98 protein-coding genes (1 of these 98 running past the window's edge) are annotated in these 115343 nt (G+C 49.5%); 43 read left to right on the top strand and 55 right to left on the bottom strand.

Annotated elements, in window-relative coordinates; translation table 11 throughout:
* On the bottom strand, positions 1-60 hold the start of the coding sequence (locus tag BLV87_RS08410) for a cold-shock protein (RefSeq protein WP_093067397.1). Its footprint begins 144 nt before the window's first position; only the first 60 of its 204 coding nucleotides appear in the window; the start codon lies at positions 58-60; the stop codon falls past the left edge of the window.
* A 211-nt stretch (positions 61-271) separates the two neighbouring features.
* On the opposite strand from BLV87_RS08410, the gene BLV87_RS08405 reads away from it, so the two are divergent.
* Positions 272-952, top strand: a complete 681-nt coding sequence (locus BLV87_RS08405) for a cytochrome b/b6 domain-containing protein (protein ID WP_093067395.1) — start codon at positions 272-274, stop codon at positions 950-952.
* Here BLV87_RS08405 and BLV87_RS08400 read toward each other — a convergent pair.
* Positions 942-1559, bottom strand: a complete 618-nt coding sequence (locus BLV87_RS08400; protein WP_093067392.1) for a ubiquinone biosynthesis accessory factor UbiJ — start codon at positions 1557-1559, stop codon at positions 942-944. The genes BLV87_RS08405 and BLV87_RS08400 overlap by 11 nt on opposite strands.
* A gap of 103 nt (positions 1560-1662) precedes the next feature.
* Here BLV87_RS08400 and msrP point away from each other — a divergent pair, with 103 nt between their 5' ends.
* Both msrP and BLV87_RS08390 read left to right on the top strand, forming a co-directional pair.
* Positions 1663-2577: a protein-methionine-sulfoxide reductase catalytic subunit MsrP gene (gene msrP / locus BLV87_RS08395; protein ID WP_093067390.1), complete on the top strand. Its 915-nt coding sequence runs from the start codon at positions 1663-1665 to the stop codon at positions 2575-2577.
* Positions 2577-3221, top strand: a complete 645-nt coding sequence (locus BLV87_RS08390; RefSeq protein WP_093067387.1) for a protein-methionine-sulfoxide reductase heme-binding subunit MsrQ — start codon at positions 2577-2579, stop codon at positions 3219-3221. The genes msrP and BLV87_RS08390 overlap by 1 nt, the downstream gene beginning before the upstream one ends.
* On the opposite strand, the gene BLV87_RS08385 is transcribed toward BLV87_RS08390, so the two are convergent.
* The 6 genes from BLV87_RS08385 to BLV87_RS08360 form a co-directional block, all read right to left on the bottom strand.
* A complete protein-coding gene (locus BLV87_RS08385) occupies positions 3196-4248 on the bottom strand; it encodes an HD-GYP domain-containing protein (protein WP_093067384.1) in 1053 nt (350 codons plus the stop codon). The two genes, BLV87_RS08390 and BLV87_RS08385, sit on opposite strands and share 26 nt — an antisense overlap.
* Positions 4241-4744 carry a Rab family GTPase gene (locus tag BLV87_RS08380; RefSeq protein ID WP_093067381.1) on the bottom strand — a complete coding sequence of 168 codons (504 nt, stop codon included), beginning with the start codon at positions 4742-4744 and terminating at the stop codon, positions 4241-4243. The genes BLV87_RS08385 and BLV87_RS08380 overlap by 8 nt, the downstream gene beginning before the upstream one ends.
* 18 nt (positions 4745-4762) lie before the next feature.
* The gene (locus BLV87_RS08375; protein WP_093067379.1) at positions 4763-6238 is read right to left on the bottom strand and encodes an OmpA family protein; all 1476 of its coding nucleotides are present in this window, start codon (positions 6236-6238) and stop codon (positions 4763-4765) included.
* 3 nt (positions 6239-6241) lie between these two features.
* On the bottom strand, positions 6242-6760 hold the full coding sequence (locus BLV87_RS08370) for a hypothetical protein (RefSeq protein WP_093067376.1): 519 nt from the start codon (positions 6758-6760) through the stop codon (positions 6242-6244).
* Between the two features lie 95 nt (positions 6761-6855).
* On the bottom strand, positions 6856-8181 hold the full coding sequence (locus BLV87_RS08365; protein ID WP_093067374.1) for an ATP-binding protein: 1326 nt from the start codon (positions 8179-8181) through the stop codon (positions 6856-6858).
* A gap of 33 nt (positions 8182-8214) precedes the next feature.
* Entirely contained in the window at positions 8215-10374 is a 2160-nt protein-coding gene (locus tag BLV87_RS08360; RefSeq protein ID WP_217629963.1) for an alpha-amylase family glycosyl hydrolase, read from the bottom strand.
* Between the two features lie 30 nt (positions 10375-10404).
* On the opposite strand from BLV87_RS08360, the gene BLV87_RS19665 reads away from it, so the two are divergent.
* Positions 10405-10659: a hypothetical protein gene (locus BLV87_RS19665; protein WP_217629962.1), complete on the top strand. Its 255-nt coding sequence runs from the start codon at positions 10405-10407 to the stop codon at positions 10657-10659.
* A 17-nt stretch (positions 10660-10676) separates the two neighbouring features.
* Here BLV87_RS19665 and BLV87_RS08355 read toward each other — a convergent pair whose 3' ends face one another.
* The 18 genes from BLV87_RS08355 to BLV87_RS08270 form a co-directional block, all read right to left on the bottom strand.
* Positions 10677-11261 (bottom strand): GAD-like domain-containing protein, encoded by a 585-nt coding sequence (locus BLV87_RS08355; RefSeq protein WP_093067368.1) that lies wholly within the window; start codon positions 11259-11261, stop codon positions 10677-10679.
* A 13-nt stretch (positions 11262-11274) separates the two neighbouring features.
* The gene (locus BLV87_RS08350) at positions 11275-14484 is read right to left on the bottom strand and encodes an eCIS core domain-containing protein (RefSeq protein ID WP_175517888.1); all 3210 of its coding nucleotides are present in this window, start codon (positions 14482-14484) and stop codon (positions 11275-11277) included.
* On the bottom strand, positions 14484-16184 hold the full coding sequence (locus BLV87_RS19320; protein ID WP_175517887.1) for a contractile injection system tape measure protein: 1701 nt from the start codon (positions 16182-16184) through the stop codon (positions 14484-14486). Before BLV87_RS19320 ends, BLV87_RS08350 begins: the two co-directional genes overlap by 1 nt.
* Positions 16184-19921: a hypothetical protein gene (locus tag BLV87_RS08340; RefSeq protein ID WP_093067365.1), complete on the bottom strand. Its 3738-nt coding sequence runs from the start codon at positions 19919-19921 to the stop codon at positions 16184-16186. Before BLV87_RS08340 ends, BLV87_RS19320 begins: the two co-directional genes overlap by 1 nt.
* Before the next feature lie 24 nt (positions 19922-19945).
* Positions 19946-21283 carry a hypothetical protein gene (locus BLV87_RS08335; protein ID WP_093067362.1) on the bottom strand — a complete coding sequence of 446 codons (1338 nt, stop codon included), beginning with the start codon at positions 21281-21283 and terminating at the stop codon, positions 19946-19948.
* 37 nt (positions 21284-21320) lie between these two features.
* Positions 21321-25055, bottom strand: coding sequence for a baseplate J/gp47 family protein (locus BLV87_RS08330; RefSeq protein ID WP_175517886.1), 3735 nt, complete (start codon positions 25053-25055; stop codon positions 21321-21323).
* Positions 25056-25543: 488 nt separating this feature from the next.
* A complete protein-coding gene (locus BLV87_RS08325) occupies positions 25544-25726 on the bottom strand; it encodes a hypothetical protein (RefSeq protein ID WP_093067357.1) in 183 nt (60 codons plus the stop codon).
* 25 nt (positions 25727-25751) lie between these two features.
* Positions 25752-26195 carry a GPW/gp25 family protein gene (locus BLV87_RS08320; protein ID WP_093067354.1) on the bottom strand — a complete coding sequence of 148 codons (444 nt, stop codon included), beginning with the start codon at positions 26193-26195 and terminating at the stop codon, positions 25752-25754.
* A 4-nt stretch (positions 26196-26199) separates the two neighbouring features.
* On the bottom strand, positions 26200-26469 hold the full coding sequence (locus BLV87_RS08315) for a PAAR domain-containing protein (RefSeq protein WP_093067352.1): 270 nt from the start codon (positions 26467-26469) through the stop codon (positions 26200-26202).
* 14 nt (positions 26470-26483) lie between these two features.
* Positions 26484-28250 (bottom strand): type VI secretion system tip protein VgrG, encoded by a 1767-nt coding sequence (gene vgrG / locus BLV87_RS08310; RefSeq protein WP_093067350.1) that lies wholly within the window; start codon positions 28248-28250, stop codon positions 26484-26486.
* Entirely contained in the window at positions 28247-28957 is a 711-nt protein-coding gene (locus tag BLV87_RS08305; RefSeq protein ID WP_093067347.1) for a CIS tube protein, read from the bottom strand. Before BLV87_RS08305 ends, vgrG begins: the two co-directional genes overlap by 4 nt.
* Positions 28957-29142: a DUF5908 family protein gene (locus BLV87_RS08300; protein WP_093067345.1), complete on the bottom strand. Its 186-nt coding sequence runs from the start codon at positions 29140-29142 to the stop codon at positions 28957-28959. The genes BLV87_RS08305 and BLV87_RS08300 overlap by 1 nt, the downstream gene beginning before the upstream one ends.
* Before the next feature lie 4 nt (positions 29143-29146).
* Positions 29147-29587 (bottom strand): phage tail protein, encoded by a 441-nt coding sequence (locus tag BLV87_RS08295; RefSeq protein WP_093067343.1) that lies wholly within the window; start codon positions 29585-29587, stop codon positions 29147-29149.
* A gap of 11 nt (positions 29588-29598) precedes the next feature.
* Positions 29599-30036: a phage tail protein gene (locus tag BLV87_RS08290; RefSeq protein WP_093067340.1), complete on the bottom strand. Its 438-nt coding sequence runs from the start codon at positions 30034-30036 to the stop codon at positions 29599-29601.
* Positions 30037-30087: 51 nt separating this feature from the next.
* Positions 30088-31494 carry a phage tail sheath family protein gene (locus BLV87_RS08285; RefSeq protein ID WP_093067337.1) on the bottom strand — a complete coding sequence of 469 codons (1407 nt, stop codon included), beginning with the start codon at positions 31492-31494 and terminating at the stop codon, positions 30088-30090.
* A 57-nt stretch (positions 31495-31551) separates the two neighbouring features.
* The gene (locus tag BLV87_RS08280) at positions 31552-31893 is read right to left on the bottom strand and encodes a hypothetical protein (RefSeq protein WP_093067335.1); all 342 of its coding nucleotides are present in this window, start codon (positions 31891-31893) and stop codon (positions 31552-31554) included.
* 32 nt (positions 31894-31925) lie between these two features.
* Complete coding sequence (locus BLV87_RS08275) at positions 31926-34085, bottom strand: DUF8189 domain-containing protein (RefSeq protein WP_217629961.1); 2160 nt, start codon at positions 34083-34085, stop codon at positions 31926-31928.
* A 30-nt stretch (positions 34086-34115) separates the two neighbouring features.
* Complete coding sequence (locus tag BLV87_RS08270; protein ID WP_093067332.1) at positions 34116-34742, bottom strand: Pvc16 family protein; 627 nt, start codon at positions 34740-34742, stop codon at positions 34116-34118.
* Between the two features lie 267 nt (positions 34743-35009).
* On the opposite strand from BLV87_RS08270, the gene BLV87_RS08265 reads away from it, so the two are divergent.
* On the top strand, positions 35010-35846 hold the full coding sequence (locus BLV87_RS08265) for a CbbQ/NirQ/NorQ/GpvN family protein (RefSeq protein ID WP_093067329.1): 837 nt from the start codon (positions 35010-35012) through the stop codon (positions 35844-35846).
* Positions 35847-35855: 9 nt separating this feature from the next.
* Entirely contained in the window at positions 35856-38009 is a 2154-nt protein-coding gene (locus tag BLV87_RS08260; RefSeq protein ID WP_245706962.1) for a nitric oxide reductase activation protein NorD, read from the top strand.
* A 39-nt stretch (positions 38010-38048) separates the two neighbouring features.
* Here the strand turns inward: BLV87_RS08260 and BLV87_RS08255 are convergent, their stop codons facing one another.
* Complete coding sequence (locus BLV87_RS08255) at positions 38049-39284, bottom strand: ATP-binding protein (protein ID WP_093067327.1); 1236 nt, start codon at positions 39282-39284, stop codon at positions 38049-38051.
* Between the two features lie 129 nt (positions 39285-39413).
* Here BLV87_RS08255 and BLV87_RS08250 point away from each other — a divergent pair, with 129 nt between their 5' ends.
* Entirely contained in the window at positions 39414-40970 is a 1557-nt protein-coding gene (locus BLV87_RS08250) for an adenosine deaminase family protein (RefSeq protein ID WP_093067325.1), read from the top strand.
* On the opposite strand, the gene mdoH is transcribed toward BLV87_RS08250, so the two are convergent.
* From mdoH to BLV87_RS08235, 3 genes are all read right to left on the bottom strand, one after another.
* Complete coding sequence (mdoH, locus tag BLV87_RS08245; protein WP_093067322.1) at positions 40971-42998, bottom strand: glucans biosynthesis glucosyltransferase MdoH; 2028 nt, start codon at positions 42996-42998, stop codon at positions 40971-40973.
* On the bottom strand, positions 42995-43450 hold the full coding sequence (locus BLV87_RS08240; protein WP_093067319.1) for a hypothetical protein: 456 nt from the start codon (positions 43448-43450) through the stop codon (positions 42995-42997). The genes mdoH and BLV87_RS08240 overlap by 4 nt, the downstream gene beginning before the upstream one ends.
* 65 nt (positions 43451-43515) lie before the next feature.
* On the bottom strand, positions 43516-45054 hold the full coding sequence (locus BLV87_RS08235; RefSeq protein ID WP_175517884.1) for an OpgD/OpgG family glucan biosynthesis protein: 1539 nt from the start codon (positions 45052-45054) through the stop codon (positions 43516-43518).
* Between the two features lie 186 nt (positions 45055-45240).
* Between BLV87_RS08235 and opgC the strand changes: the two genes are divergently transcribed.
* Complete coding sequence (gene opgC, locus BLV87_RS08230; RefSeq protein ID WP_093067312.1) at positions 45241-46413, top strand: OpgC domain-containing protein; 1173 nt, start codon at positions 45241-45243, stop codon at positions 46411-46413.
* On the opposite strand, the gene ubiE is transcribed toward opgC, so the two are convergent.
* Entirely contained in the window at positions 46359-47111 is a 753-nt protein-coding gene (gene ubiE / locus BLV87_RS08225) for a bifunctional demethylmenaquinone methyltransferase/2-methoxy-6-polyprenyl-1,4-benzoquinol methylase UbiE (RefSeq protein ID WP_093067309.1), read from the bottom strand. The two genes, opgC and ubiE, sit on opposite strands and share 55 nt — an antisense overlap.
* Before the next feature lie 74 nt (positions 47112-47185).
* Between ubiE and BLV87_RS08220 the strand changes: the two genes are divergently transcribed.
* Positions 47186-47599: a hypothetical protein gene (locus tag BLV87_RS08220; protein ID WP_093067306.1), complete on the top strand. Its 414-nt coding sequence runs from the start codon at positions 47186-47188 to the stop codon at positions 47597-47599.
* Between the two features lie 4 nt (positions 47600-47603).
* On the opposite strand, the gene BLV87_RS08215 is transcribed toward BLV87_RS08220, so the two are convergent.
* The 4 genes from BLV87_RS08215 to BLV87_RS08200 all read right to left on the bottom strand — a co-directional run bounded on the left by BLV87_RS08215 (position 47604) and on the right by BLV87_RS08200 (position 53199).
* Positions 47604-48479, bottom strand: coding sequence for a prepilin peptidase (locus BLV87_RS08215; RefSeq protein WP_093067303.1), 876 nt, complete (start codon positions 48477-48479; stop codon positions 47604-47606).
* A gap of 13 nt (positions 48480-48492) precedes the next feature.
* On the bottom strand, positions 48493-49743 hold the full coding sequence (locus BLV87_RS08210) for a type II secretion system F family protein (RefSeq protein ID WP_093067301.1): 1251 nt from the start codon (positions 49741-49743) through the stop codon (positions 48493-48495).
* A 96-nt stretch (positions 49744-49839) separates the two neighbouring features.
* Positions 49840-51561 carry a type IV-A pilus assembly ATPase PilB gene (gene pilB, locus BLV87_RS08205; RefSeq protein ID WP_093067298.1) on the bottom strand — a complete coding sequence of 574 codons (1722 nt, stop codon included), beginning with the start codon at positions 51559-51561 and terminating at the stop codon, positions 49840-49842.
* A gap of 102 nt (positions 51562-51663) precedes the next feature.
* A complete protein-coding gene (locus BLV87_RS08200; RefSeq protein WP_093067295.1) occupies positions 51664-53199 on the bottom strand; it encodes an ATP-binding protein in 1536 nt (511 codons plus the stop codon).
* A gap of 106 nt (positions 53200-53305) precedes the next feature.
* On the opposite strand from BLV87_RS08200, the gene BLV87_RS08195 reads away from it, so the two are divergent.
* Positions 53306-54163 (top strand): ATP-binding protein, encoded by an 858-nt coding sequence (locus BLV87_RS08195; RefSeq protein ID WP_245706961.1) that lies wholly within the window; start codon positions 53306-53308, stop codon positions 54161-54163.
* A gap of 43 nt (positions 54164-54206) precedes the next feature.
* On the opposite strand, the gene BLV87_RS08190 is transcribed toward BLV87_RS08195, so the two are convergent.
* The 3 genes from BLV87_RS08190 to BLV87_RS08180 all read right to left on the bottom strand — a co-directional run bounded on the left by BLV87_RS08190 (position 54207) and on the right by BLV87_RS08180 (position 56982).
* Entirely contained in the window at positions 54207-55937 is a 1731-nt protein-coding gene (locus BLV87_RS08190) for a phosphoethanolamine transferase (protein ID WP_093067293.1), read from the bottom strand.
* Positions 55938-55959: 22 nt separating this feature from the next.
* Positions 55960-56421 (bottom strand): pilin, encoded by a 462-nt coding sequence (locus BLV87_RS08185; RefSeq protein ID WP_093067290.1) that lies wholly within the window; start codon positions 56419-56421, stop codon positions 55960-55962.
* A 78-nt stretch (positions 56422-56499) separates the two neighbouring features.
* Positions 56500-56982 (bottom strand): pilin, encoded by a 483-nt coding sequence (locus BLV87_RS08180; RefSeq protein ID WP_281241311.1) that lies wholly within the window; start codon positions 56980-56982, stop codon positions 56500-56502.
* Between the two features lie 312 nt (positions 56983-57294).
* Between BLV87_RS08180 and BLV87_RS08175 the strand changes: the two genes are divergently transcribed.
* Positions 57295-57606 carry a BrnA antitoxin family protein gene (locus tag BLV87_RS08175; RefSeq protein ID WP_093067287.1) on the top strand — a complete coding sequence of 104 codons (312 nt, stop codon included), beginning with the start codon at positions 57295-57297 and terminating at the stop codon, positions 57604-57606.
* A gap of 10 nt (positions 57607-57616) precedes the next feature.
* Here the strand turns inward: BLV87_RS08175 and BLV87_RS08170 are convergent, their stop codons facing one another.
* From BLV87_RS08170 to BLV87_RS20065, 3 genes are read right to left on the bottom strand one after another with little or no spacing between them, the layout of a single operon-like run.
* Positions 57617-59050, bottom strand: coding sequence for a sigma-54-dependent transcriptional regulator (locus tag BLV87_RS08170; RefSeq protein ID WP_093067284.1), 1434 nt, complete (start codon positions 59048-59050; stop codon positions 57617-57619).
* An 18-nt stretch (positions 59051-59068) separates the two neighbouring features.
* Positions 59069-60697 (bottom strand): two-component system sensor histidine kinase NtrB, encoded by a 1629-nt coding sequence (locus BLV87_RS08165; protein ID WP_093067282.1) that lies wholly within the window; start codon positions 60695-60697, stop codon positions 59069-59071.
* Complete coding sequence (locus tag BLV87_RS20065; RefSeq protein ID WP_139282143.1) at positions 60655-60897, bottom strand: PP0621 family protein; 243 nt, start codon at positions 60895-60897, stop codon at positions 60655-60657. The genes BLV87_RS08165 and BLV87_RS20065 overlap by 43 nt, the downstream gene beginning before the upstream one ends.
* A gap of 62 nt (positions 60898-60959) precedes the next feature.
* Between BLV87_RS20065 and BLV87_RS08160 the strand changes: the two genes are divergently transcribed.
* The 4 genes from BLV87_RS08160 to BLV87_RS08145 are packed head-to-tail and all read left to right on the top strand — an operon-like array spanning position 60960 to position 65561.
* Complete coding sequence (locus BLV87_RS08160) at positions 60960-62606, top strand: NAD+ synthase (RefSeq protein ID WP_093067279.1); 1647 nt, start codon at positions 60960-60962, stop codon at positions 62604-62606.
* 2 nt (positions 62607-62608) lie between these two features.
* On the top strand, positions 62609-62947 hold the full coding sequence (locus BLV87_RS08155; protein ID WP_093067277.1) for a P-II family nitrogen regulator: 339 nt from the start codon (positions 62609-62611) through the stop codon (positions 62945-62947).
* Complete coding sequence (locus BLV87_RS08150) at positions 62944-64506, top strand: GNAT family N-acetyltransferase (protein ID WP_093067274.1); 1563 nt, start codon at positions 62944-62946, stop codon at positions 64504-64506. Before BLV87_RS08155 ends, BLV87_RS08150 begins: the two co-directional genes overlap by 4 nt.
* The gene (locus BLV87_RS08145) at positions 64506-65561 is read left to right on the top strand and encodes an acyltransferase family protein (RefSeq protein ID WP_175517883.1); all 1056 of its coding nucleotides are present in this window, start codon (positions 64506-64508) and stop codon (positions 65559-65561) included. Before BLV87_RS08150 ends, BLV87_RS08145 begins: the two co-directional genes overlap by 1 nt.
* A gap of 11 nt (positions 65562-65572) precedes the next feature.
* Here BLV87_RS08145 and BLV87_RS08140 read toward each other — a convergent pair whose 3' ends face one another.
* Together BLV87_RS08140 and BLV87_RS08135 are read right to left on the bottom strand one after the other, a co-directional pair.
* The gene (locus tag BLV87_RS08140; protein WP_093067268.1) at positions 65573-66340 is read right to left on the bottom strand and encodes an undecaprenyl-diphosphate phosphatase; all 768 of its coding nucleotides are present in this window, start codon (positions 66338-66340) and stop codon (positions 65573-65575) included.
* A 21-nt stretch (positions 66341-66361) separates the two neighbouring features.
* Positions 66362-67480 carry a class I SAM-dependent methyltransferase gene (locus BLV87_RS08135; protein WP_093067265.1) on the bottom strand — a complete coding sequence of 373 codons (1119 nt, stop codon included), beginning with the start codon at positions 67478-67480 and terminating at the stop codon, positions 66362-66364.
* 47 nt (positions 67481-67527) lie between these two features.
* Here BLV87_RS08135 and BLV87_RS08130 point away from each other — a divergent pair, with 47 nt between their 5' ends.
* A complete protein-coding gene (locus tag BLV87_RS08130; protein ID WP_093067261.1) occupies positions 67528-68271 on the top strand; it encodes a pteridine reductase in 744 nt (247 codons plus the stop codon).
* Between the two features lies 1 nt (position 68272).
* Here the strand turns inward: BLV87_RS08130 and rfaH are convergent, their stop codons facing one another.
* Positions 68273-68788 carry a transcription/translation regulatory transformer protein RfaH gene (rfaH, locus tag BLV87_RS08125; protein ID WP_093067258.1) on the bottom strand — a complete coding sequence of 172 codons (516 nt, stop codon included), beginning with the start codon at positions 68786-68788 and terminating at the stop codon, positions 68273-68275.
* Between the two features lie 202 nt (positions 68789-68990).
* Here rfaH and BLV87_RS08120 point away from each other — a divergent pair, with 202 nt between their 5' ends.
* The 7 genes from BLV87_RS08120 to BLV87_RS08090 all read left to right on the top strand — a co-directional run bounded on the left by BLV87_RS08120 (position 68991) and on the right by BLV87_RS08090 (position 78064).
* Positions 68991-69740, top strand: coding sequence for an ABC transporter ATP-binding protein (locus BLV87_RS08120; RefSeq protein ID WP_093067255.1), 750 nt, complete (start codon positions 68991-68993; stop codon positions 69738-69740).
* Positions 69737-70498, top strand: coding sequence for an ABC transporter permease subunit (locus BLV87_RS08115; RefSeq protein WP_093067252.1), 762 nt, complete (start codon positions 69737-69739; stop codon positions 70496-70498). Before BLV87_RS08120 ends, BLV87_RS08115 begins: the two co-directional genes overlap by 4 nt.
* A gap of 12 nt (positions 70499-70510) precedes the next feature.
* The gene (locus BLV87_RS08110) at positions 70511-71887 is read left to right on the top strand and encodes a GldG family protein (RefSeq protein ID WP_245706959.1); all 1377 of its coding nucleotides are present in this window, start codon (positions 70511-70513) and stop codon (positions 71885-71887) included.
* 1 nt (position 71888) lies between these two features.
* Entirely contained in the window at positions 71889-72692 is an 804-nt protein-coding gene (locus BLV87_RS08105; protein WP_093067247.1) for a DUF4340 domain-containing protein, read from the top strand.
* A 129-nt stretch (positions 72693-72821) separates the two neighbouring features.
* The gene (locus BLV87_RS08100) at positions 72822-74873 is read left to right on the top strand and encodes a FecR family protein (RefSeq protein WP_093067245.1); all 2052 of its coding nucleotides are present in this window, start codon (positions 72822-72824) and stop codon (positions 74871-74873) included.
* 52 nt (positions 74874-74925) lie between these two features.
* Positions 74926-76860: an adenylate/guanylate cyclase domain-containing protein gene (locus BLV87_RS08095; protein ID WP_175517882.1), complete on the top strand. Its 1935-nt coding sequence runs from the start codon at positions 74926-74928 to the stop codon at positions 76858-76860.
* Positions 76838-78064 (top strand): hypothetical protein, encoded by a 1227-nt coding sequence (locus BLV87_RS08090; RefSeq protein ID WP_093067240.1) that lies wholly within the window; start codon positions 76838-76840, stop codon positions 78062-78064. Before BLV87_RS08095 ends, BLV87_RS08090 begins: the two co-directional genes overlap by 23 nt.
* 45 nt (positions 78065-78109) lie before the next feature.
* On the opposite strand, the gene BLV87_RS08085 is transcribed toward BLV87_RS08090, so the two are convergent.
* The 3 genes from BLV87_RS08085 to BLV87_RS08075 form a co-directional block, all read right to left on the bottom strand.
* Positions 78110-80065, bottom strand: coding sequence for a DEAD/DEAH box helicase (locus BLV87_RS08085; protein WP_093067237.1), 1956 nt, complete (start codon positions 80063-80065; stop codon positions 78110-78112).
* Between the two features lie 67 nt (positions 80066-80132).
* Entirely contained in the window at positions 80133-81362 is a 1230-nt protein-coding gene (locus BLV87_RS08080; RefSeq protein ID WP_093067235.1) for an alpha/beta hydrolase family protein, read from the bottom strand.
* A gap of 90 nt (positions 81363-81452) precedes the next feature.
* On the bottom strand, positions 81453-82244 hold the full coding sequence (locus BLV87_RS08075; RefSeq protein WP_093067232.1) for an enoyl-ACP reductase FabI: 792 nt from the start codon (positions 82242-82244) through the stop codon (positions 81453-81455).
* A gap of 65 nt (positions 82245-82309) precedes the next feature.
* Here BLV87_RS08075 and BLV87_RS08070 point away from each other — a divergent pair, with 65 nt between their 5' ends.
* Entirely contained in the window at positions 82310-84154 is a 1845-nt protein-coding gene (locus tag BLV87_RS08070) for a peptide-binding protein (RefSeq protein WP_093067230.1), read from the top strand.
* On the opposite strand, the gene BLV87_RS08065 is transcribed toward BLV87_RS08070, so the two are convergent.
* Positions 84151-84840 (bottom strand): Crp/Fnr family transcriptional regulator, encoded by a 690-nt coding sequence (locus BLV87_RS08065; protein ID WP_093067228.1) that lies wholly within the window; start codon positions 84838-84840, stop codon positions 84151-84153. The genes BLV87_RS08070 and BLV87_RS08065 overlap by 4 nt on opposite strands.
* Before the next feature lie 184 nt (positions 84841-85024).
* Here BLV87_RS08065 and BLV87_RS08060 point away from each other — a divergent pair, with 184 nt between their 5' ends.
* The 3 genes from BLV87_RS08060 to BLV87_RS08050 are packed head-to-tail and all read left to right on the top strand — an operon-like array spanning position 85025 to position 88942.
* Positions 85025-86101, top strand: a complete 1077-nt coding sequence (locus BLV87_RS08060) for an ABC transporter permease (RefSeq protein ID WP_093067225.1) — start codon at positions 85025-85027, stop codon at positions 86099-86101.
* Position 86102: 1 nt separating this feature from the next.
* Positions 86103-87284, top strand: a complete 1182-nt coding sequence (locus BLV87_RS08055) for an ABC transporter permease (protein ID WP_093067553.1) — start codon at positions 86103-86105, stop codon at positions 87282-87284.
* Entirely contained in the window at positions 87281-88942 is a 1662-nt protein-coding gene (locus tag BLV87_RS08050) for an ABC transporter ATP-binding protein (protein WP_093067223.1), read from the top strand. The genes BLV87_RS08055 and BLV87_RS08050 overlap by 4 nt, the downstream gene beginning before the upstream one ends.
* Before the next feature lie 13 nt (positions 88943-88955).
* On the opposite strand, the gene BLV87_RS19020 is transcribed toward BLV87_RS08050, so the two are convergent.
* From BLV87_RS19020 to BLV87_RS08030, 5 genes are all read right to left on the bottom strand, one after another.
* On the bottom strand, positions 88956-89174 hold the full coding sequence (locus tag BLV87_RS19020) for a hypothetical protein (RefSeq protein ID WP_139282142.1): 219 nt from the start codon (positions 89172-89174) through the stop codon (positions 88956-88958).
* Between the two features lie 57 nt (positions 89175-89231).
* Positions 89232-90224, bottom strand: a complete 993-nt coding sequence (gene ftsX / locus BLV87_RS08045) for a permease-like cell division protein FtsX (RefSeq protein ID WP_093067221.1) — start codon at positions 90222-90224, stop codon at positions 89232-89234.
* On the bottom strand, positions 90224-90868 hold the full coding sequence (gene ftsE / locus BLV87_RS08040; RefSeq protein ID WP_093067219.1) for a cell division ATP-binding protein FtsE: 645 nt from the start codon (positions 90866-90868) through the stop codon (positions 90224-90226). The genes ftsX and ftsE overlap by 1 nt, the downstream gene beginning before the upstream one ends.
* Entirely contained in the window at positions 90865-91875 is a 1011-nt protein-coding gene (ftsY, locus tag BLV87_RS08035; RefSeq protein ID WP_093067551.1) for a signal recognition particle-docking protein FtsY, read from the bottom strand. Before ftsY ends, ftsE begins: the two co-directional genes overlap by 4 nt.
* 123 nt (positions 91876-91998) lie before the next feature.
* The gene (locus BLV87_RS08030) at positions 91999-93210 is read right to left on the bottom strand and encodes an RNA-guided endonuclease InsQ/TnpB family protein (RefSeq protein WP_093067217.1); all 1212 of its coding nucleotides are present in this window, start codon (positions 93208-93210) and stop codon (positions 91999-92001) included.
* Between the two features lie 204 nt (positions 93211-93414).
* On the opposite strand from BLV87_RS08030, the gene BLV87_RS08025 reads away from it, so the two are divergent.
* From BLV87_RS08025 to BLV87_RS07950, 15 genes are all read left to right on the top strand, one after another.
* Positions 93415-93663 (top strand): hypothetical protein, encoded by a 249-nt coding sequence (locus BLV87_RS08025; RefSeq protein WP_093067215.1) that lies wholly within the window; start codon positions 93415-93417, stop codon positions 93661-93663.
* A gap of 266 nt (positions 93664-93929) precedes the next feature.
* Positions 93930-95651 carry a dynamin family protein gene (locus tag BLV87_RS08015; RefSeq protein WP_093067212.1) on the top strand — a complete coding sequence of 574 codons (1722 nt, stop codon included), beginning with the start codon at positions 93930-93932 and terminating at the stop codon, positions 95649-95651.
* Complete coding sequence (locus BLV87_RS08010; RefSeq protein WP_093067210.1) at positions 95652-97889, top strand: dynamin family protein; 2238 nt, start codon at positions 95652-95654, stop codon at positions 97887-97889.
* On the top strand, positions 97890-99428 hold the full coding sequence (locus BLV87_RS08005) for a dynamin family protein (RefSeq protein ID WP_093067208.1): 1539 nt from the start codon (positions 97890-97892) through the stop codon (positions 99426-99428).
* A 152-nt stretch (positions 99429-99580) separates the two neighbouring features.
* Positions 99581-100972, top strand: coding sequence for a M16 family metallopeptidase (locus tag BLV87_RS08000; protein WP_093067206.1), 1392 nt, complete (start codon positions 99581-99583; stop codon positions 100970-100972).
* A 4-nt stretch (positions 100973-100976) separates the two neighbouring features.
* On the top strand, positions 100977-102290 hold the full coding sequence (locus BLV87_RS07995) for a M16 family metallopeptidase (RefSeq protein WP_093067204.1): 1314 nt from the start codon (positions 100977-100979) through the stop codon (positions 102288-102290).
* Entirely contained in the window at positions 102280-102828 is a 549-nt protein-coding gene (gene rsmD / locus BLV87_RS07990) for a 16S rRNA (guanine(966)-N(2))-methyltransferase RsmD (RefSeq protein WP_175517881.1), read from the top strand. The genes BLV87_RS07995 and rsmD overlap by 11 nt, the downstream gene beginning before the upstream one ends.
* An 85-nt stretch (positions 102829-102913) precedes the next feature.
* Complete coding sequence (locus BLV87_RS07985; protein ID WP_093067202.1) at positions 102914-103435, top strand: C40 family peptidase; 522 nt, start codon at positions 102914-102916, stop codon at positions 103433-103435.
* Positions 103436-103566: 131 nt separating this feature from the next.
* Complete coding sequence (locus BLV87_RS07980; protein ID WP_093067200.1) at positions 103567-104463, top strand: Lcl domain-containing protein; 897 nt, start codon at positions 103567-103569, stop codon at positions 104461-104463.
* A gap of 122 nt (positions 104464-104585) precedes the next feature.
* On the top strand, positions 104586-106487 hold the full coding sequence (locus BLV87_RS07975; RefSeq protein ID WP_093067198.1) for an ATP-binding cassette domain-containing protein: 1902 nt from the start codon (positions 104586-104588) through the stop codon (positions 106485-106487).
* Positions 106488-106697: 210 nt separating this feature from the next.
* Entirely contained in the window at positions 106698-107321 is a 624-nt protein-coding gene (locus tag BLV87_RS07970) for a hypothetical protein (protein WP_093067196.1), read from the top strand.
* A 26-nt stretch (positions 107322-107347) separates the two neighbouring features.
* Positions 107348-107986 carry a hypothetical protein gene (locus BLV87_RS07965; protein ID WP_093067194.1) on the top strand — a complete coding sequence of 213 codons (639 nt, stop codon included), beginning with the start codon at positions 107348-107350 and terminating at the stop codon, positions 107984-107986.
* Positions 107987-107996: 10 nt separating this feature from the next.
* Positions 107997-109265 (top strand): hypothetical protein, encoded by a 1269-nt coding sequence (locus BLV87_RS07960; protein WP_093067192.1) that lies wholly within the window; start codon positions 107997-107999, stop codon positions 109263-109265.
* 27 nt (positions 109266-109292) lie between these two features.
* Positions 109293-111104, top strand: coding sequence for a hypothetical protein (locus BLV87_RS07955; protein WP_139282141.1), 1812 nt, complete (start codon positions 109293-109295; stop codon positions 111102-111104).
* The gene (locus tag BLV87_RS07950) at positions 111105-112178 is read left to right on the top strand and encodes an aminotransferase class I/II-fold pyridoxal phosphate-dependent enzyme (protein WP_093067188.1); all 1074 of its coding nucleotides are present in this window, start codon (positions 111105-111107) and stop codon (positions 112176-112178) included. It begins immediately after the preceding gene.
* Here BLV87_RS07950 and BLV87_RS07945 read toward each other — a convergent pair.
* Positions 112146-113501: a sigma 54-interacting transcriptional regulator gene (locus tag BLV87_RS07945; RefSeq protein WP_093067186.1), complete on the bottom strand. Its 1356-nt coding sequence runs from the start codon at positions 113499-113501 to the stop codon at positions 112146-112148. The genes BLV87_RS07950 and BLV87_RS07945 overlap by 33 nt on opposite strands.
* Positions 113502-113635: 134 nt before the next feature.
* On the bottom strand, positions 113636-114514 hold the full coding sequence (locus tag BLV87_RS07940) for a 5'-3' exonuclease (protein ID WP_093067184.1): 879 nt from the start codon (positions 114512-114514) through the stop codon (positions 113636-113638).
* A 116-nt stretch (positions 114515-114630) separates the two neighbouring features.
* On the opposite strand from BLV87_RS07940, the gene BLV87_RS07935 reads away from it, so the two are divergent.
* Positions 114631-115227, top strand: coding sequence for a DUF1131 family protein (locus BLV87_RS07935; RefSeq protein WP_093067182.1), 597 nt, complete (start codon positions 114631-114633; stop codon positions 115225-115227).
* Positions 115228-115343: the final 116 nt, after the last annotated feature.

Raw genomic sequence — 115343 nt, 5'->3', positions numbered from 1 at the left:
TTGAGAAATAAAGCCGAAACCTTTGGTGTCGTTAAACCATTTTACTTTGCCTGTAGCCATGATAAATTTCCTTTAAAAACAGGTGTGAGTGAGTTTGTGCTAACAGGTAACGGGGAAGGTGTTCGTGAAGTAACCGGAGGGAACTGTTAAAACTGCCAGGGTGATCTCTGTAGCTTCTGCCAGAGTAGGCTAATCCCTAGCTGAATACCACTATTATTTTAAATTCCTGCTAGACTGGTTTTCTGGAATTAATGCAGTTAGAGAGGCTTTCATGCAACAAGAAACGATACGCTATGTGTTGGTTTGGTCGGGTTGGGTACGCCTAACCCATGGTCTGATTGCTGCCGGAGTGCTGTTTTTATTGGCGAGTGCGTGGGTATTGCAACAGGGTGTGGTGGATCCTGACTTCTGGCGCGATTGGCACATGATTGTGGGGCAATTGGTGCTGATTACGGTGGTAGGGCGGGTGATTTTGATGTTTTTATTACCCGGTACTGCAAATTGGCGTGCGTTTTTGCCGGATAAGGCGCAATGGGTGGGCATGAAGCAAATGGTGCTGTTTTACCTGAGCTTTGCGCGGTTTCCTCTGCCGAATTGGTATGGGCATAACCCGTTTTGGCGCGTGATCTACCCGCTGTTTTGGTTGGTGTTGCTGGTGTGCGCAGTCACGGGTTTATTTTATAACGCGCCGTATCAATTCTTGGGAATGTCGATGTTTGGGCTGCACGGCGGTTTGGCGAGCCTGATTCTGGGTTTTACGGTGGCGCATGTGGTGGCGGTGGTATTGCATGACCTGAAAGGCAAGGGGGCAAGCATTTCCGGCATTATCAGTGGCTACCGTTATTTCCATGTGGATACACCCGCTGCGGGCGTGAAGCCGCAACCTGCCACAGGCAAAGCTTCGATCACACATGTGTCGATTGCGAGCATTCAAAAGCCGCCTAAGCCTTGAGTTCCAGCCGTTTGAGCCGCGCTTCTAGGCGATCGGCATCCATCCGCAGCGTATCGACTTCATCCAGATACCTGCGGATTTCGGCTTCGGCGGGCAATAAGCGTGCTTCTTCCTGCAAATATTCTTGGGTATTCAGGCGCATGGCGTGCGCAGAATCGTCCAGCCAGCCTTTACTATCACGTGCCAATTGACCCATTTGGTGTGCAAGCACATCGCCGACTGCGCGTGACAGCAATTCTTCCCAATCCACGTCGATTTCGCGCAAGATGGCGCTGAAACGGTTGCCCAAGCCCATATCACCGTCGATTTTAATGCCGTTGGCTAACATGGCTTTGCCGGTATCTTCAGCAGCAGATAAGCGTATCAATGCCAGTGCGGAGCCGTGAATGGTGACGTCGGGTTCGGCTTCATACGCCGTGGTGACACGCACGGTGTCAGCCGTGGGAAGAAAATACAGTTTGAGATCAGGGTTGCTGATGTGTAAGCAGATCAGCTTGCCTTGCAAGCTTTGCAACTGTGCCAAGGCGTTACCGTGGCTGGCTTTATCCAATTGCAACCAAGCATTGAAGGCGGTTTCGAGTGTGGCAGTCAGGGCGGTAAATAGCATGGCGTATTCCTCTCAATGATAAATTAGCATAACGTATCTGCGTGGTTATTTGCATCCAAACCGCGTGTTGATGCGTAATAACATCAATTAAGGAGGGATCAGCATGTTAATCAAACGCCCATTCGATCTGACCGACAACGATGTGACCGACTACGCGCTTTACCAGCGGCGGCGGGATTTTCTAAAAACACTAGGAGGAATCGCATTAATCGGGGCAAGTGGCTTCCCCTTGAGCGCTACGGCGAAATCAGCGTTTTCGACCGATGAAGAACAAACGCCTTTCGACGACATTACCACTTACAACAATTTTTACGAATTTGGCACGGATAAAAGCGACCCTGCCCGTTACGCCAGCATGATGAAAACCTCACCCTGGAGCGTTACCGTCGGTGGCGAATGTGCCAAACCGGGTAAACTTGCCTTAGAAGACATTCTCAAACCTCATAGCAAGGAAGAGCGCATCTACCGCCTGCGCTGCGTGGAAGGTTGGTCGATGGTGATTCCTTGGCTTGGCTTCCCGCTGGCGGATTTGCTGAAACGTTTTGAGCCAACCTCCAAAGCCAAATACGTGAGTTTTGAAACTTTGGTTGACCCAAAACAAATGCCGGGGCAGGCACGCAATGTGCTCGATTGGCCTTACGCAGAAGGTTTGCGCATGGATGAGGCAATGCACCCCTTGAGTTTCATGGCAACGGGTTTGTATGGCAAGGATTTACTGAATCAAAACGGCGCACCATTGCGCTTGGTTGTGCCCTGGAAATACGGTTTCAAGAGCATTAAATCCATCGTCAAAATCAGTTTTGTGGAAGAACAACCGGATACCAGTTGGGGGCGTTCGGCTCCCGGTGAGTACGGCTTCTATTCCAATGTGAACCCTGAAGTCGACCACCCGCGCTGGAGTCAGCGTCGAGAACGCCGTATCGGTGAATTTCGCAAGCGTGAAACGCTGATGTTCAACGGCTATGCTGAACAAGTGGCGAGTTTGTACAGCGGCATGGATTTACGGAAGAACTATTGATGTGTGCGCAATTTCCGGTTCAGATTCGTGAGCCGTATTTCACCAAAATCTTCAAGCCGGTTGTGTTTGCATTGGCATTGCTGCCACTGGCGTTGTTGGGCTTGGGCGTGTGGCAAGACACGCTGGGGGCGAATCCGATTGAAACGATTACGCGCAGTTTGGGGGAGTGGACGTTGCGTTTTTTGTTGCTAACGTTATTGCTCTCGACACTGCGGCGGGCAACAGGCTGGGTTCAAGGGATACGCTTGCGGCGTATGCTTGGTCTGTTTGCCTTTTTTTACGGGGTGTTACATTTACTGAGTTACTTGTGGCTTGACCAGTTTTTTGATTGGGCGGAAATCTGGTATGACATTGTGGAACGCCCTTTCATTACGGTGGGGATGCTGGCGTTTGTGTTGATGACGCCCTTGGCGCTAACGTCGTTCAAAGCCGCGATCCGCAAGCTAGGGCGACACTGGCAACGGCTGCATACACTGATTTACCCCTTGACGGTATTAGGGGTATTGCACTTTTGGTGGTTAGCAGACAGCAAAGCACGCACGGAAGTACCGCTGATTTACGCAGTATTGTTGGCTGTGTTGTTGGGTGAGCGGCTGTGGCGCTGGTTTGTTCCGCGCTTTAATAAGATACCAGTAACTCGTTAATTTCGTTCACTTCCTGACGAATCCGGCGCATGACCGGCAATAAGCCTAAAAATACCTCGAACAGTTTAGCATCTAGGTGTGAGTCGGTCATGCTGCCCATGAGTTCCAGCGCTTCGGCTTCACTGAGCGCTTTTTTGTAAACACGCTCGTGTACCAAGGCATCGTAAATATCAACGATGGCGGTGATACGCGCCGAAACGGGGATTTCTTCACCAATCAGCCCGCGAGGGTAGCCGGAACCGTCCCATTTTTCGTGGTGGCACAGCGCAATGTCAGCAGCCATGTCGAGCACCGGGATGTGGGAGTCTTGCAGCATTTTTGCGCCAATTTCGGTATGGCGTTTCATAATGGCGAATTCGGTGCTGGTGAGTTTGCCTTTTTTCAGCAGGATACGGTCGGGAATACCGATTTTGCCAATGTCATGCATGGGGGCGGCAATGCGAATATCGTCAATCTGTTGGGTGTCCCAACCCAAAGCTTTGCCCATCGCGGCGGCGTATAAGCCAATGCGTTTGACGTGTGCACCGGTTTCTTCGTCGCGATAACTGGTGAGGCTGACCAGCTTGATGGCAATTTCTTCTTCGCGCTGTTTGATTTTGAGGGTGCGTTTTTGGACTTCGTTTTCGAGTTTTTCTTGGGTGAGCAAGCCTTCGCGCAGTTGTTGCAGGTGGCTGACTTCTTTGCGGTATTTTTCACCTAGATTGTTGAGCAGTAATACCGCTTGCCCATCTACCCACAAGGCATTGGCTTCAATGGCGATTTCATTGCCGAGTTCGTCGATTTCGACCCAAACGCCGGAAGATAGCGGGGTGGCGTTCCGCGCTTGCCAATGTTGTTCAGCATCGTCGATGAAACAGGTGAGATAGGGGAAGGCGTCAGTGAGTATTGCTTCCATTGAGACAGATTGACCCAAGAAAAATACTAGCCAGTCGGGTGTGTGGGAGAGTAGCTGGAAAGCACCGTTAGTACGTTGGCAGAATACCGCAATGTTTAGTGAAGCGCAGATATTGGCGAGCAGTTTATCCATGTTGGCCTCCTAATTTTTCGACCAGTTTCAGGAACATGGTTTCAACGCCGATGTTTTGTTTGGCGCTGGTTTCGACGATAGGGTGTCCCATTTGTTGCAGGTGTTGGTGTTGCGGGGTTTCGAGTTGCCAAGTGGGTTTTAAATCGGCTTTGTTGAGGGAAAACACGGCTGGCAATTCACCTACGGTGGTTTTTACCATTTCATGAATGGATAACGCGGTTTCATACGAATGCGGGCGGGTGGGATCAATGACGATAATGTAGCCAGACATTCCGCGTAAATAAGCGGTGCGGATACTGGTGAAATCGTCTTCCCCAGCAATGTCCCAAATCATCAGGGAATGCGTCTTGCCGTTGAATTCAAGCTGCTTTTTATCGATTTTGACGCCGACGGTGGTAAGGTATTTTTCAGTAAATAGGCTGTCAACGTAGCGGCGAATCAGGCTGGTTTTGCCAACCGAGAAGGAGCCTAACAGGCATATTTTTTGCTGAATCATGGGTTCCCTCTCTGGTTATTAGTAAAGGCTGACGCGGTAGTGGGTACTGCGTTCGTTTTTTTGCAAATGGCTGGGTAGCCCCGGATATTGTGCGCCGTAGGCAACCAATACAAATGCCGGTACGCCGGAAGTGATTAGGGCGGTGCGCAAGTTGTCAGCACGTTGTTGCGCCAGTTCACGATTAAACGTGTCATTGCCGCTGTCATCCGCGTTGCCGACAATCATGATTTGCGGGGTTTTATCCAAGCGTTGCGCGGTTTGCAGCAATTCACTGATGTGTTTACCGAGTGCAATAAGCGCTGGGTGTTGCGGGTTAACGTCCGCCTTGGCTTTTTCAAACGGGTAGTTGGCGGCTTCTATTTGCTGGGTAAGTGTTGTCAGTGCAGCGGTGTCGGCAGTGAGTTGTTGTGCGCTACGTTGCTGTTGTTGGGTTTGTTGGTCGAGCAAGGTTTGTAGGGAAGCTTGTAGCTTCGTATGTTGGCTTTGTTGCTGTGTTAACTGTTCGCCCAATGTCTGTAAGGCGATTTGTTGCGCGTGTTCTGCCTGTAGCCGTTGGTGTACGAGTGCGGCTTGGGCTTGTTGGTATTGGTAAATCCACCAGCCGAGTGCGCCCGCGATGGTGGCAAGTAACAAATACGCTAACCAAGGCGGGCGTTTTTCGCGCTGTTTTTGTTTTTTAATGAGGCAGTCGCGGAGTAAGGGTTCGAGACTGTTAAAAGTGCTGGTATCGCCTTGGTAAGCTTGCAGTTGTTGGTGGTATTGCTGGTGAATGTTTTCCACCGTTTCGGCGAGCATGGCGCGTAATTCGGCAGGAACCGTGCCGCGCACTACGACGGCAAGCACGGCAAGCGGGCCGTGTTCGACCAAGACAGTGAGTTCACCCAAGCGCAGGGTGTCGAGCATGTCGTCGCCGGTGGTAGCGAAAGAATCTTTGATGAAGTCCTGAATGGCGGTCAACATGCCGGAGATGATTTCTGGGTCTTTGCTGGCGACGTTTTCTGAGAATACATGTTGTAGCAGTAAGCCGGTGTCACGGTGAATCAGGAAAACTTGTTCTACCTGATAGACCAAGGTGCGTAGCAGGGCGATTTGGGCATACGATTGCCCGGTACGCCAAGCATCAAAACGCCAACGCCAGGAACGTACTGAGAGGCTTTGTTCGAGGAGCTGGTTGAAGTTTTCCAAGGCTTCATTCAGGGCTTGCTGAATGGATTTGCGGATAGCAGGCCCCATCACCGGGTAGAGCACGTCGGCAAAGCGTTTGGGGTCATTGCTGATAGCGTGGCTCATGGCACGTTCAACTGTCGGTGCTAAGACGCTGGAGACGCCGCCATCGTGTGCTTCACGATGTTGCAGCGCTTCGGCAATGACGCTGGCAACACTGGCGCTGTATGTCGCAGAGTTTTCAAACTGTGCTTTTAATGCCAGCAAGGCATCGTAGTCCTTGCCGAACAGTAGGTGACGCAATTGTGAAATATCGGGCGTGCCTTGCATGGCTTATGCCTTGTCACCTGCCAATTGATGGCTGACGCTTTCTAGCAAGGAGGCGAGCATTTTGCGATCGGCTTTGTCTTGGCGTAATTGTTCAGTGGCCTGTTTGAGTTGCGTGAGCAAATCGTTACGTTGCTCTTCCATGATTTGGCTGAGTAGCTTGGATTCTTCGGTAATGCGTTCGTTGAGGGTGGTTTCGCTGCTTTGCAATTGACGTTGCAGGCTTTCTATGCCTTTGCTGCTGTGTTCAAAATGTTTGCGGGCGGTGGCGGTGTCTGCCATGCGGGCTTTGGCTTCCTGATCCAGCAGGTCTTGCAGCATGTGGATTTCGTGGTTGAGGCTGTCCATGTTTTTGCGCATTTCGTCGCGCACGGAGTTTGTCCAGACTTTGACGAAACGTTCCAGATTGGCGAGGCGCTTTTCGTTTTCACGCGCTTGTTCGCCAAACAGGATGTTGCGCACCATATCGAGGTTTTTGTCTTGTACCGGGGGGGTGAGTTCGAGGTCTGCTTCTGTTGTACTCATGGTGATAGCCCTTGTTTTTATTATGAAGAATGGGGGAACGTTATCACTGCTTGGTAGGCGCAGACCAATTTTTCCGATGTAAGGCGGGGCGTTGCTTAGATGACTTTGCCCTCTTTGATGTATTCACGCAGGATGGCGGCTTCGAGGTGTTTTAGGTCAAGTTGGGGGGAACCGTTGGCGAGGATTTCTATGGCGCAGTAGTGGGTGATATTGAGGATGCTGGCACCGGAGAGTTCATGACGGGCGGCGATGTGCTGCCAGTCGATGTCGGCGGCGAGGGGGAGTTGGGGGGGGAAGGTCTTGCGCCAGAGTTCGAGGCGTTCGTCGGGGCGGGGCATGGGGAAGTGGATGATGGACTGGAAGCGCCGCACGAAGGCTTCGTCGATATTGGCGCGTTGGTTGGAGGCGAGGATGACTAATCCGTCGTAGCCTTCGATACGTTGCAGCAGGTAGGCGACTTCCTGGTTGGCGTATTTGTCGTGGGCGTCGCGGATGTCGGTGCGTTTGCCGAACAGGGCGTCGGCTTCGTCGAAGAACAGGATCCAGTCCTTGTGTTCGGCTTTGGCGAACAGGCGGGAGAGATTTTTTTCGGTTTCGCCGATGTATTTGGAAACCACGCGGGAGAGGTCGATGCGGAATACGTCACGCTGGGTGGTTTTACCGAGCAGGCTGGCGGTGAGGGTTTTACCGGTGCCGGGGGGGCCGTGGAACAGGGCGCGGTAGCCGGGTTTGAGCTTTTTCTTCATGCCCCAGTCGTGTAGCAGGGTGTGGTTGTGGGTGATCCAGTGTTCGATTTCGCGGATTTGGCGCTGGGTGTTGGGGTGTAGCACCAGGTCGTCCCAGTCCATGTCGGTTTCGAGGTATTCGGCGGGAAAGTCGGTGCTGAAGCGGGGTTTGCTGACCGTGCCGAGGGTGAGTTCTTCCACCACTTCGGGGGCGAGGATGATCCTGCCGCTCATCAGGGGTTCGCCTTCGGGGACGGGTTCCAGCCAAAGGATGTGTTCTTTGGCAAACCAGTGGTCGCTGCTGAACAGGCGCTGGACTTCGAGGCGTTTTTCGAGGTCGTCTCCGGCGAGGATGAACTGGGCGGTTTCGCCGGTGGGGAGCAGGCCGCGATGGTTGACGCCGCGCACGCCGCCGAATTCGGGGAAGTCGCCGCCTTCGGGGAGGTGTTCGGCGAGGATTTGGTTGAAGAAGTGGGGGCGTAATGTGGGAGCCAATACCAGCGTCAATACGCCGAGTTCTTCAGGCGTTGGGGTGAATTGCTGGGTGAAGTGGGCAAGCCCGCTTTCGGTTGGGTGAAAGTCTGGTGGGGCGATTTCAATGTTTCCAGGATGTCCGGCGTGTATCTGGAAACGCTGGACAATAATGCCTTGGAGCCAGTCAAGGGCTAGGTGGAGGTTGGCGGTAAAGTTTTGCATCAGTTTGGAGTATTAGGTAGGTAATCGAATGTTTTATTGCTTCACCAGCACCACAAAACCATTGGCGGGTAGTGTCACATTGATGTGGCCTTGGGAAGAAGGGATGATTGCCCCCTGATTCCCCGTGTTCTGACCACCGTAGGGGGCGGCGTCGCTATTGAACACTTCTTTCCACCCGGCGTTGGGGATGGCCAGCAAATCCTTTGTGACCACATAACCGTCTGCAAACGGGGTGTTGTTGAAACTGGCGGCGATAATGACCTGATCGTCGCCATTCCAGCGCTTGAAGGCGATGACCCGGTTGGGGTTTGACAGGTGCAGGATGTCGATGTTCAGGCTGCGCACTGCTTCCAAGCGGTGGTTGAGGGTAAGCAGATCCTGATAAAAGTGGAACAGCGCCTGACCGTTGCCGTGCCGTTCGCCTAGGATGTCTTCGCGGTGTTGCCGGAAGTTGTTAAAGGTATAAGGCTTCGTGGCACCGATTTCTTCACCCATGAAAAACATGGGCGTGCCCGCCGACAGTAGGGAGAGGCCAAAGCACAGCCGGGAACGCGCTTCCGCCGCTGTGCGGGTGATACCCACGAGGGGAGCGCCATTGACGGCCACCACCATTGTCCGCGCTGTACCTGCGGCGTTGCCAGCCTCATCGTGGGATTCGTGAAACACTACCTGTTTGTGCTGGCTGGCATAAAGCGCACCAGCGAACTGATCCATTGGCAATGGCTCATTGCTGCCGAAGCCTGCCCGCTTCAGTAAACATGCCCGCTCTCCCCCCATCTCGGAATCGCCGACCAGATGGTGGTAGAACGCCAGTTCCCAAGTGGCATCGAAGCCCAAGCCACCTTGGGCGGGAGGCTTGGTCACGGCGTCCCAGCCGGTGTGGTCTTCTGCAACCAGCATGACGTTGGGGCGGATCATGCGCAGGGTGCGACTCCATTCCCGCAATAATTTTTGCCCGAAGGCATTGGCTGTGCCGACTGAATGCCCATTGGCATGAAGCGCGTTATCGCGGTGAATGGCCTGGGTGAGGTCTACACGCAGCCCATCCACATGCATTTCTTCGATCAGGAAGGCGGCAGCGCTGATGAATTGCTGGCGCACAACCTCTTCCCTAAAGCGCGGGGTGTAGCCGGTAGAGCCGTTGTCGAGATAGCCGCCGTCTGGAAAGGGGCGACCATCAGGAAGGTGGTAGTGGGAGGAGTCCCCTTCATACCAGTAATAGATATTCTGTTCGGGGGCTGTCGAGTCGTATTGCCATTCGGCGCGTTCCGCATCAGGCGCATAGTGGTTGTAGACCACATCCTGAAGCACCGCGATGCCACGCTGGTGACATGCCCGCACGAAATGACGGTATTTGTCGCGCCCCCCAGCGCTGGATTCGATCGTGAAATGGTGGCTGTTGCCATAGCCCCAAGAGGCGTCGCCATTGAATTCCGCCATGGGCAGCAGTTCGACGGCGTTTACGCCGAGATCCACCAAATGATCCAGGAAGGCTAAGGCATCGCCCAGATTCCCAGAGTCATTGCTGCCGAATCCCAGTGAGCCGATGTGCAATTCGTAAATGACGAGTTCCTTGAGGTTGTTGGGAACCGGCAAACCGGACGTGAATTCCCCAGCCCAGAATGCTTTCGCCGGGATGAGATCCGGCGTTGCGCCCACCGGTGTGGAGTGAAAGTCGTGGCGCACGACATCGGGGTCGATCACCACGCTGCAACTGATAGTGCCGTCGAGGGTGTCCGGTGTTCCCAGCCAAGAACCCCGCGCGGGGTTGATGTCGCCCTTGCCGATTTGGCTGCGGGAGAAGATGTCCGTCCGGTAGACGGTTTGCCCTTGGGCGTTGACAATGCGGTACATATAGGGTCGGCTTTTGGCGGCTTCAAAATCCATATCCAACACGCCTTCCCATATCCCGTCGGGCAGGCGGGACAGGGCGACCACGGGCTGGGTTGGGTCAATGCCGCTGCCGTCGTCGGCAATGTAGCCGTGAGCCGGGTCGCCGAAAACCGCTTCTACGCTGCGGGCGTTGGGTGCCCAAACAGCGAAGCGCAGGCTGGGTGTGGTGCTTGCTGTGGCAAAGTGTTTGTTGGCTCCGAGGCGGCGGGCGTAGGTGAAATAGTAGCGTTCTGTCTGGGGTGTTCCTGTGCCGTGCAGCCGGAGCTGGCGGTAGCGTTCAGCGGAAGCGTGATCCGGCACTTCGGTCGGGATGCCCCAGAAATTGCTGCCTTGTGGCCCGTCGAGGACTACGCCCCACCGGAAAGTTTTGTCCGCATCAGCCAGGTCGAGCGGGATGGTGGCGCGAAAGCTGGGGCAGCCGTCTTCGCCAGTTTCTGCCTGCATCGGCGTTTCTGTCCAGTCATCTGCATAGCGGCCATGGTGATCCCAACTGCCGCGCAGTCTGGCGTTGCGGAAAATCGGGCGTTTCAGGCCGGTGAGGAATTGGAATTCTACGGTTTGTGTAGCCATGGGGATTATCCCTAATTTAAGAAACTCTTTTATTACTTTAGTTGCGATAAAAAGCCAAGGTGTTCTTTGATGTTGAATACACTGATATTATTGGGAGTTATATCTCCTCCCAATGCAATAGCAGGTGTAAACCCAAAGCATTGATCAGATTGAAGGCTTGGCAGTCTCTTTTTTGCGGTGCGGAAAACCTCATAAAGCATAAGTGGAATATATATATCTTCAGTGGTAAGCCATCCATTCATAAGCGCAGTAAAGTCACTGGTTAGAGGGGTAACTTGCAAATAAATTGGACATAGGTAGTTGTATTTCTCTTGGGAGTTGTTTTTTTGCTTTTTAGCTTGTTCATTAAGGTAAATGAGACCACCAAATGCTGTGCGTATTAATACATGTAAGGTATCTTCGTTAGGAATAAATTGATAGATGATTTCTTTATATTCATCAGGGTTTACTAACCAGAAAAAACCATCTTTATATGAGGATAGACCTTCTTTTTCCCAAATATCAATTAAAGCTTTGGGGAGTTTGTTTTGATATTTATTAACTGTGGCTTTGGGGATGGTTGCATAAATCCCATCTTTTGGGTTGTGCTCATTAAATGCTGTTAAATTGTTGGGCATTGATTTGCTCTCTTTATTTCAGATCGACATTCATTTTCACAGTTCCGTAAACCGATGGATTGACATTGCTAACCGCTTTAGTAATCTCCTGAATTTTTGATTTCCATTGCGTTCCAAGATGACTGTTCACACTGGATACGCCCACATTGGAAAATACATAATGATCACCGCCTGCAACCTGATCCAAACTGTGAGTGGCAGCAGCCTGATATTCCCATAATTTTTGGGCTTCTTTTTTGGTAAGACCTTTATCCATTTGATTTTTTATGTATTGATTACGTGCAAGATTGCGTATATTTATTTGTTTTCTAAGTGTTGAGTCTTGAATTCTTCCTTTGTTCTCAAAGATAAAGCGATTACTCAACCATTTTGCAATGGTCATGTCTCTTATTGTGCTTTGTTGTTCTTTAATTTGTCTGTTGTATTCCTCATCCATTCCTACATATACTCTTTCAAAAGTTAGTTGAACTTTTTGCATTGTATTGCTTTTTCCTTTGATTGATATGGTTGCGAAAAGGTCTCCAATTTCGTTAACAAGAGTTTCAATTTCCTTTATTCTAATTTTATTATCTTTCTCGTCGGAGAATGAAGTGATTTCTAATTTTAATTTTTCAATTTTTTTAATTTTTTTCTTGATGATGGGGATAACTTTTTTCCCACTATTAGAACTTGCGATTTCATTCAATAATTGGTGTGCTAATTTCGGGGTTGATGCTACCATTAACTGGGAATTTTCATTGTTTCCTGCAAAGTAAACAGTATGTTCTTCTCCATCTTGATCTCTGAACTGTTTCTTGGCGTTCCACCAATTCAGCAGGCTTTTAATCGTGTTACTCGCTGCTGTTTTCATACTTTTCAGCATATTCCCCAGCCACCCAACAATCTTATCCATCCCCTTGTCAATCGGCTGGCGAATCTTCTTGACGATGCCGACCACTTTGTCGGGGATACCACCCAATCCGGCGAACTTGGCAAGGAAGGCAAGCACTACCGTCAGGGTGCGTGCCATGGTTTGCTCAACCCGTTTGGCAGCAGGTGCTACCTGACCGGCTGCAATGGCGGCGATGGAGTCAACGAAGGAGGCGACCACCGCGCCGATTTGCTGGGCTTTCTGGATGAAGAAACTGATGGTGTTGTAAACCGCGAGGATGGCTTGCACCACCGCACCTGCCGGATTCAACATGCTGGCGAGTTTGGTGACGGCGGCTTTCACCACTTCGGTGGAAATCATCTGGGTAATTTGGGCAACCAGTTGATCCTTGAGTTCGCTCAGTTCGGTTTTGATTTGTTCCCATGCCGCTACCGGGCCGTCTTTAACCAATGTGACCAGAATGCTGGCGGTTTTTTCCAGCCCTGCCAATACGGGTTCGGGGATGATTTTTACCAGCTTGGCGCGGATCGCCTGCCAAGTCAGCCCTAATACGGAGAGTACCAGCTTGATGATTTCCATCAGGCTGAAGGATTTAGGGATGTAAACGCCTGCTTCTGCGAGTGGCCCGACGATCCAGTTGATCAGAGCCGTTTTCAGGTGCTCAAGGATATTGCCAGCAAAGAGCTGGAAGCCTTGCTTGCCTGCACGCACGAGGTTGCGGACAAAGCCGACAGGGTTTTTCAGGATGGTAGTAAAAGCCGCTTTGGCTTTTTTGAGGTAAGGCATTACCCCCGGTGCTACCACCGAGAACAGGATTTCCAGCAAGCTGATGACCTGATTGAATGCCCAACTGAAGAAACTGCCTGCAATATTGGCAAATGCCCCCACGATCTTGCTGAATGCACCCGCTACTGTGATGATGTCTTGGAAGGTTAGGGAACGGAAAGTGTTGATAATGGTGCGTGGAATAGCGCGGGCAAACCCAAGCAACCCTTTTAAAGCTCCGTCGAACCATGCCCAAGCGCGTGCTACCGCATTGCCTTTCTTGAGATTTTCCCACACCTCTTCCTGCCCGATCAGCTTCATGAAACCGCCAATCAGGGTGTCGGCATTACGTGGAACCTTTTCACCGGTAATCGGGTCTTCGCCTAGAAGCGCCTTGAGCAGGTCATAGCCGCGTGTGCCTTGGGCTAAGGCTGCCAAGGGGCGCAGGATGGCATCCTTGACCAGTTGCAGGATGTCAACGACAACGCTTTTGGCAAAGGAAAGTATCCGTTTGATGGGTTCGGTGAAGATGCGTTTGGCGCGATCCCAAACCCCGCCGAGGTCTAAAACGTCGCTCCAGCCTAAGGAGTCGAGGAAGCGGCTCAGGGCTGACCCAATATCGCTGCCAATATCCGCGAGTTGAGCCAGTTTTTGTTCTACCCACGCGCCTGCTTTGTTGAATACGCCGTGATTGTCGAGCGCTTGGGTGATGAAGTGTCCACCCGGAATCAGCTCAATCATGGCTCGCAGGATATTGGCAGCACTGCGGTCGACCGCTTGCCGGTTGATGGGGTTGAACCCCATGAGGATGGTCAGCAGACGGAAACCCGGAATGTGGTACGCTTTGTCTGCAAAGTAGTCGAGCGCATCCTGTACGCCGAGGCGCTGGATGGGCGGTGGTGTCGCCGTGGTCGTGACCTGTTGGCTGCGCTGGATAGCGTGACCTTGCTGGATGGTGTGGGTCAGTTCATGCGCCAGCAGGTGTTTGCCTTCACCTGTACCGGGTTGATACTGGTCGCGGGAGAAAAAGACATGGTTTTGGTAAGTGAATGCGCGTGCGCTCAACTGGTTGTTGAGGCTGGCAGCTTCGGGGTCGGTGTGGACACGGATATTGCTGAAGTCAGCACCGAAACGCGGTTCCATGTAACTGCGTACTTCAGAACCCAACGGTTGTCCGCCCGTGGTCTTATTGCGGATAGTTGACTGGATTTGGGAACTGGGTGCGGAAGTGCTATCACCGCCTTTGCGTTTTAACTCGTCGTCTTTTTTCTGGATTTTTTGCTCAGGTTCGGCTTTCTGAAGTTTTTCTACCGGCTCGGCTTTCTGGATTTTTTGTTCGGGTTCGGCTTTCTGAAGCTTGTCCTCTTTGACGGCAGTGGGTGGGCTTGCCATCCGCATCACTTTGTCCGCCATCTTGTCGGCTTCTTGCTCGAACTTGTCGCCCGGCTTGTTTACCGTCATTTTCATCTGCACGCCTGCCGGGGCAAAGAAACTGCCTTGCCCTGCTTTGGCAAAGAAGGGCTGGCTGGCGGTTTGGGTCGCCGTCCGGGAGGTGGTTTTGGAGGTTTTGGTAGCAGATGTTTTCATCAGCGCCACTCAGTCCACAACAGGTGTGGCATCCACGGTAGTTTGACCATGCCGATGCCCCAAGGCAGTTGGTCTAGCAGGATGTCAAAGGTTTGGGTTTCCACCTGCAATAACCAGTCGCCATCATTACGCCGGGAGATTTTCCCGTTGCGGAGGAGAAATGTTCCGCGCAAACCGTCAACCGAGGTGTTTTTCAGGGCTTCCCAATGGTGGATGACCGCTGTAAGCAGTGCGGATGCTTCTTCACATTCGCGGGGTGTTAAACCGCTATCGGCTTCTACTGGCATGTCCAGCGGCAGGTTACAGAGAATTTTGGGTAAGGCTAATGCGTATTCCGGTGCAGTGGTTTGCCCGGTTGCCATAAAGTGCAACAGGCAAATGGCGCGGTTAGCCTCAACCAATTGCTCGTCGACAGCGATACCCAAGGTCTTGAAACAGTGTGGCAGGAAGGGATGCAACAATACCAAACCGGCATTTCCAATATAGAAACCATCCGTTTCTGCTTGGGAAGCGGCGGAAAGTCTGGCGGGGCTGTGGGTTGGTGGTAATGGGGTGACAGAAGGTGAATGCGGCCTAAGGCTTGGCGTGAACGTATTGTGCTGTGTGATTTCTAGCCCGTGTGGTTCTGATACATTCGGTGTTGTCTGGGCGAGTACGGTTTTATGTATACCGATTGCATCTGAATGTTCGGTTTCTTCTGATGATGTGAGAAACCGAGTTTTCATTTGCCGTGGGTATACATGGCTAATTGGTTCGTGGGTATTTTGCTGAGTGGTAGCCCCATGTTTCATATCATTTAGTTTTTGTTTCACCTGGCTAACTGGTTCGTGGGTATTTTGCTGAGTGGTAGCTGACCGCTGTTGTTCCCCTGTGTTTGCCAGCAGGCTGTCTTGAGTGAGGTGAGGAAAATACTGTGGGTATTCCTGAAAGAACTGGCTTGCTAGTGCGGGGGCTGTCAAAACGCTATCCAGCGGGGTATGGGCAAGCTGTGCAAATACGACTTCCCATACCAGCCGGGTAACAGCGCTTGCTTCGGTGGTTGAAGTGATCGCCGCCGGTAATGCCTGTAACACCTGATCCACGACTGGGCGACTGTCAGGAGATAGCCGGGTGACGAGCGTTTGCAGGAATAACGGGGAAAACTGGCGGGTCAGGCGTTGCCGTGCTGTTGGGGAGGTGAGCGTCTGTAACAGCATGGTTTGGGGAAATGCATCGTCGTTATGATCGGTGGTGGCTGGTTCTGACTGTTGCCAAGCTTCTAGTAGGGTTTGTTCCAGATTTTTCCCAGTGGGGAGCTGGAATGACCAAGGCAAGCGCCCGGTTTGCAGGAAATGCATAAAGGCTTCGTGGAGGCTTTGTTGAGGTGTTTGAAAGCGAATAGGGCTGCCAGTGACCGAGGCCGTTTGCTGCGAGTGCTTGCCAGCGGATAAGTATTCCCGCAATTGTTTTTCCAGTGCGTGTGCCAGCAGGTCAGGGAGATCTTGCGCTAGGCGTTCTAAGGATAGAACCCCTGCATCAATATCCAGCCAATCAATACTCAGCACGCCAGCGGCGGGTGCATGGCGTTCCAATACCGGTTCAAGCGCAGGCATTAGCCGGTGTGTGCATAAGTCGGGTAACGTGCGTTGCAATGCCAAGCCTGCGGCTTCTGTGCCGTTGAATGCGAGGTGGAAATGGCATTGGCGGATGCAGTGGGACATTACAGCTTCACTTTAATCAGTACGGTTTGATCAAGTTCGATGATGATTCCTGCCGCCGCCGCATGAATGGAGCGCACCGTGAACTGACTGTCCGCCGTGATAGGTGCAGTGGATAACGTTATGTCGTTGCTATCACCGCTTACCTCTGTCCCTTGCATCTGTTGGTTCAGTAACAATTGGTAACGCACGCCTGTTTCGCTGGATACCGTTATGTTAGCTACTGTCCCAGCGTCTACCTCCTCTTGAGGGGCTGATAGCGTGGGTAAGCGGGGTAAGGCCACCGCGTGGGTCAGATCGGTGGCGACATTGGTGCGGGCTTTGCGAGCGTGGATGTGCAAGGTGGCGTTATCCGGCAAGGGACTATGCAAGTCGACTTGCGGCGTCTGTGGCTGTTGATTGGCGGCGATAACCAAATCCCCTTCGATTCTGAGTTGGTTAATGCCTTTGTTTTCTGGGTAATCGCGGTTAGCCCAGTGGTGGAAGTAGGCAGGTGAACTGATGTCTTCCCCCGTTGCACTCAGACGGAAGTGGTAAAATACCCCAGCTTGACCATTGGCGACCTGAAGCGTGCGGGCAAGGCGTGCTTCATGATGGATGCGTAGTACCAGTGCAGGTTCGGGATCAGGGGCGACCAGCAGCAGAATAGCTTGGCGCAAGGGTACGGCGGATACGATGGTTTGCTGGTTTTCTTGGTGGGGTTTTGCTGCCTGAATCAGGATCACGCTGTCTTCATGCACCGCAGGCAGCGTCAGCATGAGTTCCCCGCCATTGCCGCTGACAGGAGCACCGGTTGTGGTGTAACCCGGTGGGGTTTGCCAGAGGGCTTGCCATGCCGGTGGTTTGGTGTGTACATCGGGATACCCCGTTACTGCAACGCTGAGCAAACCGGTAGGGTCGTTGCCAAACACCAATTCGCTATCCGCTAAGCTGTGCTGGAATGCCTGATAAGCAACGGTGGGCTGACTCGCTGTCAGCGTGAGCATGGGTTGTGCGCCAAACGCTAAAATGGGCGAAGGTGTGGCGGCAACCGTGAGGTTTGGATTGGCGCGGACTTTGAGCGGTAGTAGGGTATTCAGCCAGTTCGTTTGTGCACTACCCCCGGCTGGGGTACGGCTAATTCTGATGTGGATGTCGGTATCGTCCTCCAGTGCATGGCTGTGGATCGTGATGGCATTGCCACTACCTAACCCGGTGACGGCTTCCGATAGCGCAGTTCGTCGGGCATCTTGGGCTGGGAATAGCTGGTAATTGACCCCTTCTTGGGAATGGCGTACCGCAACCGTGATTAGGTGGCTGAAGTGTATCAGGCGTGCGGCAATGGGGTTGGGGCTTCCTGCGGGGGGTGTTAGCAAGGTGATGGGGTGTATGTGACCATCACTGTCGATTTCTCCGGTGATTTCTGCTTCCAGCGTCGTATCCAAGCCCACTTTGATGCTGGCGGTTTGTACCAGAAAGGCTGAATAAGGGTTGTCCTTGCAACTGTCCGCATCATAGCTTTTACAAGCCAGTATTCTATAGGTGGTGTCTTCGGTGATAGGCGGTGTGGTCAGGATCGCTTCGCCACCATTGCCGGAAATGACAAAACCATCCATCGGTTTACCGTCTTCCTGACACAGTTGGTAACGCACGTCGGGTTGGCTGAAGCTGATACGGATATTGGCTTTTTCGTTAGGAGGAACCATTTCATTGGAGACGGCTAGGTCAGTCAGTGGGTAAGTGCGCCCGAAGCCTAACAGGTCAATGAGATGGTCACGGGCAGCACGTAACCCTTGGTAATTGACCGATGTATGGCTGGCTTGGGTGGTGCTGATACTCAGGGTAGTCAGCCAGCGCTGGTAAGCAGTTTGAAAGTGGGCTAACTCGTGGGCTTCCAGCAAGCGGAAGGTGACCTTCAGGTGTGCGGGTATTGCTTCACGGATGGCGGCTTGCGATGTTTGAAGGCCGGCGGGCAGAACCACGCTGAGCCATAGTGAATAGGGGTCGCCGTTCGGAATGTGTGTCTGTAGGGTGAGAATAGGCTTCGTTTGGTGCTGGTCGCCGGTCAGCGGGTCATCTAAGGGGCGCAGCAGAATGTGTTCGATGATGTAGCAGTCAATTGCCTCGCCCAAGCCTAGTTTGAGCCGGATACGTTGTTCCAGCCCTGAGATGTTAGGGTGCTCTGCGGCTTGACGGTAATTAATGGCAGTGTTGCGGCGTTGCCCAAGCGTGGCGTAGTCGCGTAAATAGGCTTGCTGGCGGGTAATGTGTTGCGCCAGTGCATCGGGTGTTCTGGGACGGTCATCCACTAATTGTTCTGCAAAGCGGGCCAAGAGATGGTTCAGGAAGCGGTGTTTACGTTCAAGGTTTTCTGTTGGTTTGGTGGGGTCATCCACAATGGCAGCAAGGCGATTGCGGCGGGTCTCCTGATTCGGTGCTGTCCAGAGATTCAGGGTAGTGGGCGCGTTTTCATCTAATCCTAGGCTGGGGTCGTTCAGTAACTGGCAAAAGTAAGTATTGGTGTCGGTGTTGGTAAAGGCGAGTAACTGCCAGACATTGGCAAGTTGGGCAAAATGGTTGGATAACAGTTGCTCGAATAACAACAAGTATGCTTTGAGCTGTTTCACCTGAGCTTTACGTAGTGGGCTGGCGGATGCGGACAGACCGTTGCTGTTGATGCCATAGGTATCCGGGAATTGGTGTTGGATGGAATAATAGCTGCCACCGATATGCCGGTTTTGGCTGGGTGGCAGCGGTAATTCCGTTAATTCCCTCGGTAATGGCGCAATAGTTGCGGCGGTAACGTTAAGCTCTTTAAGGAAGAGAGGAATTTCAATGCCTGCCTGAATGAGGGTGATGTGAGAGTTGTGTTTATCCAGTCGGGGGACTGTAGTGTCGTCGAGTCGGAGTAACCATTTATTGTTATTGGCAAATTCAAGCCGCCGCACTAGCCGGACACCGGGGATATCCATGAGCAGGCGAATCAGGTCTGAAGTACGCAGTTCTGTTTTTTTGGTGTTTGCCCGTAATTCGGCAGAGTCAATGAAGCCATGTTCCAGTGCGGGGCCTTCAAACAGTTCGTCAATTGACAAACCCGCCTCCAGCCCTTCCGGTAACGTATAGCGACGGGTGGGAGGGGAGAAATAGTGGCTAATTTGGGTGTCAATCGCCTGTTGGAGTGTGTCGGGATTCGCTGCCGCATCAATTTCCAACTCGACTGTAAGGCTGACGGGAAATACTTCCAGCCAGCGCAGCCTGAAGTCTTGGGCAAGACCCCGGTATTCATGTAAGCGTTCAGTGACCGTGGTGGGGACGCTGCCTTGAAAGCCGGTGTCCGCTTCCAGCCAGATTTGGTAAATGCCTTGTAATACCAGTGGTTCCAGTTGATCTTCGCGGGCAAGGCTTAGGGTGTTTTCTTCCTTATGAAAGTAGAGCGGTGGCTGTGTGGGGTTAAGTCGTTCAATCCAAGCATTTCTGACACCGGGAATGTCTAGTAGCAGTTTGCGTAAGTCCAGTAGCGTGATCGGGTTGGTGGTCAGTATTTCTGAGGGCGTAAACAGCTCGGCAAAAGGCTTCCGCCCACCTTCTGCCAAGAGGTCAGGAATAGGGTAGTCAATACGGTAAAGCAAATCGGTGAGGGCGTAACAGAGTTGCTCCAGTATCGTAATACCGGGGTCGTGGGTGTTGTAATCCGTCCATTGCTGGCTACCTAGCCGTTCAATGTGACGGATACCTTCGCGGCGTAGAAAATCGTAATCCATGGTGTAATCCGCCCCAGCGTTTTATCAATTGATAGGAGGGTGAATAAAGGGCGGGTCAAAGATAGGGACAAATCTAACTGGGACTGCCCGGAAGGTAATGCCGTCCAGTGAAATCCAGGCGTTACTTCCACTCTCCATGATGACTTCACCATTGGCTCGTATATCAATGCGTCCGATAGTATTAGAATTGGTGCAGGCAGCATGGAGTTCTTGTTGCGCAGGTCTATAGCCTGCGGGCAAGGTGAAAATAGGTTGACCAGTACTTCCATTTTTTATCAAGCCTTTTAAATGCACAATGCCAAAAGAGTCCTTGAAGTATCCAGCAGTGTTCCATACATGACCGTAATAGACCCAACCGTTCAATAAGGTGGGAGCAATCCAGTCTTCTTGCGTGATGAAATTAGTTTTTATACCCCCATTAATTTTGATATTACCATTTACTTCTAGTTTTTCTGAGGGTTGCTCAACGCCAATGCCTACATTGCCTGAATCACCGAGGATTCTTAACCGCAGTGCCCAAGCCGTTTTGCTTTGAGTGGTCGTTGTCCATACATCAAAGCGTGCCTGATTAAGGCCGGTACTGTGATCCATTTCAAGGGTAACGGCAGTGGTGGTATTATCGGGAAACACCCATGCGTTATTGTTTTCATTATGGTGAGCGTTGAAGCTCAGGCTGCTCCACGTTTTATTGCCACTGAGGTATAAATAATTTTGTCTGACTCCTGTAGTGCTGCTGATATGTAATTTGTGTGTCGGGTTATTTTCGGCAATACCGATATTGCCATTGTTGCTGATCACTAATCTGTCTGCACTATTGGTCATCAAATGCAATGTTGCGTTGCCATCTGCTTCAAGTACCGCTTTGCCGGAGCCAATCCAAAACTGACCACTGGTGGATGGTGGACCTAATAGTTTAATGCCCCGGTTGGTTTCGGTCGCTTTCTGGCGTATGACTAAGGCAGTGTTGCCCATTTGTGCCGCTACAGTACCTATACCCAGTGCGCCGCTATCGTAAATGGTGGTGGTGTTCAGGGTTACCTCGCCGGTCGTTTCATGGATGAATAAGCGACTTTTATTGATTTTGTCGTGAAGGCTAAAGCCGGGTTTTTCGGGTGTACTAGCATCGCTAATGCGGAGTTTCCATGTGGGCAGCGGGTCTTCTATCTTGGTATAAATATCTAAGGCATTTTTATTGGTATCTGCCACAATGCTTAATGGTTGATTAGCAGGCTTTACTAACAGGTCATCTTTCTGATTCAACATGCTGTCAATCAAATCAGCAAAGTTACTTTCTGTTGGAATACTATTTTTTTTGAAAAAGCTTTTTAATTCAGTCCGGTTTTTCTTGTTACTGATGTCCATGGGCGTTCTCCTGCATTAGTGGTGGCTCTAATGTTTATTAAGCTATCTGAAAATCTAAGCCGATTTTCATGTAATTGATGCCAAAAAATAACTCTGCTTGATAACCACTATCCGGGATAGGGTCGAATTCATGTTGTGGTTCTGGGATTAGAATGCCTGTCATATCTTTAGTACTGATGCTGTTAATAACATTATCTATAATATAGTGATTTTTGAGGGTGTCAGTGCCGAAAAGACGAATATGGGCGATATAGTCAATATAAGGAAGTCGTTCAACAAAATTGATAATACTATTGGCATAGATGGTGCTGCCAATCGTAATGTCTGCACCTTCATCATAAGCCCAAGGCGCTAAAAACCGGTTAATGGCTTCATTCAGGCGTTGTTTGTAATAGCCTTCTTCATAACCTTGATGAAAACGTACTCCCATCCGAATTTTGAAGGGGACATAACGGGCGTTGTTGACGACAATCGTGGCAGCATCCGGCGCGATACCTTGCAGGTAGTCACGAATCTCGGTCAGCAGGTTCACCGGGGCTTTCGGGGCAAACGGATCGGCGGGTAGGCGATTGCGGATATCCGGTATGACAATGATTTCCACGGTTCCGGGCGTTTTGTCAGGTGACAGCAAAGAGGCAGGAATGCACTTAACCTTGTAGATTTGCGGGAAACCTTCCAACACCAAATGCTCATAATCCCACGGCGTTAAGGCGCGTTGCTTGTGGCGTAAACGTTCACTGACTCGCGTGTAAAACCATGGGGCTGGCTCAACACCTTTACCACCAAAAGCGGTATAGGGTTGTTGTATGGCTTTGATGGCGGGTAATGGATTAAGCAGTTTTTTGATGCTGCCGCTAGGTAGTGGCTGGTTTAATGCATCAGGGGCATTTTGCGGCATATCTACCCGTGTTGTTGCAATGGCTTGGGTGTGAATGGCTACCGTATCGCAGACGCTGTTGGGGTATTTGGGGATGCTGGCTCGTAGCCAATAATATGCCGGGGGTAACAATGTATTGGGTTGGCTGGCAGGTAAAGAGAACCGGATAATGCCGGAATTGATCAACCCCTGTGTCGCATCACTGAGAATATTGTCAGCCAAGCTATGCCATTGGTTGCCGCTCAGGTAATCCCAACGAATGGTTTCAGGGGGGAGGTCGGCATTGGCACTGCCTTCAGCCATCTGGAACAACAGACTCAGGTGTTGGGGGGGCTTGAGTTTTTCCAAACCAATGTATAACTCACCCGCGTCATCAAACTGGGGTAGGAAATTAACCTGTTGGGTGTCCTGATTCCACGGAACCTCTGCATGACCAAACGGGTAAATATGATAAAAACTATATTCTGATTTTTTAGCAGAGTTTGACGATAAAGATGCTTGGTAGTCGATGGTTAATTTTTTAATAGTCGGCGTGTAAGGTGGATTGAGTAAGAAAGCACTAATATTACTAGGTTTTACTGTTTGATTCGCTATTCCTATGGCTAGATTAGTCGCATTCCGAGTGGCAATTGCGGGATAAGCAGTGTGTTGAAAATCGGGATTTTTTAACTCCCAATATAATTTTTTTAGTGGTTCTTTATTAGATAAATTATTTTCTTCGGCTACGTTTATTACTTGAATTGAATCATTAAGTAATAAATCATGCACAGTTACTTCTGTTTTTTCATTAAAGCCGATGTCTATTTTGAAATCGGATGTGGAAATTGATGCATTTTCTCTGTAATTATTGTAATAGTCATCATCTGGTTTATTAATCCATTCAATATTGAAGCTCAAATAGGATAACCGCTTTTGTGATAGTTCAGATGATTCTATATGAAAACGTGAACCCACAACCGGCCTTGACCCAAAGGGTTCAAACGGTTTTTTGATGTCTACGGGTTGTAGATCGTTCTTTGCGTTAATATCGGTCAAACCGCTTACATCCGTGTTAATATCGGTTTGGATGAGTGAAAGGGCTTTTAGTTTCTGGTAATAAGGGTAAGTTTCTTGGTTTTGGTTGAAAATGATTTTTATAATCGGCGCTAGGGTGGAATTAAACAAGCTTGCTGTTGGGGCTGTGATAGCTTCTCTGTCTGGTAGTAAAATGATTGTAAATTGTAGTTTGTTTGGTTCTGGTTTATTAATGGTTAACTCATGCCTTGTGTCATTCCCTGCGAGTTCTATTTCTTTTTGTGGGTCTGCTTTTAGCCAGCTATCTTTGCTACTTAATAAGACACTGAATGGGTGATTATTTGTGATTTCTTCTTGTGTAATAAAATCTAAAGCACTGGAAAATGTAAAGGTTAAGGTGATGTCGCGTCTGCTTTGGCTTAGCAACAAAGTAGGGGAGCTGATTGCCAGACCAAATTCGGAGGGTACACGTTGCATTTCGGTGGGACGAAGTTGACCAAAGGTTTTCCAACGTACTGTATCGCTGTTGGCAATAGGGTTGGCGTGAGCTATTGTTGTTACATCGTTACTGGCATATACCCCCTGCCATTCTGCTTTTTCTGCGACTGGATCAGCCCCTTCCCGGTTACGCCAAGCAATCATGAGGGTGGCATAAACCTTATCCATTTCCGCTGGGTTGATAAGTTGCTTATCCAAGTTATTCAAGTAACTGAAGTCTTGCTCTGGTAAAAGAGTGCGCAAATCTTCGACGCTATGGTTTGGGTGATGGCTACCTAATACTAATGGCAGTGCCAAGGTTAGTTGTAAAATTGTGGATGGGGGAGCGGATAGTGCGGCAGAAAGGGCTTGCTGGCGGTCATGAGACACTTTGTTTTGATGGGCTGCTGTCAGTGTTTGATAGACCTTATTCCAATCATGAGAATCCGCTTGGGGGTTTTGGGCAGTAGTAATGATGGAGTACAGGTCATAGGCCGACATGAAAAAATAGTCCTGCATGTGCTGAATGCTGGTATGCAGACCGTTTAACCCACCAAATTGTTTTAGCTGGTTTAAGGTTTCGATTGCTAATGTTTGCTGGAGTTTGGTTTCTATGTTTGGCAGGGAAACCGGTACTGGTTGTTTGCCGGAGGCTTGTGCTAACAGAGTGTCAATGCGCTCCCATTCGCTGTCAATGCGGATCTTGGTTTGCATCATGGTTTCAAATTTTGTCTGGTCTTCTGGTTTAGCCAGATCAATAAACATCTTGTTTTTCAAGAAGTCTTGTACATCGTCACGTGTAAGGTTTGTATACAGCTCATCTATGCTGGATATGTCTGGAAGCCCCGGAAAACTCTCATCTTTATAAGGGTCAAAACCTAATGCCTGTTTAAAGTTGTTATTGAAATCATTCTCTTGCTCAAAGGTAATCGTGCTGCCCGGATTTTTTCGGGTTCCCAATTCTTTTAAGAACGCATTAATGCTTTCTCCCCAATCCTGATGGTATTGCTTCCACAGTGCAGGCATAGACTCGTTAGGTTCGCGTTGTTGCTGATACTTCACGAGTTCAGCGAAGCGATGGAACGACAGATTGAGGCCGTGTTCTGCGGTGTTGCTACGGATAAAGTTCAGTTGAGAGTAAAGTTCATCATTCAGAAAATCGGCATCCAGCACTTTCCTAGTGTTTGCATCCACAGGGTAAAAGGGGAGTTCATCGCCGGGAGCTGGATGCCCTAGGGCGATTTTCAGCATTGCCAGCAAATCGCCGCTGGCATCCGGGAAACCAGTGATTTTCTTGTCCACATAAAGAGCGCTTAGTTGGGCTATCCGTGCCTGATTCAGGAGCGTGTCCTGATCAGTGGCGTACAGGCGGCGGTTGCCTGTGCTGTCTTTGCCTGCATCCAATAATGTGCCAGCGGGCAGTGGGAAAGCCTCGGCGTGTTTGGCTAATTCAACCAGTACATGGACATGATCAGGTCGTGCTGGTTTTTCCCGTAGTTGCAGGAATTGCCGAAAATGAAAATCCAGATGACGCCGTGTCAGGTCATTCAGTGGTTGTCTGACCAACGCCAGCAATTGGAGGAAGCTGAGCAATAACACGAAGTGGGGTTGCTGGCATAGCTGTGCTTTGTTTTCCGGCAGAGAGGTTGGATTGGCGAGGAATGCTAGTATGTCATCCAGACTAACATCCTGTGGGAAGAAGGCTTGCCAATCACCTGCTGCCTCATTCTGTTCATCAAAATAACGCAGTTCGCCGCTGTAATCCCGTACAAACGCTAACAAGTCCCGCAGTGAACGTTCATCAACACGGGCATAGTCAGGCTGTAAGGCGGGGTTGTGCCGCCGTTGCTGGCTGATGCCATCCTGTAACTGGGGTGTCGAATTTGCCATGGTTATTCCTCTGCTGCTCCTGGCGGTTTAGCCGTCTCGTGATTGGCAGTACCGCTGACTTGGGGGCTGGCTTGCTGATGGATTTTACTGATCAATTCATGGACTTTAATAAAAGGCAGATTGCCCAGTGCTTCTAGGGTTGTATTGATTTCGTCTAACGTTAATTCAAGCCTGATGGTTTTCACGTATTGTTCTCCTTGTGGTGGTGTTTCAACGGTTGTCCGGCAAGAGGCTGACCGTGGTCGTCAGGTTAATGTCAGTGCCTTCATCTCGATAGTACGGGTACACAAAATTGAAACGGGAATTGGTGGATTTGACCCGATACCTGACCTCGACCAATACCACGCCCTCGTGTTCCCGACTGGCGTCGATGTTGACCTGCTCCAGGTGGATGCGGGGTTCGTGGTACAGAATGGCGGATTCTACCTTGTCAGCCATCAGGGTTTTGATGCGGGTATCCAGATTTTCAAACATCAACTCGTCCAGATTGCAGCCGTAGTCGGGGAGCATGACCCGCTCACCGGGGCGGGTAGTGAGGAGGATTTCCAAACTGGAAGCGATGTCAGCTTCACCTTCCAGCATCGTCACGCCAGCAATGCTACGCGAAAAGTTGGGCGGAAATGACCAGCCACGCCCGATAAATGCTTGGTTCATGCGCTTAACCTCCGATCAACACAGTGAGGGCGCAGGGGGGGAGTACCGTGCCACCGGCAGCGGTCATGTCGCCAACTCTGGCAGCCGGTGAGCCACCGATCAGCACCGTTGCCGAACCTTTGATGATCGCGTCTGCACCGCAGGTGTCACCCACCCGTGCCGCAGGCAAACCGGCAATCAGCACATTGCTTGCACCGGGGGAAACAATCGGGGTGGGAACGCCTTGAGTGGCGGGGCTGGTCAGCATGTCGGTGGTGCGGGCGGCGGGAAGCATGGGGAATTCCTGTGTTAATTGATTTGTACGATACCGCCCTGAATAACGGTAGTGGCACTGCCTTTGACGGTGGTGCTGGCTCCCGACACTTCCGCACTGGCTGTCGCGGTCACTTTGAAGGCAGCGTTGGTTTTGATGTCGACATTCATGGCTTCCAGCTTCACGTCACCGCTGGCTTTGAGGATCAGATCCTTGGCGCTTTCTAAGGTAATGCCGTCAGCATTCAGGGTGAGCTTGTTGCCATTTTGGTCGGCAATCAATATGGCGGTGTCCTGTTCGGAAAGAGTCAGGGTATTGCCTGTCGGGGTTTCCAGCTTTATGACCTTGTGTTCGTCATCAAAACTGAGTTGCAGCTTTTCCCGGCTACGATAACCCTTACGGAAATTGTCATCCTTGGCGGGTTCGGGGGTGGGTTTGGCACTGCTGTGGCACATGCCGAGAATCACCGGATAGCGCGGGTCGTCGTGCAAGAAACCGACCACGACTTCATCGCCGATGTCAGGGCGGAAAAACATGCCGTGCCCCTCCCCTGCATTCAGCGTGGCAAGACGCGCCCACAGACCTTCTGCCTCGGCGCTGACCAACGGTAGGCGTACCTGAATGCGTTCTTCGCCTTCTGGGTCATTTTCCAGTGCGGTGACAACCCCTGTGTGCAAACCACTGACACCGGGTAATAAACCTGCCGCAGGCAAGGGGCGCAAATTGTAGGTGCTGGCAAAGCGCTCGGGATTGAGGCCAAACTGTACGTCGGTTTCCCAGTTACCGTTGGCGAGGTGGTGACGTACCCCGGAAACGTAGCATTTGCCTGCAAAGCGTTCCCCAATGCCAGTGATTTCGATAATGTGACCGGGCATGATGCCTGCAAAGCCTTGAAATTTGGCTCTGCCACGGATACGGGCGAGACGTTCTTGCAGCAGGCGAGCGTCTGCCCATGCTTGTAATTCGGCCTGATCCAGTTTGCCACCATGGTGAAGGGTGTGAATGTCGGTCTTGGCTGCTTGGGCGAGTTGGGCGGGGGACAGGTTGCCACTGGCGGGCAATTGGGGTTCTTGGGCTTCCGTTTCCAGCATTTCCTGAGTGCTGGCATTCCAAGCACTGGCTTTCATGCCTTTGCTTTGCCAACGCGCATCCATTTCAGCATCCAGTTCCAAAATCGTGCTGCCGTAACGGATGGCAACCACCGGTTCCGTACCGGTAGCCGGGGGGGAAATGCGTATTTTGCCGTCTTCTACCATGACCACCATGCCGTTGGCTTCGGCACGGCAGAGCATGAAATCCCAGTCACTGGCATCGTATTGCACGACGGATTTTAGTGCTGGTCTGGTGCTGGCTACCTCGGCAGTTAAGGCATGGGCGCTGATCAGCTCTTCCATAATCTCGTTGTCTTTCTTGTCAAGGTGGAAACGGCTGTGGGTTCCGTGGGTCATACTGAAGGCGGCATCACGGCACTCTACCTGCAACAGGCTGCCATTTTTGCGAATTTTGATACTGTGTTTGACGATGATTCCCTTGAAGACAGGGGTATTTTGAGAGCGGTAGCCTAACTGGATTTCGACCGCTTTGCCGGGAATGAAATGGTTGGTGTTGCTGGCGGCAAAGGTGGCTTGTGAGGCTTCGCCATCCCGTAACTGGAATTCTGCACTGGGAATGCGGTTAAGTTCGCGGCTGACCGTGACTGATAACACATGGAATTCGCCCGAAATTTCTGCCCCGTCGATCCGCAGGACAGCGGTGCAGACATCCGGGGTGGCAGGTGTGGGGATGCTGGAAGGGTCACTCACGGGGTATTACCCAGTTTGTCTAGGGGCGGGAATATTAGGGTGCTTCCCGGCTGCAATACCCGAAAGTTGTTGAGACCATTGGCGCGGGCGACTTGGGCGTAGTGGCGGGAATCACCGTAAATCCGGTGACACATCAACGGCAGGGTATCGCCTAGCTTGACCTGACGGGAATGGGTGAGGTCGGCGGACTGGCGGTTTTCCTTTGCTGCCCGTTTCTGTTCCTCAATGCTGCTTTTGAAGGTGACTTTGGCAATAGCGCGGATGGGTGTGCCATCGGGTTTGAAGAGTTTGTAGGTAATGGCGACTTCTGTAACCCGGCCTTTGAAGATGGAGTTTTTTCCCCATACCAGTTTGAAATGGCGCGGTTCGTGGGCATCGCCTTGGTATTCAATGAGGACTTGTTTGAAGCTTTTCAGGTCGTCGGCAATGGAATCGCGGGGTTCGTCGTCAATAATACCGGTGTTGTCAAACAGGAATTCAAAGCTCATTTCCTCCGGCTCGGTGTATTCGTATTTTAACTGTTGCCCACTACTGCCTTGCCCTTGCTTGCCGGATGAGAACTTGAGTTTATAGGTCTGGGTATATGTTTCCGGGTTAATCAGTGCTGTGAATTGCGCAACCGATTCTGGGATACCGCCGCTTTCCGCTTTCTTGGAATCGGTGAAGGCCAAGATCAGCATTTTTTCTAGCTTGCCTTGTTCAGTCATTAGCGTTCCGCCTTGCGCTGGAGAATGTCCAGCACCTGTTCGACGCATTCGGCAATAATGGCGTCGGTGTCAGTGGTTTGCCCGTTGGTTGGTGGTGGGCGAGCGGAGCCGGGGGGGGCTTGGGGAGCGTCCGGGGAACTGTTGACTGTCACCCGGATATGCAGTTCCTTGATTTCGATGGGCATTCGCTTAACCTGTTTGTACGGTGAAATAACGGTAAGTGAGTTCTAAGGTTTCAATCACAATGGCGTTGTCGTTGGCGTTCAGGTCGCTCACCTGCCATTTTTTGGGGATGGCATGGGCTACTTTCCAAGTGCGTAGCGGCTCACCCTTTTCATTCATTAAGATCACGTTGATGTCGGAGTGGGTAAAAACACGATCACGGAAGGCTGCTAAACACCAGTGGGTGATGTCAGATTGGGTCAACATGCCGCGCTTGAGCACTAGGTCGGCGTATTTGGTGCGCACCGGCAATTTGTGTTCAAAGCGGTTTTCGCCGCCTTCTTTGTAGCTTTCGTAATCGTATTCCACTGACAAACCGGAAACGGACTGGAAGCGCACATCGTTCTTGTCCTTGCTGATGCTGAATTCCACTTTGTAGTAAAACCCCCAGGGAGGATAATAATCCATCGCGTGCTGCCTTAGATTTTCATCAGTTTCAAACCTTCGTGGGCAATTTCAATGCTCTCGATGGCCGTTTCATTCGCATCGGATTTGAGGTCGGGGGCTGTTACCTTGACCGGGAAGCAGCGGGTGGCAGACCAGGCAGCGACAGGAGAGTGTTTTTCATTCATGAGGCGGATGACAACATCACGGCGACCGCCTGTCCGGTCATTGCTGATGGCATCCAGCCAAGTGTTGTAATCAAAATCACCTTCAAACTTGCCGCGTTTCAGGGTGATATTGCTGAATTTGCGCAGGCCGGGCATTTTGATCTTGCTGAAGTCTTTGCTGTCACTGTGCCGGTATTCGATGACTTCGACTTGCATATCCAGACCGGTGACTTCGGTGAAAGCGAGTTTCGCGCCACCCCAGTCGACCTGAAAATGGAAGCGGGGTAAAGGGTATTCTTGTGCCATGATGTGTACCACTTGTTAGGTTGGATAATGGGAATGGGGTGCTATGCCAAATCAGGATTCCGCCATCTTGTGGGAGAATTTGAGGATGATGAATTCAGCGGGGCGTACTGCTGCCATGCCGATTTCCACGATCATACGGCCTTCGAGGATGTCCAGCGGTGTCATGGTTTTGCCTAGCCCGATGGAGACATAAAACGCATGTTCTGGCTTGACACCTTGTAATGCGCCTTGCCGCCACAGGGTGGTGAGGAAGTTCTCGATCATGGCTTGGACTTTGACCCAGGTATTGGCGTCGTTGGGTTCAAACACGAACTGTTCGGTAGCTTTTTTGACCGATTCTTCCACGAAATTGAAAAAACGCCGGACGTTGACATAACGCCATTCGTTGTCGTTACCTGCGAGGGTGCGTGCGCCCCACACCAGTGGACCCTTGCCCAAGAAACTGCGTAGGGCGTTGACGGATTTACCAGCGGTGGCATCCACATTCAGGTCTTCCTGATCCTTGTTGGACATCGAGATGGTGGGCTGGATTACTGCATTCATGCTGGTATTGGCAGGGGCTTTCCAGACTCCTCGATTACTGTCCACGGCGGCATAGATACCCGCCATGGTGGAGGAAGGCGGGAGTTTGCAGGGCATGTCGCGGATGGCGGCTCTAGCCAGTTCATATACCTGATTATTGCCTGCTTGAAGGGTATTGAGTTTGACTGCCGCAGCACCATCGATCACTACATCGGTTTCCGCTTCGGCAAACGCAAAATCCAGCACAGTTTCAAGATTGGGCGCATAGGCCGCGCCGTACTTCAGAAGGTCTTTGTCTGCCGTTTTTATGCCACTGTTGCGGAAATTTGTTATAGCTGTGCGTAAAACTGTGGATGAGTCAGACAAGGAAACCTCTCCGCCATGTACGTCCATGATGACAAAGCGATCTTGCAAATCATAGCATTGCTGGAGCGCGGCAACATGCAGAACACTGAAGTTGTCGATAGAAAGGTTTTGTGCTTCGGGAAATACAATCAGTGTAGGTTCGTCTTCCTTGATTAGCGCCGTCAGCCCCTCCTGTAACTTGGATACATCAGGGGTAGAGCCAAATGTGGCTTCATAAACCCCAACTGAAACGATGTAGCAAGCTCCGCCGCCCGCCGCAAAAAACATTTGCAGGGCGTAATACATGAGGTGTTTGGAACGTGTGGCTTCCGGGAGGGCTGCGACTGCCTTGGAGCCTGTCACCGTTACCGAAATGTTTTCTTCAGCTTGCGCTCCTCCAAAGTAGGTTTCATATTCGACCATGGAGGCGATACGGGTTGGTTTTAGCCGCAAATCAGCGGAAGCCTGATTGTCAGCTTTTTGGGTATAACCAATAAACGCCGGTATTGCTGTTTCCACTGCTGCAATGGAGGGAGGGAATTTGGGGATTTCTTCGATGTAAACCCCAGGTGTTTTGTATGCTGTTGCCATGGTGTGTACCGCCTGCTGTCTAAATGTGGAATGCGGGAGCCAAGAATGACTGTGTAATTAAGCTGTGTTTGCCTTGCGAATCTTCAGCAGATCCGGCGTATGTTCCACTACCTCAATCACCCGGCTGGAAGGCACCGTTTGCCCCCCCTCCAGTGAAAAGCGGTTCATACCCAAGGCGGCCCAGCGCCCCGGAATCCCGCGTGGGCGGTCATCGGGGCCTGGCATTTTTTCTAGCAGCTCGCCATCTGCCCCAAATACCAAGGTTTCACGCGCCCGCCGTGCCGGGGGAAACGTGAATGCTTGGGTGGGTCGGTATACCAACAGTTCGCCTTCATCCTCTTCAAAGGAATGTGTCCAACTGCCGAGGATGGGAGGGGTGTCGTGTGGCATGGCTTGCATGACGGCTGCTTCCTTGATTGATGCTGTGGAGGTTAAAAGGTGGAAATCGTACCGCCCATCCTTTCGTAATCGGTGAGTGATGGTTCCCATGAAGAACCATTCCACCATTTATGGTAAAGGGCGCTATCCGTACCAGTGACAAACACATCCAAACGGTTAGAACCCCAAGCAACGGCACGCGGTGATGAGGTGCAAATACCGCCCATGCGTTCGTAATCGGTGAGTGATGGCCCCCATGAAGAACCGTTCCACCATTTGTGATACAGGGCGCTGTCGGTGCCGATCACAAAGACATCCAGCCGGTCAGCACCCCACGCAACCACTTCGGGGTCGCCTACGCAGATACCGCCCATGCGTTCAAAGGCACCGCTCAATGATGGCCCCCATGAGGAGCCATTCCACCACTTGTGATACAATGCCCCGTCAGTACCGACCACGAAGACATCCAGACGGTTTGCTCCCCACGCCACTGCGCGTGGTGCGGACATGCAAACACCGCCAAGACGTTCATAGCCATTCACTGACGGCCCCCACGCCGTGCCATCCCACCATTTGTGATACAGCGCCCGGTCGGTGCCGATCACGAAAATATCCAGCCGATTTGCGCCCCATGCCACCACTTCCGGTTGCCCGATGCAGACCCCGCCTAGCCGTTCGTAACCAGTGACGGACGGCCCCCATGCAGTGCCATCCCACCACTTGTGGTAAAGCGCCCGGTCGGTGCCGATCACAAACACATCCAAGCGGTTTGCACCCCAGGAAACCACCCGTGGATCGCCGACACAGACCCCGCCCATGGCTTCATAACCGGTGACAGAAGGCCCCCAAGAAGAACCGTCCCACCATTTGTGGTAGAGAGCGCTATCGGTACCGGTCATGAACACATCCAAACGGTTTGGCCCCCAAGAGACGGCTTGTGGCACACTGGTTCCAATTCCCCCCATGGCTTCCGAGGTGGTCAGGGTTGGCCCCCACGAAGAGCCGTTCCACCACTTGTGCTGGAGTTCACGCTTTTGATCCAGCATGAAAACATCCAGCCGATTGGCATCCCATGCGATCACGGGGGAAGAGCTGGGGCGTGGTGCCGAAGCTGCAAAGCCAATACTGCTACGCGGGCCATCGAGGCAAGCGTGCATCCGTGCTACTTGACCGGCGGTAAACATGAACATGGCAGCATCATCCACATAATCCATGTAATTCATGAACATGTCACCGTGAGGGCCATTACCGCACGAAACGCTTGGAAACGTGGGTGTACCGGCGTTGGATGCTGCCTGATTGGGCGTGTCAGCTACATTATCGCTACCGGCACAGCCTGTGCCATCATCTCCCCAAATATGGTTGAGATTTAGCCAGTGACCGATTTCATGCGTGGCAGTACGTCCCCGGTTAAAGGGGGCAGCAGCGGTGCCGGTGGTACCAAAAGCAGAGTGTAGAATGACAACGCCATCGGTTTCTGCGGCTCCTCCCGGAAATTGTGCATACCCCAGCAAGCCATCCGATAGTTCACAGACCCAAATATTGAGGTAACGATCGCTCGGCCAGGCATCTGAGCCATTGGTAGCATTGGACTTCACGCCATCATCGTAGCTAAAGCTATTGGCAGTGGTTTGCTTGCGGACAATACCGGTTGACGGTGTGCCATCAGGGGCAGTGGTTGCCAGAAAAAACTCAAGCCGCGCATCAGCGGTGAGTGGGCGGAAGGGGTCAGGAGTAAGACTGACATCCGCGTTGGTGCGGCGGAAATCCTGATTCAGCACGTCTATCTGGCTGTTGATTTGTGCATCGGAAATATTCTGTGCTGGGGTTTTCCATAGCACATGCACCACTACCGGAATACGGGTAATGCCGGTGCGTTGGTTGATGTCGGCTCGGCTGGTATAGCGCAACGCCATATTTTCAATGTCATTGCGGGCGCGGACATAAGCGGGTGAGCGCGATAATAGGCGGCGGTGGACATTCATCGTCGCACAGGTGCGGCGGTGTGGTGTGGAATGCTCGCTGTGGTTTTCATCACCGGCTTGGCTATTACCGTCATCGCTGGTTTTCAGAGTGTCCCCCGGCATTAAATACGCGGTATCGGTATCTTTCAGGGTGTCCCCCGGCATCAGATTATCCGTATCGCTGGATTCCGCCGGTGGCATATCGGCGGTGTGTAAGTGTGGTGTTGGGTTTGAATGATGGGTGCTCATGATGATTAGTCCCTTTGGTTGGCAGGTATTTCAAGATGCCTTATGGTGAATATTGTTGATAATGTTTTGGATAAGCCCAGTTTCACCTTGATTAGCTTTGAACTGCAATTCCAACATCCGCAACGTGTATAACACGAAGGGATACTGTTTCCCTCCTAATGTGCCCCATAAATGATTCACTTCTTCCATATTAGGGGAATACAAATCCATAATGAGTTTAAAAGAGACTAACTCATCCAGATTATTGGTGGCGGTGGGGGGAATAATAGACGCTGGGGAAACAGACTCAGGGGTAAATACATTATGGTATTGAAAAAAACGAATTGCCCGCGATAGCATGACCAGTGCATCTTTATAATCCGTATGGGTGGCTGCAATCAGTACCTGAAAATTCAGAAACACCGGTGGTGGGCTGTAGATGGCTTTCTGGTTGGTTGTATCATATTGATACTGATAGGTATTTTTTAGGGTTTTTTCCTCCTTGGTATTAACGATAGAGAAAATTAGCGCATTTCTTAAATTATCGCCATTACCGGCACTGCCTGAAACACCCTCTGCCAAATTACCCAGTTTGGCTTGTTCCACCGGCGCATCATAATACTGTGTCAAATGGCTATTAAATTCTTTTAAAATAATCGAGAAGGCATGTAAAATCATAAAACACGCTACCGCCCTACCTTGTCATTTTAGTGGTATCTTAATCTCGCAAGAGTGAAAAGTTTTATTCACATGCATTAACATTAGTCAAAAAAAACATAATTGTTCTTTGAAATATTCTATTGTTACTAATCACATCATTCTATTTAAGCAAAAGTAATACAGGTGTTGTTTTTATGCTCTATATGATTCGGTGACAATACCCTTACACGTGTTGCGCCTGTTATGATCAAGGCTTGTTAGATCAGCCCAAAGCAGGAGTCCGTAGTGGAGAACGCCGCTAATGCAACGAATCACGCCCTCATTCATGACCCGTCAACCTATCTCATTGAAAAAGAGCCGTATTATGTGCCAGTCGGTAATGAGATTACGTTATTTGAAGCCGCTTACGCCAACCATTTGCCCTTGCTCTTGAAAGGCCCGACGGGCTGCGGCAAAACCCGTTTCATGGAATACATGGCTTGGCGCTTGCGCCGCCCGATGATTACGGTGTCGTGCCACGATGATTTGACGACTTCCGATTTGGTGGGGCGTTATTTGGTGAAGAATGGCGAAACGGTGTGGGTCGACGGCCCGTTAACGCGGGCGGTGCGTTCCGGCGGTATTTGTTACCTCGATGAAATTGTCGAGGCGCGTAAGGATACGATGGTGGTGATTCACCCACTGGCGGATGATCGGCGCATTATGCCGATTGAAAAGCTGGGGCAATTGTTGGAAGCACCGGACAGTTTTTGTCTGGCAATTTCTTACAACCCCGGCTACCAAAGCGTGTTGAAGGAATTGAAGCAATCCACCCGTCAGCGTTTCGTCGCCATCGAGTTTGATTACCCGAAACCGGCATTAGAACGTGAAATCATTATGCACGAAACTGGGTTAGCCCCCGCCGTGACCGATAAATTGCTGAAGCTTGCCGAAATGACCCGCAATCTGAAAGACAACGGTTTGGAAGAGGGCGCATCCACCCGCTTGTTGGTACACGCGGGCAAGCTGATTTCCAAAGGTGTCGAGCCACGGGCGGCGTGTCAGGGGGCGATTGCGCTGGCGTTGACGGATGACAGTGACATGATTGCGGCGATTAATGAGCTGATTGGCGCACTATTCTAGGAGATGGGTTTGAAAGCAACGGAGCAACCCTATGCTTACGCCACTTTGCTGGAGCGGCTTGAGGAGCTGTATGAAGTTGAATTTACGTGGCTGAAAGTTGAGCAACTGGTCGCAGGTTTGGTCAATTTAGACCGCAATACGCAAGATTTCATCCTCGGTTGGGCAGAGCGTTTGCTGACCACCAATGTTTACATTAGCCACGAATTCATTATTCGCGTGGTGGAGGCGTTGGATCGCTTGGAACGGCGCGTGATTGAGGCTTGGGCAGTTCACGCGGCAGATACTTTTGACCAGCAGGGGTTGCGCCCGGCCTTGGCGGTGATTCAACAGGTTGATAGCTTTTTGGAAAGCGCTCATGCCCATGCGGAAGGGGTTGCTTTTGATGAGGTTGAGTCGATTTTGTCGACCTTCGTGTGCGGATTGTCGGGGCGGCGGCTGAAATTGGCGCAAGGCGAGTCGGTGTACACCGACAGTGAAACACTGTATTTGCCGAACATTACCGCGAAATTGGTGAAATCTAAGGATAATTTCCTGTTGTGCAAGGCGCAGGTGGCGTTTATGTGGGCGCAGACGCGCTTTGGCAGTTTTCGGGTGGATTTTGCGACGGCATTCGCGGATTACCCTGATCGGCAACAGGCGTTGGCGGCGTTTCATGCGTTGGATACCTTGCGTCTGGAAGCGTACATCGAGCGTGAATTGCCGGGCTTGTGGCGTGATATGCAGCACTTGGAAAACTTGTACGATGAAACCTCTTGTCCCTCCCCTGATAAGGGGAGGTTAGGAGGGGTTTCTTTACGCCTGCAATCCCCCAACGCCACTATCAACGACGTATTAGCACTGATTCCAGAGGTATTAGGGCAAAGCTTCCCGCCACGCATTTACCAACCTAGACTTAATCCTGAGGCTGTTACTGCTTGTATGTTGGCGCGGATGGAGCGGGAAAAGATTTTATTGCGGGTGAAGTTGGCGGAGTTGGTGAAGGAGCATAAGGAAGAAACCCCTCCCGACCTCCCCTTGTCAGGGGAGGAGGAAGAGAAGAAAGAGGTTGCGCCGCCGGAGTTTGAGATGCGCGAGGTGCAAGAGGGGCAGGGCATGGAGTTGGTGCTGGATGATAAGCCGATTGCGCCACCGGAAGACGTGAAGCAGTTGCTGACCTCGATTATGTTGGATTGGGGGGATGTGCCACCGGAATTTTTAGTGCCTGCGGGGGATGGGGAATACGATCCGTCCTTGTACCAAAAAGAAGAAAAAGACATTGAGGATGTCTGGAAAGGGATTTACCACGAAGAGGGGGCGTTTTTGTACCGCGAGTGGGATTTTGCCCGCCAGCATTACCGTAAAAACTGGTGTGTATTGCGCGAATTGGAATTGCCCCCCGGCGATCCGGCGTATGTGGACAAAGTGCTGGATAAGTATCAGGGCATGATCAAGCATTTGCGGCGTACCTTCGAGGCGATGCGCGATGAAAACCGTTTGCTGAAACGCCAGTCGCAAGGCGATGACGTGGATATTGATGCGCTGGTGGAAGCGCTGGCGGATAGCCGCGACGGTAGCGAAATGAGCGATAAGCTGTTTCAACACATGCACCGAGCAGATCGCAGCATGGCGGTGATGTTCATGGTCGATATGAGCGGTAGCACCAAAGGCTGGATCAACGATGCCGAGCGCGAAGCCTTGGTGATGTTGTGCGAAGTGTTGGAAAAGCTGGGTGACAGTTATGCGATTTACGGCTTTTCGGGGATTGGGCGCAAGCGTTGCGAAATCTACCGCATTAAAGCGTTTGACGATTTGTATAACAGCGCCACCAAAGCGCGGATTGCGGGGATTGTGCCGAAAGATTACACCCGTTTGGGGGTGGCGATTCGCCATTTGACCGAAAAGCTGAATACGGTGGAAGCGAAAACGCGGTTGCTGATTACGCTCTCTGATGGCAAGCCGGAAGATTATTTCGACATCTACAATACGCAGTATGGGATTGAGGATACACGCCAAGCCTTGTTTGAAGCGCGGCGCACGGGGATTCATCCGTTTTGCATCACGATTGACCAGCGCGGCAAGGATTATTTGCCGCACATGTACGGTCACGCCAATTGGGTGGAGATTGATGATGTGAAAAAGTTGCCGTTGAAGGTGGCGGATATTTACCGGCGGTTGACTTCTTGAGCTGACCTGACTGACGTAGAGACGCAAGATTTTGCGTCTCTACAAACACCCCGCTGGTATCTGAATGATCTTGTCTGCCAACATTTGCACTGTGGGATTGTTATTCACAACGATTCCGAAAGGCAGTTTGTGCTGCTCCACAAACTGCCGTAAAGCCGTTAATTGCTTCACTGCCGTTTGCTGTCCTAGCTTGATTTCAATGGGTAAGATACCAAAGCTGCCATCCAGTACCAGATCAACTTCAGCACCATTTTTGGTGCGGAAGTAGTAATAATCCCAACGAGTGACGCGGGTCGCCTGTATGCCTTTGATGATTTCTTCGGTAACAAAGGCTTCAAAGTTCTGCCCGACTTGCGGGGAACGCAGCAGCGCTTCACGGGTTTCAATGCTCGCCAGATAATGCGTCAAGCCGCTGTCACGCAGAATACCTTTCGGCATTTTTAGCGCTGATTTACTTTTGCTATTTTCAAACGAGGGGATGGTGCGCCAGATATAGGTTTTGTCAGCAATTTCAATATAGTCGCGGATGGTCACTTCTGACACATCCACCGAACGCCCCAGTTGTGCCTTATTGATGATCGTGCCAGAGAGCGATGCCAACATACTGATAAAACGTCGGTAACGAATGCTATCCAGACGCGGAAATAGTCGCCGGATGTCACGATTGATGTAGGTCTGGTAGTAGTTTTCCATCCACAGCCCGAAGGCATATGGGTCTTGCGTCAACACAGGTTCAGGATAACCGCCGCGTAAAAATAACGGAATCACATCCGGGATCGGATTTTCCAGTGTTTTCAGGTAGTCCAGTGTATCGCTCGTCAGCGGCTGCTCAAAAATACGGTAAAATGCTGGCAGTGGCTGTTGGAGAATTTCGTTCATTTTCAGCGTGCCAATTTCCACAATCGCAATTCGACCTGCTAACGAATCACTGGCACGTTGTAACAGCTCCGGTGAACTTGACCCGGTTAGGATAAAGCGCCCTTTTTCCTCCCGTTTGGCATCAATCATGCCGCGCAGGTGGCGGAACAATTCAGGGTCTTCTTGGGCTTCGTCAATAATGATGTGGCGTGGGTATTCGCGGAAAAAGAAGTCGTAGTCGCGGCTGAGAAAGTCGTGGTCAGCGGCATTTTCCAGATCAAAGTAGCGCCATTCTGGGCGTAGCTGTTGGCTGAGGGTGGTTTTGCCGGTTTGCCGCGCACCAATCAGCAACACCACCGGAAATAGGGTGAGTAGCAGATGGATTTTGGTTGCTAAATTGCGCTTTATATCAGACATATCCAAAGTCTACGTTAGGATTTTTCTGGTGTAAAGGATTTCACTGTTTTCAGCAGGTTAAAAATTTCACCTGTACTACGCTATAACCTGTAGTGTAATTAATGTGTTGTGGTTGAGCGAGGGAGTGTTATGGTCAGTCTACTGAAAGTATGTGGCGTGGTGGTGGTTGCCAGTTTCTTGTCATCGTGCGCCAGTGTGGGGGAATCTGTACCCAACTTGATTACCACGGCTGCGGATGATCTGTCGGGGTCGACGGCAAAAACGGCGCAATGGTTCGCCGACAATCGCAACAGCCCCCTCCGTTTACGGGCTTTCCTGAAAAAAATGCCCAAAGGCGGCGACATTCACACCCATCTTTCCGGCGCGGTTTATGCGGAAAGTTATCTGCAATGGGCGACGGATGAAAAGCTGTGTGTCAATCCTGAAACCGGGGTGATTTCGGAAAACAATCACGAACCCTGTCAGGTAAAACCGGAAGTGCCGGTTGCTACGGCAATGAAAGATTCGGAATTGTACGGCAAGCTGGTCGACAAGATGTCCTTGCGCAATCTGGAGTATGCCGAGCAATCAGGCCATGACCAGTTTTTTGAAGCCTTTGCGAAATTTGCAGGGGGCAGCAAAGGGCAGATGATTGCTGAGTTGAGCAACCGGGCAAGCCGCCAAAACATTGCCTATTTGGAAATGCTGATCACCGTTGGCAAGAAGTATTCCAAGCAGTTCTCGCAACAAGTGCGTTTTGATGGCGATATTGATGCGGCTTACCAGCAAATCATCACGGCTGGCTTAAAAGCCACGATTCCAGCAGGTCAGCGAGAGTTGCAGGGCGTTGAACAGCAAGCTAAAGCTGTGTTGGCTTGTGATTCTGCTAATGCCCAAGCAGGCTGTGCCGTGGAGCGCCGTTATCTATTACAGATTAACCGCACGGGTGAGCCTTCGCGTGTGTTTGCCGAAATGGTGTATGCCTTTGAAACGGTCAAGGCAGAGCCGTTGGCTGTGGGGGTGAATATGGTTGCCCCGGAAGACAATGTAGTGGCACTGCGCGATTATGATTTGCACATGCGCATGATGGGTTACTTGTCGGCTCGTTATCCTAGTGTGTCGATTTCTTTACATGCGGGTGAATTGGCGCTGGGATTGGTTCCACCTGACCACTTGCATGACCATATCCGCAAAGCGGTTGAAATTGCCGGAGCCAAGCGGATTGGGCATGGCGTGGATGTCATGCATGAGGACAATCCTTTCCAGTTACTGAAAACCATGAAAGATAAAAATGTGCTGGTTGAAGTTTGCCTGACCAGCAATGATGCGATTCTGGGCGTGGAGGGTAAGCAGCATCCTTTCCCGGAATACCTCAATGCTGGTGTACCTGCGACACTTGCTTCGGATGATGAGGGCATTTCCCGGATAGACCTGACCCACGAATACCAACGTGCCGCGTTGGATTATGGTTTGAGCTACCCTGACTTAAAAACGCTGGCACGCAACAGTATCCATTATGCCTTCCTCAAGGGTGAAAGCCTGTGGACGAATCCCACTTATCGTCAGATCCAGCCTGTTTGTAATAAAGCAGATGTGGCTGAACTCAGCGCATCCTGTCAGCAGTTCCTGAATGCGAATGACAAAGCTAAAGTTGAATGGACGCTGGAAAAGCAGTTCCGGGCGTTTGAAAACGGTAGCTGGATGTAATTACAACTTCGACATCCACTGTTCGTGGAACTGTGTTTCTGGTAACTGCCAGACCTGTGTATGTAATTGGCACAGCATGTCAGCATCTTCTAAGATCACTAGCCGTTCGCTATTGGAAATCGAGCCGGGGCCTTGTTCCAATAGACGCTTGACCAATTCCTCACGTTGTTGGCGTGTTCCCTCGGGTACGTTGGAGCGTTGCGGGATATAGGTCATGTGCTGCTTGAACGCCAGCGGGTCAACCAAGACACGGATGAACAGGTCACGGGTGGACATGCACGGGTTCGCCAGCATTTCTGCGTAATTTTTCTCAAATGCTTGAAGGATGTAATCGGGGGCAACTTCATCCGGGGTGCGGAACAGATTGGTTTTGACATCGGTTTGCACACTAGTCAGCATCCCCAGCGGCACGGAAAATACCAAGCCTGCGATCACGGGCGACATCCACCAGAATGCCATCGGGTTGACGAGCCACAATAATGCGCCCCACGCTAACCCTGTCCAGCTAATCCAGCCGTATTCACGCAGCGCATCTTCCCACGCCAAGCCACCGCCGGTGCGTTGCTGCGTACCCCATACGGCACGTTTGCCCCGCAGGATTTCCACCACGAATTTGCTGTAAAACATCATCCGCACGGGTGCAGTTAACATGGAGAGGATGGTTTCCATGAGAATGCTGCCGGTTAAGCCCAAGACGCCACCGAAGTGTTGCACCGTTTTGCGCTGAATCGCTTGCGTCACCCCAAATGTTTTGTAGAAAAACAGCAAAAACAGGGTCATGACAAACAGTGCGGTATTCCCCAGCGTGAGCGGAATCAGGGTCAAATGCGGGTAAAACACGGCAATGGCACTGAGAACCACCAGCCAGCCCAACCAAATCAACGAGCTGACGTAAGACATAATCCCACCCAACAGCAGGAAGCGGTGCAAGTGCGGGATGCCATGCGCCCAAATGATCAGCCAGTGTTGCAAGTTGCCCTGACACCAGCGGCGATCCCGTTTGAGGGAATCCATCAATGTTGGCGGCGGGCGCTCGAAACTGCCTTCCATGTCATAGGCTAGCCAGGTTTCCCAGCCTGCCCGACTTAATAACGCCGCCTCGACAAAATCGTGGCTGAGGATTTCCCCACCCAATGCACCGCCTTCAGGCAATTTGGGTAAGTGGCAATGCCCCATGAAGGCTTGGGTGCGAATAATGACGTTATGCCCCCAGTATTGGCTTTCGCCCAACCACCACCAATGCAAGCCCGCAAAGAAAATCGGGCCGTAGATGCGGTTCACGAATTGCTGCCCACGGGCGTACAGCGTATCCAAGCCGATGGTGTACAGTGGGGTTTGGATTAAACCAACGCGCTCGTTACGATCCATCGCATCCACCAAGCGTACCAATGCATCGCCCGTCATGAGGCTATCCGCATCCAGCACCACCATGTAGGGGTGGCGTTTGCCCCAACGGCGACAAAAATCCATGACATTGCCGCTTTTCTTTTTGGTGCGATGTTTGCGGCGGCGGTAATGGATACGATCAGCCGAGCCAACGGTGCGGCACAATGCTGACCAAGCAGCTTCTTCACGCAACCAATTGCTGGCATTGTCCGAATCCGAGAGGATGTAGAACTCGAAGTGGTGCAACTGTCCGGTTTTTTCCAACGATTGGTAAATGCTTTGCAGCCCGGCGTACACATAGGCTATGTCTTCGTTATAGATGGGCAGCAAGATTGCGGTGGTTTCGCGAGTTTGCAATTGCGGTAAGGGGGTATTGGGGGCGCTGGCAATACGGTTTTGCCCCCCGAAATTCAGTACCCATACACCTGCCACAGCAGTCATAAACCCCAGTGCTAACCATAAAAACAGCACAGTAAAAGGTACAACCACCAAGATTTTCCAGAGAAAACCCAGTTCACTAGGCAGGTTAGAGCCTAGCCAAAAGGTCGCTAACCCGGTTAATAAGGCAATGGCGGAGAAAAATACCACGCGCCGCCGAAAGGCTATCGCTTGCCAGGGTATCTGCTCGCTGTGTTGGCTCATTTCGTGATTAAGCGTTGGCGTGTGCGTGCTGCTGATGGCAACAAGGTAATGGCTTGTAAGGGAGCAACCCGAATGCTGCTGCGCTCAAAGCGTGGGCCAGTTTTATTGGTACGATTATCCGTTTTGTTCTCGGTTTCCTCCACACTGCTACTCACGTCCACTGTGGTTTTCTTGCATTGACAGCATGAGCTATCCGCGTTACCTGCTTGCATTAGTGCCAACTCTTCTTGTGCAGTGCTGATAAACAGTTGGATGAGTTCTTGTTCTGTAAATAAGCCTGCACGGGCAAGTTTGCCGGTGATGCGGGCGAGTAATTGCTCACGTTCTGCTTCGGGGAGATGATGCAGTTTCAAGTAATCATTGGCACGTTTTTTTGCTAATCCCCAGGTTGCTGAGGTGGTGGTATCCAGTGCTGACGTGTTGGATGAGGTTTGTGTTAACTGTTCAGTCATGTGTATCAATCCATGCTAGGGTTGTTAAGGTCAATACGTTTAGTGTTGTTATAGGACTGTTCTGTTCACTGTGCATTGCATAGCGACTCAGGAATAGGGTAAGACCACGTTTCGCTCAAAGGGTTTACACCGTCTGTCAGACGAATCGTTGCGGTCATGGGTTTGTCACAGGTTTCGGGGAATACTGCGGCAATCACACGCCAGCCGTTGACATAGGGGTTTTCTTGTATTGCAGGCGGTTTAGTTTGTCCTACGCCGTTTAAAGTAACTTCTGCCTGTGGCCACGCATTGGCAGGTTGCTTAGGTACATCGGTAAAGTCGACGATAAAACGGATACGACCTTTATGACCGGGTAATCCATCAACCGCTTTGTTGGTGGCACGGGTGGCAACGACTTTGCCCAATGTGTGTGCAGCGGGTTCATCCGAGCGCCATGATAGTCGGTAATGTAAATGGCGGAAGGCATTTCCCGCATCACTTTTCCAATAGGCCACAATATTATCCACAATGTCGGATTGTGTATGCAAACGCAACAGTTGAATGCTGCCTTTGCCCCAGTCTTCGAGGGGTTCTACCCAAACACTTGGGCGTTGATGATACCACGCTTCTAAATCTTGGTAATGGTCGAAGTCACGGTCACGCTGCATTAAACCAAAACCCGATACATGGGGAAAAGGCAGGGATTGTAGGTTGAAATAGGGGACTTCAACCAAAGGTTGCCAGAACCAGTCCTTGTTTTGTTGTACCAGTAAGCCATCAGAATCATGTACTTCTGGGCGGTAGTCACCGTAGTGTTGCTGGGAGTTCTCCCCGTGGAAGAACATGCTGGTGAGTGGGGCAATGCCAATTTCAGCCATGTCCTTGCGCGGATACAGTTGGGTTTCAACTTCCATTTCGGTGTTTTTGCCGGGGGTGAGCACGAAGCGGGTTGCACCTGTGGTAGAGGCTGAGTCCAGCAAGGCACAGAAAACCATGGATTTTGCATCTTTAGTAGGCTTTTCCAGCCAAAACTGGGTGTAATCGGGGAATTCCTCCTGCCCTTCCAGCGAGGTATTGATTGCCAGCCCGCGTGCGGAAAGGCCGTATTTTTGCTCTTGCCCTAAGGCACGAAAATAGCTTGCCCCTTGGAAAACCAGCGTTTCGCTGTGCATATCGCCTTCATTGGTTTTGCCCAGCTTTGATAAGATGCGGAAGCCCGTAAACCCCATATTGGGTTCGTCTTGCTCGAGGTTGAGGAAATCGACCTCTGAGTAGTCGAAGTAACGGCTCGAAAAGTTAAGCGGTTGCGCTTTGCCATTTTCCCACGTGAATAATTGAATGGGGTGAATGAAGTGCATTCCGGGGTGCATAAATTCTAACTGAAAGGGTAACTCTTCGGCTCGCCAGAAGGTTTCATCCCGCCGGAACTTGATGTGCTGGTAATGGTCGTAGGTAATTCGCCCGGTATCGACCTTCATCATGGGTGTTTTGGTGAAGGGTTGAGTCGACAGTTGTTCAGCAACTTGCTTAACGTGATTGAAACAGCCAGTGTCAGCCTGTGCAGACAAAACAGGTAGCATGAGCAGGGTGAGCGATAAGAGCCAGTTAGGCAGGTTGGATTTCATGATGGTGGGGATACCGAAGAACATTCTACTGAGTGAGTTGCCAAGATTGACCATGGGACTTGAGTGAGAAATTCTAGAGCAGAATTGAAGTGACGTCTAGCGGTATATGATTGGCATGACGGGCACTTGGTCGTATAGTTCGCACCGCAATAATCGTTAAGCCGCAGGGCAAGGAAATCGTAGTCGATGAACCGTGACATTTCGCTGGATATACTCAGAGGGTTGATGCTAATTATTATGGCAGCCGACCATTTTGGCGAGCCTATTTTTCAGCACCTTTATGAGTTTGCAGGTTATGTGAGTGCAGCAGAGGGGTTTGTATTCCTTTCTGGGATGCTGGTGGCATTGGTGTATAGCCGTTATCACAGCGCTGGTGGGCAAGTATTAGAACAGCGGGTTTGGCATCGTGCTGGAGTCATTTATCTCTACCATTTAGTGGTGCTGTTGTCAGTCTTTGTTTTTTCGGTTGCGACACAGTGGTCGGGCGCTTATTGGACGAGTTTTGCCAATGAAATGCAGGTTGAACCCGCTCGTGGTTTGTTGTCAGGTATGTTGTTGGTGTATCAGCCACCAATGTTGGATGTATTGCCATTATACGTAGTGTTGATGTTGGCAGCGCCTTTTGCGTTACGCTTGATGTTGCAATATCAAACGATTGGTGTGGCAATGGTGTTATTAGGCAGCAGTGGTTTTTGGTTGGCGGCGCAATACGGTTGGGGGCGTGATGTCTTGGCACTGTTGCCGCAAGGGTTGATGCTGCGGGGTGGAGCATTCGACTTTATGGCTTGGCAGTTGGTGTTTGTATTGGGCATGGTGCTGGGTTTTCTGCGTTTCAGTAGCAAGGGGAAATTACCAGGTTTGAATGGTTGGTTGTGGTCGGCAAGCCTTGCCATCATTGTGTTTTTGTATTTGCAACGTCATGGGTATGTGCAGCGGGAATGGTCATCTGTCACTGTTTGGTTACAAGAATACCGCCATATTGCCCGTGATAATCTAGCGTGGCTGCGCTTGTTAAATTTCTTAGCTTTCGTCTATGTGATTGCGGGTATGATTGCGCTGCATCGACGCTACAATGTGTTCGCGTTACTGGCCTTGCCGGGGCGCTGGTTGGCGTTTTTGGGGCAGCATTCCCTACAAGTGTTTGCTTACCATTTGGTGGTGTTGTATTGCTACATTCCCTTCCGTTGGGGCGATTGGGCGTTGACCGATAACCAAAAGTGGGTGGCTCTCGCTGTTTTTATTGCCAGCTTAAGCCTACCCGCCTTGATACATCAATGGTATTTGCAGCGTAAGAAACAACGAGTTCAGAACTTGAAACCTTTGTGCAACGCTACGATGCCGCCGGTCATATTGGTGTAAGTGACGCGCTCAAACCCAGCGGCCTCCATCATGGCTTTGAGGGTCACCTGATCGGGATGCATACGGATAGATTCTGCTAAGTAGCGGTAACTTTCAGCATCATTGGCAATCAGCTTTCCCATCATCGGTAAAAGTTTAAACGAATAGTGGTCGTAGATCGGTGATAAGCCGGGTACGACCGGCTTGGAAAATTCCAATACCAATAAGCGCCCACCTGGTTTCAACACACGATACATGGAGCGTAGTGCTTTATCTTTATCCGTCACATTACGCAGCCCGAATGCTATGGTGATAATGTCGAAATGGTTGTCAGCAAATGGCAGGCATTCAGCATTGGCTTGCACATAACGCACATTGCCACCAATCCCTCTATCGGTTAAGCGTTCGCGCCCGTTTTCCAGCATGGATGCATTGATGTCGGAAAGAATCACTTCGCCATCTTCCCCCACAATCCGCGCAAACTTAGCTGCCAAGTCACCGGTTCCGCCTGCCAAATCCAGAACACGATTGCCGCGTTTTGCTCCGGCGGCATCAATGGTGAAACGTTTCCACAAGCGGTGCACCCCAAACGACATTACGTCGTTCATTACATCGTATTTGTCGGCTACTGAATGAAATACGCCAGCAACCCGATTAGCTTTCTCGGTAATAGGTACTTGTTGAAAACCGAAATGGGTAGTTTGTTCCTGTTCTGCCATGCGACATGCTTCCGTGTGATTCAAGTTTCTAGGCATTGTAACAGGCAAACGCTGTTTCTACATGGAGTCTGAGTATGAAAAAGTTGATTGCTGGTTTAGGGCTAACCGTATTAGCGGTTCCCTCTGCGCAGGCGTGGTCAGGTGGCATTGAGGATATGCGTACTGCACGTGCAAATAAAAGTGAGCCAGTGGTGCGGGTGGTCAAGCATTATCAAGAAGCAACACTGTCTTGTGAGCAATGCCGTATTAGGCCGGGGCATATACAGCGTAACCCCCAAGCAACCGGGTGGCAGCGTTCTGCGAAAGTAACGCCCCATATGCGTCGGCATCCACAACGTCAGCACCCTGCCACCGCAGCAAGAGTACCTGTGCGCCCTGTACAAATGTATGCCTATTACGTGCCGCAACGTCATCAGGCAGCCAAACATCCCCCGCGTATTCATCGTATTGCGGGGCAAGCACCGCCGATGTGCCGTTATATCCGCTGATGGTTTAAAAGGGCATGAAGATCTTGCTCATCCCGTCGAGAATTTCTGCTCGCCACACTACCGCAACAAAGCCCGCCATTGCCAGCCAGGGCCCAAATGGCATGGGCAGGCTTTCGCGGTTACGTTTAGCAACCATCCACAGAATACCGAAAAGTGCACCAAATGCCGATGAGGCAAAAATAACGAATGGCAAGATTTGCCACCCACCCCATGCGCCGAGGGCTGCCAGCAATTTAAAATCGCCATGCCCCATACCTTCTTTGCCGGTCAGTAAGCGGAATAAATGGAATACCGACCACAGTGCCAAATAGCCAAACGCAGCGCCCAGAACTGCATCCGGCAAGCTCACGAAGGTTCCGTTAATATTGAGCAATAAGCCTGCCCACAGTAGCGGGTAAGTCAGAATGTCGGGTAATAGCATGGTTTTCGCATCAATCATGAAAAGCGTGACTAACACCCAGGTAAAGCCCAGCAGCGCTATTAATTCCATCCCGTAACCGACCCGCCATGCCACTAGCATCGAGAATACCGCAGTTGCCAGTTCGACTAAGGGGTATTGCATCGAAATAGGTGTTTTACAACCTGCGCACTTACCTTTAAGGAACAGGTAACTCAGTAGTGGAATATTCTCTATCGCAGTAATTTTATGCCCACAGGTGGGGCATTGTGAGCGTGGCACGACCAGATTGAAGTCGCCGGTATCCAGTTTGTCATAGGGTTTATCGAGCCATTCGTTGCAGTCACGTTTCCATTCACGTTCCAACATGATGGGCAGGCGATAAATAACCACATTCAAAAAGCTGCCCACTAGCAATGAAAATAGGCCAACGACGCTTATTAACCAGACTTGGTTGGTGCTAAGTAAATAAATAAGTTCCATTTTATTGTTTATCCTAGATAGCAGAACCAAGTTTAAAGATAGGTAGATACATGGCAATAACTAGACTGCCCACAATGCCCCCTAACACTGCCATGATTAATGGTTCAATTTGTTTGGCAAGCGTGTCGACCAATGCATCTACCTGCGCTTCGTAATAATCGGCAACTTTCGCCAGCATTTCTTCTAATCGTCCAGACTCCTCACCAATCCGAGTCATTTGCACCATCATATTAGGGAATAATTGAGTGGTTTGCATCGCTGTGTTTAGTTGTACGCCGCGTGCGGTATCATCTTGGATTCGACGTGACGCTTCTTCGTAAAGCGCATTGCCGGTTGCACCAGATACAGAGTCCATTGCTTCCACTAACGGTACACCTGCTGCAAACATCGTGGCGAGTGTGCGGGCAAAACGTGCAACTGCGGAGAGATTCAGGATATTTCCCATTATCGGTACTTTTAATGAAGCTTTATCTACAAAGCGATCAAAAGCTGGTGAGCGTTGTCTGGCTTGTGTAAAACTGACTCCTATCACAATAAAAACTAGGATAGGCATCCACCAGTTAGCAATCAGCCAATCTGAAAGAGACATCACTAACAGGGTGAATGCCGGTAGATCCGCACCAAAACTAGTGAATACTTCTTTAAATTGCGGGATAACCCATATCAACAGAATAGCTGATACAACCACCGCTGCAATGACAACAATCATTGGGTACATCATGGCACTTTTGACTTTTGCTTTGAGTGCTTCGCTTTTCTCTTTGTACGTGGCAACTTTTTCCAGCATGGTTTCCAGCGTACCGGCTTGTTCGCCCGCTTTGACTAAGTTGACGAATAATTTATCGAAATATTTGGGGTGACGTGATAAGGCCGTACCTAGACTCGCGCCACCTTCAATATCGGCTCTTAATTTGTGGACGAGTTCACGTACCGAGGCATTGTCACCGCCAGAGGCCATCAGTTCGAGTGATTGCACCATTGGTACGCCTGAACGCATCATGGTGGTCAATTGGCGTGCAAATTGGGCAATGTCAGCCGGTTTAATAGCGGGTTTGAAGAGTGGTTTGGGCTTGCGGTAAATGCGTCCCGGATTAATGCCTTTACGGCGCAATTCAGCGCGTAACCAGTTGGGGTTAACGGCCTGGGTTTCGCCGCGTATTTTGACGCCGTTACGGTTAATGCCTTCCCATTTGTAGGTGGCTTGTGGCGCACTGGCTCCAGGTTTTTTGCCAACAGTCGGCTTATTCAACGTTTTACTGTGCATGTCTGTGGCTCTATGTCATTTTTTATTATCGACTGCCAGTTTAACACGGGGAGTCGCTGGAAGGTGTGCTTGTTGGATAATCGGTGGTTATTGGTTTTAGTCGGAGGTAACGCGTTCCAACTCGGCGAGTGAGGTGATACCTTGGCGAACTTTGTCTAGGGCGGAACGTCGTAAATCGGCTATGCCTTCTTTGAGTGATTGTGCGGCAATTTCTAGCGAGTTGCTGCCGTTCATGATCATGCGCCCCATTTCTGCGGAAATCGGCATGACCTGATAAATCCCCACCCGACCTTTGTAACCGCGTGAACATTCTGAACAGCCAACGGGTTCATACAGCGTGAGTGACGCTAATTCTTCCGGCTGGAAACCCATTTGTAACAGTACATCATTGGGGACATGTGAGGGTTGTTTGCACTTTTCACATAAGCGTCGTGCCAGCCGTTGGGCGATAATTAAATGAATGGATGAGGCAATATTAAACGGTGGTACACCCATATTCATTAGGCGGGTTAGGGTTTCCGGGGCGCTGTTGGTATGTAGAGTAGATAACACCAAGTGGCCTGTTTGTGCAGCTTTTATGGCAATTTCAGCCGTTTCTAGGTCACGAATTTCCCCAACCATGATGACGTCTGGATCTTGGCGTAGAAACGAGCGTAAAGCTTCGGCAAAGGTTAGCCCCACTTTGGCGTTGACGTTGACTTGATTGACGCCGGGCATATTAATTTCGGCTGGGTCTTCTGCGGTTGAAATGTTTTTTTCCGGAGTATTCAGAATGCCTAAACCGGTGTAGAGCGTGACCGTTTTACCGCTACCCGTTGGGCCAGTGACTAAAATCATACCGTCTGGTTTTTCCAGCGCTTTCATGAAGTCACGTTGTTGTTTGGGGTCAAAACCCAGTTTTTCTACCCCTAACGTAGCGTTGGATGAGTCGAGTATCCGCATAACCACCTTTTCACCAAACAAAGTGGGCAGGGTGTTAACCCGGAAGTCAATTTTTTGTTGGTCGCTGACGGTAAAGCGGATACGCCCGTCTTGGGGAACCCGACGTTCGGAGATATTCATGCGAGCCAATACTTTGATACGTGAGATCAGTTGCTGGGCAGAATCGTTCGGTGGGTTGGCAACCACTTGCAAAATACCGTCAATGCGGTAGCGGATACGCATAGTTTTTTCAAATATTTCGATGTGAATGTCCGATGCTTTGGATTTGATGCCGTGTGCCAGCAGCTTGTCCACGAACTCAATGACGGCTGGGTCTTCGTCTTCTTTGGTTTTAAGGTCGCGGACATCCAGTAAAATTTCTTTAGCAGCGGCAGGAACCGCCGCAGTGGAGGCTGCTTTGCCGGAGTGTGTCGGTGCGGCACGCCCCATCATGCCGTCATCCACTTGTAAGTAGCGTTGTAGCTTGTCGAATTCGACAAACACCGGTTCGGGGATGAGGCCGGTCGCAAATTTGACGTCATCCAAATTGGTCAGGTAGGTGGGGTCAGCCAAACCCACCATGATACTTTTACCGCGCTGATAGAGCGGGATAAGATTGAGTTTACGCATTTGCTCTTGATTGAGCAGGGTAGCAACCAACGGCGGAATGTTGATTTGATCGAGGTCGACCATGCTTAGCCCGTATTCAAGGCTGGCAGCATAGGCGACGTCTTTGGTCGATACGATTCGGGAACGTATCAGCCACTCAACCAGTGAAACCTTTTCGGCACGTGCTTTCTGCACGGCTTGCGTAGCTGACTCTTTGTCGAGCAGATCCTGCACAACTAATTGTCTGGCTAGCCCCGGTAAGGGGATGGAGGATGTCAACGGTATCATGTCAGTGGTGGTGTTGTTTATTTATTGTGTCGTTAGCAAATCGGTATTCGACATGATACCGTGTCGAAAGCGTCTATAAAATGAATTTATTTGAAGCTGGGTTTAAGCGGTTTCAGTGAGCCAGTCATCCACGGTTTTGATTTTACTGCTGAAGTTGATGCCTAACAGCACCTTGAGGCGTGGGTCTGTCTGGTACGCGCCTGCATAGTCTTTGTCTTTGATTTGCTTGAGGGCGGCTTTGGCACTTTTATTGAGCTTGAATTCGATAATATAAATGTGTGTCGGGGTTTTGACCACGCAATCAATGCGCCCGGTGCTGTCGTTGACTTCGGCTTCGGTGTATTGCCCCAGATAAAAGAACACCAGATAAATCAGGCTATGGTAATAGGCTTCGGCTTCCTTGAGGAAAATCTGCGACGGGATTTTCTTGAAGATGCTTTTGATGATCTCGATGACTTGCTCAAGGTCATTGGCTTGGAATGCTTTGTGCAAATGCACAACCAAGGGTGTGCCGAGTGCAGTCTGTTCATGCCGCAGGTTACTGATCATGTATTCCAGCAAGGCTTCTTTGACTTCAGCGTTGGGGTAGTCGAGGCGGTAAAGGTTGTGTTCGTCGATGCTTTTGATTGTTAGGTAGCCAGTCTGGAATAGGATTGGCAGGGTTTCCAGATAGTCAATGTCGTAGCTAGAGAAAGCGCGTTCGCTCAGTTCGAGGTTGTCGAATTGATAGAGCCAGTCGCGGCGCATCAGTTTGATAAGGAACGTCGGTGTACCGGATTCAAACCAGAAGTTGCGAAACGCATTGGCACTGAAAAAACTCAGGATGGAATAGGGATTGTAAACAAAGTGTTCGGTATCCCACGAGTAACCGTTGTACCAGCGGCGTAGTTTTTCCAGCAATTCTGTGCGGCTGAGTTTCAGGCGTTGTTCGGCAGCGGGGAAATAGGGGGCGAAATAATGCTCCAGTTCGGCTTGGGTGTAGCCGACCAGCGTGGCAGCTTTGTGATCTAGTGTCAGGTCGTAGAGGTTGTTTAAGTCAGAAAATACCGAGACTTTGCTGAATTTGGATACGCCGGTGATCAGCAGGAATTCCAGATAGGGGTCGCTATCCTTGATGACGGAATAGAACATTTTCAGGATTTGTTGGTTGGTTTTTGCCTGTGGAATGTCGTCGAGATAGTCAATCAGTGGCTTGTCGTATTCGTCAATGAGCAAGACGACTTTGCGCTGTTGAGCGGCTTTTTTTATTAACTCACGAAATTGGCGGTCGATACTGGATTCTTCCAATACGATACCCAAGCCGTTGCTGATGGTTTGTAATTCTGCATGGATGGCGGCTTCCAGCCCTAGTGTTTTGTAGCCGATACTGCTGAAAGACAAGTGTATTACGGGGTGGATGTTATCCCAATCCCATTGGTTTTCAATCCACAAGCCTTTGAACAGGTCGCGCTTGCCGCTGAAAATGGCGTTGAGGGTGGAGAGTGTCAGCGATTTTCCGAAGCGGCGCGGGCGCGAGAGGAAGTAGTATTTGCCGCTGGCAATCAGGAGGTGGATGGCTTCGGTTTTGTCGATGTACAGGTAGTCCTTGCCGATGATTTCGTCAAAGGTTTGGATACCGACGGGGAGTTTTTGCAACATGGTGAATCCGCTCTACAGGGTGCATGGGGACAGGATAGCACAGTTGGGCTAGACTGGACGGTATCGACGGGAATGGAGCAGGAAGACAATGCGGTAAGATGAGTTATTGGAACTATTAGCTAACGGCGAAAATTCCGGTGTGGAATTCAAGCGTGATGATATTCGCCTCGAAGTAATGCCCGTGCCGGGAACGTCTATCGAGGTGTTGGATCAGGCGAAATTGCAAAACTACATCCAAACCGTGATCAATGATCCCGACGTACCGCAAACACCCGCAGATTGGCAGGAACGTTTGTTGGGTTTGGGGTTTTTGGTCAAAGTACCCACGGGGGAGGTGATGTGTACCATTGCGGGCTTGGTATTGTTTGGAATAAAACCCCGCCGTTATTTGCGCCAAGCCGGTATTCGGGTGATGGTGTTTGATGGGGTGGAAAAAACCTATCAGGCGCGGCTGGATGAAACCTTGGATATTGCTTTGCTGGGGCGTATTCACTATGAAAAATCAGGTGGTCGTACCATTCTTGAAGATGGCTTGGTTGAAAAGCTATTGTCGGTGTTGCGTCCTTTTATTTTTTACGAAAGTGATGTGTTGGATGCGAATAGCTTGCGGCGTGATCGGGGGTGGATGTATCCGTTGAATGCGTTGCGGGAATTGGTGATTAATGCGTGTGCGCACCGTGATTGGACGCGCTTTGTGGATATTGAGGTGGGGGTGTACGCAAATCGCTTGGAAATCATTAGCCCTGGTGCATTACAGAATTTCATGACAGTTGAGAAAATGAAAGCGGGGCAGCGTTCGCCGCGTAATCCGATTATTGTAGAAATATTGCGGGACTATGGGTATGTGGATGCGCGGGGCATGGGCATCCGTACCAAGGTGATTCCGCAGATGCGGGAGTTTAATGGTACGGAGCCGACGTTTGATGCGACGGAGGATTATTTGAAAACGACGTTGTGGCGTTGAATGCTTCGTGAAGTTTGAGTCTGCTGTCGAAGTCGCCGCTAATTTACTGTACCGTTGTTCTGCCGCTGGGGGGGAGTAGTTGTTTACAAACTGCATCACGGGGAGATGTGTCGAAATCTAAGCCCAAACTCATCATGTCACCTTGAGTCCAGCGTGGATGTGACAACCAAGTACTACTTAATATACTTTTACGCTTATCTTTAACGGGATACTCAATATTAGCAGCATCTAGCATGGTATAAAAAGTGTGTTCAGTTGTTAAAGGCATGTCTTGGCGTGTGCGGATGTACGCTACTTTTTCGGGTTGTAAATCTGCATATTCAGCAGAATTCCACCACAATGAGGCTACCCTGAAATCGTATTCAGTACCATGACCATGCCCACTCTTATCACATTCATTATCAAATAGGTTTTCCCCATGATCTGCGCTGTATAGCAGTGTTGCGGGACTGCGAGTTGCTTTTAATCGCTGAATGACTTCGGCTAAAAAATAATCGGTGTATACAATGCTATTGTCGTAACTGTTGACCATCAATGTTTTCTGCGTGCGGTCGTACATGTTAGCACCGTTAAAACCCGTCAACGAAGGGGTAAATACATTGAATTCAGGTGGGTGTCGGTCAGCGTAATTGTAATGCCCACCTAATGTGTGCAAAACAATTAATTGTTTTAATTCATTCTTTTCCAATATGTCTTGAAGTGGTTGTAACAACACCCCATCGTGCGCACCCGACCCTCGATAATCTACTTTATTGAGAAATTTGGTTTCATGTGCCTCGTGTGCGTGCAAAGCAATGGAGCTTTCATGTACGCCTAAAGGACCTTGAGTGGATAACCAATACGTTTTGAAACCTGCTTCACGGTAAGCACTAACCAACGATTTTTCATTGAAAAAAGCGGTTGTGGTGCTGGCGGGTTTGCGAGTAATCATGATGGGTACGGCCATACGTGTCCATGCCCAACCACTGATTACATTGGTTAAGCTTATGACATCTGGGATGTTTGATAACTGTGGGTTAGTCGGACGTGTGTAGCCATTTAATTGCCAGTGATCAGGTCGACCTGTTTCCCCGATAACCAAAACGTGGATCTGGCGACCTGCCATGACCGGATTTTGTGTAGCATTGAACTTGAAGTCGTTCACAATTGCTTGTGCCTGTTTTAAACCACGAGATTGATTAATGAAACTGTTGATACGAAACGGAATGCCAATAGGATAAGAGTTTTCCAAACTGGCTGAGGCCAGAGAGGTTTCTTGGTTGCCCATGATTAATGAATCATTATTAACAGGTAGACCCGCTACCGATTCGCTTAGGGTTTCGGGAAGAATGAAAATGCCAGCAACCAACCAGCCGAGTATTAATGTTAAACGTCGTTGCTTATTATTCCACAGCCAGTTTTCTTTGAAAGATTTTTTGATAATAAAGATAACTACTAATATAGGAGTCAATAGACCCAGTATAAGCCAAGGATTTACACCTATTAGAAACTCTCCGCTTTCGGTTACATTGGTTTCCGCTAATACGCCAAAAATATGTGCATCACTAGGTCGTCCGTAAGTATTGATATAAAATAATTCAAAGGGAACAATAGCCAAGAGAGGGAGCAAAAAGGTCAGACCTACCCATAGTTTTTTGAATGTCGCTAATAAGAATACTACGACGATGATGTTAACCAAAAATATATCTGCTGAAAGATACTTCCACCAGAAGGTATTCGGCATCAAAATAAAAAAAATCACAGTAATTATTAAGATATAGGCGGTTATTTTCATTGTTGTGAGCCTTATTGATTACTTATGACCCCAAAGGTGCATTCGCTTCAAAAATACAGGTATGTGGCAAGATACTACGGTTGTTAATATTTGATTTGCAAAGCCATTCACCATTAATGTTTCTGGTATACCAAATGGATTTGTTTTTTATAATATCATTAACATTATTGTTATTGAATATAAATACTACATCACCTGTTGGTGAGTTAGTTGTTGTGTTGGCGGAACCAGTTATTTGTCCGAAAGAACCATTTGTTTTAGTATTGATACTGATTAAAGCTGGTTTGTCTAAAGGAAACTCACCTGTAATCGAAATATTGTCTTCACTATTTGTGCGAGCAGCATCGAGTAAAACAATGGCTTCAAGGACTTGAGACTTCGCGACAAACGTATGATAAGTAGGTATCGCAATGGCTGCAAGAATTCCGATAATCGCAACGACAATCATCAGTTCAATTAGTGTGAAGCCTTTTATTGTTCTCATTATTATAACTCCTCACGAAGAGAAGGGCTTTTATGAAGCCCTTCTCTTGTATATTAATCAACCTATTTCTTAGGTAAATTAAGCGCCAGATGGAGTAGAGCTTGCACCAGCAGTACAACCTTTAGGTGCATATTGAGTGCCTAAGTCTGTGGAGCAAGACCATGCACCATCAGCAGTACGAGTGTACCATACAGACTTGTTTTTCAGCTTTTCGTTTACAGTAGATGCTAAGAACTTATAGACAACAGTACCAGCCGCACTGTTGGCGGCAACGCCGCTCACCCCTGTGATAGTGCCATATTTACCTGTAGGGTTGACACCGTTGTCGGTCAATGATGTGACAGTTTGTAGATATTCACCACTAGATACAACTTGATCTTCGATAGTAGTACGTGCGCCATCCAACAGAACTACTGATTCAGAGGCCTGTGAACGTGCCATGAAGTTTTGGTATTGTGGCAGTGCAATCGCAGCCAAAATGCCGATGATGGCAACTACGATCATCAATTCGATCAAGGTGAAACCCGCTTGTGCTTTAGATTTCATTGTTTTCATACTCATTTGAATCATTCCTTATTGTTAGGATTAGTTGGGAGATTTGTTAATGTCCTGAGACACTAGGAGTAATGCAGGAGACGTGCCAACCGCCATTTGGGTGTTAGCGGTAGGTTTTCTGGGATGATCGGTGGTTTTGCGGAGGGGGTTGTCAAAATGTGACAGGCAGGTAGGAGGAATGTGACAGCATGGAAGGAATGCGCTATAACGTAGTTACTGTTCTGTAAGTGAGATATGTATGGATTTTGAATGGGATGAGGCTAAAAACATCCGTAAGCACTTCAGCGAGAAGGGCAGAACCTAAAGAAAGGAAACGTTATGGACAAGCAAACCAAGACTGTTAAATTCTCATTAGATGCCTCCAATTTACCCGCTTTGACCGCTAAGCAGGAAGAGGAATTGAAGATATTAGCAGCGATGCCAGATGAAGAAATTGACTTCAGCGATATTCCAGAAACCACTGAGGCGATGTGGAAAAATGCCGTGGTTGGTAAATTTTACCGTCCGATCAAGAAACAAGTCACGGTGCGAATTGATGCGGATATTTTGGCATGGTTGCAATCCAGCGGCGCAGGCTACCAAACGCGGCTAAATCAACTGCTCCGCGAGGCGATGCAGCAGGCAGCTTAGGAAGCGTCACTTAGCCCTCATCCAACCCATACTTCTGAATCCGATAACGCAACTGCCGGAACGACATCCCCAACACTTCCGCCGCCTTGGTGCGATTCCAGCGCGTCTGCTCCAACGCCCGCAAAATCAAATCGCGCTCCGCCTCCTCATCCACCGGATTCCAAGCCGGTAACGCCTCCACTTCCCCTCTACTTTTCTTCTCTTTTTCTTCAAGCCCCTCACCCCTTGCGGGGGAGGGGTTGGGGAGGGGGGTAACGGCGCAAGCCGTCATGTTTGCTTCCACCGGCAACTGCAAATCATCCGGCTGAATCGTATTGTTATCACACAACGTACTCGCCCGCTCCAACACGTTTTCCAGCTCGCGCACATTCCCCGGAAATCCATACGCCCCCAACTCTTGCCGTGCCGCAGGCGACAACCGAATCGGTGGCATCTGCCAACGCTCGGCAATTTTCTGCAAGAAAAAGTCCGCCAACAGCAAAATATCCTCCTGACGTTCGCGCAGCGGTGGCACTTTCAACTTGATCACATTCAGGCGGTAATACAAGTCTTGCCGGAAATGCCCGGCGGCGACCTCGTGTTCTAAACTCTTGTGGGTCGCACTCAGAATCCGCACATCCACCGGAATTTCTTCCAAGCCCCCCACGGGTTTAACCGCGCCTTCCTGAATTGCCCGCAGCAACTTGACCTGCATGGTCAGCGGCAAATCAGCGACTTCATCCAAAAACAAGGTGCCTTTGTGCGCCGCTTGAAACAGCCCCTGCTTATCTGCCATTGCGCCGGTAAAGCTGCCTTTTTTGTGCCCGAAAAACTCGCTTTCCATTAGATTTTCAGGAATCGCCCCGCAGTTGACCGGCACAAACGGCGCTTTGCCCCGTGAACCTTGCTGGTGAATTTGGTGCGCGACCAATTCCTTACCGCTGCCCGATTCGCCGTGGATGTACACCGGCGCTTGGCTACGTGCCAGTTTGTGGATGGTGGCTTTGAGTTGCTGCATCGCCGGGGAGTTGCCCAAAATACTGCTGCTGTGGGTGTCGCTATCGCCATCCGCTGGCGTGGGTTGTTTGCTTTTACCTGCGGAAAGCTTCAGCGCGGTTTGAATCAACTCGCGCAGTTTCGGCAAATCCACGGGTTTGGATACGAAATCATAAGCGCCCGCTTTAAGCGCCTCCACCGCCGTATCCATGCTGCCAAACGCCGTAATCACCGCGACCGGAATATGCGGGTAATGCTTTTGCAGGTAACGCACAATGTCAATGCCGTTACCATCGGGCAGCTTCATATCGGTCAGGCACAAATGCGGGTGATAATTTTCGATCTGGCTGAGAGCATTTTCCACATTGCCAGCGGTGATGGTATCCAGCCCCATGCGTAACAGGGTGATTTCCAACAGTTCACGGATGTCAGGTTCATCATCAATGATGAGTACGGTTTGTTCAGTCATTATAATTATCTTATGGTGTTAACGATGATGCGCAAACACAAGGCGGAAACAACTTCCACCCGACGCTAACGCAACATAGTCCAAGGTTGCGCCATTGGTCAAGCACAGTTCGCGTGACATGAATAAACCTAAGCCCGTGCCTTGGGTGCTGGTGGTGAAAAACGGTTCAAACAGACGTTGGCGTTGCGCTTCGGTCATGCCGCGTCCATTATCCATCACATTGAGCATAATGTCGCGGGTATGGGTCGGGTTGCCGCCGTGAATATCGAGTTGCAAATACTTAGGGTCATCGTGAGCGTATTTGTAAGCATTGCTGCACAAATTCCAAATAATTTGGTGTAAATGTGCTGGGTCAAATTCGATCACGGTGTCAGCCGGTTCGATGAACAGGTGTATCTGATCGTCACGCAATTTATTTTGTAAAATAAAGTCTTTGCGGAATTCGTGCAGCCACAGTTTGAGGGCGAGGCGCTCGCGGTTGGGCATTTTCTTACGCGAAAGATTGAGTACGCTTTCAATGGTTAAATTCATGCGTCGCGCATTGGACTGGATGATTTGCAGCAAGCGCAAATCGGCTTTGTCCAAATTCTGTGATTCACCCATGAGTTGCGCGGCATGGCTGATTGCGCCTAAAGGGTTGCGGATTTCGTGCGCAATGCTGGCGGTTAATTGCCCTAGAGAGGCAAGTTTGGCACTTTGTAATTTTTCGCGCTGTTCGGTGGTGTCTTCAAGGTTAATCATGGTAGCGCGGCGTGATTGGTTGCCCAGTTGGGAAAACCGCGCCCGCATTTCGGTAGTGTTTTGGTGACGCACATCAAAACTGGCAATACGAGGGCAAAGATTATGCAGCCAATGTTGCAAGTGGTGATCAAGTTCAGGGGCAAATTGCTGCAAGGGTTTGCTGCGCCAGTTGCCGGGTTGCCCTAGCATATCCCACGCGGATTCGTTCATGTGGCGGATTGCGCCGGAACCTTCCACCACCACAATGCCGGATTCAAGTTTATCGAGAATTGACTGGTTGAGTTGCGACAGATTGGCAAGGTCAATACCACGACGTTGCGCGAGTGAGGCAACGGCGCTCGTTTTGCGAATCCAGCGGTTGCTGGCAAGGCTAATCAACAGGATGAATAAGGCAATCAGGCCACTGTGCATCACGCCGCTGGGTTCGGATGCGCCCTGATTTTGCAACCAGATTTGTATGGAAACTAATAACATGCCTGTTATGGTGGCAAGCATTACCGAAACGTGACCGGGGTTGCCCAAGTGAGGAATCAACACTGGGATGATGAGCAAGATACCAAAGCCCGCTTCAACCCCGCGACTGGAATACAACAACCCTAGCAGCAAGCCAATATCCAGCAAGACAAATAGCACCGTTTGCACAGACAAATCCGGCCATTGGAAATAGGAGGTGAGATTGCTGATCACAGCCAGAAACAAGTATGCGCCGGTTAACCATGTGAATAAATGATAGTCATGTTGCCCCAGCTTCATATTGCCATCTGCCATGACTAAGGCAACCAGCAATGCGCCTGCAAGGGTGAAGCGGTAGACATGGTAGAGGCGTAATAAATTCCACGGGTCTTCGCGTAAGAAGATTGGCGTTAGTTTTTCGTCAAGTGTTGTGTCGCGTGTTCCATACTGCAAAAGTGTTTCCCCCCTTGGGAAATCGCTTCAGGCTCCGGGACATGCAGGCCGCAGTGTTCGCAGCGTACCATGCGGGTGTTTGTTGTGATTTTCCCGGACGATTGTTGGTGTTGTTGTTTCAGGCTTTGCCTACGTTGCCAAGATTTTAACAGAAGGAAACCGACTACCAGCAAAACAAGGATAAAAATAATGCGGGACATGATGTGTTACAGCCTTTTCAGGTATAGTCTTTGACTTAACTACCTTAACGTTTTATGACACCGTGCAAAAGAAAAATCAGACATTACGCATCGCTTTAGCCCAATTAAATGTGTGTGTGGGGGATGTGCGAAATAATCTTAGTCAAGTACAAGCCGCTATCCGTGAAGCGCGGGAGCAGCAGGCTGACTTGATTGTCTTTCCAGAACTGGTCTTGGCGGGGTATCCGCCGGAAGATTTGCTGTTTCGCCCCGACTTCCTGACGCAAATGCAGGCAGGCGTGGAAACCTTGGCAGCAGAAACCGCTGGGATGACGGTAATCGTGGGAGCGCCGTTACGTCGTGGTACAGCATTGCAAAACATGGCGTGTGTGTTGCGCGATGGGCAGATTTTGGCGGAATACAGCAAGCAATGTTTGCCCAATTACCGCGTGTTTGATGAAAAACGCTATTTTACGCCGGGTGCGCAATCCTTGGTGGTCGAGGTGGCGGGCGTTAAGGTCGGTATCCTGATTTGTGAGGATATTTGGGAGGATGCGCCCGCTCAGGCGGCGGTGGCAGCGGGGGCGGAGGTGCTGTGCGTATTGAATGCGTCGCCGTTTAGCTACGATAAGCAGGCGCAACGGGCAGCCTTGTTGCAACGGCAGGCGGCTAACAACCAGTGTCCACTGGCGTATGTGAATCTGGTCGGCGGGCAGGATGAGCTGGTGTTCGATGGCGATTCGATGTTGCTGGATGCGGCGGGAAATATCGTATTTCGGGCAGAGGCGTTTGCGGCAGGCGTGTTTGTTGAGGAGTGGGAAATAGGGAGCATTTGTAGGGGCGTATTGCATACGCCCTCCGCGCTTACTCCTCTTATCTACAAGGCGCTAACGACGGGTATCCGCGATTACGTCCACAAAAACGGGTTTTTCAGCGTGCTGCTGGGTCTATCGGGTGGGATTGATTCCGCCTTGGTGTTGGCTCTAGCGGTTGATGCGTTGGGGGCGGAAAATGTCGAGGCGGTGATGATGCCGTTCCATTATACCTCTGGCATGAGTTTGGAAGATGCGCAACAGCAAGCCGCTTGGTTGGGGGTGCGTTACCGCAATATACCGATTGCGTCGGTTTACGACAGTTTCACCAGGTTGTTAGCGCCGGAATTTGGTGATCGCCCTGTGGATGTGACCGAGCAGAATTTACAGGCGCGGATTCGCGGCGTGTTGCTGATGTCGCTGTCGAATAAGTTGGGCAGTTTGTTGCTGTCTACCAGTAATAAGAGCGAGAGCGCGGTGGGTTATGCCACCTTGTATGGCGATATGGCGGGGGCGTTTTCACCGCTGAAAGATGTGTACAAAATGCAAGTGTATGCGTTGGCGGAATACCGCAATACCTTGGGGCAGGCGATTCCGCAACGGGTGATTGAGCGCCCACCTTCTGCTGAACTGGCGCAGGGGCAAGTGGATCAGGATTCGTTGCCACCGTATGAGGTGTTGGATGCGATTTTGCGACGTTTCATCGAGGGTGATGAGGTGCTTGAGGATATTATTGCCAGCGGATTCGATGCGGCAACCGTGCGCCGCGTGGTGAATCTGGTACTATTGAGCGAATACAAACGGCGGCAGGCAGCACCGGGCGTGCGCATTAGCGGGCGTGGTTTTGGTAAGGATTGGCGTTACCCCATTACCTCTGCTTGGCGTAAAAATTTACCTTTTAACCCCCCAAAGGAGTGAGCATGAAGCTGATTCAGGCGATTATTAAACCGTTCAAACTGGACGATGTGCGCGAAGCCCTAACCGAAGTTGGTGTCACTGGGATGACTGCCAGTGAAGTCAAGGGCTTTGGGCGGCAAAAAGGCCACACTGAGTTATACCGTGGTGCGGAATACGTGGTGGATTTTCTGCCCAAAGTGAAACTGGAAATCGTGGTCAAGGAAGAAGACGTGGATACGGCGATTGAGGCAATTCAAAAAGCAGCACACACCGGCAAGATTGGCGACGGTAAGATTTTCGTGTTGCCGGTGGAGCAGGCTATCCGTATCCGTACCGGCGAAAGCGGGCGGGATGCGGTATAAATAACCTGCCGCGTCGTCTGGAGCTGATCGAAGGTCCTCAGGCGCAATGCTTGCAGCAGGTGCAATGCCTGCTGCCTGCGGAGGGCGAAGTGTTTTGGCTGACGGGGAGTGCGATAAAAAAAGCGCATACTTTGTTGGGGCAGGAGTGTGATGCGCTGGTGTTTGATGCGCATAGCGGTTTTGATGTGAATGCGTTTGCTGCGGTCAGCGGTACATTGCGCGGTGGAGGGACGTTGTTTTTGCTGATACCGCCGTTGGATGCGTGGGCGGCTTTTCCTGATCCCGATTATCGGCGGTTTATTCCTTATCCTTATCAGCCGGAAGACGTGCGTGGGCGGTTTTTGCAGCGCTTGGTACGGTTATTGAAAGTGGCTTGGTATGGTAGGTCGGGCTTTAGCCCGACAGTCGGACTGAAGTCCGACCTACAGGCGGTGGTGGTTGCAACTATTCTCCAAGCCAATACGCCGATGGTACTGACGGCTGATCGCGGGCGTGGCAAATCGGCAGCGTTGGGCATGGCGGCGGGTCAATTGCAGGCAGCGGGGAAGCGGGTGCTGTTAACTGCACCGTCACGGGCGACGGTGGCAACGGTATTCAAACACGCGGAATTCCCGCCGTCATTTTTTGCCCCCGATGATTTACTGCAAACCTTGCCGCAAGGCGATGTGCTGTTGGTGGATGAGGCGGCAGCGATTCCTGTGCCGCTGTTGTTGAAAATGCTTGAACATTATCCGCGTTGTGTGTTTTCCACTACCTTGCACGGGTATGAGGGGAGCGGACGTGGGTTTGCGCTGCGTTTCCAGAAAGAACTGGATACATACGCTCCTGGTTGGCAGGCAGTGCGTTTGCATCAACCGATTCGTTGGGTGGAAAACGATCCATTGGAACACTTTATCAATCGGGCGTTGTTATTGGATGCGGACGTGGAAGAGGGGGTATGCAATACGCCCCTGCATCCTTTTTACCGCCAATTAAACCGTGACGAACTTGTCGCTAACGAACCCTTACTCCGCAAACTCTTTGGCTTACTGATCACCGCCCACTACCAAACCCGCCCCTCCGATCTGCGCCAGATGCTGGATGCGCCCGACATTTCTATCCATGTCCTCGAACAGCAGGGCATGATCCTGGCAGTCGCTTTGCTGTCCCGCGAAGGTGGGTTGGATGCGGAACTGACCGCAGCGATTCACGCCGGAACGCGCCGCCCTCACGGACATCCCGTGCCACAAACCCTCACCTTTCACGCGAAAATCCCTAAAGCAGCGGAGCTCATTTGCGAGCGGGTGATGCGGATTGCGGTGCATCCTGACTGGCAAAACCACGGTCTGGGTGCGTACTTATTGCAACATCTGTTAGGATTCGCTACCCGCAACGGGGCAGATTACGTGGGGGTTAGTTACGCCATGACTCCGGCATTGTTGCGCTTTTGGGAGCGTGCCGGATTTGTGTTGGCACGGGTTGGATTTCGTAAAGATACCGCCAGTGGCAGCCGTTCGGTGGTGCAAGTGAAAGTTTTGAGTGTCAGGGCGCAAGTATTATTCAAAGGATTGGAGCAATAGTGAAACAGATTTCGGTTGGTGGGCAGCGGTTTCTTGCCCTCGATGCGCTGCGCGGTTTGGCAGCATTGTGGGTGGTGTATTTTCATGTCTACGGTGGTTTGGGTTATCTGGCGGTGGATTTCTTTTTGGTGTTGAGTGGTTTTATCCTCGCGCACCGTTATTTGTACAGTGACAAGCCCATTAGCGCGGCGGTGTTTATTAGCCATCGGCTTGCACGTTTGTATCCCCTGCATCTCTACACGTTGCTGGTGTTTGTGTTGGTGCATTGGTTGATGTATTGGACGATGCCGAGTTTTCCTGATGGTGCCTTGTTTACCTTCGTCCAGAACCTGACCTTGACGCATAACATTGGCTTGAATCCACAGGGGCTGACATGGAATTACCCCAGTTGGTCGGTATCGGTAGAGTTTTGGGTCAATATTCTGTTTATTTTTCTGATTACCCGTAAAACGTCCAGTGGTTGGCTGTTTTTGTTGAGTACGTTTGGTCTGGTGAGCTTGGTGCGCTTGCATGGTAATTTGAATGCTCAGACAGAAATGTACTTCAGTATTCTCAATGCGGGCTTGTTACGGGGGATGGCATCGTTTTTATTGGGTATTTTAGCGTATCGTGTGTACTTGTTTTACCGGGATGATTGGCGGGTGGTGCGGTATGCAGTTTGGTTGGAAGCTACTTGCGTATTGGCAGTCGTGGGTATGCTTTGGAGTCGCACCGGGGATTCAGCGGGGATGGATGTTTTTGTGCCGTATGTGGCGTTATTGATGGTGGCAATTTTCGCGTTTGAACGGGGATGGTTATCTGTTAGTTTGCGTAAACTGGCGTATCTGGGGGAAATTTCCTATTCGGTTTATCTGAATCATTTGGTCGTCCTCATGATTTTTCGGCACTTCGCTTTGCAATACGGCTGGGATAAACCACTGATTTTGGGTTTAACCTTAATGACCGTGCTGGTGTATTCGCATTTCACCCACCGTTATCTGGAAATCCCCTTGGGTAAGCGTTTGCGCCGGGGCTTGGTGACGTTGATTTCCAAACCCCAGCAACAAGCTGCTTAAGGTGAATGGGCTTATGCCAGCCACCATAGCAGTAATACGCCAAACAGAATGCGGTAGACGCCAAACGTGCGGAAGGTAAAGCGTTGTAAGAACCCGATAAACAGTTTCATGGTGAGGTACGCCACCAAAAAGGCGACGACAAACCCAACAATCAGCGGCACAAAGCTGGTGGTGGCGAATTCATCGTAGTGTTTTAACAAAGAATAGCCGGAACTTGCGCCCAATACCGGCAATGCCAACAGGAAAGAAAATTCGGTGCTGGATTTGCGATCCAAGCCCGCTAACATGCCACCGATAATGGTTGCCCCCGCACGACTTGTACCCGGCACTAATGCAAACAGTTGAGCAAAGCCTACCCATGCGGCTTGCGCATAACTGAGGTCTTCCATCTGCCTGACCCGATGCGTGTCTTCGCGGTAAAAATGTTCGACGATCAGGAAAATAATCCCGCCGATAATAAACATCCACGCCACGATTTGGGGGTTAAAGAGGCTTTCGATTTCATCGCTAAATAAAAAGCCGATGGCAGCAATCGGCAGAAATGCGATTAACACTTTCACCCACAAAGCGAAATGGCGCGGGTGAAATTTCTCGGTGTAATTGGCGATGACCGCAAAAATAGCGGCAAATTGGATAATGATTTCAAAGGCAGTGTGTTTGGCATCGCGATCCATGCCCAACCAGTCGGCGACCACAATCATGTGTCCGGTGGAGGAAACGGGCAGAAACTCAGTAATGCCTTCGACAATGCCTAAAATAAGGGCATGAAAAATATCCATGAACAGGTATCCCTAATGGTTTTATAAGTAGTGTTGACGGCTGGCAAGTCTAAAGCCATCCAGCGTTGGGGTAAATCCTTTACTGAATGCCATGACTTTGAAGCGTTCGCCCATTTCGGCGGGCAGGCTTAAGGTGCGTACTTGTTGGGCGAGCTTATATTGGTTAGCAGGGTTGGCTTCCAATGCTTGTATAAATAAGGTTTCCAAGCCGCTGTTGGCGAGGAACATCGCTTGGGTGGTGTAGCCCGCTAATTCTAAACCGGCATCCAAGCCTGTATTTGCAACAGCGGTGAAATCCACACTCGCGGTGATGTCTTGCAAACCGGGGTAAATCAGCGGGTTGGCGTGTACACGGTGTTGGTAATGGCACAGCAACGTACCTTCGGTGCGTTCCGGGCGGTAATAATCGGCGTGTTCGTAACCGTAGTCGATTAGCAGCAAGACGCCAGCGGCGAGGGTGTCTGCCATGCTGCGCATCCAAGCGGGCAGGGCGGGGTTGAATTCTGAGGTGTAATCGCCCTCTACGGCGACTAATGCAAAATCTTGATCTTGTGTAGTGACGTGACGGATGACTTTTTCGCCATCGACCAGTGTAAACAGTTCCACTGGCATCGCATCCAACACCTCGTTACCAACGATCACACCGCGTAACGGGGTTGCTGGTAAGCGGTCTAACCATTCCACCCGCTCTAGCAAATGTGGCACGTGTTGTTGCAAGGTTTGGCGTTGACGGTCGCGTAATTCGGGGCTGAGATCCAATATCAGGTAGTGGTCGGGCAAGCAGCCAATGTTTTCAAGATGTGCCAGCATATCCGCCGCCATAATGCCACTGCCTGCACCCAATTCCAGTATGTCGCCGCCGCCAAGTTCGGTTAGCACTTGCGCACATTGATTCGCAAGGCATTGCGAGAAGAGCGGGGAAATTTCCGGTGCGGTGATGAAATCGCCCGCCTGCCCGATTTTGCGTAAACCTGCGACGTAATAGCCTAAGCCTGGTTCGTAGAGTGCCATTTGCATAAAATCGTGGAAGGAAATGCTGCCACCGTGGTGTTCAATGGCGGCGCGGATGCGTTGCGCGAGTTGTTCACTGTGGGCTAATGCCTCGGCGGAAGGTGTGGGTAATGTGTCGGTAAAGCGCATGTCAGGTTATGATGGTAGAAAATACAAAGCTTAACAGAAGGTATGGCATGGCGACATTACAAGGTAAAGTAGCACTACTCACTGGCGCAGCCCGGCGCATCGGCGCAGAAATTGCCCGCACCCTCCACGCCGCCGGTGCAACCGTCGTCATCCACTACCGCCATTCCGCAACAGATGCCGAACAACTGCAAGCTGAACTGAATACGCAACGTGAAAATTCCTGCTTTTTAGTGCGCGGTGATTTACTCGACATTGCCAGTATCCCTAACTTGATTGTGCAAACCCTTTCGCAAACAGGCAGGCTGGATATTTTGGTCAACAACGCCTCATCGTTTTACCCCACACCCTTGGCCAGCGTGACCGAACAACAATTTGATGACCTGATCGGCACGAATCTGAAAGCACCGCTTTTCATGGCACAAGCCGCCGCACCGCATTTACAAGCCAATCAGGGCTGCATTATCAATATGGCCGATATTCATGGAATGCGCCCACTCCAAGGCTATGCGGCCTATTGTATTGCCAAAGCTGGTTTGTTGATGTTGACACAAGTATTAGCGCGAGAATTAGGGCCAGAAGTGCGGGTGAACGGGATTGCTCCCGGCGCAATCTTGTGGCCTGAAATGCCCGCTAATCATGCAATGCACGCTGAAATTCTGGCAAAGACTGCCCTCAAACGCGAAGGCAGTCCTGAAGATATTGCCAAAGCAATTCTGTTTTTAGTGCGTGACGCTGCTTACATCACCGGGCAAGTAATTCCCGTCGATGGTGGGCGCTTGCTCAATCACTAGTTTAGGCAGCGTACAAATGCCCCGGGTTTAAGGCTAATTTGGTTTGTTTGTGGAGAATTTCCAGCAGTACAATCACACGTTCTTCGCCGTCATATTTCTGAAAAATAGCTTCTAAGCCACGGAAAGGACCTTCCGCGATAATCACTTTGTCACCAGAGTGATAGCGGTCAAGGTCAATGGCGCGTTCGCCAAATAAGGTTTCCTGCTCTTTCAGGGCTGTCACGAGTGCATCGGGTACTCGTGCTGCTTCTGTACCAAAACGGACAAAACTGCTAATGCCCGTGGTGGAGCGAATGGGTGCCCAATTGTCATTCACACCGTCATCCAAGTGAATAAACATATAACGTGGGAATAAGGATTCGATTTTAGTAATGACTTTGCCGCGTTGTGTGCGTAAACGCTTGGCAAGAGGGCGGTAAACTTCGTAGCCTTGATTACGCAGTTGGAATTCTGCGACTTCATCTTTATGTGGTTTACTGGTCAGTAAGAACCAGTTTCTAGCCATTTCAACACTCATGTCTGATACCTTTAGTAAGCCCAACTAAACCGTTTGTAAACGCCACACTTGCCAAGCCCCCAAGCTTGAAATGCGTTATTATTGCGTTACATTGTTTTCAGTCTATTCGATATACTGTTAAGTTCAACCCTTATTTTCATAGAAAATTTCTTTCAATTAAGTAATATTATTAATGAAGACTGAATCAACAAGGGCAAGTTGCATGATAAATCATCAAGATAGACTCATTAGTGCGTTAGGATTGTCACGTTATTACGGTGAACGTTGTGTAGTAAATAATGTTGATGTTGTATTGCGCAAAGGCGAGGTCTTAGGTCTATTAGGGCCGAACGGTGCTGGTAAGTCGACCACTATGCAAATGTTGACTGGCAACCTTTCGCCTAGCGAGGGTGAAATTCAAATAAACACCATTGATTTATTGGATGAGCCGATTAAAGCTAAACAGCAAATGGGTTATTTGCCAGAACAGCCGCCGGTGTACCGTGATTTGACGGTGAGCGAGTACCTGCACTATTGTGCTCGATTGCGCCATATACCTAAAGCTGAGTGTCGTAGGATGGTGGCTTATGCCAGTGAACGTTGTGGTTTGCAAGAGGTGAGCAAGCGCTTAATTGGCAATCTCTCTAAAGGATTTCGTCAGCGGGTGGGGATTGCGCAAGCGATTTTACATAACCCCGCAGTGGTGATTTTAGATGAGCCGACCGTGGGGTTAGATCCTATTCAGATCCGTGAGATTCGTCGCCTTATTCGTGAGTTAGGGAAAGATCACGGGATTATTCTTTCTACCCATATTTTGCCGGAAGTACAGGCGGTATGTGATCGCGTACAGATTCTTAATCAAGGTAAAACGGTGTTTAACAATACGCTTGATGGGGTGGAGTCGTTGGAAAAGGTGTTTTTTGACTTGATTTTCGGTGCAGATGCTGTGGCCTCCGAGGAGGTGGCAGTATGAGTGCCATTTGGGTCATTGCGAATACCGAATTTCGCCGTATGTTCTTGTCTCCATTGGCGTGGAGTATTTTGGCGGTAGTGCAGTTTATTTTGGCGTGGATGTTTTTGCTGGGGGTGAACGAGTACAGCTTGCAAACTCAATCCATGGCCGTGGGGGCGGAAGATGTGGCTGGCATTAGTGAAGCTATGATTCCGTTTCTGTTTTCGACGGCTGCTTCGATTATGTTGGTGGTGACACCGCTGATTACCATGCGTTTGTTTGCGGAAGAGCGTATGAATCAAACATTGACGTTGCTGACCTCTGCTCCATTATCTAATACCCAAATTGTTTTGGGTAAATACTTGAGTGTATTGGGGTTTGTATTGCTATTTGTTGGTTTGGTGGCCTTGATGCCAGTATCGTTGGCATTCACCACGTCGCTGGATTGGGGGCAATTAGCTGCTGCTGTGCTGGGTTTGGTGTTGCTGTTGGCTGCGTTTTCCGCAGTGGGTTTGTTTTTGTCATCGCTGGCACGTCAGCCCGTGATTGCCGCTGTGACTACCTTCGGTTTTTTATTGCTGTTGGATGTATTGTACCAATCTGGCAATGCTCAAGGCTCTGCCAGTGAGTTATTTGTGTACTTGTCAGCATTTGGACACTTTTTGTCGTTTGCTAAGGGGATGTTTGATAGCAGTGATTTGGTGTATTACCTGTTGTTTATTGTGGGGTTTTTGATACTCACTATTCGCAAACTCGATAATGACCGGTTACAGGGGTAAGCACAGATGAAAATGAGTCAGAGATCCCATCGTTGGATTGGTTTGCACAATGCCATTTTTTACTTGTTATTCGTGGTAGTGATTGGCTTATTGGGATTTTTCGGGCGTGAATTCAAGTTTGCAGCGGATTGGACGTATGGTAGTCGGAATAGCCTGTCAACACCTACGCAAACCTTGCTGAAAACCTTGGATCAGTCGCTGAAGTTTATTGCTTATATTCCCGATAACCCTGCGTTGCAGACGCAAGTGAAGGATTTGGTGGCAAAATACCAGCGGGTGAAGTCCGATACCACGCTGGAATTTGTTAACCCTGATCTTGACCCCACGCGGGCACAGCAAGATGGCATTGAGCATTCCGGGCAGCTTGCGATTCACCTTGGGGAGCGCAGTGAGGTGATGGATTCTGCGAGTGAGCAAACCATTGGTAACGCGATCCAGCGCATGAGCCGGGGAGGGGAGCGTCTGGTGGTGTTTTTGGAGGGGCATGGTGAGCGTCAACCCTTGTCTGGCGAATCCAACGGCATGTCACAATTGGTGGAAAACCTACAACGTAGCGGATTTGTGGTGCAGCCGCATCATCTGGTGCGAACGCAATCCATCCCTCAAAATGCGAGCTTCGTGGTGATTGCAGCCCCACAGCAAGATTTTTTGTCCGGTGAGGTGGCTGTATTACAAACTTATCTAGAGCAGGGGGGCAATTTACTGTGGTTACAAGACCCCGGTGGGTTAAAGGGTTTGGAACCGTTAGAAGAATTATTGGGGGTACAAATTCATGATGGCACGGTGATTGATGCCAATGAACAATTGCAGGCATTGCTGGGAATTAATCATCCGGCAGTGGTGCCTGTGGTGGATTACGGTCGTTCTGCTATCGTGAAAAATTTGGTAGGCAAGCAAACCCTGTTTCCGTTTGCAACGATGGTGGCGCGTGATCAGCAGGTCGGTGCTAAGGATGACACACTAGCATGGCAAGCGGATGAGTTCCTCTATACCTTGCCTGCCAGTTGGTTAGAAAGCAGTGGGGTTTTGGAAGGTGCGGTGAAGTTTGATGAGGGCAGTGCGGATCAGCCGGGGCCAGTGCCGATTGGTGTAAGCTTGGTGCGCTCATTGGATGAGAAGGAGCAGCGCGTCGTGGTGATTGGCGACAGTGACTTCATGCTCAACAGCTTCATTGGGCTGGGCACGAACTTAGATCTCGCCAGCAATGTGTTTAATTGGTTGAGTGCTGATGATAATTTGATGGAAGTACCAGTGATCCGTGCACCCGATACCCAATTGAATCTGAGCGAAACAGCGGGAGCAGTGTTAGGCACATTTTTCCTATTTGTGTTACCACTGAGCTTGTTACTGGCAGGTGTGTGGATTTGGTGGCGTAGACGGAGGCGTTGAGATGAGTCATGTAACCCAAGCACGGCGTTTATTGCTGAATCTGGTGCTGTTGTTGCTGCTTGTAGGGTTGGGGGGCATGGCTTGGTGGTACTCCCAACAACCTGAACCTCAGGCAGAAACCTTGTTGAGTTTGACGAGAGCTGATATTACCCGTGTCACCATTACCCGTGAATTGGGTAGAGAGAAGCCTGACATTATCCGCTTGGAGCGAGAGGGTGAGCGTTGGCGAATGTTGGAACCTAAACAGGTTGAGGCAAATGCGACTCGCGTTAGTCAGTTATTTACCTTGTTGGATGAGTCGGTCGCGGCTAGTTATGAATCTGAGGGTAAGGACTTATCGCAGTATGGGTTAACACTAGGGGAAGTGAGTATTGCGTTCAACGATGAGGTGTTGCAGTTTGGTATAGAAAACCCTGTTTCGCGTAAGCGCTACGTATTACATGCGGGAAAAATCAAGTTGGTATCAGAGGCAGTGTATGGCTTGTTGACGGGGGAGGCGACCGCTTTGGTGGCAAATAAGCTCGTGCCAGAGGGGCGCAGCGTTAAAACGGTATGGTTGCCGGAAGGTTTTAACACTAAGGCGGCAGGCTTGTTGCAGAACTGGCAATCAGCCGATGCATTGAGAGTTGAGGTGTATGAAGGTGGTACGAGCAAGGGTAAGATTATCCTGACATTGGATGATGCTAGTCGTCTCGAATTTGAATTACTTTCTACACAGGGGGAACTTATTTTGGCAAATATTGCCACAAGATTACGTTATGTATTGGCTGATGCCCAATGGATTAATTTATTGCCAATAAATTAATGTGATTGAAAGAGTGTGGAAATATGCTGGTGCTAAAATGGATGTAAGAATGTATTATAAGGAGAATGAAATGAATCAATATTGTTCGGGGCGCGTTCGAGCAGTTCACAATCAGGGGATTCAAGCACTATGAAACAGCGAGTATCATTTTTCGGCGTTATTGCATTGGTTAGCGCACTCATGTTCCCCTCTCATCTTTTGTTAGCAGAAGAAATAAAAACAGATAAGGCTAATACAACTGAGGGGCAGGAAACAGATCGTGTCATTGGCAAAGTGACGTTTCTAACAGGACAGGCAGAGATGACGCTGCGTGATGGAACGGTTGTGCCATTGGAGAAGTCCGTGGAGATTATGGACGGTAGCCGTATTGCTGTTAAAGAGCGCAGTAAAGTACATTTGAAAATGATCGACGATGGCATCGAAAAGTTGGAAGCTAACACAACGTTTGATTTCAACGCCTATGCTTACGACCCCAACAATCCACAAGCCAATAAAATTAGCAAAACGATTTGGGCTGGTGAAGTAACCAGCAAAACAGGTAAAGGCGGCGAAGATTTTAAAGACCGTTACCGCTTGAATTCACCGTTGGCGGCGATTGCGGTATTGGGTACAGAATACACAGTGCGGGTGGTTGATGGTGAAACCCAAATAGTCGTGCAGGCCGGGAGTATTTCGATTGCTAAATTGGGCGGCAGTTGTTTGTCATCAGGGTTAGGCGCTTGTGCCGAAGGGGAGGTGCTTTCAGAAAGCCAGCGTGGTTTTGCACTCGTGGTACGTGGTGATTTGTCAAAGCCTAAGCTAACACCGGTAGCCGCATTACCGCCTCTTTCTCAAAGTGAGACTCCTGCTACGTCTGAGGAGCCTACTAAGGAAGATGATAAATCAGACAAGGAGGAGGGGGCAGACAAGAAAGCTGACACGAGTACAAAAGGAACAGATAGCAAGTCAAATACTTCCTCAGCAACGACTACGGCTGAAAGCATAGAAGAGAAGAAAACTGCTGCGGTTACGACCAAAAATGAAACTGCCGCTACTGACAATTCAACAGAGGCAGCAACAACTAGCGTACCTTCAAAGACAACAAGTATGGCATCAACACCGAATACCACCACTAAAACGGTTGTGGATGAACGTGATCCTTTGGCAGATTTGAAGGTGAAAACCACCACAACGGCTGTTGATTCGGAGAAAAATACCGCGACGTTACCTGCCGCGACTACCGCAGTTTCGTCTCCTTCGGTCACTGTTGCTACGGTAGCACCTGCGACAACACTATCCACGGCGGTTGTTGCGCAGGTGTCGACGACTACACCATCTACGTCTGCTACAACATCTTCTGTGATTGTTGAACCGGTGTCGACGACTACACCATCCAGTGCGGTTGTTGCATCGGTGTCGACGACTACACCTACATTAGTTGGTAGTAATACAGTATTGGAATCAACGGGTATTGGTACGTTGACAGGTGGTGGTACGGCGACGTCAACAACTTCTACACTGGGAGGTACTAGCACAGGTCTGTTAGAATCTAATAGCAGTTCAGCAACACTTACGACACCGACAGGTGAAGTTACCCCGGTAGTGATGCCACCCCCCGCTGTTGTGACACCTGTGGTTCCCACGCCGACAACGCCTAGCGTTGAGACTGCACCGTTAAAAGTTGTAGATTGGGGGAAATATGATCCTAACGCAACGGTTGATGGTTCAACTTCGTTGAGTGAGCAGGTTAGCAGCAATTATGAGCAGATTGTGCTGCCCAATACGGGTAAATACGTGTTTTCCATGTTGGAAAATGCAACGGCGGGTCTAACAGATCAACGTGATGCAACGTTCATTTTGAGTTCCTCTGAGGCCTATATGAATAACAGTGTCACGGGTACGCGGACATCTGCGGCAGTGAGTAACGCCAGCTTAAATGTTAGTCCGACCCGCAGCACATTTGATACACAATTCAATTTAAGTTCCCCTGAATATTCCGGTACGGTGGTTGCGACGGGGCCTTTCTCGGCAAGTAATGGCTTATTAGTGGATGATGGGAGTCATCCGGGAACTAGTATTAGCGGTATCGTAGGCACCATGGGCAGTTCTATTGGTGCTGGTTACGCATTCAATCATCAGATTAACCCTACCCTAAATGCAGAGGGGGCATTGAGCTTCACTGGTTCGCATGTTGGGAACTAAGCGATTCCCCCTAAAGCTGCGAGTATGGTTACGTAAAGTTGGGCGGCTGCTGGTGCTGATAGGCATCGCAGCCGTTTTACTGTTGGTGCAACGTTATGATCCCGAAAATGTGTACAGTGAATGGCAGACACGTGTCTGGAATACCTACCAGCATTGGGGGGTGAAGGTTACTGATCGCAAACCGCTGGCTTTTGTGGTGCAAATTGATGGTGAAAGCATCAAAACAGTACGCCAGTTATACGGTGAAGATTGGCCTTGGCCGCGCAAGCGTTATGCTGAGTTGCTGAGAATTTTGTTTGAGGAATATCACGTTGATGTGGTTGGGGTGGATATGTTTATGCCCTACGTCCGTGATGCTGAGGGTAATGATGCGTTGCTCACGTTAGCGCGTCAGCATCATCTGGTTTTTGCGCAGGTCTTTGATTTTAGCCCATCAGATAAAGCATTTACCACGGGACGTACTGTGGGCGGTGTACCGATGCAAGCAGTTCCGGGGGGGGAAATATTTCCTCAGGCCAATGGCTATCTTGGGTTGACGCCACAGCTTGCTGAAGCGCCTTGCGTTGGGCATGTGTCGCCGGTCAAGGATGCGGCCAATGGCTTGATTACCAAAGTACCGTTATTGGTTAGGTATGACGGGCGTTTGTATCCGATGTTGGCGATGGAGATGTTGCGTTGCAAAGCGGATGGACAATACGACTTGTCAGTATCGCCTCATGTTAATGGTTGGCAATTAGCAGCGCATGATTTATTGGGTGACGGTGAAACGGTGCGTTTGCTGGTGGATGAATCCGGGTTGTGGCGCGTACCCTATCAAATTAAAACCAATAATATTGATGCTATTTTTGCGAGTGATGTTTTTCGGCGTCAGTTGCCTGATTCAATCGTCAGCAGTTTACGTAACAGTATGGTGCTGCTTGCAGGAACTGCCCCCGGTTTGGGTGATCAACATGCTACGCCATTGGATGCGAGCGTGGCAGGTGTCACGGTGCATCTGCAATTGCTGGAGTGGTTGTTGTCAGGGCAAGAGAATGCACCGGCATTTTCATTGGATGTTTGGTCATGGATGATCGGTATTGTTGGTTTAGCCGGGCTATACCTGCTGTTAGTGTATGGGGCAGGGGCAGGCGTGGTGGTGGTGACGCCTTTGCTATTGGCGGTTGGGTGGTTGGGGTTAGGTTTTTGGGCATGGGTGGAAAAGCAGTGGTTTATTCCAATGCACCCGGCGGTGGTGTTTACTGCCTTTTTGATGATTCAAGTGCCATTAGAATGGTGGTTGGCACAACGCACGACAGGGCGTTTACGTAAATTATTTCAAGATTATTTGCCGATGCAATTGGTGGGGCACATCGTTAACGACAATCGGCAGGACTTATTGCTGCCGAGTAAACGTTGTCTCACGTTGTTGTTTGCGGATATTGCAAATTTTACGCAACGGGCTGAGCATACCTCCCCCGAAGTGTTGGCGGAGTTAACGCAGCAAATTCTAGAGCGTCTTACGGCTGTCGCTCATCAGCATGAGGGAACGGTCGATAAATACATGGGCGATGCCGTGATGGTATTTTGGAATGCGCCCTTTCCACAGGAGGATCATGCCGATAGGGGAGTAAACGCTGCCATTGACATGATGCAGGCGATTGCGCAGTTCAATGCCGAAGGAGGCCCGTTATTACAGGGCGAGCCAGTCGCGGTCAGAATAGGTGTGAATACGGGTGAGGTGGTCGTGGGGGATTTAGGGACACGTTTCCGTCATGCTTATACTGCAATTGGGGATGCCGTTAATGTTACTGCTCGTTTACAATCGCTAGCACGCGAATTGCAAGAGTCTCTTGTGGTTAGTAAACAAACCGTTGAGTGTTTGTCTAAGTCTTGGCCGCTCGTGAGTAGTGGTGACATTACGTTAAAGGGACGACAAGAAGCGGTGGGGATTTATACCCTGACCAACCCGAAGGGAAGTGAGAGAAATGGCGAATCAATTGAGCAGTAGACGCAAAGCGAATACCAAAATGGTATTGGTTTGCTGGACGTTGAGTGTTAGTAGCGCAGCAGTTGCCCAAACGAAAATCAATATGGAGGAATTGATTGATCAAGCCACTCATGCTTGTGAGCAAGGTGATATTGCCCGTTTAGAGGAGCTTGATCAGTACATTCGTGGGTTGATAAAACAGCAAGCTGAGTTACAAGCACAGGAGGCGTATCTCACCAAAACACTGGCGTTGCTTCGGTTGGGGGTGTGTAAACCGCAACAGCCTGTGTCCCTATCTAATTTTAGGGGTAGGCCGCCCAATGGTTTAGTGTTAGCCACGCCAGAGAAAAAAACGACGGTGCAATTATCGACAGGCTATTTAGATAATGTCAATCAAGGTAGCCGTCATGAGCTGATTAGTTTCACCAGTCCATTCAATGGTCTTCAGATAGAAGGCCGTTTGGATGAACGTAGTCTGCCCTTGTCGTCTGCTGTTGTGGGGGTGAGGGGTGCTTATCAAGTCATTCAGGATGGGGGGCGCAAAGTGAGTACGGTTGCGGTCTCACGTCAGGAATACCCTGAAGCATCCGATTTCAGTAACACAACACTCTCTCTTAGTCGAAAGCAAGGATTGTCAGCGGGTAAGGAAGCCAGCGCACGTTTGGGTTTTATTCGGGATGATCAAGGTAATACGGAGCAGCGTCTTGGCGGCAGTTATTATCAACCGTGGGTTGTGACGGAACAGAGTAAGCTTGGTTTGTTGTCGACACTGGAATACGTTAATTACCCGAAAAAGCCTGAGTATGAAGCAGTGTTGGCGAGTGTGGCGGTTGAGCGCCTTCAGGCTCTACCCAAAGGTGATGTGAGTATTCGGGGGGGATTTGAGTTTGATCGTGCTTTAGATAAGCGTCCGGGTGGAGATCGGCGCAAAATAGAACTTTCTGCTCAATGGGGAGGCAAAGAACGTTGGGCGGGTTGGCAGCCTATTGCAGGCGCTAAGGTGACTTACCAGCTTGATGCAGAGCCTTTTGATTCGAGATTGTACGGTGACAGTACCCGTACACAACGCTATACCGGCGTGAATTTGGGCGTCACTAGAAACCTGAGCGATAAACAAAAATTACATCTTGGTTACCAGTACAGCCAGACACAAGATCGTGAAGTGAAAATTTTTGATCAGCCAGTCGGGAATGCAGTGGGTGTGACGTTCGAGACAAGCTTTTGAAATGGTAGGGGTTAGCTTAATGAGCTAACCCCGCGTTTTGGGTTGTTAAGGGCGTTTGGGTTTGCCCTTATCTTTGTTCGGCGCTTTCTTGATAGTTGGTTTGCGAGCAGGCGGCTTGTCACCACCAAACTTGGGCTTACCGTCTGCCACGAAAGGGGATTTTTCTTTCTCGCTGCGTGGGCGACGATCAGGGCGTTGTTCACCGCTACGGGTACTATCACGGCGGGGTGGTGGTCCATCACGGCGCGGTGGGCGGCGTTCATCACGATCGCGGCGTCCGCTACTGCTACCCCCACGGTTAGGGGAGTAATCAGCAGCGGCTTCACCAGCCGGTTCGATATTAAGCATTTGCCCTGCAACCCTTGCGGTTCTTAACTCATGCAAAATATCTTTCGGCATTCCAGCCGGTAAGTCGACTAAGCTGCAATCATCTTGGATTTCGATATAACCGATGTAACGGCTATCCAGCCCCGCTTCGTTGGCAATAGCACCCACAATATTGCCCGGTTTTACCCCGTGAGTACGCCCTACCGCAATGCGGAAACGTTCCATAGGAATGGTGTCGTCGTCGCTACTAAACGCGGAATTGGCAGCATTGGATTTGCGTTTGCCGGGGCGGCGTTCTTGCTCACGTTCACGATCAGCGTTGGGGTTGAAAGCAGCATGATTTTTCCTTTCTTCCAACAACAGCGGTGCATCGCCTTGCAGTAGTTTGGCAAGGGCTGCGGCGATTTCGATAGCAGGAACGTTGTGTTCGCGCTCGTAGCTTTCCAGCAATTGTGAGAAGAAATCCAAGCCTTCTTCTGCTAGGGTGTCGGTGATACGTTGGTTGAATTGGGCAATCCGCAAATTATTGATGACTTCGGTGGAGGGGAGTTCCATCAGGTCAATCGGTTTGCGGGTGGCTCGTTCAATGGCGCGGAGCAAATGGCGTTCACGCGGGGAAACGAACAGGATGGCGTCACCGCTGCGTCCCGCACGACCGGTACGACCGATACGGTGTACATAGGATTCGGTGTCTGTCGGAATGTCATAGTTGATGACGTGACTGATGCGTTCCACATCCAAGCCACGAGCCGCAACATCAGTCGCAATCAGGATGTCGATTTTGCTTTTCTTCAACTGATCAATGGTACGTTCGCGCACATTTTGGGGAATGTCACCGTTGAGGGCAACTGCGCTGTAACCACGTGCTTGTAGCTTGTCAGCCAGTTCCACCGTTTCATTTTTGGTGCGCACGAAAATGATGACGGCTTCAAAAGGTTCGGCTTCAAGAATGCGGGTGAGAGCATCCAGCTTGTGCAAGCCGCTGACTAACCAGTAACGCTGACGGATAGTGTCAGCCGTGGTAGTTTTGACCTTGATTTTGACTTCGGCAGGGTCAGTTAAATAACTTTGCGCAATGCGGTGAATGGCCGGTGGCATGGTCGCTGAGAACAATGCAATTTGGCGGTTCGGCGGGGTTTGTTCCATGATCCATTCAATGTCTTCGATGAAGCCCATGCGCAACATTTCGTCGGCTTCATCCAGCACCAGCGCTTGCAAACCGTCAAGCTTGAGGGAGCCTCTGCGTAAATGGTCCATTACCCGCCCCGGTGTACCGACCACGACTTGCACGCCGCGTTCCAATTGGCGGAATTGGGTACGGTAGTCTTGTCCGCCGTAAATGGGCATGACATGGAAACCGGGGAGTTTACCTGCGTATTTTTGGAAAGCTTCAGCGACTTGAATCGCCAGTTCGCGGGTTGGAGCGAGCACGAGAATTTGTGGCCCGGTTTTGCTCATGTCCAAACGTGAGAGCAGGGGTAGGGCGAAGGCAGCGGTTTTACCTGTGCCGGTTTGCGCTTGTCCTAATACATCGCGCCCCTCCAGCAAGTAGGGAATGGTTTCAGCTTGAATCGCTGAAGGAGTTTCATAGCCAAGGTCTTGTACAGCCTGTAAAACAGGGGCAGCAAGGCCGAATTCAGTGAACGCGGGGAGTGTGTTTGTTTCTGGGGACATGGGGTTTCAGAGTGAGGAGGAAACCGGGCATTATGCGCCAGTTTCCTGTTAAGATAAATCCTTATTTCTATAAATCGCGTGCGAAGGTGCTGAAGTATTCGGTCATGACTTGTGCGTAAGGTTTGATGCAGTTGGTGTGATCAGCGGGTACGGCTGCGCATACTTCTAAAGCTATGTCGGGCGTGTTTTTAGCACGCATTCCGCTAATGGCACGTTCTGAATTCCCATAGGGAACCGTTTCGTCATCACGCCCATGTGTTAGGCGAGTTGGGGTGGTGGTTCGCCAGTCGTAAAGGCTGTTGCGGCGCATGGTGTCGTAATCATCTGCCATCCAGTCAAGCAGAAAGGTTTTACTGAATTTAATGTCGCTTTCTTTGGGGATCAGAAAATACAGCAATACATCTACCGTGGCTTCGTCGATCTTACCGGGGTATTTAGCAGCAGGAGCAGGGCGGCTAAAACCTAATGCACCACCAGCGGCTGCTAGCAAGGCTTTAGTGCTCAGTAACTCATCGAGTGTGTATTGGAGGTCGTAAGGCCCTGCACCCGCAACACTGGCGGTAATCGGGATACCCGCTGCTTCCAGTGCTTGTTGTGCGGCAAGCGTTACGTAGCCACCTTCGGAATAGCCAGTGAGGAACAGTTGATCGTTCAGGGGCAAGCGTTGTTCGGCAAGCCATTGTTTCGTCGCTGTAATAAAGTCAGTGACAGCCGCCGCAGAGGGTTCTTTTTGCAGGTAGGGGTGCTCTTTGCCGCGTGATTCGCCATAGCCGATATAGTCTGCTGCAATCACCACATAACCCATTGAAGCAAGGATATTCATGGGGGAGGTGGCGGCGGTGTCATTACTGGGGGCTTCTCTGTCGAAGAAAACCGTGCCGTGTTGGAAGCTGAGCAAGGGGCTTTTAGCGCCAGCAGGTTTTTGTGGTACGGCAATCACGCCGGAAGCGTTGGTGAGGTTGTTGCTGCCATCCAGTGTTTGGTAGGTAACGCGGTATTGTTTAACATCATATAATGGGATGAGAGGGGGCGTCTTGGTGATAGGGTTGCTGACAGCCGCAGTACTGTCTTGAACGGTATTGGTTTTGACGAGTTCCCCGTTAAGTAATGCACCACGTGTATTGGTGATGCGAGGGGGAATAGCCGGGAGAGCAATCGTGTTGCTTGCATTTGAGGCATTGTCTGCGAGGTTGGTCTGCGCGGTGCTACTTCCTCCACCACAAGCAGTAAGCAAGACGCTACACGTCAATAACAACAACGTGGATCGCAAAAAACTGCGATAAGACACTACAGGCATAGGGGAACACTCCAAAATTGTCGATTTGACCAAAGTATAGGTTATTGGTCGAATAAACGAAGCCTTGGGTTCACGTGTTCCCCTTGGAATTTACTCCTCGCCCAAACCTGACATGCCCAGGATATTCCAGCCACCGTCAACGTAGGTAATTTCACCGGTAATTCCCGATGCCAAATCAGAACACAAGAAGGCTGCGGCATTACCCACTTCTTCAATCGTCACATTGCGGCGCAGTGGGGCATATTTCTCGAAATGATCCAACATTTTGCGGAAACCGGCGATGCCCGAAGCGGCTAGGGTACGAATGGGGCCTGCGGAAATCGCATTCACACGAATGCCTTGTGGCCCTAAGTCAGCAGCCATGAAACGTACACCCGCTTCTAGGCTGGCTTTTGCCATACCCATGACGTTGTAGTTAGGAATGGCGGCGACCGCACCCAAATAGCTCAGTGCCAACAGCGACCCCTTGCGCCCTGCCATCAGTGGCTTTGCATACCGTGCCATTGCCAGGAAGCTGTAAGCGCTGATGTCGTGCGCAATGTTTGAGCCTTCGCGTGTGGTGTTATCCACAATACTGCCTGACAGTTGTTCTTTGGGAGCAAATGCGATGGAGTGCACTACAATATCCAGCCCATCCCAGTGCTCACCGAGTTGCTGGAAAGCCGCTGCAATGCTGGCATCCTCAGCGACTTCGCAGGGAATCACGATGCTGGAGCCAAATTGGGCAGCGTACTTTTCCACGCGGCCTTTCAGTTTGTCGTTCTGGTAGGTGAAAGCCAGTTCCGCGCCTTCGCGGTGCATGGCTTCGGCGATGCCGTAGGCAATGGAACGGTCACTTGCGACCCCGGTAATTAGAGCGCGTTTGCCAGTCAGAAAACCCATGTGAACTCCTGTTGCGTTAGTGTTATGCTGTAGAATCTTGAATTATGCAGTAAATGAACAAGCGTATGCAAAAGCGATCGAGTACGTCGAGTTGGTTATTGTCTCTGCTGATTGCATTGGTGATAGTGTTGTTGCTGTTGACGATGTACCAGATTGATCGACAATGGTTAAAGTTGGCGGAAGTGCAGACGACGCTGGCGGAACAAGCCAAAGATATACGCGAACTGCGCACCGCACTTGCCAGTGGTACGGTACGCCAGCAAACCGGGAATGCCAGCGATAACAGCGGCGTTTCCCCCGCCTTTCAACGCGCCCAAGCGATGACGCAACAGTCTGATTATGCGCAAGGCGATTGGAGTGTGGATGCGTTTGGCACGAACCTCAAAACGCTAACGCCACTGGTTTCCAGTGATGCTTATGCGTCAGAAGTACAAAATTATGTGTTGGAAAGTTTAGTTACGCGCAACCCTGATACGTTGGAGTGGGAAGGCTTGATTGCCAAAAGTTGGCAGGTCAGCCCCGATGGTTTGACAATTACCTTCCAGATGCGTGATGACGTCACGTTTTCCGACGGTGTACCACTCACCGCAGACGACATTGTGTTCAGCTTTAACTTCATTATGACCGAGGCGATTCAAGCGCCGCGCCAACGTGCTTATCTAGAGAAAATCAAAGAAGTGAAAGCAAATGGCAAATACGAAGTTGTATTTATTTACAAAGAACCGTATTTCGAGGCGTTTGACCTGGCAGGTACGTTGAGTATTTTACCTAAACATTTCTATGAGCCTTATTTACAGAAGCCACAGGAATTCAACGAGTCCAAAGGCTTGTTGTTAGGGAGTGGGCCTTATCGTTTACTTGACCCGAAAGCATGGACACCTGACAAAGGTAATGTGGAGCTGGTACGCAATGAGCGTTATTGGGGTGATGTGCAACCATCTTTCAATCGTGTGTTATGGAAAATTATTCAAAATGACAGCGCTCGTCTGACCACGTATCGCAATGGTGAGATTGATGCGTATGGCGCAAGACCCAATGAATACGCTGATCTGAAAAATGATGCACAAATTATGGGGAAGAGCCATAACTTTGAGTACATGCCGCCGGTTGCGGGTTACAGCTACATTGGCTGGAATCAGGAGCGTGGTGGCAAACCGACGCGCTTTGCAGATAAACGGGTGCGGCAGGCAATGTCGTATTTAACCGATGTGCCGCGCATTATTCAGGATATTTTCCTTGGTTATGCTGAACCCGCCGTTAGCCCGTTCAGCAATACCAGTAAGCAACATGACCCCAGTTTGCAGCCTTGGCAATTCAATTTAGAAAAAGCACAAGCCTTGTTGAAAGAGGTGGGTTACGAAGACCGTAACGGTGATGGGGTGTTGGAAGATCCACAAGGCAAGCTGTTTGAGTTCAAGCTCACGTATTTTGAGGCGAATGAAGACACCAAGCGCATGGTGTTGTTGCTGAAAGATTTGTATGCGCGTGCGGGTGTAAAAATGGAACCGTTCCCGCAAGAGTGGCCGGTGATGCTGGAGTCTTTGAACAAAAAAGAGTTTGACGCGATTACCTTGGGTTGGACGAGTGGGATTGAAACGGATATTTTTCAGATGTTCCACAGTTCGCAAGCCAAAACGGATGGGGATAATAGTATCAGCTATAAAAGTCCAGCGCTGGATAAGCTGATTGATCAGGCTCGTGCCACGGTCGATGAAACACAGCGAATGCCGCTATGGCAGCAAGCTGAGCGTATTATGGTAGACGATCAGCCCTATACGTTTTTGATGCGTCGTCAGTCGCTGTCGTTTGTGGATAAGCGGATTCAAAACTTACAAATGACTAAGCTGGGGTTGAATAGGGGCAGTTTGCCGGTGGAGAACTATGTGCCAGCGGCAATGCAGAAATATTAATCCTCTTCCAGTAACTGATACAGGCCGGGAATATCGTTTAAGTAGAGATTCTTACCATCTTTAGTGACTAAGCCTTCGTCCACTAGCGTAGTTAGGGCGCGGGAAATACTTTCACGGGTTGTCCCCAGCAAGATAGAGAGATCGTATTGAATCGGCAGATTACGGATGCAGACAGTTTCTTTCGGGTCAATATCTTTTGGCAACTGCCCCAATAGATAAGCAGCAAGGCGATTGGAAATACTCTGTTGTTGCAATACTTGGCGATGCAGATTGTTGTTGCGAATAACCGTTGCCATGTTTTGCATGATTTTGCGCGATACTTGTGGAACGGTATAGATGAGTTTTTCTGCGTCTTGCGGGCTAATTGAAGCGACTTCACAGCGTGTTGTCGCTTGTACACTCGCTGATCGCGGTAGACTGTCAATCACTGCCAGCTCACCAAAGTGAGTGGGTGCATCTAAAATCGCCAGTGCAATTTCTTGCCCTTGCCGATTAAGATCTAGCATTCGTACTTGCCCACTTAAAAGGAAAAAGAAACGCCGTGTTGTGTCATGGCGCTCAATAATAACGTGCCCTCTATTTACCTGTTCAAAACGACAGGATTTGGCTAACGATTCCAGTAGCTCTGTGGGTAAGTCGGTCAATAAGGGGACTTGAGCCAGTAGTTTTGCGTGTGTAACTTTCATTTTTCGACATCAACGCCAATTAACAATGTGTATCCTACGGTAAGGATAGCACTTTTGCGCTCAATATATTTTATAGATTGCGATTGATTATTGCAGAATGTGGTTGAGTGTGCACTGCTGAGCTAGACGGCTTGAGAGAGGTTGTGTAATCTGAGTCCTCCACCACCAGTCAGGATAGAATAACTTGCTAAACTACCTCCTGCGCCGTTTGCTTTTGATGATTCCCACCTTGTTGGGTATTACCCTTGTTGTCTTTACTGTGATGGCACTTTCCCCCGGTGGCATTACGGCGCAATCGCTGGTCGGGGGCGCAAATATGAATCCGCAGGAAAAAGCGGCCTTGACGGCTTATTACAACCAGCGTTATGGCCTTGATCAACCCGCACCGCTTCAGTATCTACGTTGGCTTAATAACGTTTCGCCTATCGGTTTCACACAGGATGCGGAAGGTGATTACACGGGCTTTTCCTTCACTAAGGGGATGGATTTGGGTAATAGCTTCATGTATGGCAGGCCGGTTAGCGACATTCTTGCTGAACGAATTCCGATCACGCTACTGCTTAATCTGGTGACGATTCCGCTGATTTATTTGATTGCGATTGTGGTGGGGGTGAAAGCGGCAACGGATAGGGGCGGGCGCTTTGATGTGGTGTCCAGTGTGTCGATGTTAGCGTTGTGGTCGATTCCGACGATGTTGGCGGGAGTCTTATTGCTAGGCTTCTTTGCGAATACCCAATATTTTCAGTGGTTCCCAACGGCGGGGATTTCCAGCCGTGCCGCGCAGGATATGCCGTTTCTGCCGCACCTGTTAGGCGGGGAGTTTGTGCCAGGGTATTTGCTGGATCGTCTTTGGCATTTGGTGCTGCCCGTGATTTGTTTGTCTTACGCCGGTTTTGCGGGGTTGGCTAAACTGACCCGAACGTCGGTGCTGGAGAATCTGCAAGCGGATTATGCTCGCACGGCTCGTGCTAAGGGGTTGGCAGAGGAGGATGTGCTCTGGAAACATGTGTTTCGCAATAGCCTGCTGCCGCTGATTACGGTGTCTGCGGGTTTACTGCCGAGCTTGTTAGCGGGTTCATTGATTGTGGAAAACATTTTCAGTATCAATGGCATGGGGCAACTGGCAGTCGAGGCAGTGAAAGGCCGTGATCGCGAATTGGTGCTTTCGATTACGTGGATCAGTGGTTTCTTGACCTTGATTGGTTATCTGATTGCGGACTTTTGTTACACACTGGTGGATCCGAGGGTATCGTATGACTGAAATGACGGCACATACGGTTAGCCGCGACTCCTTTTCACGGCGTATCTGGCGTAAAACATGGCAAGGTGTTGGGGTGAAACTCGGCTTTGCTTGGGTGGGGATCTTGGTTTTCATGGGGGTGTTTGCGCCTTTTCTGGCAAATTCCATGCCCTTATTGATGAGCAAAGCGGGCGTGATTTCTGCGCCAGTATTGGCGTATCTGACCGCAGAAGATGTGCTGGTACTGGTCATGTTGGTGTTGGCACTGGTGTTGGTGTGGTTGCCGTTAAGTGGCGCTAAACGGGTGTTGTTGTTTGTGGTAGGCACACTCGTGGCTGCGGTGATGGCGAATGCATTCGTAAAGCCGCCTGCGGTAAAAATCTACGATGAATTTCGTACCCCTGCTTATACCGAGGTTGACTGGCGCATTATGCCGCTGATTCCCTATGCACCGACGGACTATTTGCGTGATTACCCTGAGCATGGTCTGGAAGCACCGTTAGCCGCAACAGAGCGTTTTCACTTGATGGGTACGGAAGAAAATGGTGCGGATGTCTTCAGTCGTATGATTCACGCTTCACGTATTGCCCTGAGTATTGGCTTGATTGCCACGGGTATCGCGATGGTCATCGGGGTGATTCTGGGGGGGCTGATGGGTTATTTTTCCGGGGTGGTCGATATGATTGGGATGCGCTTGGTGGAAATTTTTGAGGCGATTCCCACGCTATTTTTGCTACTGACGTTCGTGGCTTTTTTCGGACGTAGCTTGTACATGATGATGATTATCATCGGTGTGACCAGTTGGTCGGGGTATGCCCGTTATATTCGTGCTGAATTTCTCAAGTTGCGCAAACAGGAGTATGTGCAAGCAGCCGTGGCGAGTGGCCTGCCGTTGTCGTCGATTTTATTCCGCCATATGTTGCCAAATGGTGTTGCCCCGTTGTTGGTAGCAGTCAGTTTTGGTGTAGCTTCGGCGATTTTGGCCGAAGCTACCTTGAGCTTTTTGGGGCTGGGTTTAGTAGGGGAACCGTCTTGGGGGCAAATGTTAGATCAGGCGGTGAAATCCTCTACCTTTAATTGGTGGATGGCGGTATTTCCTGGTGGTGCTATTTTTCTGACTGTATTTGCTTATAACCTGATTGGGGAAGCGTTCCGCGATGCCATTGACCCGAAACTGTCACGTAATGCGGGGGTTGGTTCATGACGCAGCCTTTGCTTGAAGTCAGAAATTTACGTACCTACTTGAGCAGTGGTGGGCGTACCGTGAAAGCGGTCGATGATGTGAGCTTCAGTATCCCCAAGGGCGAAACGTTTTGCTTGGTGGGGGAGTCGGGCAGTGGTAAGTCGATTTCGGCGTTGTCGGTGATCCGCTTGTTGCCGCAGGCTATCGCCACACATCCCGGTGGGGAAATTCTGTTTAATGGACAGGATATGCTGACGTTGCCGGAAGCCTCGTTAAGGAGCATACGCGGTTCGCAAATTGCAATGATTTTCCAAGAGCCGATGACGTCTTTGAATCCGGTATTTTCGGTGGGGGAGCAGATTACCGAAGCGTTGCAATTGCATCACCCGACCATGAGTGATGCCGAGGCGGTGGAGCGGGCAATGCTGGCGTTGGAGCAAGTGCAAATTCCTAAAGCGCGGGAGCGTTTCCGTGATTATCCGCACCAGTTATCCGGTGGGCAGCGTCAACGGGTGATGATTGCAATGGCTTTGGCCTGTGAGCCGGAATTATTGATTGCCGATGAACCAACCACGGCACTGGATGTGACGGTACAGGCAGAAATTTTGCGTTTAATGCGCCAACTGCAAGACGATACCGGTATGAGCACCTTATTTATCACCCATGATTTTGGGGTGGTAGCACAAATGGCGCAACAAGTCGGGGTGATGCAGCAAGGCAAGTTAGTGGAGGTCGGCAATACTGCACAGGTATTGCGGCAACCTCAACACGCTTACACCCAACAATTGCTGGCAGCAGTGCCGGAGAATTTGGCGCGGTGTCGGCCTCGTAGGTCGGACTTCAGTCCGACAATGCTTACAGAAGATGTCGGACTGAAGTCCGACCTACCAGCTCTCCTCTCCATCCGTAATCTCAAGGTTTGGTTTCCGATTAGAAAAGGTATTTTACGCCGCACGGTAGATCATGTACGTGCGGTCGATGATGTGTCGCTAGACATTCCTCAAGGTCAAATTGTGGCGTTGGTGGGCGAATCGGGTTGCGGTAAGACCACCTTGGGGCGTGCTATTGTGCAATTGGAAAAACCGACATCAGGCAGTATTCAACTTCAAGGGCAGGAGTTAACGGGGCTTTCAGCACGGGAACTACGCCCGTTACGCCCGAAAATGCAGATTGCTTTTCAAGACCCGCAATCATCCCTTAACCCACGTCTGCTGGTGGAAACGACGCTAACTGAGCCGCTTAAAGCGCACGGCAGGTGTGCTAACCATGAGGAGCGCATTGAGTACGCAGCCAAGATTCTTGCGGATATGCAGCTTTCCCGTGACACGTTGTGGCGTTACCCACATGAGTTTTCGGGGGGGCAACGTCAGCGCATCGGTTTGGCTCGCGCTTTGGTATTGAATCCAGCGTTTATTGTGTGTGATGAGATCACCAGTGCGCTGGATGTGTCGGTACAGGCAGAAATCCTGCAATTGCTGCTAAAAATTCGTGCTGAACACAACCTGACATTGTTATTCATTACCCACAATATCGGGGTGGTGGAATATTTGAGTGATCAAACCGTGGTGATGTATAAGGGGCAAATTGTGGAGCGAGGGACTACCGCTGAGGTATGCGGTAATCCCCAAGATGCTTATACAAAAAAACTGTTACAAGCTGTGCCGCGTTTGTGGGGTTGAACGTAGCGCAGTATTAATCTTTTTTCCAGAATTTTGAGCCGCAATCCTGACACCAGAATTTATGTTGGCGAGTTAATAATTTCTCATACCAAGTACGCCGTACTGGTAGAATATAAGCACTACGGCAGCTTGGGCAGCCGATGCGGCTTTGCTTAAGCCAATCAAAATGATGCTTTTGAGAAAATGGACGTGGCGGCGTGGTGACCACCAATGCTTTGGATGTACTTAACATAATATAAGCCCCTGACACTGCGAAAGATCAGCAAACTAAACTAAGTGAGCATAAAAATCAATCCTTGATAGCATCATCACTTTGCCACAAATAACGCCCAACTGCTAGCCATGAGCCAATAATCCCTAACAGGCTACTGGCTAGGAGTATTTTTAAGGTCATAAACACATCAATACCGCTGAGAATAAACGTACTGCCATAGAGATTTGCCAGTTTAGTAACAGGTTCGACTAGAAATAGCAGTGCCACATGGACAATCACTAGGCTCAATACCCCGCCGAACAAGCCTAGCCAAATACCGTTATAAATAAACGGACGACGAATGTAGGCATTGGTTGCGCCAATCAGTTGCGTGACACGGATTTCTTCCTTGCGGTTTTCGATGTCGAGACGAATGGTATTACCGACCACCAGTAGCACGGTTAGCCCCAGCAAAATGGAGACAACCAGCACGATACGTTCGGCGATGCGTAAAATGCCGCGTAGCCGTTGCACCCATTCCACATCGATTTGAACATCGTCCACTTCGGGGAAAGCTTTGAGTTTTTTGGATAAGCCTTCGACATCCATTTCCAGATCGCCGAGCAAACTGAGCCGAGGGGTGAGGATCAGTACGTGCGGCAGGGGATTTTCATCCAGTGTTTCCAAGGTTTGTGCAAAGCCGGTGATTTTGCGGAAATCAGCTAAGGCTTCTTCGCGGGTCACGACACGCACATTGTCGATTTCTGGCATTTCAGAGAGCAATTCTGCGCGGTCTTTGGCTTGTTGTTCGGCAACGGATTGTTTTAGGAATAAGGTAATGGTGGGAACTTCGCGTTTATCCGCCGTTAACGTCTGCATGTTTTTGAGCAATAAATGCAGGCTGGTGGGCAGGGAAAGTGCAATAGCAATCGCTGCGAGTGTGATCCAAGTGGATACGGGGTTGAACCACAAACGTTCCATGCTGAATTTGATGGCACTCGCTTGTTGATTCCACCAGACGCTCAGCGGGTTAGTGGTAGATGCCGCATTACGCTTTGGAGCCGTTTTTTTATTACTTGGGTTAGCCATTAGTCCACCTTTTGTAAGACGATGGTGCGTTTTTTCATGCGTTCTACCAGCCCATGATCGTGGCTGGCAATCATGACGGTTGCACCGAGTTCGTTGAATTGCGCAAAGGTAAACATAATGTCTTGCGCCAATTCCGGGTCGAGGTTACCGGTAGGCTCATCTGCCAGAATAATGGTGGGCTTGTTAACCATGGCACGGGCAATGCCGACACGCTGTTTTTCCCCGGCAGAGAGCATTAAGGGAAAGGTGGTTTCCCGCCCCGTCAGCCCGACTTTATCGAGTGCGGCCTGTACGCGGCGACGGGTTTCGCTTTGCCCCATTCCGGCAATGCGCAAGGGCAGAGCAATGTTGTCGAATACGCTACGGTCATACAAGAGATGTGGGTCTTGAAAAATAAAGCCAATGCGGCGACGGTAATTGGGGATTTGACCACGCCCTAGCTTGCTTAAAGAACGCCCGCCAATCAAAACTTCCCCTTTGCTAGGGCGTTCTAGCATAGCGACCAATTTCAAGAGGGTGCTTTTACCTGCGCCGGAATGCCCGGTGATGAACACCATTTCACCGGCTTCTAGCGTCAAGTTAATGTTGTACAGGGCAAGCTGCCCCGTGGGGTATTTCTTACTAACTTGTTTGAATTCAATCATGTGGTTTTGTCGTCTCCGGCAAGCAGGGCGCTGGTGAATTCATACGCATCGAATTCTTGCAGGTCGTCAATGCTTTCACCCACGCCGATGAAGCGTACCGGAATTTTGAGTTGTTGGGCAATGGCGAACAGAATCCCGCCTTTGGCAGTTCCGTCCAGTTTAGTGACGGTGATTCCCGTCAGCCCTAATGCTTCGTTGAATTGTTTGGCTTGTACCAAAGCATTTTGACCAATGCTGGCATCCACAATCAGCATGATTTCATGCGGTGCAGTGCCGTCGAATTTCTGAATAACCCGTTTGACCTTTTTCAGCTCATCCATCAAATTGGTTTGGGTGTGCAAGCGCCCGGCAGTATCCGCCAGCAATACGTCGATCTTACGCGCTTTGGCGGCTTGAAACGCATCGAAAATCACCGAGGCGGAATCCGCGCCGCTGCCTTGGGCAATCACCGGAATATTATTGCGTTCGCCCCAAATGGTGAGCTGTTCCACGGCGGCGGCGCGAAAGGTATCCCCAGCGGCGAGCATCACGGATTTGCCGTCTTGCTGGAATTTTTTGGCAAGCTTGCCAATGGTGGTGGTTTTACCCGCACCATTGATACCGACCATGAGCAGCACAAACGGCTGGTGTGAGCCGTCGATTTCCAAGGGTTGTGCAGCGGGGCGGAGGATGCGGTGCATTTTGTTGTAGAGCGCTTGCATCAGCGCATCCATATCCGCGAGTTCGGCACGCTTCACCCGGCTGGTGAGGTCGCTCATGATTTCACGGGTGGCTTCGATACCAACGTCGGCGGTAAGTAAGCGCGTTTCCAGCTCCTCCAGCACATCGTCGTCGATTTGCTTTTTGCCCACCACCAGCGTTGCCATGCCCTCGGTAAGGGCATGGCTGGTTTTTGATAGACCGCGTTTTAACCGCGCAAATAAACCTTCCGCCGGGGCAGGGGCTTGCGGAACTACCGTAGTGGCATCAGGTAATTCCGGCTTTTTTTTCTTTCCGAATCCAAACATCGTACAATGACCGTCCAGCTTTATTATCGTCAGGTGCGAGAATGCGAAGAATACTACCATTTGCCAGACAAAACCGTAATTTGACATCTTCCCCTCCCCAAAAAAAGGGGATTCCTACTGCATTCAGCTAAATAACTGACTTACTTCGGCGAGTTCCTGCTTCATCGAGCGACTGAATATCGCATCTCCACAGGCTAACAAGCGGTGTCCCCGCTCTTTAACATTGATCGCACCGACATGATCGGCGTGATTTTCATAGTGACATTTCACGCACACAAACTTCGCTTGCGTCTGGCGATTATTCGCTGAGACGTGATGGCATTCGGGGCACTCTTGACTGGTGTAATACGCGGGTACGGCAAATAATATACCCCCATTCCATGCTAGTTTATAGTCGAGTTGCCGCCGAAACTCACCCCAACCTTGGTCGAGAATCGCTTTGTTTAAGCCGGATTTGGCTGCAACGTTCGTGCCGGGGTTTTCTGCCGTGCCTGCCGCTGATTGGGACATATTGCGTACCCGCAAATCTTCGATGAACACGAGCGCGTGGTTTTTGCTGATCGTGGTCGTCGCTTTGTGCAGGAAATCACGGCGGGAATTGGCAATTTGGGTGTGGACTTTTTGGACTTTGGCTTTCGCCTTTTTCCAGTTGTTACTGAATTTCTGCTTATGCGCCATGCGCCGTTGGTATTTGGCAAGTTTGGCTTGTTGGATTTTGAAGCTATTGAGCGGAGCGATGTAGCTGCCATCCGAGAACGTGGCAAAACGGGCTATGCCTAAGTCGATGCCGATAGCCGTAGTAACGGTGAGTACGGGGTGTTCTACTTCTCGCTGAGTTTGAATGCTCACAAACCATTTACTGTTTTTGCTGGAAACTGTGACATTGCGCAACTCACCTAAGACATCGCGGCTATTGCGGTAGCGTATCCATCCCAGTTTTGGCAGGAAAAGTCTGTTATTGCATTGATCGAGTTTGATTTGTTTTTGGTCAGGATAGCGGAAGCTGTCACCGCTACCCTTGCGTTTGAAACGAGGTAAGTCGGCACGGTTGGCGAAGAAGTTTTGGTAGGCTTTGTTTAGATCTTTCAGCACGCGTTGCAATGGATGAACCGGGGAATCTTTCAGCCACGGCGTTTCTGTGCTATTGCGCCATGCTGTCAGATGTTTTGCCATTGCCACGTAACCGATGAACTCTCCACCAGATGCGTAATTGGCTTGTTGCAACGCCAACGCCTTGTTGTAAACAAAGCGGCATGAACCCGCATAACGCAATAACAAACGTCGTTGTTTGCTATCTGGCTTGAGTTCGTATTTGAAGGCTTGGAGTCGTTGCATTTTTCGAGTATAGCTAACAATCGCACAGATGAGAGAGAATTTATGCGCCCCGCGAATTATATTTTCAGTATTTCAAGGTTGAACTGTGAATGCGAAATGTATAAAAAATGCCCCGACGTACTGTTGCTGGATCGTAGCCTATTTGCAGTCAAGCACCAGTATTTGATTGAGCTGAAATATGCTAAACAGTGACGGCGATGCGTGATGGAGACCAAAAAGCAAGAGCGAGTTATGCCAGTGCAAGATTATTTGCAATTGCTTGCTATTGTCATTTTGCCAAAACTCAGTGTGTCGATCGATAGTGAGCGGGTTGAGGTGATGAGGGGTTTGCAACTTGGTTCAAGGATCGCTCACACGGTAACGGCTTGTATTTTGCTGATGGTCGCTTTACCCATTGGCTTCTGTTGCGAGATCTTGGCAATGGAGCAGTTAAGTAAAACGATGATATCTTGACCTATAGTATTTTTTTATGTTATATTTCCATATTATAAAAATTACTGTTAATTAAATTTTTTGTATTGGGAATTATTCTCATAATAAATAGACTTTAATAAAATTTTCTCTGTACACGATAGTTGTCCTAACTCATTGAATTTTTTAAACGAAAACGGCTTGACTCTCATGCGTCCATCATCCATCACCATGATTAAGTTAAAGAACAAAACAGCCGTCACTGTCTGCATCCAAGCCTTATTTCATATTTGCAAGGTGTTTTAGAAATGTTAGAAATCCAAAATAATTATTTACTCTATTTAACAGAGATTCAGCAAGAGCTAGAGAAATTGCTATTGCCTAAAGAAGTGAAAAAGTCTCTTAATATCGAAATTTTAGGTGAAGCGTTAAATGAAGCAGAATTGCTAATTCCTGTTGTAGGAGCTTTCAGTGCAGGAAAAAGTTCTCTACTGAATTCTTTCTTGAATCAGTCTTGCTTACCTGTAGGTATTACTCCTGAAACTGCATTGGCTACAGAATTACGATACTCAGATGATGAATACATTGAGGCAATAACGCGTGATGGTTCTTCAGATAGATATGCCATCAATGAAATGGAGCAAATTACGGCTAAAGCAAAAGATTATAAGTTCTTGCGAATATATTTGAATAACAGTAACTTGATAGGGATTGAGCCACTTGTATTGGTTGATATGCCTGGATTTAATTCACCATTGGATTTACATAATCAGGCAATCAGTGAATATCTGAATAAAGGGACACATTACATTGTATTGACTAGTGTGGAGGATGGTAATATTACTCGTTCACTTGCACGTCAGCTTACTGGAATAAAAAATTATGGAAGGGGTTTTTCATTTTTTCTAAGCAAGACAAATCTAAGGTCTGAATCAGAAGTCAGGGAGATTTCCGAAAGAATTGAAGAGCAACTAAATGAATATTTTGATATTACACGAAAAGTTGTTGCTATTGATAATAACGGCGGAATTAGTCTCAATGCCATTTTGAAAGAGATTAATCCTGATATTTTATTTCATAATTTGTTTTCTGATGATTTAAAAGAAAGTTACTACAAAATTTCTGAAACTATCAATACGTCTATCACTTCATTGAGAAAAGGAAAAGAAGCCAATGAGGACGAAATTTTAGAATTACAGTCTGGTTTGGAAAAGATTATAAAAAAACGGGATGAAATGCTTGAAGAAGCAACACAAAAGTATTCAAGTGTAAATATAGGGAAAATTGTTAACGCTGTTGGTAATGACTTAAGTAATTCATTAGATGAATTGGTTGTTGCCGCGCTTAGCGGTGGCGATGGAGCATTTTCACAGAAAATATCTGAGATTACAAGACTGTCTCTGATAAACGAAGTAAGAGATGCTATGGATACTATTGGACAGAATATTATTAATGATTTTTCGATCGATCTATCTAATTTTTCTTCGATGAATGTCAGTGAAGAATGGCTACAAAAAACCACTGAAAGTATAAAGATTCTCTTTAACAAAACGCAAAGCGGGTTGGGTAGTATTCTTGCTAAACGTAATGAGAGTGGGAATAATGGCAGTCTCTATAAGGTGGTTAGCACTGTTCTTGCTGTTACTACTACAGTTATAGCCCCAATTCTAGAAGTTCTTATTATTTTCTTACCTGATATGATTTCTAGTATATTTTCAGGAATACAGAAAAGAAAGCAGGAAGAAAAATTACGAAAAATGATTTTAGAACAAATTATTCCTTCGATTAAACGAGAATTAAGAGGAAAATTACCTATAGTTTTTAACGAGCAGATACAGCACTTAATTGATAATATTAGTGGAGAATTTGAAAAAAAATTACAAGATAAGAAAAATGCTATTGCCGCGATAGAGGAAGAAAAAAAGAATCACATTGTTAATGTTGAAAGTGAGATTATTAAATATAATATGGCTCTTGAACGTATTAATAGCTTGGCGAGTCGAGTTGTTTTTAGTAAGGTGAGTATGTAAATGAAAAGTAAAGATATTATAGAGTTTAGAGAAAAAATCACAGATATTGTTTCAAAAAATGACAGCCATATTGGTGAGGAGGCGAAGTATATTGAACACGAGTATAGTATTGATTCGGTAAATAAACTTCAGGAGGCAATTTGTAGCATTGAGAATGAACAGCGACTTTTGCAAATAGGTATTGTTGGGCGCGTAAAAGCTGGTAAATCATCTCTTTTAAACGCATTATTGTTTGATGGTTTGAATATTCTTCCTAAAGCAGCAACTCCGATGACGGCTGCTCTGACACAAATTTCATATGGAGATAATTTATCCGCAGAAGTAGAATTTTTTTCTCAAAAAGACATTGAAGAAATTAAAAAAGGTCATTATGAATACACGGAAAAATTGCAAAAACTTATTGATGAAAAAATAAATTCTGCAAAATTTCATGAAAAAATATCATCTAAAGAAGACTTGCAGAATAAAAGCCGCAAGCAAGCACAGCGAGAGTTAAATAGTAATACAAGTTTGAGTTCGACCTACGATCAATATGAGCGTATGAAATCTTCCGGGGTGGATATTCAATCACTTAAAGATAAAAGTACATTAAATGCAAAGGATGTTCAAAGTCTAAGTCAACAACTGTTGGCGTATGTTGGCTCAGAAGGGCGATATATGCCATTCACAAAGAGCGTACATATCAAATTGCCGCAGGATAATTTGCACGGTATTCAGATTGTTGATACTCCTGGACTTAATGATCCCGTACAATCAAGAGAGGATCGTACAAGAGAGTTGTTAAAATATTGTGATGTTATTTTTATTGTTAGCCCTTCAGGTCAATTCTTGAGTAAAGAAGATGTTGAGTTGATGGATAGAATTACAACAAAAGAGGGCGTTACTAATCTCTTCGTTATCTCTAGTCAGATTGATAATCAATTGATGGGTGATGAAAAAGAAAAAGGTAATGGTGATCTTCATCAAATTTTGAAGAATATTACAAGTAAGTTGGGTGGGCATTTGAGTACCACGTTGACACAACTTAAAAAAAATAACCCAGAAGTAGGCACAACCTTTGATCAGTTGATTGAGCAAGGTCAACGTCATGTAATTCATTCTTCAGGAATTTGTCAAACATTAAGAAATCAATTTGATTCAAAAGAATTATGGGATTCTGGCGCAAGAACGGTATGGTTAAACCTAACACGAGAATACCCTGATTATTTTTCTGATACTGATAAAGTTACATCTATTGCAAGCCTTGATAAGTTAAGTAATCTTAGTGAAATAAAAAATATCGTTGCAACAGTTGGTGCAAAAAAACAACAGATTCTTGAGGCAAGAAAAGAAAATTTTGTTAAGGTTAAATTTGATTCCCTTTTAAAATATCGAGAGCGGCTGCTATCTTTTTGTAAAAAAAGAGTGAGAGACATTAAAAGTAATGATAAAGAGAGGCTTGAGCAAGAAAAGCAAAAATTGACAGCTATAATTAATAATGTATCAGTTGATATTGATAATGAGTATTCTGATGTTGTTAAATCTTTGGGATTTAATCTGAAAAATGAACTAATTAAAGAGTTAGAGAGTTATTTTAGAAAAGCTGCCGCCTCTGTTGATAAAGCATCAGATGTTGAATCTGAGACGTATAAAGTTAAAAAATCTGGTGTCTTTTCTTGGGTTGCTGGATTATGGGGTGGTGGCTATGAAAACCATACAAGAACATACGCAACTATAAGAAGTGGAACTGTCAGAAACTCGCTAGAGCAACTAACAGATGAAATTGAAAGGTCTATCAAAGATAAGTCAGAGAGAGCTATAATTGCTTGGAGAAAAGAAGAACTACAAGCTAAAGTTGTACAAATCTTGAGGTCAGGGATGGGTGATGAAAAACTCTCTTCAGCAGCTATTTCTCAATCCATAAAAAGAGTTATTAATGAAATTAACACACCTGATTTAAAATACAGTGGCTCTATTCCCAATACATTAAGAGCAAGGGGTATATTAATAAGTTCTGATGCTGAGAAGTTCATTGATGATGCCGAGAGCTATCTTTCAAAATTACAGATAAGAGCTAAAGGTGATATTGATAAGTATATGCGTGAGCTAATTAATGGTTTAAGTAAGGTTAAGCTGTCAAATAGACTTCTTGAAAAATATATGGAAGAGATTAGGAGTATAGAAATTCTTGTTAAGAACAAAAATATTGAATTGGATCGGTTCGGGAGGATTGTTCTAGAACTGGAAAGGATTGACTAAATGAAGAATGAAATTATTGAGAAGGTATCACCTCAATTGGAGGAAATGGCAAAGTTTTTGAAATTTGGAAGAAAAAAGCTGAAGAATGATATTCTAAGTTCATTAGGTGATTTTAATGAAATGTATTCATCTCTTTCTGAAGAGAGAAGCAATCTTAAAAAATATGCGGTAAAATTGAAGTTTGTTAAAGGAAATCTTGAGAACGAAAATTTCGAAATTAAAAACTCTTTGCGTATAAAAGAGCAGCAGTTAGAAAAGGTTTCCTCTAAATATAAATCGCTTGAATCAAATTATCTCTCTGTAAGAGATCGCTATAAGAAAGAAAACCATGAATTTAAAAAACGTCTATCGCATAAGGAAAATGAATACGCCTCTCTAAAAAGAAAATATGACATTATTAGGCTTGTATTATCTGCTGAATTTATAGAAAATGAAAGTCTTAATCGTTTTTATGAATTATTTGATGATGGATTTATAAATTTTGCAGATATGGAAGGTGTAGTAGAAGAACTTAAATTGATTGCCAGTTTTCCAGAGATCTATAATAAAAGAATTATTGCTATTGGTGGTGGTTTTAGTAGTGGGAAATCTGCATTTATCAATGCTCTTTCTCAGCGAGGCAATGTGAATTTACCAACAGGAATTGATCCTGTGACAGCTATTCCAACATATATTATTTCTGGTGATGGAGAGTCTATAAAAGGTTATACAAATGGTGGTGGGTTCTTTAGTGTTGATAAAGATCTTTATAAGATTTTGTCTCATGAATTCATAAAGTCTTTTGGATTTAATTTAAAAAACATTATGCCATTTATGGTGGTAGAGACTAAATTCAAAAATATAGAAAATATCTGCTTTATTGATACTCCCGGTTATAACCCATCGATAACAGATGGATTTACAAATGAAGATAAAAATACTGCATCTGAATACTTAGATACTGCTAGCGCATTAATTTGGATGATTGGTCTTGATTCTGTTGGAACAATTCCGGCTTCAGATGTCAAGTTTCTAGAAGAGCTAGATTTGGAAAATAAAAAACTATATGTTATTGCAAATAAAGCCGATTTGAGATCTATGAGCGATTTAGAAAGTATTCTCGATGAGATTGAAGAATCACTGGATGATTATAATATTCAGTTCGATGGTATAAGTGCTTTCAGTGCCAAGGATCAAAAAGAATATGTCTATAGAGGGCTGTCTCTGAATGAGTTTTTGAGTGCTAAAAATGAAAATATTGATTCAAGGTTGAGAATAAAATCTGAAATCAACAAGGTTTTTGATATATATGCTCATAATATAAAAATTGAAATCGAGAGTATCAAAGATTTTGTGTCAAAATTCAAGTCTCTTGAGCTGGACATCTTGCAAGCAGGTTATGATCTTGAGGAAACAGGATTTTTTGATACGCTTGCAGAAATGAAAAATTCTTTTTCCACAACAGCGTTAGAACAACAGCACTATGATATGAAACAGATTCGGGCTACCATGCTTTCCGTAATTGATGATATGTTTGATGGTTTTTTAGTGAAGGGATGATGTTAGAAGTCACTAACACCGTAGGCAGGATTGATAATTTATGTATTATTTTAAGTCATTGATAAGATCGCTTTAGCACAGAAACTGTATTCTTCCTGAACCCAAACGTCGTACAATCGACCACTTAGCTTTGTTAGGCCGTTAGGTGAAAAATGAATATCAAAACAACCGTAGCACTTGCCGTGTTTTCAGCAAGCCTATATAGCACATCTGCGCAAGCCATTGAGCGGGTAAAGGTGGAAGTACCCGTACACGAATACAAGCTGGATAACGGTTTGAAGGTATTGGTGAAACAGGATAAGCGTGCGCCGATTGCTGTGGTGCAATTGTGGTACAAAGTGGGTTCCAGCTATGAACACAACGGCTCGACTGGCCTATCGCACGTGGTCGAGCACATGATGTTCAAGGGGACGCAAAAATACCCTACCGGCGAATTCAACCGCATCATCGCTGAAAATGGCGCGGAAGATAACGCCTTTACTGGGCAAGATTACACCGCTTACTACCAAGTGATTGCGGCAGACCGGCTGGAAGTCGCGTTTGAATTGGAATCGGATCGGGTGCGTAACCTCACTTTGCCACCCGCCGAATTCAAAAAAGAAATCGAAGTGGTGAAAGAAGAGCGGCGCTGGCGTACCGAAGATAAACCCACGGCCTTGACCCGCGAACAATTTGAAGCAGTGGCTTTCCTCAATAGCCCCTACAAAAACCCGGTCATCGGTTGGATGGCGGATTTGGATGCCATGCAAGTAGAAGACCTGCGGGCATGGTATGAACGTTGGTATGCACCTAACAATGCTACGTTGGTGGTAGTGGGTGATGTTGACCCTGACAACGTGCATGAATTAGCCAAAAAGTATTACGGGCCGCTGAAGCCTACCGAGACGATTCCCCCACCGAAACCGCAAACTGAAGTCGCGCAAAAAGGCTTGCGCACCCTTAAAGTCAAAGCTCCGGCAGAATTGCCTTACGTGTTAATGGGTTACAAAGTCCCCGGTATGGTCAATGCCAAGGAGAAATGGGAACCGTATGCCCTGGAGGTGCTGGCGGGTATTTTGGATGGTGGCAACAGTTCGCGCTTATCCAAAGAGCTGATTCGGGGCAAGGAAATTGCCTCCAGTGCTAGTGCTTGGTACAGCGGGTTTGGACGCTTGCCCGATTTATTCAGCTTAAGCGGAATGCCGACCAAAGGCGAAAAGTTGGAAACCGTGAAAGTCGCGTTGTTGGAGCAGGTGGAAAAACTCAAAAACGAGCCGGTGACTGCCGCAGAATTAGCGCGGGTCAAGGCACAAGTGATTGCGGGCGAAATTTACGAACGTGATTCCCAACAGAATCAGGCGAACGTCTTAGGTTCGTTGGAAACGGTGGGATTGGGGTACAAACTGGCGGATGAATACGTGGATAATATTCTGGCGATTACGCCTGAACAGATTCAAGCGGTTGCCAAGAAGTACCTGATTGAAGACACGCTGACGATTGCAGAACTTGATCCGCAGCCCATTGACCCCAACAAGCCGAAAAATGCCCCTAGTTTTGTGAGATAACCCCATGTTGAAAAAAATCGTATTGGCGCAACTGGCGCTATGGTTAGTGGTGTTTGCGTCGTTTGCCCAAGCTGCCCCGAAAATTGAGCATTGGACAACGGCTAACGGTTTGCGGGTCTATTATGTTCCCGCGCCTGAATTGCCGATGCTGGATTTACGTTTGGTATTCGATGCTGGTAGTGCGCGGGATGGCGCTAAACCCGGTCTGGCGATGCTCACTAATAGCATGTTGGATAAAGGTGCTACCGGTTTGAGTGAGGATCAGCTTGCTGAGCAGTTTGAATCCATTGGGGCAATCTTTTCATCAAGTACTTCCAAGGACATGGCAACGTTGGGTTTACGCACCATTACCTTGGAGCAAGAGCAAAAAGCAGCCTTGGATTTGTGGCTGAAGGTGATCGCCAAACCAGATTTTCCGCAGAAAGATTTTGAGCGGGTGCAAAAGCTCACCTTGGTGGGGTTGCAAGCGGAAAAGCAAGACCCCGCGAGTTTAGGTGGTAAGGCGTTTTACCAAGCCTTGTACGGTGATCATCCTTATGGTCAGCCGGAGAATGGTACTGAAGAGACTATTCAAGCGTTTAAGGTGGATGATTTAAAAGCCTTTTATCAGCAGCATTACGTGGCGAAAAATGGGTTGTTAGCCATTGTCGGCGCAGTAGACCGCACTCAGGCAGAGGCGTTAGCGGAACAAGTGGCAGGGGTATTGCCGGTTGGGGAAGCGGCTGCACCATTACCCGAAGTCAAAGCCTTGACGGCAGCCAAAACCGTGAAAATTCCTTACCCGTCAGCGCAAGCCCATATTCTGGTGGGGCAGATCGGCAATAAACGCGGGGATGATGACTATTTCACCTTGTACATGGGCAATCAGGTGCTGGGGGGAAGTGGCTTCACCTCGCGTTTGATGAAGGCGGTGCGTAATGATCGGGGATTGAGTTACAGCGTTTACAGCTACTTTGGGCCGTTGGCACAGCTTGGCGTGTTTGAAATTGGCCTGCAAACCAAGCTAGAACAAGCCGATGAAGCCTTGAAAGTGGTGCAAGACGTGCTGGGTAAATTCCAGCAGGAAGGCCCTTCGGTTGAGGAGTTAGAGGCTTCTAAGAAGGACATTACGGGTGGTTTCCCCCTGCGCACGGCGAACAATAGCCAAATTGTTGACTATGTGGGCGTTATCGGTTTTTACCACTTGCCATTGGATTACTTGGATACCTTTACCAGCAAGGTGAATGCGTTAACCCGTGAGCAGATTACGGAAGCGTTTGCCCGCCGTGTACAGCCTGACAAAATGGTAACGGTCATTGTGGGTGGTGATGAAAAATAACCTGCTGCGTATCATCGGTGGCGAATGGCGTAGCCGTAAACTGCGTTTCGCCGATGTACCCGGTCTGCGCCCCACGCCGGATCGGGTACGTGAAACCTTATTCAACTGGTTGCAAACGCAAGTGCCGGGGGCGCGTTGCCTCGACTTGTTTGCAGGCAGCGGTGCATTGGGGTTGGAAGCCTTATCGCGAGGGGCGAGTGAGGTGGTAATGGTGGAAAAGCATCCGGCTGCGGCTAGGGCGTTGCGTGACAATATCGCCTTACTGGGGGCACAACAGGCGGTCTTGGTGCACGATGATGCTTTTCGCTATTTGCAACGGGAAACTGGGGCGTTTGACTTGATTTTCCTTGACCCACCGTTTCGCAAGAACCTATTGGAGCCTGTTCTCGAAACCTTGTTAGCTAAATCCCTGTTGAGTCCTGATGGGATGATCTATTTGGAGCAGGAGGCGGATGCCGCCACTGACTTTGGTCGTTTTAACCTGCGTATCCACCGTGAAACCCAGGCGGGCCAGGTGAAAAGTTTATTGTTAATTTGATTGCATTCGTTCAGCAAAGATTCAGGTTTTGATCTAATCTCATATAGCGAGTGTGTTTTGTTGACAATTCATGGAGGGTGTTTAGATGCCTAGTGTCGTAGTGCAAGGATTAGCTGTTCTGTTGGCTGTTACGTTGGTCGGTTGTAGTGCTGTTTCAGAGCCTAAAAAACAAATTAGTGTTGCGCAAATTCCGGTGGCTCAGCCATCCGTGAGTTTGTTGGATAAAGTGGTGTGGAATGCGCAAAAACAACAAGGGAAAATGTACCGCTGGGGCGGGACTAGCCCTGTCACCGGGTTTGATTGCAGCGGTTTAACACAATACGCTTTTAAAAATGGCGCACGGGTAGCGATTCCACGCACGGCAGCGCAACAGTATGCCGCAGCAGTCAAAGTGCCTAGAGAGCAAAGCCAAAAGGGTGATTTGGTGTTTTTCAATACCAGTGGCAAGCGTGTCAGCCATGTGGGGATTTATCTGGGGAACGATAAGTTTGTCCATGCACCGCGCACGGGACGAGCCATTGCTACCGACCAACTGAAAGGTTATTGGGCAAAGCGTTTGATCGGGTTTGGACGGATTCCCGGAGCGTGTAAGCCGAGTTATTCGTGATCGAAGCTATCTGCTAGTTAGAGCGGTAATTCCTTGAAGCTGTTGGGTGCTGGCAAGTGAAAAGGTCGTTCACATCCTGTTGTTAGTCTGCTATTAATGCAGTATTCCTTTTACCAGCCGACTTTGATCTTATGCCGAAAGCCTTTATCAGTTATGCCCGCGATGGCAGTCACGGTGAAAACCTTGCCGCCGAGATTCAGCAGCAATTGCAGGCGGCTGGTTTTGCGGTGTTCCGCGATGTGATCGGTTTGAAACCGGGCGATGTGTGGTATCACAAGCTGGAGTTTGAACTCGAAACCAGCGATGTAATGGTGTTGGTGGTTTCTGAAAAGGTGCGCACGTCGAAGTGGGTGCATAACGAAGTGAGTATGGCGGAGGACATCGGCATTCCGGTGATTCCAGTGCTCGCGGAAAAAGTGCGGCATCCGTTGTGGTTGCGGCATTTGCAGGTGCTGGATTTTTGCGGGGCGCGGGATTGGGGGTTGTTGTTGGGGGCGTTGGGGCATCATGTGGGAAGAACCCTCACCCCCCAGCCCCCTCTCCCAGAGGTAGAGGGGGAGCAAGAAGTTCTGTCTCTTAGCCCCTCTACCTCTGGGAGAGGGGTTGGGGTGAGGGAAAATAGAGTTTCAGATCGCTACATTATTCACGACAATGGTACGGTGACGGATACCCTAACTAGTCTGATGTGGAAGCGGTGTAGTGAAGGGCTAAATGGCGCAGATTGCAGCGGTAAGTTTGCCTATTTTACATGGGATGACGCTATGTCGAAGTTTGGTAAGGATGCCAGTTTTGCAGGCTATAGTGACTGGCGGATGCCAAGTATTCATGAATTACGAACTCTTGTAGATAGGAGCCAACACCCGACAATTGACCAACTCGTATTTCCTCAAACGTCAGCTACTTGGCATTGGTCATCAACAGAGTTAGGTACAGCCGGTGTATGGCTTGTTAACTTTGGCGATGGTGGTGACGGTTGGAGTGAGCGTGGTAGTGCTTGTGTTGTGCGATTAGTCCATTCCTGTCAGTGATTTTGCTTTTTGCTTCTACGGTGGGTCAGATGAGTTTGATGGTATACTCGGCGGCAGGAAGGGGGCGTATTGCATACGCCCTCTTCAATTATGGCATTCAGAATGAGCGATAGAACCAACCCATGCTAGTCTTCTCCGACCTAACCCTACGGCGCGGCTCCAAAGCCCTGCTCGAATCCGCTTCTTTCAGCATCCATCCCGGTCAGAACGTCGGGGTCACGGGTGCGAACGGTGTCGGCAAATCCACCCTGTTCGCGCTGATTCGCGGCGAATTGCACCAAGACACTGGCAATTTTTCGATACCGCCCTCGTGGGTGATTGCGCACGTCCAGCAGGAAACGCCCGCCACCGACCAGTCTGCGCTGCATTACGCACTCGAAGGTGATGCTGAATACGTCAGCCTGCGCCAGCAACTCGAACATGCCGACGGCGCACACCTCGGTGAACTGCACGCCCGCCTCGATGCCATCGACGGTTACACGGCGGAAAGCCGCGCTGCCACCTTGCTGCACGGACTCGGTTTCAAACCGGATCAAATTCACAATCCCGTCAGCAGTTTTTCCGGCGGTTGGCGGATGCGCCTCAACCTCGCGCAAGCCCTGATGTGCCGTTCTGACCTGCTCCTGCTTGACGAGCCCACCAACCACCTTGACCTCGATGCGGTCATCTGGGTGCAAGATTGGCTTAAAAATTACCGTGGCACGCTGCTGCTGATTTCGCATGACCGCGAATTCCTCGACGCGATTTGCACCAACATTGCCCACATCGAACACAGCCGCCTGACGCTCTACACCGGCAATTATTCGACCTTTGAAATCACCCGTGCGGAAAAACTCGCGCAACAGCAATCCGCCTACGAAAAGCAAAAGCGCGAACGCGAACACATGCAAAAGTATGTTGACCGTTTTCGCGCCCAAGCCACCAAAGCCCGCCAAGCGCAAAGCCGCCTCAAAGCCTTGGAGCGTATGGAGGTTATTTCTGCCGCACACGTGGATTCGCCGTTTACGTTCAAATTCCGTGACCCTGAAAAGTTGCCCGATCGCCTATTGCATGTACGCGAAGCACGGCTCGGTTACGCCGACAAAACCATCGTCGACAAGGTGGAGTTGCAAATTTTCCCCAGCGACCGCATTGGTCTGATCGGTCCCAACGGTGCGGGTAAATCCACCCTGATCAAATTCCTTGCCGGACAACTGCCTGCACAAGCGGGTGAAAGCTGGCAAGCACCCGACCTGAAAATCGGCTATTTCGCCCAGCACCAGCTCGAACAGCTCAAAGTCGATCAATCCCCGCTACAACATTTGCGCGACATGGATAAACAAGCCCGCGAACAGGATTTGCGCAATTTCCTCGGCGGATTTGCGTTTCAAGGCACACGGGTGGAAGAGGCGATTGCGCCCTTTTCTGGTGGTGAAAAAGTGCGTCTGGCGTTGGCTTTACTGATTTACCGCCGCCCGAACTTGCTGTTGCTGGATGAACCGACTAACCATCTCGATCTCGATATGCGCCTTGCCTTGAGCATGGCATTGCAGGAATTCAAGGGTGCAATGGTCATTGTCTCGCACGACCGCCACATGCTCAAAACCGTCACCGACAAGCTGTTGCTGGTCGATAGTGGCAAAGCGACAGAATTTGACGGCGACCTCGACGATTACGCGGCGTGGCTGCAAAACCGTTTCCGTAAAGAAGAAGATGAATCCTGTCAGGGCGGTTCACGCAATGTTCCTACGCACACTGCGGAAGGGCGCAAAGACCAGCGCCGCGAAGCCGCCGAAAAGCGCAAACAATTACAACCTTTAAAGAAAAAGATCGAGAAGTTGGAGCAGGAAATGAACAAACTCCAGCAACAACAAGCCACGCTGGAAGCACAGCTTGCCGACCCTGACATTTACAGCGATGCCAACCGCCACAAACTCAAGCAACTGGTGCTCGACAAAAGCAACCTCGATGCCAAGCTCGAAGCAGTGGAAATGGAATGGATGGAGCGCAGCGAAGAATACGATACCGCCATCTCTGACGCATAGTTTTGAGATAATCACGCCTTAATCCCCCCTATTTGACGAAATACAGTTCGCTCCCCCAGCGCGGTTAACCACGCTGGGCGAACTGCTTTTCGCCTATCTAATCTGTATTTTTCTCTCAAGATATTGATAAAACTATAAAAACAAGGTTGGCACGCCCGTTGCAATATCACTTGTGTGATTGGAAACGTGTTTCATCAAGGAGAAGTCATCATGTACGCAGCAGAATTTGAAGCTTTTGAATTTGAAGACGAATTCGAGAATGAGTTCGAGGATAACAGTCTCACCCGTCCGTTTACCGAACAGCAGGAAATGGAATTAGCAGCCGAGTTATTGGAAGTTGGTTCTGAGGAAGAGCTGGAAGCGTTCCTTGGTAAATTGGTTAAGAGAGCCGCCAAGGGGATCGGTAACTTTGTGCGCTCACCTGCGGGTAAAGCGGTGGGTGGTTTCCTGAAAGGCTTGGCAAAGAAAGCCTTGCCCGTAGCGGGTGCTGCTTTGGGTAATTTTGTCGTGCCGGGTGTCGGGGGCGCGATTGGCGGCAAACTGGGTTCGTTTGCGAGTTCTTTGTTTGAGCTGGAAATGGAAGGCATGAGTCCAGAAGACATGGAGTTTGAAGTGGCTCGCCGCTTTGTACGTTTGGCTGGTGCGACCACGGCTTCGGCTGCTCAGAATAGCCAACGTGGAGCGCCGGATGTGGTGGTCAATCGTGCGATTCAGAATGCTGCACGTTTGCACGCCCCTGGATTATTGCAAAACCGTCCGCGTCCAGCGGGTAAACGTGCCAATTCTGGGCGTTGGGTCAGAAGTGGCAATCGCATCATTTTGTTGGGTGTTTAAACAATTCAGGCAAGAGGAGACGTGTCATGCACGATATTGATGGAACCCTGTTACGTGGGGTGCAAAGCGAATGGGAAACCGACAATGAATCAGAATGGGAAGCCGACAACGAGTGGGAAACTCAAGATGAATTCGAGTTTGAAACCGATGGTGAGTTTGAGGCGGGAATGGATGCGGAAGAAGCCTTAGCCAATGAATTATTGGAGCTGGATAGTGAGGCTGAAATGGAGCAGTTTCTCGGTAGCTTAATCCGCCAAGCTGCGAAACGTGCTGTGCCATTAGCCAAACAGGCGGGGCGTTTTTTATTCAATACCGCCAAGCCGCATTTGAAGCAAGCCTGGACGGGTATTGGTACTGACTTGGTGAATAAAGGGGCAGATGCGGCACGGGGTTGGGTTGACCAAAGTGCTAACCGTTTGTTTGGCGAATTACCCAGTGGCAGTAAAAACCGCGCATCCCTGAATGTGGCGCGTCGGGTTGTGCAAGCGGCACAAACTACGGGTAAGCAAATGGCGCGGTTGCCACCGAGTGCACCACCATCCGCCGTGAAAGCGGTGGTTACTAAGGCTTGTCAGCGTTATTTCCCTCCCATCACGGGTGGTATGGCAGGCAGACGCGGTACGTGGGTCAGAAAGGGTAACAAAGTCATTTTGTTCGGCTTTTAGGAGGTGTGTCATGTCGGCTGCCCTGAATGCGTATCTGGATCAGGAGGCAAGTGCCTTGCTGAGCCGCTTGGAGTCGGTGTTGCCGTTTTCCAAAACCATGCCGATGGTGGCGGCGTCATCACCGGGTCATACCATTTTGCACGCGATTGAGGTGCATCTGCGTCAGCAACGCGATCTGCAACGGCAGCGCATTACAGGCTTTCGTCAGTGGTTACGCAGTGGGGCAGGCAAAGCGGCTAAACCGACAGTGGCACAGCGCCAGTTTACGGTAGTGAAGTTGCGTTTTAATGCGGTGTTGGATCAGTTGGACATTTTTGCGGATGTGCTGACCCAACGCGGTGAATATGAGCATGGGGTGTGGATGTCAGCGCTGGATTATGCCGCCCAAGATGCCTTACGCAAGCCGGGCGGATATTACGAGCTGTTGCCGATGATTTGTTATTTGGAACGTGGGCATGGGGCAGCGATTCGGCGGGCGCGTACTCGGCTGCCGGGTGGTGTGACTAACCCGGTCAGTATTGTGCGTGTTCCGCGTGAACGCATGGTGGGTGGCGGGATTGCGTCGTCGTTGTTTCATGAAGTGGGGCATCAAGGGGCGGCGCAATTGGATTTGGTCAACAATTTTGGCGAGGTGTTGCAGGCACAGCGTCAAGCAGGGCAGGCATGGGATTTTTGGATACGCTGGCGTTCGGAAATTCTGGCGGACTTTTGGGCGTTAGCGCAGCTTGGCGTGACCGCCACCACGGGGTTGATGCTGGTGGTGATGCTGCCGCGAGCGTTTGTGTTCCGTATCAATATGGATGCGCCGCATCCATTCCCTTGGATGCGGGTGCAGATCAGTTGCCATTTGGGGGAAAGGTTGTTTCCTGATCCGCAGTGGCAACGGATTCGGGAGCGTTGGGAGGCGATGTATCCCCTCAGTAGCGTGAATCCGGCTGAGCGCCAGATTGTTGAGGGATTAATGGAAAGTTTGCCTGATTTTGCCCAAACCTTATTGGCGTTCCGACCGCAGGCGATGGGGGATAAGCCATTGGTGGATTTATTTCCTTTAGCAGCGCGGCAACCGGCACGCTTGCGACGGCGTTTCCGGCAATGGCAACAGAATCCACCGGCGATGTACAGCCGTCCCCCCGGTGAAGTGTTTGCCGTATTTGGGCAAGCGCGTGAGGATGGCGCATTGGGTGCGGCGAATGAAGCAGAACTGTTAAAGCGCTTGTTCAACCATTGGGCGTTGGAGAATTCTGGCATTGGCAAAGCCGATGCTGTTAGCAAATCGTAACGCATACCTTAGTATGCAGGAGAGTGAGTGATGGCTTCCAAAACTAAGCAGGAATATATACCTGAGAAGGTATTTAATTTTGAAATTAGGGATAAAAGAGCAAACTGTCAGGATATTGAAAAGATCACTATTTTTAATCCAAAGACTAATCAACATGTCGAAGCGATTGTTAATGAATCTTCGAGTCCTTGTTCAATTAGTCTTGATGTTAGCTCAAAGCTGGGTGAAGTTGATAGAGATTCTATAGTGCTTATTTTGCTGCTTGACGATAATCAGCGAATTGTTGAAATGTTAAGGCATGAGGCATTTGATGAGAAATCGCCGGTTAAGTTTAATATTTCAATTATTCAAGAGGATGAAATTGAAAAGCTGGCAGATGGTATTGTTATTGATGCCTCAAGGTTTATTAAAAAGAGTCGGGAGGATGATGCACTGCCGGTTAGTTTGCAACCGGCTAGTAAACGCCCTAGTTATGAAAGTGTGTTATGGGAGGTTATTAAAGAGAGAACGGTAGCGATTTCATTTGACGCGTATGGTAAATATTTAAATGATGTGTTTTGTTTGGAAACGACTGGTAGTCCTCAGCAGGAGCAGTATTATTCCGATAGAGTTCCCTTTCAAGGCGCTAATGCTTACGATGCTTTAAATGTGGCAACTGATTGTTTTCTTAAGGAAGAATGTGGGGTTGTTAATAATGATAATATGCTCGAGCAATGGTTGACCTTTGTTGATAAAGGTGATGCTAGTACTAACTTGCTTGAGGAATGGCGCAAGAATGCACAAAAGTTAAAAGATAATTATTTGTTAGGCATTAAGCGTGATGTCTCACAACCGCTACCGTTGCCTTATATGCAATTGATTCGAGAAAAACTGGCTGAATTACCCTTAAAAAGTGGTATGGCGTTGGGCTTTGCCATCAATGCGAGAGATGTAGGGGACGAGTCTTGTTATGGTATTTCTACGGCACGGGCTGCTTGTCCGACAATGATTGAATTGATTTGGTCGTATTGGATGGAAGAGAGTTTGTTGGTACAGACGATGAATGCCATTACACGGCGTTTCCAGAATGTGCGTGCCGGTGTACGTGACCCATTAGCAAGAATGGATATTGATCCGTTACGCCCGATGAGCAGTTTATTGTGGGGCTATATTCAAGATGAACCCGCACGTCTTTCCTTGGTGCGCCGTGCGTATGAATATGACCATCATTATGGTTTCTCCTTGGCGGGTAAAGCTGTACCCAAAATCAAAACCGCTGATAGCCGTTCGCATTTTTTGGGGGCGTTCCATCAATTGTTGAATTTGGCACACCGGTTTTTCCATGCCTACGATGATACAACGATTAAGGCGGATGCGTTTCCGTTGCTAAATGCCTTACGTGAGGTGCATCTGATTTTGGCAGAAGGGGCGCATAACCAATACGGTGATTTGCCTTGGGTGGCGCGTAAGGAAATGCTGATGATGCAGTGGATGTTAGCTCGCCCTGAAATGCGTGAGTTTATTGGTGGGCGCATCATGGTTCCCCAAAAAGAGCGCTGGATGGATCGGGTCGATGGCATGAAACGTTTGCAAGGTTGGTCGGGTACGGCAACCACCCATTTTGTGGATTTGGCGCAAACCGGTGAGCGTTTGTTATTGTCGATTCGCTTTGCGTCTTGGAGTCAGATTGATAAGAGCGAAGTGGCGTTGTCTTGGGCGGTTTTCTGGCGTGATGACATCCAGCGTTATGCCCATGCTTACCGGGCGGTGACAGGGGTTGATCTGACGGATCCGGTGACACAGGCAGCATTGGACGCAAAACCACCGTCTTATTGGTTGTTGCAACGTGAGGCTTCCTAAGTGTTGCATTTTAATCGTGCGCATTATTTGGATCTGAACCCTTACCCGCAGCAAGTGACTACTCAACCCGTTGCTACCGGAATGCCCGCTGTCTTGTACGAATCCGTGCAAGAGCGGGCATTAGCCGCGCAATTGGCGGCGATGCAGGGGCAAGCCGCTGCGGTGTTGGGGGTATCAACCTTGCATTTGTTTTGGGACTGGTTTGAGTGGGTACGGCAAACGCCCGTGCAGGTTTTTATGGCGCAGGATACCTACCCGTTTATCCAACTGTTAGCAAAACGTGCTTTTAATGCGCAACGGTTGCAGACATTTCGGAATATGGCGGAATTGGCGCAACAATTGGCGCGGGTTGCCGCTGTCAGTGCGGTAATGGTGGTGGCAGACAGTTGGTCATTACGCCGTAATCAGCCGTTTGCGGTGAATATTTGTTTGCAACTATTGGCGGGGCGGCGTGGTTGGTTGGTGTTGGATGATACGCAAACCTTGGGGCTATTGGGGCAGAATCCCTCACCGTCATTGCCCTTTGGAAGTGATGGTGGCGGTATTTTGCCGTGGGTCGGGGCAGCCAGTGAACAGGTGGTGCTGATTGCCTCGCTGGCTAAAGCGTTGGGTACGCCGCTTGCGGTGTTATCAGGGAGTGAGGCAGTGGTGCAGGGGTTTCGTGAACGCTCACATACCCGCACCTATTGTAGCCCGCCTTCACCTTGGTTGGTGGAACATGCTTTATACGCTCTCCAGCAACATGCACAAGCAGGCGAATGGCGGCGGCGCTTGTTAGTGGGAAATATCCGTTATTTTCAGGCACAACTGCGCGGTTTGGGTATACGCTTGGAAGGTGGGGTGTTTCCGGTGCAAAAGTTGGTGTTTCCTCACGGTTGGCAGTGCGTGGCGGTATACCGTTATTTGCGCCAACGGCAGGTAGAAACCGTGGTCACACGCACGGATTGCGGGGCTTGTGCGTTAACCGTGATTTTGCGGGCAGGGCATCGACGTGACGCGATTCAGCGCTTGGTGCAGTTATTACGGCAGGCATTGGTGTATCTAAGGTGTCCACTTAGCGCGGAATTGCTGTAAGGAACGCACGGTAATCCCTAAGCGTTCCGCCGCTTTTGCCATATTGCCGTGTTCTTCTTGCAGTGTGAGGGTGCGGGCGATGTCTGCCACGTATTCTTTGAGGGTCTTTAAATCCATGCCGTGATGCAGAGCCGTGAGGACAGGTTGGTGAAAACTTTCCTCGTAATCAGCGAAATAGGCAGTGCCAATTTTGTGCAAGTAATCACGCGGAATATCATTAGTGGATAATGCACCGTAACCGTTATAACGCCCGCACATGGCTCTTACCAGTTGACGCAATTCACGCACATTTCCCGGAAAATCATGCGCTTGTAGTGCATGGATAACGGTGGGATCGACTGTGGGTGCTTGCTCGGACAATTCTTCCTGCAAGAATTTGTCGAGTAGCAGCGGAATATCATCCTTGCGCATTCGCAGTGGGGGGAGGCGGATAATGTAGCTGGCAATGCGGTGGAAAAAATCCTGGCGGAATGTGCCTTGTTGCTGAGCGCTTTCCAAATCGCGATTGGTGGCGCTGACTAAACGGAAGTCGAGGTTATGCCAGCGGTCGCCGCCGACTTTTTTATAAGCTTTTTCTTGAATCACGCGCAGTAACGAGGCTTGCAGAAAGGCGGGCAGTTCGCCCACTTCATCCAGAAATAATGTGCCGCCTGCGGCTTGTTCAAACATGCCTTCACGGGTGCGAATCGCATTGGTGAACGCGCCTTTTTCATGCCCGAAAAATTCACTGCCTGCCAATTCGGGAACGACGGTAGTGCAATCCAATACCACGAGATCTTGCTTGTGTTCACGTTGGTCAACGGTATGTAACAGACGGGCAATCAATTCCTTGCCTGTACCTGGTTCGCCGAGTAACAGCACATTGGCGTTGGAATAGCGCCCAATTTCAACCGTATTGCGTAACACTTTTAACCATGTGGGGCTTTGCCCGATGATCTGCTCACGGATAGCACGCGCACTTAGAATACGGTCGATTTGCGCCCAGCGTTGCAATTGCCCTAATACGGCTTGCAGGAGGCTATGTGTATCTTGCCAGCAAAATAAGCGCGACACGCCCGCAGCAATCAGGTGGAGTTGTTGTTCCAGTGAAAGCATGGGCTGGCAACAGATCAGAATCAGGCGGTGGCTGGCTTGTTCGGCGTAGTGGGGGAGTTTTTCCAGTAACGTATCATCACAGTGGTTGGCGATCAGTATGCCCGGTTGGTCGCTTGGGTGGAGTTCAGGTATGTGGTGATGTTGTGTTGCCCGGCACAGCGCACTGACCCATGCCGCACACGCTGGCGTGACAGCTTCTTTTTCGATAGATACCCAGCCCAGCATCATGGTTGCCCTCGCATTCTTGCCCACTCATTGGCTTGATATATTTTTCTTCTGCTTAATATATAGCTGATTGAGAGTATGGCTGCTTGGGGAAAGTGCCATTTGAATTTGCTATGCCACCATCGCTTATTTGATCATTAGACCGCAGCCCACAGTTTGACTTGCTGTTCTGTTAACCCCAGTTGTTCACAGAGTGATTGTAATTTTACCAAGTCTTTGGGCTTGCGCTGTAAAACTGTCGGTATGTCGGGTACATCACAATAAATGCCGGTTAATTGCCGTGCCAGTCGCACGGTGGCTTGATGTTCCTCCACCAGTGCTTGTAAACGTTTTGCACCACGGGTTTTCATTAACCCGATTTCGGGAATGCGGGATAGTAAGATTTCCACACTGCTGAATTTCTGCAACAGTTTGGCGGCGGTGGACATGCCCACGCCTGGAATGCCGGGGATATTATCCGCCTCATCGCCCGCCAGCGCCAATTGATCGGGGATTTGCGCAGGCCAAACCCCAAATTCTTTTTTCACCCCGCCGGGTGGTAGTGGCGTGCGTTTGCCATAATCCCACCAGATGTCACGTTCAGCAACCAATTGCGCCAAGTCTTTGTCTCCGCTGATAATCATGCAGGCTTGCCCGTTATCGCGCTGCTGTTTTGCCCATGTGCCAATCACGTCATCCGCTTCAAAATGCGGGCTGGCAGCTTGCACAATACCGAGCGTATCCAAAAAATCACGGCACAGTTGAAACTGTTTCTTTAAGCTATCCGGGGCGGGGGTGCGATTAGCTTTGTAGTCGGGGTAAATGGCTTTGCGGGTGGAGGTTTGCAGGCTAATGTCGAAAGCAAACGCAATTTGCTGCGGTTGTTCGGTTTGCAACAGGTTATACACAAAGCGAAGGAACCCCAATACCGCATTGATGGGATTACCCTCACGATCCAGCGTGATTGGTTGGCGTATAAACCAAGGACGGAATACATAAATGCTGGCATCAACGAGCCAGACAGGATGTTGGGGCATGGTATTTTTCAGGTGATGGCTAAGTTTCTGGACTATAAACAGAGAAGCATAAAAATGCACGGTTAGGCTTTTTATGACAGAATATTTTGGAGTAGTCATCAACTAGAGGAGTGAACATGCTGAATCTGCGTGCAAAGGGATGGGGAGTCTTGGCAATTGCCACACTGTTCACCGTAGTCGGTTGCGATGATAGGCAGTCGGATACTTCAGTGGCACAATCATCGGTCAAGCCGGTTGAGATGTTATCCGTTGATGGTATTGGGCCGATCAATGGTAGCACTGCTTTCAATCTGCATGACATCACCATGGTCTTCCAAGGCTTCAATGTGGCACAGCGGACAAATTACACCGAAGGAGAGGAGTACCCTGTCATTATGGTTAGCAAAGAGTTGAAACCGCTGTTGACCATTAACCCAGATGCTAAACAAGCAAAAGTGTTTTCCGTGATGGTGCATGACAACTTAATCGGTAACGGTTTAGGTCATGCCATTGGGTCAACATTTGCCGATATTTACACGTATGGTGCAACAGAAGAATGTGCCGCAGGCTCAGAGGAGTTATCGGGGAAAGTGCTGTGTTACGCACCAAAAACCGGCAATATCCTGTATCTATTTGGCGGGACATGGAACGGCCCGGATGGTTCTGTGCCACCGAAAGACGTATTGGCGAACTGGCAGATGGAGGCCATCATCTGGAAACCACCGGCGAAGTGAAGGCTTGTAGGGGCGTATTGAATACGCCCTATACGCATCAACTTTAAGCCCTCCATTCCCTAACTTGCTGTAATCTCATCCAATTATTAGGTTTTTTCCTCCGTTTGTTTTGTCGG

The organism is Thiothrix caldifontis (assembly GCF_900107695.1).
GTDB classification, from domain to species: domain Bacteria; phylum Pseudomonadota; class Gammaproteobacteria; order Thiotrichales; family Thiotrichaceae; genus Thiothrix; species Thiothrix caldifontis.
This window is presented reverse-complemented; position numbering and strand designations above follow the sequence as displayed.

What these genes read in the sequence shown, in the direction of transcription:
- BLV87_RS08405 (WP_093067395.1), top strand. Translation starts at nt 272, where the DNA reads ATGCAACAAGAAACGATACGCTATGTGTTGGTTTGGTCGGGTTGGGTA.
- BLV87_RS08400 (WP_093067392.1), bottom strand. Translation starts at nt 1,559, where the DNA reads ATGCTATTTACCGCCCTGACTGCCACACTCGAAACCGCCTTCAATGCT.
- msrP (WP_093067390.1), top strand. Translation starts at nt 1,663, where the DNA reads ATGTTAATCAAACGCCCATTCGATCTGACCGACAACGATGTGACCGAC.
- BLV87_RS08390 (WP_093067387.1), top strand. Translation starts at nt 2,577, where the DNA reads ATGTGTGCGCAATTTCCGGTTCAGATTCGTGAGCCGTATTTCACCAAA.
- BLV87_RS08385 (WP_093067384.1), bottom strand. Translation starts at nt 4,248, where the DNA reads ATGGATAAACTGCTCGCCAATATCTGCGCTTCACTAAACATTGCGGTA.
- BLV87_RS08380 (WP_093067381.1), bottom strand. Translation starts at nt 4,744, where the DNA reads ATGATTCAGCAAAAAATATGCCTGTTAGGCTCCTTCTCGGTTGGCAAA.
- BLV87_RS08375 (WP_093067379.1), bottom strand. Translation starts at nt 6,238, where the DNA reads ATGCAAGGCACGCCCGATATTTCACAATTGCGTCACCTACTGTTCGGC.
- BLV87_RS08370 (WP_093067376.1), bottom strand. Translation starts at nt 6,760, where the DNA reads ATGAGTACAACAGAAGCAGACCTCGAACTCACCCCCCCGGTACAAGAC.
- BLV87_RS08365 (WP_093067374.1), bottom strand. Translation starts at nt 8,181, where the DNA reads ATGCAAAACTTTACCGCCAACCTCCACCTAGCCCTTGACTGGCTCCAA.
- BLV87_RS08355 (WP_093067368.1), bottom strand. Translation starts at nt 11,261, where the DNA reads ATGCCCAACAATTTAACAGCATTTAATGAGCACAACCCAAAAGATGGG.
- BLV87_RS08350 (WP_175517888.1), bottom strand. Translation starts at nt 14,484, where the DNA reads ATGAAAACATCTGCTACCAAAACCTCCAAAACCACCTCCCGGACGGCG.
- BLV87_RS19320 (WP_175517887.1), bottom strand. Translation starts at nt 16,184, where the DNA reads ATGTCCCACTGCATCCGCCAATGCCATTTCCACCTCGCATTCAACGGC.
- BLV87_RS08340 (WP_093067365.1), bottom strand. Translation starts at nt 19,921, where the DNA reads ATGGATTACGATTTTCTACGCCGCGAAGGTATCCGTCACATTGAACGG.
- BLV87_RS08335 (WP_093067362.1), bottom strand. Translation starts at nt 21,283, where the DNA reads ATGGACATCAGTAACAAGAAAAACCGGACTGAATTAAAAAGCTTTTTC.
- BLV87_RS08320 (WP_093067354.1), bottom strand. Translation starts at nt 26,195, where the DNA reads ATGAACCAAGCATTTATCGGGCGTGGCTGGTCATTTCCGCCCAACTTT.
- BLV87_RS08315 (WP_093067352.1), bottom strand. Translation starts at nt 26,469, where the DNA reads ATGCTTCCCGCCGCCCGCACCACCGACATGCTGACCAGCCCCGCCACT.
- BLV87_RS08305 (WP_093067347.1), bottom strand. Translation starts at nt 28,957, where the DNA reads ATGACTGAACAAGGCAAGCTAGAAAAAATGCTGATCTTGGCCTTCACC.
- BLV87_RS08300 (WP_093067345.1), bottom strand. Translation starts at nt 29,142, where the DNA reads ATGCCCATCGAAATCAAGGAACTGCATATCCGGGTGACAGTCAACAGT.
- BLV87_RS08295 (WP_093067343.1), bottom strand. Translation starts at nt 29,587, where the DNA reads ATGGATTATTATCCTCCCTGGGGGTTTTACTACAAAGTGGAATTCAGC.
- BLV87_RS08290 (WP_093067340.1), bottom strand. Translation starts at nt 30,036, where the DNA reads ATGGCACAAGAATACCCTTTACCCCGCTTCCATTTTCAGGTCGACTGG.
- BLV87_RS08285 (WP_093067337.1), bottom strand. Translation starts at nt 31,494, where the DNA reads ATGGCAACAGCATACAAAACACCTGGGGTTTACATCGAAGAAATCCCC.
- BLV87_RS08280 (WP_093067335.1), bottom strand. Translation starts at nt 31,893, where the DNA reads ATGCAAGCCATGCCACACGACACCCCTCCCATCCTCGGCAGTTGGACA.
- BLV87_RS08275 (WP_217629961.1), bottom strand. Translation starts at nt 34,085, where the DNA reads ATGAGCACCCATCATTCAAACCCAACACCACACTTACACACCGCCGAT.
- BLV87_RS08270 (WP_093067332.1), bottom strand. Translation starts at nt 34,742, where the DNA reads ATGATTTTACATGCCTTCTCGATTATTTTAAAAGAATTTAATAGCCAT.
- BLV87_RS08255 (WP_093067327.1), bottom strand. Translation starts at nt 39,284, where the DNA reads ATGTCTGATATAAAGCGCAATTTAGCAACCAAAATCCATCTGCTACTC.
- BLV87_RS08250 (WP_093067325.1), top strand. Translation starts at nt 39,414, where the DNA reads ATGGTCAGTCTACTGAAAGTATGTGGCGTGGTGGTGGTTGCCAGTTTC.
- mdoH (WP_093067322.1), bottom strand. Translation starts at nt 42,998, where the DNA reads ATGAGCCAACACAGCGAGCAGATACCCTGGCAAGCGATAGCCTTTCGG.
- BLV87_RS08240 (WP_093067319.1), bottom strand. Translation starts at nt 43,450, where the DNA reads ATGACTGAACAGTTAACACAAACCTCATCCAACACGTCAGCACTGGAT.
- BLV87_RS08235 (WP_175517884.1), bottom strand. Translation starts at nt 45,054, where the DNA reads ATGAAATCCAACCTGCCTAACTGGCTCTTATCGCTCACCCTGCTCATG.
- opgC (WP_093067312.1), top strand. Translation starts at nt 45,241, where the DNA reads ATGAACCGTGACATTTCGCTGGATATACTCAGAGGGTTGATGCTAATT.
- ubiE (WP_093067309.1), bottom strand. Translation starts at nt 47,111, where the DNA reads ATGGCAGAACAGGAACAAACTACCCATTTCGGTTTTCAACAAGTACCT.
- BLV87_RS08220 (WP_093067306.1), top strand. Translation starts at nt 47,186, where the DNA reads ATGAAAAAGTTGATTGCTGGTTTAGGGCTAACCGTATTAGCGGTTCCC.
- BLV87_RS08215 (WP_093067303.1), bottom strand. Translation starts at nt 48,479, where the DNA reads ATGGAACTTATTTATTTACTTAGCACCAACCAAGTCTGGTTAATAAGC.
- BLV87_RS08210 (WP_093067301.1), bottom strand. Translation starts at nt 49,743, where the DNA reads ATGCACAGTAAAACGTTGAATAAGCCGACTGTTGGCAAAAAACCTGGA.
- pilB (WP_093067298.1), bottom strand. Translation starts at nt 51,561, where the DNA reads ATGATACCGTTGACATCCTCCATCCCCTTACCGGGGCTAGCCAGACAA.
- BLV87_RS08200 (WP_093067295.1), bottom strand. Translation starts at nt 53,199, where the DNA reads ATGTTGCAAAAACTCCCCGTCGGTATCCAAACCTTTGACGAAATCATC.
- BLV87_RS08190 (WP_093067293.1), bottom strand. Translation starts at nt 55,937, where the DNA reads ATGAAAATAACCGCCTATATCTTAATAATTACTGTGATTTTTTTTATT.
- BLV87_RS08185 (WP_093067290.1), bottom strand. Translation starts at nt 56,421, where the DNA reads ATGAGAACAATAAAAGGCTTCACACTAATTGAACTGATGATTGTCGTT.
- BLV87_RS08180 (WP_281241311.1), bottom strand. Translation starts at nt 56,982, where the DNA reads ATGAGTATGAAAACAATGAAATCTAAAGCACAAGCGGGTTTCACCTTG.
- BLV87_RS08175 (WP_093067287.1), top strand. Translation starts at nt 57,295, where the DNA reads ATGGACAAGCAAACCAAGACTGTTAAATTCTCATTAGATGCCTCCAAT.
- BLV87_RS08170 (WP_093067284.1), bottom strand. Translation starts at nt 59,050, where the DNA reads ATGACTGAACAAACCGTACTCATCATTGATGATGAACCTGACATCCGT.
- BLV87_RS20065 (WP_139282143.1), bottom strand. Translation starts at nt 60,897, where the DNA reads ATGTCCCGCATTATTTTTATCCTTGTTTTGCTGGTAGTCGGTTTCCTT.
- BLV87_RS08155 (WP_093067277.1), top strand. Translation starts at nt 62,609, where the DNA reads ATGAAGCTGATTCAGGCGATTATTAAACCGTTCAAACTGGACGATGTG.
- BLV87_RS08140 (WP_093067268.1), bottom strand. Translation starts at nt 66,340, where the DNA reads ATGGATATTTTTCATGCCCTTATTTTAGGCATTGTCGAAGGCATTACT.
- BLV87_RS08135 (WP_093067265.1), bottom strand. Translation starts at nt 67,480, where the DNA reads ATGCGCTTTACCGACACATTACCCACACCTTCCGCCGAGGCATTAGCC.
- BLV87_RS08130 (WP_093067261.1), top strand. Translation starts at nt 67,528, where the DNA reads ATGGCGACATTACAAGGTAAAGTAGCACTACTCACTGGCGCAGCCCGG.
- rfaH (WP_093067258.1), bottom strand. Translation starts at nt 68,788, where the DNA reads ATGAGTGTTGAAATGGCTAGAAACTGGTTCTTACTGACCAGTAAACCA.
- BLV87_RS08120 (WP_093067255.1), top strand. Translation starts at nt 68,991, where the DNA reads ATGATAAATCATCAAGATAGACTCATTAGTGCGTTAGGATTGTCACGT.
- BLV87_RS08115 (WP_093067252.1), top strand. Translation starts at nt 69,737, where the DNA reads ATGAGTGCCATTTGGGTCATTGCGAATACCGAATTTCGCCGTATGTTC.
- BLV87_RS08110 (WP_245706959.1), top strand. Translation starts at nt 70,511, where the DNA reads ATGAGTCAGAGATCCCATCGTTGGATTGGTTTGCACAATGCCATTTTT.
- BLV87_RS08105 (WP_093067247.1), top strand. Translation starts at nt 71,889, where the DNA reads ATGAGTCATGTAACCCAAGCACGGCGTTTATTGCTGAATCTGGTGCTG.
- BLV87_RS08100 (WP_093067245.1), top strand. Translation starts at nt 72,822, where the DNA reads ATGAAACAGCGAGTATCATTTTTCGGCGTTATTGCATTGGTTAGCGCA.
- BLV87_RS08090 (WP_093067240.1), top strand. Translation starts at nt 76,838, where the DNA reads ATGGCGAATCAATTGAGCAGTAGACGCAAAGCGAATACCAAAATGGTA.
- BLV87_RS08085 (WP_093067237.1), bottom strand. Translation starts at nt 80,065, where the DNA reads ATGTCCCCAGAAACAAACACACTCCCCGCGTTCACTGAATTCGGCCTT.
- BLV87_RS08080 (WP_093067235.1), bottom strand. Translation starts at nt 81,362, where the DNA reads ATGCCTGTAGTGTCTTATCGCAGTTTTTTGCGATCCACGTTGTTGTTA.
- BLV87_RS08075 (WP_093067232.1), bottom strand. Translation starts at nt 82,244, where the DNA reads ATGGGTTTTCTGACTGGCAAACGCGCTCTAATTACCGGGGTCGCAAGT.
- BLV87_RS08070 (WP_093067230.1), top strand. Translation starts at nt 82,310, where the DNA reads ATGCAAAAGCGATCGAGTACGTCGAGTTGGTTATTGTCTCTGCTGATT.
- BLV87_RS08065 (WP_093067228.1), bottom strand. Translation starts at nt 84,840, where the DNA reads ATGAAAGTTACACACGCAAAACTACTGGCTCAAGTCCCCTTATTGACC.
- BLV87_RS08055 (WP_093067553.1), top strand. Translation starts at nt 86,103, where the DNA reads ATGACGGCACATACGGTTAGCCGCGACTCCTTTTCACGGCGTATCTGG.
- BLV87_RS08050 (WP_093067223.1), top strand. Translation starts at nt 87,281, where the DNA reads ATGACGCAGCCTTTGCTTGAAGTCAGAAATTTACGTACCTACTTGAGC.
- BLV87_RS19020 (WP_139282142.1), bottom strand. Translation starts at nt 89,174, where the DNA reads ATGTTAAGTACATCCAAAGCATTGGTGGTCACCACGCCGCCACGTCCA.
- ftsX (WP_093067221.1), bottom strand. Translation starts at nt 90,224, where the DNA reads ATGGCTAACCCAAGTAATAAAAAAACGGCTCCAAAGCGTAATGCGGCA.
- ftsE (WP_093067219.1), bottom strand. Translation starts at nt 90,868, where the DNA reads ATGATTGAATTCAAACAAGTTAGTAAGAAATACCCCACGGGGCAGCTT.
- ftsY (WP_093067551.1), bottom strand. Translation starts at nt 91,875, where the DNA reads ATGTTTGGATTCGGAAAGAAAAAAAAGCCGGAATTACCTGATGCCACT.
- BLV87_RS08030 (WP_093067217.1), bottom strand. Translation starts at nt 93,210, where the DNA reads ATGCAACGACTCCAAGCCTTCAAATACGAACTCAAGCCAGATAGCAAA.
- BLV87_RS08025 (WP_093067215.1), top strand. Translation starts at nt 93,415, where the DNA reads ATGGAGACCAAAAAGCAAGAGCGAGTTATGCCAGTGCAAGATTATTTG.
- BLV87_RS08015 (WP_093067212.1), top strand. Translation starts at nt 93,930, where the DNA reads ATGTTAGAAATCCAAAATAATTATTTACTCTATTTAACAGAGATTCAG.
- BLV87_RS08010 (WP_093067210.1), top strand. Translation starts at nt 95,652, where the DNA reads ATGAAAAGTAAAGATATTATAGAGTTTAGAGAAAAAATCACAGATATT.
- BLV87_RS08005 (WP_093067208.1), top strand. Translation starts at nt 97,890, where the DNA reads ATGAAGAATGAAATTATTGAGAAGGTATCACCTCAATTGGAGGAAATG.
- BLV87_RS08000 (WP_093067206.1), top strand. Translation starts at nt 99,581, where the DNA reads ATGAATATCAAAACAACCGTAGCACTTGCCGTGTTTTCAGCAAGCCTA.
- BLV87_RS07995 (WP_093067204.1), top strand. Translation starts at nt 100,977, where the DNA reads ATGTTGAAAAAAATCGTATTGGCGCAACTGGCGCTATGGTTAGTGGTG.
- rsmD (WP_175517881.1), top strand. Translation starts at nt 102,280, where the DNA reads ATGAAAAATAACCTGCTGCGTATCATCGGTGGCGAATGGCGTAGCCGT.
- BLV87_RS07985 (WP_093067202.1), top strand. Translation starts at nt 102,914, where the DNA reads ATGCCTAGTGTCGTAGTGCAAGGATTAGCTGTTCTGTTGGCTGTTACG.
- BLV87_RS07980 (WP_093067200.1), top strand. Translation starts at nt 103,567, where the DNA reads ATGCCGAAAGCCTTTATCAGTTATGCCCGCGATGGCAGTCACGGTGAA.
- BLV87_RS07975 (WP_093067198.1), top strand. Translation starts at nt 104,586, where the DNA reads ATGCTAGTCTTCTCCGACCTAACCCTACGGCGCGGCTCCAAAGCCCTG.
- BLV87_RS07970 (WP_093067196.1), top strand. Translation starts at nt 106,698, where the DNA reads ATGTACGCAGCAGAATTTGAAGCTTTTGAATTTGAAGACGAATTCGAG.
- BLV87_RS07965 (WP_093067194.1), top strand. Translation starts at nt 107,348, where the DNA reads ATGCACGATATTGATGGAACCCTGTTACGTGGGGTGCAAAGCGAATGG.
- BLV87_RS07960 (WP_093067192.1), top strand. Translation starts at nt 107,997, where the DNA reads ATGTCGGCTGCCCTGAATGCGTATCTGGATCAGGAGGCAAGTGCCTTG.
- BLV87_RS07945 (WP_093067186.1), bottom strand. Translation starts at nt 113,501, where the DNA reads ATGATGCTGGGCTGGGTATCTATCGAAAAAGAAGCTGTCACGCCAGCG.
- BLV87_RS07940 (WP_093067184.1), bottom strand. Translation starts at nt 114,514, where the DNA reads ATGCCCCAACATCCTGTCTGGCTCGTTGATGCCAGCATTTATGTATTC.
- BLV87_RS07935 (WP_093067182.1), top strand. Translation starts at nt 114,631, where the DNA reads ATGCTGAATCTGCGTGCAAAGGGATGGGGAGTCTTGGCAATTGCCACA.